Origin of the sequence: Priestia sp. BR_2 (genome assembly GCF_041954005.1) — a bacterium.
GTDB lineage: Bacteria > Bacillota > Bacilli > Paenibacillales > Paenibacillaceae > Paenibacillus_AQ > Paenibacillus_AQ lautus_A.
The window spans coordinates 57672-173014 of record NZ_JAVFHM010000139.1 but is presented as its reverse complement, the minus strand read 5'-3'; the positions used below and the strand labels follow the sequence as shown (position 1 = coordinate 173014).

Sequence of the window (115343 nt, the reverse complement as noted above, 5' to 3'; positions counted from 1 at the left end):
CGCTTAGGGATGTTTTTTTGTCCGGTCATGATTATAAATGCAATTGTTGGTTAAAAATAGTTACCAGAATCTATTGTATAAACCATATAAGAAATGACATGAAAAAAAGGGCGTAAGGAGGGTTAAACGATGAGAACATTTAATACCATCGCATTGCTGTTATTGATTATCGGAGGCATCAACTGGCTGCTCGTGGGTCTGTTTCAATACGACCTGGTCGCTGCATTGTTTGGTGGGCAGAGCTCTGTAGGCTCCCGCATCATCTATACGATTGTCGGACTGTGTGCACTGTACTCGATCCGCTTCTTCGGTGACGTTACGAATGACGACCGTTCAACAGCTAAGTAGGTTATATTTAGTGACATAAACATAACGCGAACGACAAGAAATGCCCGGGTTTGCATAAGCTGAAAAGCCGGTCCCTATTGGGGACCGGCTTTTTTTAATGTCCAAAACTTTGAAACTGTCCGTGTGGCGGCATGCTTATGTGAGGTGAAAATTCAACATATGCAGTATGAATTTCCCAGTATAAATAAGGGTTTTCGTGCTCTATAGTTATAGATAAAAACGACATATTTACGGGATCCGGAAGGAACCCATAGAATGAAGCCAAGTCATTGCAGCGCAAGAAGATGAAGTCAACTGCATGTTATATAAAATAACGTTCAGCTCGTCTATCATCAACTTTTCTAAGACATGATGAAGGGAGTGAATCTGCTGCAGCTCGTGCTAGCTCAGCCCCGCTAAGAGCGCAATGCTTTGTACAAGGCATCCACCAGGCTGTGCGTAGCATCGCAGCTGTATTCCCAGAACATGATGCCGGCCAGCCCCTGCTCCTGTATGTATTTGCATTTATGGGTCAGGGATTCGGCGTCATCGTATGTGATGAAGCTGCTGCCGTCGAATAAATAAGGCGCTTTGGCTTCGTCGTCCCAGTACCTCTTATAGGAAGGATTGCTAAAATACTCGGCAGCGAGCTGGGTATAGGTCGGGCCGTAACCTCCGGGGGAAGGAGCGACCTGGAGGTATCCGTTGTTCACGTCCGGCACATCGTTCCACTTCCTGGAGTAGAATGCGGCCCCGATCACGATTTTTTCGCGCGGCACACCAGCTAGGGTAAACAGACGGACCGATGCGTCGACGCTGATTCGGAACAGATCGCCGGTGGAGGTGTACAGGTTGGTGTGGTGGCCCGTCAGCGTCTGGAATCCACCGCGCATGTCGTACGTCATCAGCTGAATGAAGTCGAGATAAGGGTGGATGTCATTGATTTCGGTGCCGTCGATATAATATTGATCGGCTCCGGCCGCGATGGTCAACAGGTAGTGTGTCTCGCCCCGCCCGTACTGATCCAGCGTTTCCCGGAGCTCCTTCAGCAGCAGCGTAAAGTTTTCCTTGTCGTTTGGCGATGCCGCCGTTCCGGCGATCGAGTAGCATGGATACTCCCAGTCCAGGTCAATGCCGTCAAAGGGAAACTCTTGCAGCAGCTTGATCGCCGATTCGCACATGCTTTGTCTACCTTCCGACGTGGCTGCCGCTCTCGAGAATCCGTCGGAGCCCCAGCCGCCAACGGACAACAGTATGGTTAATTCGGGATTGACGGCTTTCAAGCGTTGGATCTCGTGAATGGTGTTCGTGTCGGTATACGTAATCTTGTCTTCTTGGATATGGGCAAAAGCGATGTTCAAGTGAGTGAGCCGCCGGGCATCTTCGGCCGTGATCTCGGATAAGACTTTGTGCCCTGCGTAGCCGGCTAAAATCCAGGATGATGGCTGCATGCATAATACCTCGTTTCTTTTAGAATATGTCAGTTTTGCTTTTACGGTTTATTTTTCCAACTTACGGTCAGATATGACATCTGTCAAGGATCATCCCGTTAGCGAGGATGACAATTTACCGTAGGGTAAGGGGTCAAAAACCACATGTTTTCCTGCCCGAAAAATGACAATACAAGACTGGGAAGGACGTGAAAAGCCCGTCATACCAATGGATGGCGCTGTTATAACCGGACAATTGAAAATGACATATTTACGGATGATGCCGCGATCCATACACTTGGGATGTAAGCGTTAACAATTCTGAAGCGGGCAAAGCCGCACGCTAAGGATGTGTGGTCAGGAAGGCTCTTTCTTTTACATTGAACAGGGGTGCTTTTCCGAAAAAAAATGGCCGGATTTTCATTAGAAAAGGAGGGGGCAACCTATGCAGCAAGATGGTCAATCCGCCCTGACGCAAAGCTTATCGGTGAACACGATGCCGAATCGTAAGAAAAATACATTATGGAGGAGGATGATTCGAAACTGGGAGCTGTATTTGTTTATCGCTCCGGCATTTCTGTATTTTGTCATTTTCCATTATGGCCCGATGTACGGGATCCAAATTGCCTTCAAAAACTTCATCCCGACGTTGGGAATAACGGGAAGCCCGTGGGTCGGATTCGACCATTTCGAACGCTTCTTTAACTCTTATTACTTCTGGGACTTGCTCTGGAATACCTTGAGCATCAGCTTGTATGAGCTGGCGATCGGCTTTCCGCTTCCCATCATTCTGGCGCTAGCCTTCAATGAAGTGAAGGATTCATTCTTCAAGCGTACGGTACAGACCGTCACGTATGCGCCGCATTTTATATCGGTTGTCGTTATGTCCGGCATGATCATTACCTTCTTGTCCCCTTCGTCGGGCATGATCGTTAATTTTGTGGAAATGCTCGGTTTCCAGCCGCCGCAATTCTTGACGGACCCTGCCTGGTTTAAGACCGTGTACGTGCTGTCCGGCGTGTGGCAGAGTGCGGGCTGGGGCACCATCATCTATCTGGCCGCATTGTCGGGCGTCGATCCGCAGCTGCACGAGGCAGCCGTCGTGGATGGTGCGAGCCGGTTCAAGCGCATTCTGCACATCAATATTCCGGCGATCGTACCTACGATCACGATCCTGTTGATTCTGAATATGGGCAGCATTTTAGGGGTTGGATTCGAAAAAATCCTGCTGCTGCAAAACCCGCTGAACATGAGTTCTTCCGATGTCATCTCGACCTTCGTCTACCGGTCCGGTCTGGTCGATGCCCAGTACAGCTTCTCCACGGCCGTCGGATTGTTCAACTCGGTAATTAATGCGATACTGCTGATCGCGGTGAACCAAATTGCACGCCGCACCAGCGAAAACAGCCTGTGGTAGAAGGGGGAATAACATATGCCATCCACGGTAAGGGAAAGCAAGGGGGATAAATTATTCCTGCTATGCAACTACATCTATTTGACGATTGCACTGATCATCGTACTGTACCCGCTGCTGTACATTGTCAGCGCTTCTATCAGTGATCCGAAGTACGTAAGCTCAGGTGAAATGTGGCTGATTCCGAAAGGGATAACTTTTGATGGATATGCCAGGGTGTTTGAGAATGCCAACATTTGGATTGGCTATAAGAACACGATTATTTATACAGTGATAGGTACGATCGTGAATTTGATTGTCACGCTGCCTGCAGCCTATGCGCTCAGTCGCTCAGATTTTGTGGGCAGAGGATTCTTTATGGCGGTGTTCCTGGTTACGATGTTTTTCGGCGGGGGACTGATTCCGAGTTACCTGCTCGTGAAAGATCTTGGCATGGTCAACAGCATGTGGGCTCTTATACTGCCGGGAGCTGCGTCCATATGGAATATCATTGTGTCCCGGACGTTCTTCCAATCGACCATTCCGAAGGAGCTTCAGGAAGCGGCCCATATCGACGGCTGTACGAACTTCCGGTTATTCGTCAAAATCGTATTGCCGCTCTCGATGCCGATTATTGCCGTCATGGCGCTTTTCTACGGCGTCGGACATTGGAATAGTTACTTCAGCGCCATGATTTATCTGAACGATGCGGCGAAGTATCCGCTGCAGCTCTTCCTGCGTCAAATCCTGGTGCTTCAGGAGATGGCGGCTCAGGGCGGCGGAGCGATTGACGCCTCATCCGCTGCAGCGATGAATTCCAAAGCGGAAATTGCCGCACTGGTCAAATATGCGGTCATTATCGTTGCGACACTTCCGGTTATTGCTGTTTACCCGTTTCTTCAACGTTATTTTGTGCAGGGTGTTATGATTGGTTCCGTTAAGGGCTGATCTTAAACCATACAATCCACACCAAAAAAGGGGAGTTGTTGTCATGAAAAAGCTTCGCAAGGCATCATCTATTTTACTCTGCCTCACCCTCTCAGCAACAATGCTTGCAGCCTGTGGTTCACCTAAAGGAGATGGCGCTGCTACAGCACCGTCCGGGACAGCCAGCACGGAAGGGGTAAAGAAGGAAGGTTTCCCGATTGTGGATGAGCCGATCACGCTGACGGTCATGTCACAGGATGCCGGTGTAGCCGATTGGAATACGATGCCCGTACTACAAGAGATGGAGAAATTGTCAGGCATCAAGCTGGAATATCAGCTTTCTCCGATTGACAGCTTTGAAACAAAGAAAAATCTGGTGTTTGCGAGCGGCGATTTGCCCGATATGTTCTATGCGGCGGATCTGAAGCCGGCTGAGCAGGTAACTTACGGCAGCCAGGGCATCCTCATTCCGCTGGAGAAGTACATTGACGAGGGTTATGCACCGAACATCAAAAAGATTTTTGACGAGAACCCTGATGTCCGCAAATCTTTCACAACCCCGGACGGACATATTTACGCCCTGCCGTTCGTCGACAAGGCTGCCGTATGGTACAGAGGCCCGATGTGGTACAACGGCAAGTTCCTAAAAGCGCTAAACGTGTCCGAACCTAAGACTACTGAGGAATTATATACATTCTTGAAACGCGTCAAGGAAGAAGATCCTAACGGAAACGGAAAGAAAGACGAGATTCCGCTGACTTCCGTCAAGCTGGATGACCTGCGTATGTACTTCTTCGGCTTCTGGGGCATGTACAACGAAGGCATCTATTCCGACAAGGATGGGAAAGTACACTACCCTTATCAGGAAGAAGGCTACAAAGGCTATCTGACGTTCATGAACCGTCTGTGGAAGGAAGAACTGCTGGATCATGAGACCTTCTCGCAAACAGGCGATCAGAAAAAGGCCAAGGGAGAAAACAATCAGCTGGCTCTGTTTAACGACTACCATGCGTACTTCACGCTCGGCGGCGAGCCTAGCAGCGAGCATCCGCTCATGACGCCGGTGAAGAGTGAAATCGCCGACTCTCCGGTATACGGCATGCATCCTGGCATGTCGGCAAGAGGCACATTCGCCATTTCGAGCAGCAACCCGGCTCCGGAAGCGACCATGCGCTGGATCGATTACCTGTACAGCTATGAAGGCGCTACGCTGTTTAACCAAGGACCGGAAGGCACCCTGTGGAAATTCAAGGATGAAGCTAACCGCGTGAAAGAATGGCTCCCAGTGCCGGGCGGCGGCGATCGTGAGGAGTATCGCGGCAAAATCACGCCGAACTACGGCATTCTGACGCCTGGCGTCAATGATCCGGATGTTGCGAAAGGTCTTCGCACCGAATTCGATGAGTGGATCGACCAGCAGAACCAAGAAAAGCTTGTGCCGATCGGTAAATCGCCGTTCCCTAACGTCTACTTGACGAATGAAGAGCAGAGCGAGGCAACTGCGCTGTTGTCCGATTTGGAAACGTACGTGAAACAGATGGAAGCCAAATTCGTAACAGGCCAAGAGCCGCTTGAGAATTGGGATAAATATGTCGCACAAGTCAAGAAAATGGGCAGCGACCGTCTCGTCGAGCTTTACCAAGGCGCTTATGATCGCTGGAACGCTGAGCAATAATCAGATGCATAGTTGAAAAACAAAGAGCCAACGTATCCCGGTCGCTTCTTGACCGGGGGTTGGCTATTGTTTTTAAAGGGCAGGCGAAGCCCGTTCTAATGATCTTCAAAGATACCGTTATCACAAATGAAATATGGAGGTACACCATGTCGGAGAACAAGCTGGTAGAGGAAGAGCAAGCGGTAGTGGAGCAGGGCGTACATAATTTCAGCAGCGAGGACAAGTGGGTCAAGCCGGAGGATCCGCTGCTCCTGGAGCGCCTGGAATGGTTCAAGGACCAGAAGCTGGGCCTGATGATGCATTGGGGGCCGTATTCCCAGCTCGGCCTGGTCGAATCGTGGGCGCTGAGCGATAAGGACGCGGACTGGTCGCGCGACGGCATTGATTGGGATATCGATGCGGAGGAGCTTAAGCGGCAGTATTTCGATCTGAACAAGACGTTCAACCCGCTTCGGTTTCAGCCTGATCTGTGGGCTGATCTGGCAGCGGAGAACGGCTTCAAATATTTGAATTTTACGACCAAGCATCATGACGGGTTCTGCATGTGGGATACGCATACGACCGACTACCGCGTCACGGGGCCGGACTGTCCGTTCCATACGCATAAATACGCCGATATTACGAAGGAGCTGTTTGATGCCTTCCGTGCCAAGGGGCTCGGCATTTCCGCCTATTTCTCCAAGGCCGATTGGCATACGCCGTACTACTGGGCGCCGGGAATGGAAGCGGGGAGCTTTACGTCACGCGGACCCAGCTACGATCCGAAGAAATATCCGTGGCTGTGGGAACAGTTCGTTCAGTTTACCCATGAGCAGATCATGGAACTGATGACCCGTTACGGCCGCATTGATGTGCTGTGGCTCGATGCAGGCTGGGTGAACGATTACCGGGACCAGAATATCCGATTGGGCGAAGCGGTGGAGAAAGCGCGCAAAATCCAGCCTTGGCTCCTCTCGGCGGACCGGACGGTCGGCGGGCCTTACGAGAATCTGATCACGCCGGAGCAGACCCTCCCTGAACGTGCTCTTCACGTGCCTTGGGAAAGCTGCATCACGATGGGAACCTCCTTCTCTTTCCGTTACGAAGATCGTTACAAATCGGTTCGTCAGCTCATCCATCTGCTGGTCGAGATCGTGGCCAAAGGCGGCAATCTCGCGCTGAACATAGGCCCGCAGCCGGACGGAAGACTGTCCGAGACGGCCATTTCAAGAATGAAGGGCATGGGCGCGTGGCTGAAGGTCTACGGAGAGGCCATCTATGGAACGCGTGTCTGCGAGCCGTATTCCTCCGGCGCGGTCCAATTTACCCAAAAAGACGATACGACCTATGCCATTTATCTGTATCGTAATGAGCAAGAAGCCGTCCCTGAGGAGCTGTTCATTCCGATTCAGACGGCGTTCGGCCGAGTTGATCTGGTCGGGGGTCAGGAGGCACTGGATTATCGCCGCACGGACGATGGTGTCGCGGTCCGTCTTCCGGATCAGGAGCGTCAGGGAACGGCGCCGATCGCGCATGTACTGCGGTTTCGGTAAGAGGCGGACTGCATAAACGATTTCTCTCACGTATAACGACTTCAAGAAGAGGTGTGGACAGATATGCAGAAATGGTTCGAAGAAGCCAAGCTGGGGATCTTCATTCACTACGGCATCTATGCCGTGGACGGGGTCTCGGAATCCTGGTCCTTCTATAACGGGAGGATCACGTACGACGAGTACATGAAGCAGCTGGACGGTTTTACGGCATCGAAATTCAATGCGGAGAAATGGGCGGACTTGATCGAGAAATCCGGCGCCCGTTATGCCGTGCTGACAACGAAGCACCATGACGGCGTCGCCCTGTGGGATACGCAGTACAGCGATCTCAACGTGGTCAAGCGGACGCCGGCCAATCGGGACATCGTGCGGGAGTATGCGGAAGCGATCAGGGAGAAGGGGATTCACCTGGGCATGTATTTCTCCCTGATCGACTGGTCGCATCCGGATTATCCGAGCGTGTTCGAAGGAGGCAGGGTGCCGGAGGATCTCAGCGGCGTCAACCCGCACACCAGTCCCGTGGACGGCGTTCAGGATCAGGAGAAGTGGCAGAAATTCCTGGAGTTCAACAACAATCAGCTGCGGGAAATCCTGACGAATTACGGGAAGGTGGATCTGCTGTGGTTCGACGGCGATTGGGAACGCAGCGCCGAGCAGTGGAATCTGCCGGAGTTCAAGCATTATCTGCAATCCTTCAATCCGGATATCATCATCAACTCGCGGCTTCAGGGCCACGGCGATTATAAAACGCCGGAACAGGGCATTCCGATCACGAGACCGGAGGGACCGTGGGAATTCTGCACCACGATCAACACCTCATGGGGCTACGTGCCGACAGACCATAAATACAAATCATTAAACCAGATCATTCGGATGTTCTGCGACTGCATCTCCATGGGCGGCAATATGCTCTTGGATATCGGTCCCCGCGAGGACGGCACCATCGATCCAAGGCAGGAGGACATTCTGCTTGGGCTGGGAGCTTGGATCCGAACTCATGAGGAGGCCGTATTCGGAACGGGCGAAGGCATTATGACCCGCTATTATCTGGGAGGAAGCACGATCTCCGAGGATCGAAAGACATTGTATTTATTTGTCTATGATGACCCGAAGGAGAATGTGTGCATCAAGGGACTGTGCAATCCGATCAAGAAAATTACCGTGCTGCATTCGGGCAAAGAGCTTGAACATGAAATCCATGGAGGCGTGCCTTGGTTCAACATCCCGGGGACGACGTGGATCAAAATGACGCCGGAAGATACGCATGAGCAGGTGACGGTCCTTAAGCTGGAGTTTGACGAAGAGCTGGAGATGTACGGCGGCTCGGGAGCCGTCGTCACCCATAACTAACCATATCACGGGGAGATAAACGCTTGATAGGCGCTTAGCCTCCCTCACGAAGCGGAGAGAATGACATGAACAGAAGTGGAGTGCCGGAGCCGAGGATTGAGTATGCTCCCAAGCATTACATATGCAGGCGTGCGGGACAGCCGCTCGTGCTGGACGGCCGCGTGGATAAGGCATTCTGGGATGCGGCGGAATGGACCGACGATTTCGTTGATATCGAAGGGGATCTTCGCCCGAAGCCGGCCAAACAAACCCGGGTTAAAATGCTGTGGGATGACGACTATTTTTATTTTGCCGCCGAGCTGATCGAGGATCAGATTTGGGCGACCTTGACGGAACGCGATTCGGTTATTTTCTATGATAATGACTTTGAAATATTCATTGATCCGGACGGGGACAGCCATCAATATTACGAATTCGAGATCAATGCACTGAATACGGTATGGGACCTGCTGCTGGTGAAACCGTACCGGGATGGCGGGCCGCCGGTTAACGGCTGGGATATCAGCGGTCTCAAGACAGCGGTGTTTATCGATGGGGAGTTGAATCGGCCTGGCGCCGATAACAGGAAATGGAGCGTGGAGGTCGCGATTCCTTGGTCCAGTCTGAAGGAATGCGCCGAAGACGGCCGCCCGCCGTTGCCGGGCGAGTTCTGGCGCGTCAACTTCTCGCGCGTCGAATGGCAGACCGAAGTGCAAGACGGGGAGTATCGCAAGGTGATGAATCCGGAGACGGGCAAGCCTTTCCCGGAGGACAACTGGGTATGGTCGCCCATGGGCATCATCAATATGCATTACCCGGAGCTGTGGGGTTATGTCGTATTCGCCGACGGCGAGGAGGGGCATCAAGCGTTCACGCTTCCGGAAGACGAGCGGATCAAATGGGAGCTGCGCAGGCTCTATTACCGGCAGCGTAATCACTATGAAGCCCACGGTGAATTTGCGCGGGAAATGAAGGAGCTCATGGGCGAGGATTCGTGGAGCATCCAACCCGTGATTGAAACGACCCGCAGCCTGTTCCAGATGAGCGCGCCTTCTTCCGACGGCACGGCTCTGATCTGCATTCGGGAAGACGGAAAGCTATGGAGGGAGTGAGCGGAGGATGACCAGCCAAACCATGGTGTTCTCGCTGGATTCGCAAACGCTGGAGCGGATCGAGCAGAAGTTTCAGGAGAAAATCGTTTTTGCGGAGGCCCGCAAGGATCAGCTGTTTCACGTATTTGAGCAGGAACTGACGGAAGAAGAGACTTGGGCTTTGAAATATTTGTTTGCTTACATGCCGGTGAACGACTTGGCCGACTACGATGGTGCGTTGTTCTTAAGCCATGTGCGCCAAGCCTTGGACATCCGTAAGCGCGTGCCTTGGGGCGAGCGTGTGCCGGATCATCTGTTCCTGCATTTTGTGCTTCCATATCGGGTCAATACGGAAAATATTGAGGATTTCCGCGGTATCCTTTACAACGAGCTGGCCGAACGGACCGCGCGGTTATCGATGGCAGACGCCATTCTGGAGACCAATTACTGGTGTCATGAGAAGGCCACCTACATCGGCAGCGATCTGCGGACGATTTCGCCGCTGACGATGATCCGGAATGCGCGCGGACGCTGCGGCGAGGAGTCTACGCTGGCGGTGGCCGCGCTGCGAAGCATCGGCATTCCCGCGCGTCAGGTGTATACGCCGCGCTGGGCCCATTGCGACAGCAATCATGCCTGGGTGGAAGCATGGGCGGACGGCCAGTGGTATTACATCGGGGCATGCGAACCGGAAGCCCGGTTGAACCAAGGGTGGTTCAGTCCGCCGGCGCGCAGGGCCATGCTGATCAATACGCGAATTTTTGCCGATTACCCGGGGCCGGAGGATATTACCCTGAATGAGAAGGGATTTACGGAAATCAATTTGCTGGAGAACTATGCGCCGGCTCGCACCCTTGACGTGATCGTGAGGAACGAGCGGGGAGAGCCCGTATCCGGTGCAAGCGTCCGGTTTGAGCTGTACAATATGGCCGAATTTTATCCCATTGCCGAGATCAGAACGGATGAACGGGGAGTGGCCTCCTTTAAGACGGGTTATGGCGATCTCTTGATTCGAGCGGTCAGCGAAGGCAAGTGGAGCGAAATCTTATATAAGGCCCACGATAACGAACGTATTGAGCTTGTGCTTGCTTCATCCGAACAGCCGGCAGGAATCGTGGATTTCGATATGGTTCCTCCGCCCGAAGGAGAAGGAGATGCCACGTCGGCGCTGCCGGAAGAGATGATCCGGGCTCATAATCGCCGTCTGGAGGAAGGGTCAAAGATCCGGACCGACTACGAGGGGACATTCCTGAGCGAGGAAAAGGCATTCGCGGTGGCCAAGACGCTGGGGCTGCCACCCGAACGGGTGTGGGACGTTCTGCAAAAGGCCAGGGGCAACAGCCGCGAAATCGCCGCTTTCCTGGAGGAGCGATCGGGCGAATATGGCGAGTGGCCGCTGCGGCTGCTGGAGTCGCTGAACGAAAAGGATTTGATTGATACCTTCCGGCAAACGCTGGATGATCATCTGATGGGCGCGGTCTCCCGGCGCGGATCGTGGGATGAGGATACTTTCGTGAAGTACATCCTGTGCCCGCGGGTCTCTTATGAAATGCTGGTTCCGTATCGACGCGTATTCGACCATGCCTTTACGGCCGCGGAGGCAGAAGCGTTCAGGGAAAATCCATCGAAGCTTGCCGGTCATTTGGAGCAAGGCTATGCGTATCATGAAGATCTTCCCAACTTGAAGGGCAAGGGGAATCCGGCCGGCACGTACAGCCTGATGAAGGGAGACCAGCAGTCGCTGGATATCCTGTTCGTGGCGGTATGCCGCAGTCTGGGAATTCCTGCCCGGCTGCATCCGAGCGAGCAGAAGCCGCAGTACCTAGGTGATGGCGGTTGGGAAGATGCCGTATTCCGTCTGGCTTCCCATCGGAACCAGGAGGGATCGAGCTGGGGGATGCTGCAGCTCCTCAGGGATACGGAGGTTTCGAAGGACGTGCCAGCCGCATCCTATGCCGAGAATTTTACCTTCGCCCGCTTGGAAGATGGCGTGTACAAGACGCTGGTATACCCTTATGGCATGACCGATGTTTACGATGGGCCGTATGAGGTGGAGCCGGGTTCTTACCGCTTGACTTCGGGCGTCCGGCTGAAGGACGGAACGGTAAGCGTGCGCTTCACGTACTTTACCGTGCGAGCGGATGATACCGTAGCGGTAGCGCTGACGTATCGGGAAACGGCGGTCGACATTCCCGTGCTGGGCAAGCTCGAGACGGGCGGCGTTTTGACCCGGCTGGATGGAGCCGGGGCCGTTCTGAAGGGGCTGTTGGGATCAGAGGGAGCCATCGCTGCCTGGATCGAACCGGAGCGGGAGCCGACCAAGCATCTGCTTCGCGAGCTGAGCGAGCTGGCTGAGCCGCTCGACAAGCTGGGATTGCCGATTGTGCTGGCAATCGGAGATGCGGAATGGACGGCTTCCTTTGATCCGGCCGGCTATCCCAAGCTGCCGGCTCGCACGGTATTCGTGCGGGATTCCGGTTATGCTTCCTTATCGGGCTTCATCCCGGATCCTGCCGCGCATGAAGCCGGTTACCCTCATTTGTTCGTCCTGGACGGCCAGGACCAGATCCGTTATGCGGCTTCGGGATACAAGATCGGCACCGGGAAAGAAGCGCTGCAAATTGCAGCCGCGATATCACAACCCTAGAATGGATCGGAGTGAAGTGTAATGACGAAGTACATTGCGGCGGGATACGCCGTCGATTCGGCTCTTCCCGACATGACGCATGAGGATTTGACGAAATTGACGCATCTGAACGTGGCCTTCGGCCATGTCAAGAACGATGAGATCACGACCGAGCATCTGAAGAATGGCGAGGTTGTCCGGAACATCAAACGGGATCACCCCGGTCTTACGGTGCTGCTGTCCGTTGGCGGCTGGAGTGCGGGCGGTTTCTCGGAAGCCGCCTCCACTGAAGGGGGAAGGGGCCGCATGGCCGCATCCGCCATACGGGTGCTGGAGGAATACCCTTTTGACGGGATCGATCTGGACTGGGAATATCCTTGCTACGGGGAGGCCGGCATAGCGTCAAGTCCGGACGATAAACGGAATTTTACCCTTCTGCTCAAGACGATCCGGGAGGCTCTTGATGCCAAGGGCTCGCAAGACGGGCGTCACTACCTGCTTACGATAGCTGCGGGGGCCGACCAGTACTATGTAGACGGCACGGAGATGGCGGAGGTGCAGAAGTATCTGGATTTTGTCCAGTTGATGACCTATGACATGCGCGGCGGGTTTCAGATCCTGACCGGACATCATACGAATCTGTACACGCCCACCGGCGATCTGTTCCGAATCAGCACGGATGCTTCCGTGAGCCTGTTCGTCCAAGCCGGCGTCCCGAAGGAGAAGATCGTCATCGGTGCCGCATTTTATTCGCGCGTATGGAATGAAGTGCCGGACCGGAACAACGGCCTTCACCAAATGGCCGGCAGCACGGGCGGTTATGGTCCGGCTTTCGCGGCGCTGGCTGCCGAGTACATCAACAAGAACGGCTACATCCGTTATTGGGATGAGGAGGCTTGTGCGCCGTATCTGTTTAACGGCTCCAGCCTGATTTCTTATGACGATGAGGAATCGATTCGGTGCAAATGCCAATACGTGAAGGAGCAAGGCTTGGCCGGGATCATGTTCTGGGAATACGGATGCGACCCGACCCGTCGCCTGCTGACGGCCATGCATCAAGGACTTCAGAGCATCCCGGCCGGGAAATAGAAGATGCCGGCGCGGCGGGACGGCTGGCTGATAGCGCCTTAAAACATACGAAAACCTCCCTTGGACCCTAGGGCCCGAAGGGAGGTTTTCATTTATCCGGCGAAACCGTTACCCGATGCACTCCTCGTCGTCATCGTCCGTGGAATCGGCGGCGTTGGGACTGTGCATTTTGCGGTATTGGCCCGGCGTGTAACCCGTCTCTTTCTTGAATTTCCGGATGAAGTTCGGTGTATCCAGGTAACCGACCCGCGTAATGATATCCTTTAACGGGTCGGAAGTGTGGAGCAGCTGCCGGATGACCTCGTCCATCCGCTTCTGCCAGATGTACTGCGTAAAGTTCATGCCGATCTTCTCTTTGAAGGAGCGGCTGAAATACGACGAGGAGATGGAGAACTTGGACGAAATCGTGCCGAGACTCAGGTCATAATCCGTGAAATTGGCATCGATGTAGGCGACGATTTCGTCCATCAGGGAGCTTTCTTCCGTCTCGCTCTTCGCCTCGACATGGGCGCAGATTTCGGCGGCAAGGCCTGCAAGCTTCTTCTCCAAATCCTCCAGCGAGTCATAGGAAGTAACGCGCGGCAGCTGATTAACCACATGATGGATGCCCAGCTCCGAAGCCGTCTTCAGCATCGTGTTCAGGATATCAAAGCATATGCAGCGCAGGAGCGGTACGGACGGCATTTCCGCCTTCAGGTTATTCAAGGCGGTGGATACCATTTGAACCGCCACGTCGTAGCTGCCCTGCTTCAAGCTTTGTACCAGTTTCAGCAGCACATCCTTAGGGACCCAGAAGGAGGAATCCTGCGCACCGGAGCCCGAAAGAGCGTTAAAGAAGGTGCTGCTCCCCTGTCCATGCAGCATGGATGCTTCCAGCGCGGTCGTTGCCTCGATGAAGGATTGATTCAGCTGTTCCGGATAGCTGTAGCGGTTGCCTACCCCGATTGCTGGAGAGACGCCCGTGTGCTCGGCCGCGATCGATTGCAGCGCCAGGGCGATGGGCTCCATGCGAGCGTTAAGGCTCGCTTCATGGCCGGTTTCCGCATCGAATCCGACGATGAGGGCCAGCTGATCGGGCTGCGGCAGCTCCACGCCATAAGCATAGGCGGAAAAAGAGGTCAGCTCCACATCGTTCATCAGCTGCATGACAGGCCGCCGTTCCGGATTGTCGCCGATGGGAAGGGCATGCGACTCCCAGCCCATGGTCACGACAAAATAGTGGGATCGGCTGAAGCGGATGCCCAGCTTCTCCGTATACTCGGCGGGGAATTCCCCGGTATGGCCGTGCTTCAGCAGCATGAGCAGTATATGATTTCGGGCATAGGGCTCTTGAAGGTCGACGCGCTGGCTGTAATCATGCAGCGTCTTTTTGATCCATTCCAGCTCGTTGCTGGGGGTGGACGGTTCGGGATCATTCTTCAAGCGAATGAACTCCATCAAATCCGAAATCGGATGGTATTGCCGGCGGGCCAGCATGATCGCCAGAATGGTGCCCATCATCACCACGAAGGAGAATACCAGAACGATAAAAGTGCGGATATGCACGATGCGGCCGAAAAATTGGTTGCTTGGCATCGCGGTGACATAAGTCCAGCCCGTGTCCGATTTGACGGATACAACCGAATGGGGCTCTTGGTTCAACGAAAGGCTGTGCGTTCCCGGCTCAAGCGAGAACAGCGCGTTGACCTCCTGCTCGGTAATGGTCTCGCCTTTGTAATTGGCGGCCAGCACTTGTCCGTAATTATCGAAAATATAAGTCATCCCATGATAATCGCTGAGGATGGAGTCGATCAATCCCGTCAGATTCGATTCGTGGATGAAATACATGACGGTGCCGTGAGCCGGCGTATTGTTGGGTGCGATCGGCACAAGGTATGCCAGCATGGAATTCTGGGTTTTGGTCCCTTGCACGACTTGTTCCGCCGGACGCATGGTCGGGATCTGGACGGAGTTTAAATCCCGGACCATCTCCGTTTCGTTCCAGCTGTTGAATTTGTAGCGGTCGGTAAAAACGTTCAGGTTCTCAAAGCCTTGGGACGAGTAAATGCTGTTATCTCCGCGGAAGAAGAGGAACAGTTCATCGATGATGGAACTGGTCGCTTTGTATTTGACCAAGGCCCCGATGGATTCCCGGCTGTAGTACGGATGGTGGGTCCAATAGCGGGTCAGCTGCTCGTCGTAGGCAATTCGAAACGCGATGTCCTGCAGTTCCTTCATGCGCTCGTCGATGACGGTTTTGGCCTGGGTCAGCTGATTGACGTTGGTCTGCTCGATCTCGGAACGGAGCGTATCCACGGCATTGTGGTAAATGATGATGGTTAATATAACAAGAGGTATCAGGAAAATGGATATGTAGGACAGTGTGTATTTAAGCAGAAGCTTGGACTTGAAGTGATTCCATTTCATATCTGCAACCTCCCGGTATTTTAAGATTATGGAATGATAAGTTTACAGCAGAGCTGAACCATTCGATAATCGCAAGAAAATCTCCTCTGGGCATAAGTCTATCATCTGCGAAGGTGCGTCGATAGACGTTTGATCTTTTCTATTGTCTGATAGCGCTATCATAAATAAAGGCAAGGCTGTAGCTTTTCATGATTAGCCGCCGGATGTTCCTAATGAAAATACTAGGAGAACTTGACTAATAAATCAATGGATCATGACTAAAATTAATTGGAAACATGCAAAATTTCAAAATCGCGATGTAAATAACGAAGGTAATGGGTGCTTATAGGCCGTTCGCCGGGCTTCTATGGAAGCGGATGTCTTATCATTGCATACGTTGCTTGAAAAACCGGAGCCGCTGCGGCTCCGGTTGATTTGGGCTAGGCTGATCAGGCAGGTATTAAGGCTTGGCGACAAGCGTTGGAGCGACGCGATGCTTCGTTGCCTGCTCGTAGTCGTAGGCCATGCCGAGCAAGTCGGCTTCGCTCCACATTTTGCCGACAAAGGCGATGGAGAACGGAGAACCGCTCTTATAATATCCGGCCGGCACCGTGACGAGAGGAACTCCCGCGATGTTGATCTCGGGAACGGTAGTGTCGGCGATTTTGTCCTCGCTGTGAAGCAGCGGCGTTTCCTTATACATCTGAGGGAAGACGAGTGCATCCAGCTTGTGTTGATCCAGCACGTCGTTAAAAATTTGGAGATACTTCGTTCGGATTTCCGTGAATGTTGAGAGATCAGGGACGGAGCCGGGATTTTTCAAGGCTTCCGGGTACCTGGCGAGCGCCGATGGGGTCTCGCCCGTCTTCTCGATCAGTTCATCCACCGACTGAATGGCGGCATTCGGACCCAGGCGCTTCAGATACTGCTCCATATCGTACACGATCGATTCAATGCCGATGGAGCCTGCCGATTTGGCGAATTCGGCGAATTCCGTATCGGCGAACGGATCGGTAACCACGATGGCTCCCTGGCTCTCCAGTTCCTTCACGGCCCGGTCATATAGTTTCTGGGTCTCCGCCGTCAGCTCTTCGCCAAGCCACCCCGGGCCATAGAGACCGATGCGTTTGTTCTTGAGGGCCAACGGATTCAGCTTGGAGGTGTAGCCTTTCTTGGGAATGTTGCCGATCGATGCAACGGTCTTGGCATCCTCGGCCGTGTAGCCTGCGATGACGTCCAGCATGACGGCGGCGTCGTGAACCGTGCGGGCATGCGGGCCGACAACGTCTCTGGTGCTTCCGGCGAGAGGCACGACCCCGGCATTCGGCACCAATCCGAAGGTTGGTTTGATGCCGACCAGCGCTTGGGCCGCCGCCGGATTCTGGATCGATCCGCCGGTTTCTTCGGCAATGCCGAGCACGGCAAAGTTGCCCGATATGGACATCGCCGTGCCGGAGCTGCTGGCGCCCGGGACCAGCTTCCGGTCGATGGCGTTATAGGTGTCGCCGGCCCAGCTGGAGCTGGCGCGCGTACCGTCGGAGCTGAATGCCGGGATATTGGTCTTGCCCAGGATAATGGCGCCGGCCGCCTTCAAGCGGGCAACGACGGGGGCGTCCTTCTCCGGAATCAGCTCGATTCCGCCGAGCTCTTTGCTGAGCGGGGCCCAGCCGAAGGTGGACGGGAAGCCAGCGACGTCGACGGCTTCCTTGATGACAATCGGCACACCTGCAAGGGGGCCGAGCTTCTCGCCGGCCGCCCGGCGCCGATCAACCTCGCGGGCTTCCTGAAGCGCGCCCGCATTCATCATGGTGAACGCATTGTAATTGGATTCATAGATGCCGATCCGGTCGAGGTAGGCTTTCACAACCTCTTCGGTTTTGAACGTTCCTTCCGCGTAACCCTTCTCAAGCTCCTTCAATGTAATTTCCTCATAGGGAAACCGTTCAGCTGCCGCAGCGGTTATGCTGTTCATGGCCAACCCAAGCAGGAGTGCCATGGACAACACGCGTTTGAATATCTTGGTTTGTTTTTTCATCATTCATCATTTCCCCCATTCGTCGTTTTTCGCATCTCCCATGCGATCTTAGAGACTATCAAGGAACTGAACTGCAATAATGTAAGTATTAATAACATAAATATGACAATCCCTAAGTGATTTAGAACATTTCACCTCCTGATTCATAACATTTTAATGACAAAGTGGTGTTGGATTCTTTGTTAATTAGTAAAGTTAATGGTTTTTTTTGAAAGTGTCAATCATTTTATGAGATTTCGATAAAAAATAATGTAAGATAATCTTACACAAAATAGAACCCGTGTTCACGACAACCTGCTTGCTTAGGCTGTCTGGTCACGGGTTCTTGAAGGTTCCGTCCAACTTCGGGGGAAACGGACGTGGAATTAGGTTGCGCTGCCCTCCGCTTGAGCGAGCTGCAACTGCTTGCGATAGATGAATCTGGAGATCGAAACGCTGATTTCGTACAGCAGGAACAGCGGGACGATCACGATCAGATCGGACATGATATCCGGCGGCGTAATGGTCACGGCCACGATGCAGAGCAGGAAGTAGGCTGATTTGCGCATCTTGGCCAGCCGGTGCGGATTCACGATGCCGAGCTTCGTCAGAAAAACGACGATGGCGGGCATTTCGAACAGAAATCCGAACGGTACGGTCATATGAATCATGAACGTGAAGTATTTTTGCGCGGTATACATCGTTTGGAAGGCCCCTTCGGCCATGCGCTGCATGAACTGCAGCACCATCGGGAACAGCACGAAGTATCCGAAGCAGATGCCGGTAATGAATAACACGCTGATGACGGGAATGAGCAGCATGGCGGAGCGGTGGGTTCCGTCCGGCAGCGCCGGCTGCACGAACCGCCATATTTGGTAAGCGGCAATGGGAAGCGTGACGGTAACGGCCACCACGCCTGCAATGATCATATACACCCACATCACTTCGGAGGGACCGAGCAGAACGAGCTGCTCGTCCATCCCGCGTACCAGCCAGTGATAGATCTTCTCGACGTAGATGAAGGCGGCCACCATCGCGACCAGAAACGCAATCAGCGTGCGGATCAGGCGCTTCCGCATTTCCTCCAGGTGCTCGATCGCGCTTTGGTCGTTCGGATTAGCTGTGCTGCTTATTGACCGCTGCAGCAGTCTGCGGAGCATCGTCTTTTTTCCCATTCTCGTCGTCTCCGTTCATCAAGCCGCGGGTTGCGCCCTTAAATTCGCTTAAGGTTCGCCCGAAAGCGCGACCGAGCTCGGGAAGCTTGGAGGGACCGAATATGATGAGTGCGATAATCAAAATAAGAATTAAACCACCGATTCCAATGTTGCCAAACGGCATGATCCTCGCTCCTTTCGATTGGTATTATTCCAGTTTGAAGCCGCTAATCGCCACGACCGCGCAGCGCGCCATCTTTTCGCCGGAGCGGTGAGGCCATGTACTGGTTGGTTTGCTGAGGTCTTCCGTATTTTCGCCCGGGTGTTGAACGGACAGGAAGAGCGTCTGCTCGTCGGGAGTGAAGAAAGGGCCTGTCAGCTCGGACTCTACCGGCCCGGAAGCGAATTGCAGCGCAACTCCTTGTTCCGGCCCGCTTGTTGGGATCACGAACAGTCCGTTGTTCATAAAGGATTTATGAACGCCTTTGTTCTGGCTGCTGCTGGAGATGTCCGTCACGACCCACAGGTCGCCGTTCGAGTCGAACGCCAGGTTGTCCGGCGAGCTGAATCCGGATTGGCGTCCGCCGGCAGCAAAGATCTCAAAGTCGAACTCCATGGCGGCCAGATCGTTGCCTGCTTCAAAGATACGCGTGATATGACCATGGATGTTGCCGTGATTGTCGTTGTTCGTATGGCAGACAAACACGGTATTATCGAACGGCGAGATTTCGATGTCTTCCGGACGGTCCGTCGGCGTTCCGCCGACAAGACGCGCAGCTTCCTGGCAGTAAGTCACAACGTCCCCTTGGGACTTGAATTTGGCCTGGAGCTCTTTATCTTCTGCAGTGGCCTTGGCTACGGCTTCAAGGGTGACCGGCTGCCACTTACCCGATTTCAGGTTGGCAACGTACAGGGTTCCGTCTTCCAGAAGCACAGAGTTGGCGCGCCCTTTGCTCTTATCGTATTTGTGCTTGCTGATGAATTTATAGACGCAGGCATCCTTCTTGTCGTCGCCCATATAGACAACGACCCGGCCGTCTGCGGCAAGGCCCATGGCGGTGTTTTCATGATTGAATCTGCCGAGGGCGGTATGCTTTTTCAAGAAGGATTTATCGAACGGGTCCACCTCGACGACCCAGCCGTAGTGCGTATCCGGCAGGTTCGAGACTGCCGCCGTGTCTTCGAAATTCTCTTCGCAGGACAAAACCGTGTTCCACAGCGTTACGCCGCCGGAGCAGTTGGCAAACGTGCCGGTCGCCGTCGTGGCGCCCTTCAGGGCAGGGATCCCCTTGGCCGGGCCGGTGATGTCGAATTTGCTGAACCCGTTGATGCGGCGGGCATGGGTGGAGGTGGTGTCCATTTTCCATACGCCCTTCTCGTCGCGGTATACCTCAATGACCGACATGCCTTGGTAATACAGGTTTTTATGGATTTGATCCGCCGTCATTTTCCCGTCCTTCACAGGTCCGATCGAGAAGATGGTGGAATACTCATGATTGTTGACCAGGAGGCCGCGGACATTGGAGCCCTTGAGCGGGAAAAATGCGTTGTAATCGCAGCCGGAGCCGAATTTTTCGCCAGCCGGATTGATTACGTCGTCGAATGCCGCAATGACATCATATTTAAAATTTTTAGGCAGGACGAGCTGGTCTGCTTTGGTTGGTTCGATTGGCTCGAAGTAGCCGCTGACCCGATTCGTTTTGAATCCGAACAGATGATTTGCGGTTCCGGACATGGCGGAGGCCTTTCCTTCCAGTACGCCTAAGCCTGCGGAAGCGGCTGCCAATGCGGTTGCGCCCGTACCCAGATAAGACAGAAACGTTTTGCGGTCCATCGTTTTATTCAAGCTTATCCACCCCTAATGTATAAATTGCCATCAGGACAAGTTTATAGGGGAAATGTTATGGGAATATCATCGGTGAATGGTGGAAATGTAAAAATAAAGTAATCTAGGGGGCTATCGCCGCCCCCGAACATTTTTGGACTTGCGGGATTTGGGGATGGTGCCGGGAGGAGTCTTGCGGATCCAGCGGATGAAGGACTGCATGGCCGGATCCTGTTGCAGTGCCGCCAAGGTCGTTAAGCCTTGATCGACGAGCTGTTTATTGGTATAGAGATGATGGATTTGCTTGTGGCATGGAATGCACAACAGGGCGGTGGGAAGGCGAGCGCCGCCATACTCCCGGGGAGTCAGATGGTGAACGGTGGTTTCCACTCCGGTCCTGCCGCAGCAAGCGCACCGATTCTCTGTATCGTCCAGAGGAGCACCTCCTTCATGGTTGCGGGATCGAAGCTAAATCCGCTTTATTGGTTTGCCTCAAATGGGGGGGCGTTTATACCGCTGACGCATCTGATCAGCCATAATGCGGATATCCTCGGCCCCAGGCATCGTAAACCTGGAAGCCGCTTCGGCCAAATCCTTGCCTGCCTGCCATCCTCGAATGACCCCTTTAACGGCTGCGGTGAATTGACGCACCGCGTCGAAGCCGATGCCGATGTCGGTCAGTTCCTCGAGGCTCGCGGTGCTGTCAGCTTCTACTAGAGGATAATGCTTGGGGTCGGCTCCCTCAGCTGCGATATCATAGAAGGAACGGACCAGCCGGGCGCGTTCGCTGCCCGAACCTTCGGCAATGATAAAAGCCTGGATAATGAAGGCTTTCCGCTGCCGCCGCTGGGCAATGCCGCAAAATTTGAGGCCGCCGATGCTGAGATCAAACGTACCGGGGCAGAAGGCGCCGGCGATTTCGCCGGTATCGACGTTTCGGCCCGTGCCGCGGAGGGCTTCCCGGATCAGTTCCACCATAATTTCAAAGTCCTGATGGAAATCAGGCGCCGGTCCGGCGGAGGAAAACGGAAGGATGAGGGAGAGGTTCACCACACCCGCGTCCAAGGGTACCGCGGCACCGCCCGAATGGCGAACGGCGGTGTCATAGCCGAGGTAACGAAGGTGGGCCTCCCCTTGCAGCGCCTCGGGCAGGCGGCTGTCGCGCACGCCCATGACAAAGGCGCGCGGATGCCGCCACAGATGGCAGATGGCGGGCCCGCCCTCTCCGGTCAGCCTGCATAAAAGCTCGTCCAGCGCAAAATGATACAGCACGTCCTGGTGCGGCGCTAAATTATCGGTCCGGTCAAGCAGCAGGACGGGTTGGTCTTCTGGTAGTATCAGCGGCGGAATGTTCACGCTTGTTGCGCCTCCTTAATAGGGATAGGGTAAAGTAAAGCCCGATCAAATCTTGTTCCATGAACAGCATACCATAAATTCATGATCTTCCTGATATCGCAAGAAAAACTTCATCTAACCGCGGTCTGTCATCTGTGAATGTACGTCGATCAACGTTTTTGTTATAATCCGAGTAAGCTTATTGTCTTTGTGAGTCATATGGTTTGATTGGAGAATGACTTCACTTCATATATAAAAGGAGAAGATCAACATCATGGAGATCTATAATAGTGTGGTTGATATGATCGGCCAGACGCCAATGGTGAAACTTCGGCGGCTAGTGCCGGAAGGATCAGCCGACGTCTATGTAAAGCTTGAGAGATTCAATCCTTCCGGCAGCGTGAAGGACCGCGCGGCCTACAATCTAATTCATACCGCGGAGGAGCAAGGCCTGCTCCAACCGGGCGGCACCATTATCGAGCCGACGAGCGGGAATACCGGCATCGGCTTGGCGATGATTGCAGCCGCCAAGGGCTATCGGGCCATCTTGATTATGCCGGACAACATGTCCAAGGAACGGATTAATATCTTGAAGGCCTACGGTGCGGAGGTCGTGCTGACACCGAGCAGCGAACGCATGCCGGGCTCGATTGCCAAGGCGCTCGTGCTTAGGGAGCAGATTCCGGGCAGCTTCATTCCGCAGCAGTTCGAGAATGCGGCCAACCCGGACATTCACAGGGTGACGACAGCACCGGAAATAATGGAACAGATGGAAGGGCGGCTGGACGCCTTCGTGGCGACGGCGGGAACGGGCGGCACCGTAACCGGAACCGGGGAAGAGCTGAGGAAGTCTTTGCCGAACCTCCATATCGCGGTGGTCGAGCCGCAGGGCTCGCCCGTGCTCTCCGGCGGACAGCCGGGACCGCACAAGCTCGTGGGCACAAGCCCGGGCTTCGTACCAAAGATCCTGAATACAAGCGTATATGACGAGATTATCCAGATCGCCGACGAGGATGCATTGCAGACCGTTCGGAATTTGGCCCGCAAGGAAGGAATACTGGTAGGCCCATCCTCCGGCGCATCGGTATTCGCGGCCCTTCGCGTAGCGAAGCGGCTGGGGGAAGGGAAGCGGGTTGTCTGCATTGCCCCGGATACGGGAGAGCGGTATCTCAGCATGGATATTTTCTAAGCGGGAAGGACCTCCGGTTAACCGGAGGTCCTTTCTTGGTGTTCTATGGAGGGCATCCGCTGCTTAAGCTCCTGCATGAGTTGTTCATGGCTCCTCACGACGACCACTTTGCCGGGATAATCCGCAAGCGTGTCCTGGATCCGATATCGGCCCTCCCGCTGATAGGAGGCGCTCCAATCGAACATTTTTTTGAGCATGTCCCAAGTAGGGGTATAGTGCGCTTGTTCAAGTCGCAGTCGTTGCTTGATGAACCTTGTGATGATCCGGTAGGTTATTGTGGAGTAGGACGGGTTCAGAAAAACGATGAGATCCGCATGGCGGAAGCTGGGGCTGACCCATTTCAGATGAGCGCCCTCGATGATCCAGCCATTCGTGTTCACGATGCTTAGCAATAGCGCGTCCCGATCCGCCTCACTCCTCCTGATATCGTCCGGCTGGGCCCGCTCCCATACGACATTGTCGAGCTCGTAATAAGGGAGATTAAACTGGGCGGACAGCTTCCGGGCAAGCGTTGTCTTGCCGCTGCCGACGGAGCCGATAATATGGATCCGGTTCGGGATCTTAGTGTCCATAAGAGATCACCGCATTCATGAGAAATGGTAGTTAATCATTTCTGTACCGGAGCGGGGATGTCCTTGTTTCGTTAGTCGTAAAATTATAGTGCCTCCTGCGGCGAATCGCAAATCTGCTTGAAGAAGGCCGTGATTTGCTCGGCAATCCAGGAGGGTTGTTCCGCGGCAATGAAATGCCCGCCCGCATTCAGGTCCTTCCAGTGGATCACATTCGGAAATATCCGCTCCACGAATGTCCGGGGCGGACGCTCATTCCGCTGAGCGGTTAAGGTGACTCCGTGCGGTACAGGCGAAAACTCTTCGGGCCCCGGCCACCTCGTATGCTTGCCTTCATAATAATAACGGTTCGAGGCATTGATGCTCTGGGTCAGCCAGTAAATGGAGACGTTGGCCATGAGCTGCTCCTTGCTGAAATGCTGCAAGACGTTATCATCCTCGGGAGAGGTCCAGTAGTGCCATTTTTCCAGAATGAACGCGGCCAGCGCTACGGGCGAATCATGCAAACCATAGGCCGCGGTCTGCGGACGTGTGCCCAGGATATGGGCGTAAGCGCCCTCCTCGCGTTCCCATTGCTTCTGATATTCGAGGAAAGCGGTCCCCTCGTCGGACAGCGTGGAAGACGAATCCGCATAGGGACTTGGGTTCCCAGGCGAGGTGGTATGATAGCCGATGAACCGGTCGGGATGGTCAAGACACATAAGTCCGAGGATGCTGGCACCGATATCGTAGCCATGTGCGCCGAATCGTTCATAACCAAGCCCTGTCATTAGTTTCATGAGCAGTTCCCCGGCCTGACGGTCCTCAAAGCCCGGACGTAAAGGAATGCCGGAGAACCCATGGCCCGGGATAGACGGTATGACAACGTCAAAGGAAATTTCCGCATGACCGCCGAATTGTCCAGGATTCATAAGATATGGGATAAGTTCCAGCATTTCATAGAAGGAGCTCGGCCAACCATGAGCAATGAGGAGCGGTACGGAGTGTTCGCCGCTGCCCTTGATATGTATAAAGTGAATATCGATTCCATCGATTTGGGCGATATAATTCGGATAAGTCTGAATGGAGCGCCGGAAGGCTCCCCAATCGAATTCATGCCTCCAGTAGGCGATCATGTCCTTCATGAAATCAAGGGGGATGCCATAATTCCAATTTCCGCCGGGGATTTCGTCAGGCCACCGGGTCATGTCCAGTCGCCGATATAAATCGTCGATGGCAGCGGACTCGATTTGAAAAGAAAACGGTTGGATATTCATTCGCTTCACCTCTTAGGAAGAATGGGAGTCTGGTATACTGATACCAGCAGACTTGCAGCAGAATAGATAAAAATGGAGCAAGGGTGCTTTCTTTTAATGTGATGACCATTAAAATATTATAAATGGTTAGATAACCGATAAATACACTTTACTGGTTTGTTATAGGGAAATCAATAGGAGGTTTGTTTGTTGTGGGAAATGAATTTGAGCAGCTCGAAATCATCGCCGATTTTATCAACACCCATGATAAACGGATGCGGTATGAGGGGGACCCGGGTTTGGAGCTGCTTTCTACCGCGGACGATCTGCGTACATGGCTGTTAAAAAACGGCTTTATTCTGAAACAGGACGCCGTATCCGAAGAGGATCTGGCTTTGGCCCGCGATCTGCGGGGCGGCTTAAGGGCAGCCATTCCGAATAATATACATGACCACAAGGAAGCCGGCTTCCAAGCGTTAAACCGTGCAGCCGACCGATTCCGGTTCGCCTATAGCTTCAGTGAAGCCTCTGACGCCATTGAGCCAGTGGATGCACAAGGAAGAGGGGGATTGGCCCGGCTGCTGATTCAGGTATTCCGGCTTCGTGAGAACAACGCGTGGAACAGATTGAGAGTGTGCACAGCCGCGGATTGCCAGTGGGTATTCGTTGACCGCTCCAGGCCGGGAACGGGCAAGTGGTGCTCAATGAAGGCCTGCGGCAATCGGGCAAAAAATAAGACGTATCGGGAGCGGGCGAAGTCCATGGGATGAACTGCCTGCCATAGGAACGGGCTTGGATAAGGATCATCGCCCCTCCATCGACCAATCAAGCGTTTGTCTTGATCGGTCTTTTTTTCGTGGAGCCTAACGTTTTCAACAGGAATACACGGTCCTATAACGAAATGGTTGTTACTTATTATTTTTTTTATTGAAAAATGTGAAGCGTTTGTCGATTAGGGGAAACTCTATTCGTTGGTTAAGCATAGGACGAAAAATTTAAGCGAAAGCAACGATAACCAGGAGGGGAAGAAACATGAGATTTATGATGATCGTGAAAGCAACCGAGGATTCCGAGGCAGGCGTGCTGCCAAGCTCAGAGCAATTGGATGCCATGATGAGGTACAACATGGAGCTGGCGAGGGCGGGCGTGCTGCTTGCTGCGGATGGGCTCCATCCAAGCTCGGGCGCCATCCGGATTTCTTATCCGGAGCCGGGAGGCAAGCCGAAAATCACCGATGGTCCCTTTACGGAAGCGAAGGAACTGATCGCGGGGTACACCTTGATCGAAGTGAAAACGAGGGAAGAGGCGATCGAGTGGGCCAAACGCATGCCCGATCCGCACGGCTTCGGCGCGGGGCAGATCGAGCTCCGTCAGGTATTCGAACCGACAGAGTTAACGCAGGACCCGGAAGCGCAGGCCAAACAATATGAAATGCGCGAACACATCCAAAGGCAGAATCCGTAATGTCGGCGGCCGATACCCATCGTACGATCGAGGCCATCTGGAGAATCGAATCTTCCAAAATCATTGCCTATCTGACCCGGATGGTCCGTGATATCGGTCTCGCCGAGGATCTGGCTCAGGATGCGCTCATTGCAGCGCTGGAACGGTGGCCGAATGACGGAATACCGGATAACCCCGGCGGATGGCTTATGACCGCGGCAAAGCGCAAAGCGCTGGACCTGCTGCGCCGGAATAAGGTGCGCGATCGGAAGTATGAGCTGTTGGGACGCGAAATGGATTCCCGGATGGATTCGGAAATGGAGGTGCCGGAGGCGGGAGAAGTGAACGACGATCTTCTGCGGCTGATCTTTATGACCTGCCATCCGGTTCTGTCCCCCGAGGCCCGCGTAGCCCTGACGCTGCGTCTGCTCGGCGGGTTGACGACTGCGGAGATCGCCCGCGCTTATCTTGTGCCGGAACCGACGATCGCGCAGCGAATCGTTCGTGCCAAACGGACGCTGTCCGCGACCCGGGTTGCATTCGAGATTCCCCAAGGAACCGAACTGAAGCCGCGATTAGCATCAGTTCTCGAGGTCATCTACCTCATGTTTAATGAGGGATACGCCGCCTCATCGGGCAGCCAGTGGATTCGTCCGCTGCTGTGCCAGGAAGCGCTTCGGATCGGACGGGTGCTGGCGGAGATTGCGCCGACCGAGGCCGAGGTGCACGGATTGGTCGCGTTGATGGAATTTCAGTCCTCCCGGTTCAAGTCACGGGTCAATGCGCAGGGCGAGCCTGTGCTGCTCATGGACCAGAATCGGGCATTATGGGATTATTTATTGATCCGGCGGGGTTTTGCAGCTCTTGAGCGAATCGAGCGGTTGGGGGGAATGACCGGGCCTTACGCTATTCAGGCAGCCATCTCGGCATGTCATGCCGGAGCGCCCAGTGCCGCAGAGACCGATTGGATTCGGATCTCCGCGCTGTATGAGGCATTGGCGCAGGTGTCTCCCTCGCCGATCGTGGAATTGAACCGGGCCGTGGCCCTCTCCATGGCTTTCGGTCCGGAGATCGGGCTTGAGATCGTGGACGTTTTGCGAAGCGAGCCGGCCTTGAAAGGATATCATCTTCTACCGAGCGTGAGGGGTGACTTGCTCTTTAAGCTGGGTCGCCTGGACGAGGCCTGCGCGGAGTTCAAGCTGGCCGCATCGCTGACGGATAATCAAAGGGAACGGGCGCTGCTCCTTGATCGTGCGGCAGAATGCCTGCGAGCGGCCCCTTGAGATACGCTTTGGCAGCATTTTATAAAAAAATCCGAAAAAAATATGAAAGTCGTGTCGATTACGTCAAATCCCGTTCGTCATTAAGATATAAAACAAAAAAAATCGAACCGAGAGGAAGATGAACATGCAAGCACAAATGGTACCTTTTATTATTTCGGAGGATGCAAGAGGCCAGGCCGAATTCTATATGCAGGCGATTGGCGGAGAGATCGGTTTATTGACTACATTCAAAGACATGCCGGGAATACCCGAAGCCCATCAGGATAAAGTCATGCATATGTCGTTAACGCTGGCCGGCGGCAATCAGCTGATTCTCTCCGACGCTTTTCAAGAAACCGGCAAGAGCACGAGCATGGGACTGGCCATCACGTTCGATCACGAGGAAGACGCCCGCGCTGCTTATCGCCATCTCAGCGACGGGGGGACCGAGAAGTATCCTTTTGCCCTGCAGCCTTGGGGAGCCTATTACGGCGAAGTGGTGGACCGGTACGGCATGACTTGGCAGATGGTTCATCAGGCCTGAGCCTAGAGCTGCCGGAAGCATCAATCCGAAATTGAAATCCATACACATTTGAAAAATACCATACTACGATACAGAAGGAGCCAATAAGATGAATCAAGAGGTAACGGATTACATGGCAGCCATCAGCGATACCTGGAAGGTCGAAGTCAGCGAGAGGCTTCGGGAACTCGTGCACAATACGATCCCGGACGTCGCGGAACGGCTTCAATATAAAAAGCCGCATTTTCTGAAAAACGGAAAATACGCGGCGGTAATCAGCGTCGCGAAGAGCGCCGTGAGCTTTACGATTTTCAATGCGGAAGGGCTGGAATGGCCCGAGACGCTGTTCGAGGGGCCGCCAGAGCGGAAGACCATCAAAATATCGGCCGGGCAGCAGGTCGACTACGCAGCGCTGGCTTCCTTGCTGAAGCAGGCATCCGAAGGTCTGTAATCCATATGTAGCAAGAGGTGCGACACGGGTAACAATACCGCGGGAGCGCCCCGGCATCTAAAGCCGCGATCCTAGGAGGATCGCGGTAAACGTCATTCTATTTCTTGGTGCCGTGCTGTTTGGTTGGCAGCTTGTCGCTTGGCGTTCCTTTGCCGTGATTCTCTTTGTTGCGACGGGCTTTCTCCGCGTTCTCGTTCATTTTTTCCACGAAATCATGCGTGCTTTCCATAGGATATAGACTCCTTTCATATAGAGTTGCTTGCCTGATCGTGCTTAATATAACCATTTCGTTGTGATCCTATTTGAAGATTTTGAAGACTCTGGAACGGGTAGGGATTGTGAGATTTTCGTATTGGGGGGATGAAGGATGTCCAGTAAACTTGTGTTGATCATGGTGGGAATGCTCGTTGTTCTGGGTATCGCCGGCTGCAGCGGAATTAACGAGGATACCGGATCTGCGGACCAACGACTGTATTCGGTCAAGAAACTGATGAAGCTGGACGCAGCGAAGGTAAAAGCCATTCAAGTCGTGTATGGGGATGGCACGCGGATGGTGCTCGACCAGGAACAGGACATTGAGCCGATCATGAAGCGGGTGGATACCCTTCAAGCCAAACGGATGGCGGGTAACGAGGAACCGGGGTTTCTGTTCTTTATGGATGTCGTGCAGGGCGAGCAGCAGATTCGCGTGGCGAGCGAGTTTGAGGTGGATGGGGAGTCGTATATATTGGCAGGCCCGGAGCTGCCCGAACTGAACGCGTACATAGTGGAGCTGGGACGCTCCCATAACCCCGAATTGCTGCCGGGATTAACGTTTAACGAATAACTTCCCCGTGGGGAGCTTTGCCGCGAATCCGTCAGCTTGCGGAATGGATGCCAAACGGTCAATTATACGCAAAAAAAGATCCAGCCGGGCCAATGCCCGGGCTGCATCTTGTTCGCAGGAGTCTAAAGACAGCCTAAATCCCGCTGCCGGATCCAACGTCTCGCTTACTTCTTGTGACTGATCAGCAGCTCGTATTTGTTCAAGGATGCACCCAAAATATTCTCGTTGCGGCCCTGACCGTGGGATTGCCGGAACGATTCGCTGGAAGTCCAGCGCTTGAACGCCTCCTCGTCTTCCCAAACCGTAGAGATCTTCAGTTCCTCGGCCTCTGCGCCTTCCTTGGCTTCATGCCATACTTCCATCCGCACGAATCCTTCAATCTCCTGAACGCCCTTCGCTTCAGCGAACCGCTGCGCGATTTCTTGTCCGAAGCCCGGTTTGACCTTGATCGAGTTTGTAACAACCAGCATATACGTGATCCTCCTTTGGTTTATGAGCGGAATAATTCCCGACATGTCTTGTTCTTTCTTGTACGTCCATTATACATGAACGAAAGAACCGATTTCATCTCAGGGGACCGGGATAACCCTGGCTTCATGCCCGAAGAGAAGGAAAACTCAGGTCGCGGGGGGACCTTCAGCCTGGAGCTCTGCCGCAGGTACGGCGGAAGCCGGGGCTGCCGCTTTAGGTTTTGCCCTTCCGCTCCACGACCAGTAGGTGCCTATACGGAGCAGCCGTTCAACCGGTCCGCTGCGGAACCGTTTCAACCAGAGCAGGCTGGCCGTTGCCAGTACGGCATAGATGAGGATCGCCAGCAGCGCTCCCTGCAGCACGCCGAGTTTGCCGAACATGCCCAATCCGAAACCGTAAAATATCAATACGCATACAACGCTTTGCGTCAGATAGTTCGTTAACGACATTCGCCCCACCGCTTCGAACGCCCGGATCACCACCGATTGTTTGGACGAGAAGGCGTATAAGGACGCGAACAGGTGGAGATACCCCAGCGCGAGCAGGGGGCCGCCGAGCATCATCAGGACGCCGCTCCAGTTGTTCGTGGATTCGAGCATAACGCCTGCGGTTTTCAGTCCAAGCCCGACCGGAATGAGCAGCGACCACCTTAAATACAGCTTGATCTCCATGGACGGATGGAGGAAGCGCCCGCGTTTCGCGGCGACCATGCCAAACAGGAACATCGGCGCGCTCATGAGAGGGGCAATCAGGATCACCAGCAGCATCAGCCAGTCCGGGAGGTCGATGGGCATTTCCTCGGTTGACCGGAAGTTTAGGATCTCGCTATACGTGCCGCTGCCGTAGACTTCGATGGACTGCTTCACATAGTTCTCCATGCGCTCCGCTTCGCCTGCCGCAGGCTCCATGGAGCCGTACCCCAAGACGGCCATCAGCGCGAGCAAGAGAATGCCCCAGATCAAAATCGTTTTGGCCTTCCGTTTCACGAACAGCACCAGGAAGAGGCCGATCCCCCCATAGAACAGCAGAATATCGCCTTCCCAGATGAATATGGAATGCAGCAGGCCGAGTACGATCAGAAGAACCGACCTGCGGAAGAAGCTGCGTCCGTATTTAAACCCCTTGCCGATCAGGCTTTCCCGCATCTTGATCATGCTGTAGCCGAACAGGAACGTAAAGATAGGCATGAAGCTGCCCTCTACGAACACCTTGAGCATGTCATGGCTGATCAGGTCCAGCGTGGAAGGCTGGAAGAAATGCAGCTCGTCTTTACCGAACATGCCGTACTGGAAAATAAGCATATTGGCCATCAGGATGCCGAGCAAGCTCAAGCCGCGAATCGCATCCACGGCGGTCGAACGTTTATTTGAATTCATGTCAATCACCTCTGACACCCAGTATAAAGCTCCAAACGAAATAACTCGGAAACGGCATCCTAACTTTTTCTTAACACTTCCAGCATTTGTTTAACTCCTGTTAAGGTTGCTGTGCTAGCATAAATGTCGGGTGAGGATAAAATGGATCAAACGCGAATTCTAATCGTAGACGACGAACCTTCCATTGTGAAAATGCTGCAGATGGTGCTGCGCAAGGAAGGCTTTAACCGAATATACACGGCTTCCAGCTGCAAGGAAGCGCTCAGCGAAATCGCTGCACACGGAGCGGATATCGTGCTGCTGGATGTCATGCTGCCGGACGGCACGGGATTTGACCTCTGTCCGCAGATCCGTTCCTATGGCAGTCCGCACATCCTGTTCCTGACGGCCAAGGCGTCGGATCTGGATGTGCTGACCGGTTTTGCGATGGGCGGGGACGATTATGTCACCAAGCCCTTTAATCCGCTGGAGATCGCTGCAAGGATCAAGGCGCGTCTGCGCCGGGGCGGCTTTGGACCGGCGGCTGCGGCAGAGCAGCAGGCGATTCAGCGCGCATGGGATTTCGGCCGGTTCAAGGTCGACGAAGCCGCAGGCGAACTGACGGTGCTGGGAGAGCCGGTGCCTTGTCCGGCGCAGGTCTTTCAGCTGCTGCTGTATTTTTGCAAGCATCCCGGGGTCGTATTCTCCAAGGCGCAGCTGTACGAAGCGGTGTGGGGCATCGACGGCATGGGCGAGGACAACACCGTCATGGTGCATATCCGCCGCATCCGCGAGCGCATCGAGGAGGATCCGAGCAACCCGCAGTATCTGCTGACGGTCCGGGGGCTTGGCTACAAGCTGATCAAGGAGAAAGCGCGATGAGGCTGCGCAGAAGGCTTGCCTTCCATTTTACATACCAATTAATTGCATTCTCGGCGTTTATGTTTTGCTTTCTGATCGTGCTCTTATTCTTCCTAATCAAACATATCGGTGACGAAGAGATCAAACGCAACTTTCCTGCAGGCGTGCTGGAAGGCATCGTGACGGAGACGGTGACGGAGAATGGGGAGGTTCTGCTGGCCGATCATTGGGAGCTCTTGCTTCAGGAGGAGGGCATGTGGCTGCAGGTAGTGGATATGGCGGGCAATGCGATATACTCCACTAACACGGATTCGGATGTTCCGTCAGCGTACTCGGTAAGCACCTTGCTTCAGATCAAAGAAGAGCGGCGCTTTGGCGAGTACACCATGGATTGGCAGATGGATCTGACTTATGAAGAGCCGCTGCTGTATCTGATCGGACGCATCGATAAGAGCTCGGACCATCTTCGGGAATGGGTTGCCCGTTTTCAGGACGGCGGGAAGGTGAGACCGGAGGATGAAGCCGAGCTGGGACGCGAATTGGCCGATCTAGGCGGTTATTTGCATGTGATTGATCGGGACGGGCGCGTTGTCCAAGCGATTGGGACGGGTTCCGATAATAAGGCGAGCTACCACCCGCTAGAGATCATCACCATGCAGGAGCAGCCGGGCACGTATTCCACGCATATCGCAGTTTACCGCGATGCGGACAGCGGCAACACCTGGGTATATCACACGCCTCAGGACGGGTCGCAGCAGAAGCGGCCAATGATGAACGAGCTGATCCGCGTGGCGCTGTGGACGATGATCTGCGTGCTTGTGCTGTCGCTTGGGGTGGCGATATGGCATGGATACCGGTACAGCCGTCCGCTGCTGCTGTTTACCGGATGGTTCGAGCGGATGGGCAGGGGAGCGTACGAGGAAGTGCTGACGCCGAAGGACCGTAAGCGGGTCTTCCGCAAGAACGGGAAGCTCCGCACGCGTTACAGGCTGTACAAGGAAGTGATCCATTCCTTTTATAGGATGGCGGAGCAGCTGGCCGAAACCGAACGGGAACGGGAGCGGCTGGATCGAAATCGGGAAGAATGGATGTCCGGGATATCGCATGATTTGCGTACGCCTTTGTCTTCCATTCAAGGGTACGGCTATATGCTTGAGAATGCACCGCAGGATTGGAGCCAGGAGGAATTGCGGGAGATGGGAACCGTAATTCGGGAAAAAGGCGACTACATGCTGGAGCTGATCAACGATTTCTCGCTCGTCTTCCGTCTGAGAAGCGAAATCCGCCCTCAGGAGCGGACCCGGCTTGACCTGAATGAGCTGGTGCGCCGCTGCGTGCTGAAATACGTCAATGATGCCTCGCTGGATGCGAATTTCAACTATATCGGCGGCGAAGAGGCGCTGCCCGTCGACGGCAATGCCAAGTGGCTGCAGCGGTTGATGGATAACCTGATCACGAATGCCGTGAAGCATAATCCGGATGGGGTTAACGTCGAGGTCCGGGTGGAGAGTCGTCCCGGCGGCGCGGCGATCGTGGTTGCGGATCAAGGCGTGGGGATGGACGAAGAAACCCGCTGCAACCTGTTCGAGCGTTACTACCGGGGAACGAATACCGAAGAGAGCATGGACGGCTCGGGACTCGGGATGAGCATCGCGAAGGCGATCGTCGAAGCGCATAGGGGGCGGGTAAGCGTCTGGTCGGAATTGGGCAGGGGAACCACCATTACCGTATTTTTGCCTGAGGCCACCGCACAAGAAGGCGAGGGGGCAAGTACGCGCGGGAAGGAGTAGCCCTGCTGCTTGGATCCGCATATTCGGAATCGCTTCAAAAATCCTGCAACTTTCCTATCCTGCTCCTGCCCCGGGTGCGCTATAATGGCTAGGCAACGATTATATTTCATGTCCGGAGGATATTATGGGTTCAACTTCGTTTCGGCAATTGACCGGCAATGCGCGGGGCTGTCTCGTTTACGAGCCTCTGTTTCTAATCCCTTACAGCATGTTCACGACGTACACCTCCATCTACATGTACCAACTGGGGGTAACCGAGACGGGGATCGGCTGGATTACCTCGATCGGTCTGCTTGTGCAGGTGCTGTCCTCGTTTCTCAGCGGGTATTTAACGGACCGTTTGGGCCGAAAAAAAGCGCTCCTTTACTTCGACGTGCTGAGCTGGAGCGTGGCCACGCTGCTCTGGGCAGTCTCCCAGAACTTCTGGTTTTTTGTGATCGCCGCCGTCATCAACGGCTTTCAGAAGGTTCCGCATACCGCCTTTTACTGTTTGCTGGTGGAGGATACGGCGCCGAAGGAGCGTACCTATGTCTTTACGCTGCTGCAGCTGATTAGCGTCGTCGGCGGATTGTTTGCGCCGCTCGGCGGGCTTCTGGTGTATCATTTCTCGCTTGTGCCCGGGGTGCGCATCATGTTCGTCCTTGCCTGCCTCCTGATGACGATCCAGTTCATCGGGCGCCATTATGCGACGAGGGAGACGGAGATCGGGTACCGCAAAATGAAGGAAACGAAGGCGATGGGCCTGCGGGAAGGGATGTCCGACTATGTCCAAGTGATGAAGAGCATGCTGGGAAATCCGCTGCTGCTGATGATCTTCGGCGTTTATATCCTGTTTAATTTTCAGATGACGGTGAAGACAACCTACGTCTCCATCTTCATGGTGGAATATTTGCATTTGGGCAGCGGCCTGATCTCCGTTTTTCCGGCGTTCTCCTCCGTCATTATGCTGATATTCATGCGGTGGATCATGCCCCGGATCGGGGAGCGGCACGTGCACCGGACGATGGTATGGGGCTTTGTCATCTCGGTATTGTCCAATGTCATGCTGGTGTTTGCACCGCAAGGAGATCTGCTGGTGCTGAGCCTGAGCACCGTCATTGCCGCATTCGGCACGATGATGACGTATCCGTATCTGGAGACGGCGGTGGCCAATGCCATCGACGACGAGAACCGCGCCAAAATATTCGCGCTGCTCCAGGTGCTCATCCTCATCGTCATTTCGCCTTCCGGCATCATTGGCGGCTGGGCGTACGGCATCGATCCGAGAATACCGTTCCTGCTTGTGGCCGGCGCATTTGTCATCAGCATTCCGCTCATGCTGCTGTACAGCAACAAGGTAAAGGCCGCTCCCATCGAAGCGGGGGTTTAGCTTGGACAGGAGGGCCGAGCCCAAGACTGGCATGCGTCTTTAGCGATATATACGAAAAGTAAAGAGTACGTACGAAGAGAGGCGCCCTAAGTCTTGGGGGGCCTTTTTTGTGCCTCTTATTGCAATTTGGTTAGTGTTCACTTATGATATGAGCATGAAAAAGAAACCTCATTTCGACAGCAAGAAGAAGGAAATTTTGCAGGCAGCCATGAAGCTCTTTGCCGAGAAGGGCGTGGACGGCGTATCGGTGAAGGAGATCGGCGCGGCGGCAGGCGTGACGGATGCGGCGATTTATAAGCATTTTACGAATAAGGATGCCGTTGCCGCGGAGGCGTTCGACGAATATTGCGGCAGTTATACGCGCTTGGTGGATGAATATGCTACCCGGCCCGGCCCGTTCGCGGAGAGGCTATCGGCTCTCGTAACCCGCGTACTGGAATCGTATGACGAGGATAAATACGGCTTGCTGCTATTGTCTCAGCATCACGAGCTGTTTACCGAGGTAGTCAAGAGCAGGGGACGCCAACCGCTTGATGCTTTGGAGGAGCTGCTCGAGCAAGCGGTGCTGCAGCGGGATATTCCGCCGCAGAATACACGGTTAACGGCTGTTCTGATCATCGGTGCATTCAGTCAGCTTGCGATATCCACGATGCAGGGGGAGCTGGAAGAACCGCTGTCTCCGCTGGCACCTGAAGTAACGGCGCATTTATTGGCATTAACCGGTTTGGGAAAAGGTCAGGCGTGACCTTTTCTTTTTGCCATCAGGTTAGTGATTGTTAACCAAATTATTAGGGGGAGGACGCATATGAAAAAGGTTTTAATCATCCAAGGCAATCCCATTGAAAACAGCTATGGCCGTCACCTGGCGGAGGCCTATGCAAGGGGGGCGGGCGAATCCGGAGCGGAGGTGCGGAAGCTGGCGCTTGCGGAGATGGAGTTTGACCTGAACCTGTCCGGCGGCTATAAGGGCAAGCAACCGCTCGAACCCGATCTGCAAGAAGCACAGGAGCTGATTGCCTGGGCGGACCATCTGGTGTTTGTGTATCCGAATTGGTGGGGCGGCATGCCTGCGCTGCTCAAAGGGTTCATCGACAGGGTTTTTCTGCCGGGATTCGCCTTTAAGTACCGCCGGAACTCGCCTTTGCCGGAGCAGCTGCTCAAAGGGAAGACGGCCCGTCTGATCGTCACGATGGATTCGCCGTACGTTTACTACCGGTTCTATCTCGGACAGCCGGGACATCAGATGATGAAGCATTCCATTCTGAAGTTCTGCGGCGTGGGCACCGTCCGTGCCACGAACATTACCCAGCTCCGCAAAATGCCCGAGACGGCAAGAAGACAATGGCTCGAGCGCGTGCAGAGAATGGGACGGAAATTGGCGTGATCGGGTAGTAGGGGCGATGTGCAGTTCCTTCCAATGGCTTGACTTCTCGGGCAGGAGGATTATAATTCATACAACAAATGAAACGACCAAAGAATTGAATGGGTCATGGTTCAAAATCAAATCTTGATGTATATGCCGGGGAATAGGGCCCAGGCGTTTCTACCAGGTTACCGTAAATGACTTGACTACATGAAGGTTGAGAATCCGCTCCCCAAGCCCGGCTTTGCATAAACATCGAAGCCGGGCTGCAAGATCGCCTGAAATGGGATCTAAGCACGTTTTAACGGATGGGGTGATGTGCAGACTATTAGCAATGCATGGCTGCCGCGCGGACTTCTCTTCCTCAATGGATATAGTTGCAGGCAACCCGGGCAGATACGCTGTCCGGGTTGTTTGGCGTGTTACGCAAGATCGATTTTGTGCTTTTACCGATTCATTATAAGAAAAACGTCTACCGACGACCGCAGTAAGAAGAAGTTTTTATTGCGAGATTAGGAAGTCACAAGCTTCCGAGTTTATACTTTCTGATATCTAAAAAAAGGGGAGCGTGCAATCATCATGAGTTCAATCCAGAGACAGAAACGATACGAGGTCAGCCGGCAGCTGGGGAAGGTTGCTTTAGGACAAGAGCCAGCCGATCTGGTCATCAAAAACGGCACGCTGGTCAATGTGTTTACGGGCGAGCTTCAGGAACGGATAGACGTGGCGATGGCGTGCGGGCGCATCGCTTATATCGGTAGCGCCGATCATACGATCGGAGAGGGGACGCAGGTGATCGAAGCGAATGGGCGCTTCATCTCGCCGGGTCTGCTGGACGGCCATATGCATGTGGAGAGCACGATGCTGACCGTAACGGAGTTTGCCAAAGCGGCCATCGTTACGGGAACGACCGGGGTTTATATGGATCCCCATGAGATCGCCAACGTGTTCGGCATGGAGGGCGTGCGCTGGATGCACGAGGAAGGGCAGCAGCTGCCGATGAAGGTGTTCACCACCATTCCTTCCTGCGTACCGGCGACGTTCGATCTGGAGGATGCCGGGGCGCAGCTGGGCGTAGCCGATATCGAGGAAGGGCTGACCTGGCCCGGCGTCGCTGGGCTTGGCGAAGTGATGAACTTCCCGGGCGTCGTATACGGCGATCCGACCATGAGCGGAGAGATCGAAGCCACGCTGCGTGCGGGCAAGACGGTGACGGGGCATTTTCCGGCCGAGGACGACCGGATGCTACAAGCCTATCTGGCAACCGGCGTCAGCTCCGATCATGAGACGGTAACGAGAGAGCAGGCTTTGGAAAAGGTTCGCCTCGGTATGCATCTGATGATCCGCGAAGGTTCGGCTTGGCAGGATGTGAAGGAAGTGATTAAGGTGGTAACGGAGGACAAGGTACGTACCGACAATATCTCCTTGGTCACGGATGATGTGTATCCGCAGACGCTGCTGCGGCTCGGCCATATGAACCATGTGGTCCGCCGCGCCATGGAGGAGGGCGTGGACCCGGTTACTGCGATCCAGATGGGCACGATCAACGTGGCTCGATATTTCGGCATGGATATGGAGCTCGGCAGCATTTCACCGGGCAAAACGGCGGATATTTTGCTCATTGACGATCTGAAGAGCATGGTGCCTTCGGTGGTGATCACGGACGGCGAAGTGGTCGCGGAGAACGGCCGTCTCGTGAAGGCGTTCCCGGCGTATTCGTATCCGGAAAAGGCCTTTCAATCGGTTCGGCTGCAGCGTTCGCTTACCGCCGACGACTTTCTGCTGCGCAGCAAGTTCGATGCGGCGCATACGGAAGTGAACGTGGTGCGCGTCATCGAGAACAGTGCCCGTACCGCCAAAATGACCGCGGTGCTCGCCGTGGAGCAGGGCGTCATCCAGCCGGACCTGGGCCAAGACGTGGTTCAGCTGGCATGCATCGAGCGCCACGGCGCAACCGGGCAGATCTCGCTCGGCTTTGCGAGCGGCTTCGGACTACAGTCCGGCGCGGTTGCTTCCACGGTGGCGCACGATAGCCACAACCTGCTCGTGATGGGCACGAACGCCGAGGATATGGCGCTTGCGTCGAACGAGCTGGCAGCATGCGGAGGCGGCATGATCGTGGTGCAGAACGGCCAGGTGCTGGCGAAGGTGGCGATGCCGATTGCGGGCTTGCTGGCGGACCGTCCGGTCGAGGTTGTAGCCGAGGAAGTCGCTGCCCTGGAGGAAGCGTGGAAACAGCTCGGCTGCTCCATCCATGCGCCGTTCATGACGTTCTCGCTCATTGCGCTTCCGGTCATTCCGGAGATCCGCATTACCAATCGCGGGATTGCGGACGTGACGGAATTCAAGCTCATCGAGACGGAGATCGGTCCGGTACAATAAGGTGGCACATACATTAAAGCAGGTTGGCCTACATGGCTAACCTGCTTTTTTGGTGCGTAAATACTGGGCTTAGCCTGTGAGTGGATGCCGCAAGCCACGCTCCCATGGATAATCCTCACATAATCCATTGCCTACTTAGTGATTTTCGTCACAAATTGATAACTTTTTCACCTATTTCGGCCATTATATTGTGATGTTTATCACAATCCTTTAGGACGCGGTCTGCGACAATACAAAAAGAATCAAATTTGAAGTGATCACGTGAGCTAAAGGAAGGGGTATCTTTTATGGATCCGGTTATGCTGGCGCGAATCCAATTCGCATCGACAACCATTTTTCACTTTATTTTCGTACCGTTATCCATCGGATTGGCGTTTCTGATCGCCATCATGGAGACGATGTATGTTGTCAAGGGCCAGGAAGTCTACAAGAAAATGGCCAAGTTCTGGGGAAAGCTGTTCCTGATCAACTTTGCGGTCGGGGTTGTGACAGGGATTCTGCAGGAATTCCAGTTCGGGATGAACTGGTCGGATTACTCGCGCTTTGTCGGGGACGTGTTCGGCGCACCGCTTGCGATCGAAGCCCTGCTGGCGTTTTTCCTTGAATCGACGTTTATCGGGCTGTGGATATTCGGGTGGGACCGGTTATCCAAGAAGGTCCATCTGCTCAGCATCTGGCTGGTGTCCTTCGGCACCCTGATGTCCGCCTTCTGGATCCTGGCAGCGAACTCGTTCATGCAGCGTCCGGTCGGTTTTGAGATCAACAATGGACGGGCGGAGATGAATGATTTCTTCGCGCTGATTACGAACGGTCAGCTGCTGGTAGAATTCCCGCACACGATCTTCGGTGCGCTGGCAACCGGGGCTTTCCTGGTAGCGGGGGTAAGCGCGTATAAGCTGCTGAAGAAGCAGGATTTGGATTTCTTCAAAAAATCATTCCACATCGCCATCGTGGTGGGTCTCATCACCTCCATTCTGGTTGCGGTATTCGGCCACCAGCAAGCGCAGTATCTGGTGGATACGCAGCCGATGAAGATGGCCGCCGCCGAGAGCTTGTGGGAAACGAGCGACGATCCCGCGCCTTGGACGGTCATAGCCGCCATCGATCCGGATAAGCAGGAGAATACGATGGAGTTCAAAATCCCGTATTTGCTCAGCTTTTTGTCCTACAGCAAATTTTCCGGCGAAGTCATCGGAATGAAGGAGCTGCAAGCCCAATACGAGCAGGAATACGGTCCTGGAGACTATATTCCGCCGGTCCGCACCACCTTCTGGAGCTTCCGGATTATGGTGGCTGCCGGCAGCGTCATGATTCTGCTGGGATTGTACGGCGCGTGGCTGATGCTGCGCAAAAAAGTCGAGAAGGCCGGCAAATGGTTCCTCAGACTGATGCTGTTCGGCATTTCCCTGCCGTTCATCGCCAACACATCGGGATGGATCATGACGGAGATCGGACGCCAGCCTTGGACGGTATTCGGGCTGATCACCACGGAGAACAGCGTTTCGCCGAACGTAAGCGCAGGCTCGATCCTGTTCTCGCTCATCATGTTTACCGCCATTTATGCAGTGCTGGCAGCCGTGATGGCCTATCTGTTCATCAAAGTCATTAAGAAAGGACCGTATGCGGCGGAGGAAGACGATCACCACGCAAGCGATCCGTTTAATAAGGAGGACTACAATGCTGTCTCTTAACGAACTGTGGTTTGTGCTCGTCGCCGTATTGTTTATCGGGTTCTTCTTCCTGGAGGGCTTCGATTTCGGAGTCGGGATGTCCACGCAGCTGCTGGCCAAAAACGATACCCAGCGCCGGGTGCTGATCAACTCGATCGGCCCGTTCTGGGACGCCAACGAGGTTTGGCTGCTGACGGCGGGCGGCGCGATGTTCGCGGCCTTCCCGAACTGGTATGCCACGCTGTTCAGCGGGTTCTACATTCCGCTTGTCTTTCTTCTGCTGGCCTTGATCGGGCGCGGCGTGGCATTTGAATTCCGCGGCAAGGTGGGCGATGTCCGCTGGAAACGGGTATGGGACGGAGCGATCTTCACCGGAAGCGTGCTTCCGCCATTCCTGCTCGGCGTTGTTTTTGCCTGCCTGATCCAGGGGCTTCCGATTAACGAAGAGATGCAGCTGCATGCCGGATTCTTCGATGTCGTGAATCTTTATACCGTAGTCGGCGGGTTGACGATGGTGATGCTCTGCCTGCTCCATGGCTTGATGTTCACGACGCTGCGCACGCTGGGGGATCTCCAGGAACGGGCGCGCCGCATGGCCCGGAGACTTCTGATTCCTGTCGCGGCCCTGTTCGTGGCGTTCGGGGTGATGACGTATTTCATGACCGATATCTTCGAGAAGCGCGGCGTGGCGTTAACCGTCCTGCTGGTGCTGGCCCTGCTTGCATTCCTGCTGGGCGGATATTTCATGAACGTCAAGCGGGACGGCTGGGCTTTCGGGATGACCGGCGCGGTCATCGCACTCTTGGTAACGTCCGTGTTCGTGGGCTTGTTCCCGCGCGTGATGGTCAGCTCCATCAACGCTGCATTTGACCTGACCATTTATAATGCGGCCTCCGGACCGTATTCCCTCAAGATTATGACGATTGTGGCCGTATCGCTGCTGCCTTTTGTTTTGGGCTATCAAATTTGGAGTTACTTCGTTTTCCACAAACGGGTACATGAGAAGGAGCATCTGGAGTACTGATGGGAAAAGATCTGCTGGGATACAAAGGCGCCAAGACGGTATTCTTCCTTGTCGCCGTATGTACCCTGGCACAGAGCATGGCCATCCTTCTGCAAGCCAAATGGCTGGCGGAAGCCGTATCCGCCCTGTTTGCTGGATCAACGCTGCAGGAGCAGGGGGAGACCATTGCCTTGTTCCTGCTTGCCTTTCTGGCACGCCACGGGATCTCGGTCGTGCAGCAAGGAATCGCGCAGCGCTTTGCCGAGGAGACGGGCACGAGCCTGAGAAAGCAGCTGCTGGAGGAGCTGTTTCGGAACGGGCCGTCCTTTGTCCGGTCGGAAGGAACAGGCAATGTGGTTACGCTTGTGCTGGAGGGCATCGGCAAGTTCCGCAAATATGCGGAGCTGACCATACCTCGCATGATGGGGGCGGGCATTACCCCGGCGCTGGTATGGCTGTACGTTTTCATGACGGACCGGATCTCGGGCATCATTCTGCTGGTGACCATGCCGATCCTGATCGTGTTTCTCATCCTCGTGGGACTTGCCGCGAGAAAGCAGACCGAGCGGCAGCTGGATTCCTACCGGATGCTGTCCAATCATTTCGTGGATTCGCTGAGAGGGCTGACCACCCTGAAGTTTCTGGGACAGAGCCGCAAGCACGGCGCGAGCATACAGCAGGTCAGCGAGGGGTATCGTGCAGCTACCATGCGGACGCTGCGCGTGGCGTTTCTGTCCTCTTTTGCGCTGGATTTCTTTACGATGCTGTCCGTGGCGTCGGTTGCGGTAAACCTGGGCCTGCGCCTCATTAACGGCAGCCTGGAGCTGCTGCCCGCGCTGCTCATCCTGATCCTGGCACCGGAGTATTTCCTGCCGGTGCGCATGGTCGGAGCGGACTTCCACGCCACGCTGGACGGCAAGCAGGCAGGGGAAGCGATGCAATCCATCATCCGAGAAGCCCGGAAGGGGCATTCGGGCGGTAGCTCAAGTCCTGTTGCCGCGGAGGGTTCGGCTAACGGCGCGGGTCCATTCGAGCCAACGAGAGCGCTTGAAACCCCGGCGGCAGAAACGATGGAACGAACCTCAACGGGCCTAACATTTAAAATTCAAAATAATTTCTCGGGTCCCAGCCGCAGGCCGCAGTCATCATTCCGTTGGGAAAAGGACAGCGTACTGGAGCTCTCCGGTATCGGCCTCAGACACGAAGAACAAGGGCCCGCTTCATTGGAGGAGGTCACCTTCCGAATACCGGGACGACGCAAGATCGGCATCGTCGGGGAGAGCGGAGCCGGCAAATCCACGCTGATCGAGCTGTTAGGCGGCTTCATGGCGCCAACATCCGGAGCGATGGCGCTGAACGGCATGATGCTGGAAGAATCGAACCGACGCGAGTGGCGGTCGGAGGTCACCTATATGCCGCAGCAGCCGTATTTGTTCGGGGCAACCTTGGAGGAGAACGTGCGCTTTTATGCGCCGGAGGCGTCCAGAGCTCAAGTGGAAGCGGCGGTAAAGGCGGCCGGTCTGTCGGAGCTGGTAAAAAGCTTGCCGGGCGGCCTTGCGGAGATGATCGGCGGCGGCGGACGCGCTTTAAGCGGCGGCCAGGCACAACGCGTGGCTTTGGCCAGGGCGCTGCTTGGCGGCCGGCAGGTTCTGCTGCTGGATGAGCCGACGGCGCATCTGGATATTGAGACGGAGTATGAGCTGAAGGAGACGATGCTGTCCCTTTTTCAAGACAAGTGGGCATTTCTGGCGACGCACAGGCTTCACTGGATGCAGGATATGGATTATATCATCGTTCTGCACCAGGGGCGCGTTGCGGAAAAGGGAACCCACGAGGAGCTTATGGCACGACAGGGCGTCTATTACGGACTGATGACATCGCAGATGGAGGGAGTACAATGAAGCAGGAATCGTGGTTTCGACCCTATGTAACGGCAAATTTCTGGCGTTTTCTGCTCATTGTCACGCTGGGCGTGCTCACCATTATGTTTGCCGGGATGCTCATGTTCACATCCGGTTATTTGATCTCCAAATCCGCCCTGCGTCCGGAAAACATCCTGATGGTGTACGTGCCGACCGTAGGGGTTCGTACCTTCGGCATCGGACGGGCGGTGATCCATTACGTGGAGCGCCTGGTGGGGCATGATACGATTCTTCGCATCCTGTCCCGCATGAGGCTTCGGCTGTACCGCATTCTGGAACCGCAAGCCCTCCGTTTATCTTCCCGGTATCGCACCGGGGATCTGCTGGGGGTGCTCTCCGATGACATCGAGTATTTGCAGGACGTTTACATCCGAACGGTCTTCCCATCGATTGTTGCGCTTGTGTTATATGCCGGGGTCATTCTGGCCGTCGGTCTGTTTGATCCGGCATTCGCCCTTCTGCTCGCACTGTATATAGCGGTGCTGGTGCTGGTGCTGCCGCTGATCTCGCTGCTGCTCACCAAACGGAAGAATCGGGAAGTGAAACAGGCCCGCAGCCACCTCTACCGGAAGCTGACCGACGCGGTGCTGGGCATTCATGAATGGTACGTCAGCGGCCGGCAGGCGGAATTCCTGACCGGTTACGAGGCGGATGAAGCCGAGGTGGACCGGACCGACCGTTCGCTTAAGCGCTGGTCGCGCTTGCGCGCCTTTATCGGTCAAGGCGTGGTTGCCGTGACGGTGGTCTCGGTGGTGTATTGGTCGGGACGACAGTATGCGGACGGTGCCATCGACGTTACGCTGATCGCGGCTTTTGTGCTGGTTGTGTTCCCGTTAATGGATGCATTTCTGCCGGTATCCGAAGCCGTTGAGCGGATTCCGCAGTACGGCCAATCGGTCGCAAGGCTCCGGGCGATTGAAAGCGCGGATGCCTCCGAAGGGCGGCAGGACCTGCCGCAGATGCTGGATAAGGCAGAGGTGGAATCCGTCATAAGCCGCGGCGTTCATGTGAAGGCGGACGGCGTCAGCTTCCGCTATGATCAGGGGGCAGACGGCCCATCGGGGCTGGAACCATCCGGCGTGGACAGGGAGGCGTCTGCATTAACCGATGTGTCGCTGGATATTGCTCCCGGCGCCAAGGTAGCCGTCATCGGGCGCTCCGGTGCCGGCAAATCGACCCTGCTGCAGCTGATCCAGGGCGTGCTGGCGCCATCCGGAGGAAGCCTTACCCTAGGCGGCGTGGAGTCAGCGCGTTTCGGCGATGAGATTTCTTCCGTCATTTCGGTATTGAACCAGAGTCCGCACTTGTTCGACACAACGCTTGCGAACAATATTCGGCTTGGCTCCCCGGACGCCACGGAGGCTGAAATCCGGGACGCCGCCGCCATGGCACGGCTTGAACCGTTGGTAGCCTCCCTACCGGAAGGACTTGGCACCCGCATGCAGGAAGCCGGGCAGCGTTTCTCCGGAGGAGAGCGCCAGCGCGTGGCCTTGGCCCGAATCCTGCTGCAGAAGACGCCCGTTGTCATTCTGGATGAGCCCACGGTCGGGCTGGATCCCAGAACCGAGCGGGAACTGCTGTCCACCATGTTCGCCAGCCTGCAGGACCGCACCTTGATTTGGGTGACGCATCATCTGGTCGGCGTGGAGCGCATGGATGAGATTCTCTTCATGGAAAACGGTCGAATCGTTATGCGGGGCACCCACGATGAGCTGATGGAGCGATATCCGCGGTATCGGAACTTGTACCGTTTGGATCGTCCGGCGGTATAGACAGCCGAGGCGATTTACTAGCAGAAGAATCGGCCTTTCAGGAGGCTGGTTCTTCTTTTTTTGCCTTCTTTTTTCTTATAAGTCCGATAAAAGATCGGAATCCACGCGGCTTCTGGAAAGATGTAACATTAGTCTTAAGCAGGATCAAGGGTTCATTACAACGTTAGGGGTGTGGTATAGGGTGGATTCGAAACGGTTGGTGAACGTATTTCGTCATTTTGCCGAGCGGGAATGTCCGGGTTCCAGCGTGTTTTATGAGTATTTGGCCCGGCATATTGCCGATGATGAAGAGGTGCTGCAGGTCGCTGCGTTGGTTCCGTCCGGCCAGCCCGTGCCCAATATGCTGTTCGGAGCGGTTCAATACTTGCTGCTTCAGGGCGAGGGTCCGGAGCTGAGGGCGTATTACCCCGGCCTTGCGGAGCACCCGAAGGAGATGGCCTCCTGTTATCCCCATTTCCGGGCATTCGTGCTGGAGCATGAAGCAGCCATTATCGGAATCCTGAAGCGCAAACGGGTACAGACGAACGAGGTCCGTCGCTGCGCGTACCTGTATCCGGTGTTCTGCTCCATTTATGACAAGGTCCGGAAGCCGCTTGCCCTGGTGGAGCTTGGAACGAGTGCCGGATTGCAGCTGCTGTGGGATCAATACAGTTATTCCTATGGAGACACGGCGAGTTACGGCCTTACGGAATCGAAGGTGCGCATTACATCGGAGATCAGGGGAGACCGCAAACCGTTCCTGCTGGCCTCCAGTCCGCCGGTTGTTTACCGGATGGGGATCGATCTGCATGTGAATGACGTACGGAACCCGGAGCATTTCTTATGGCTGCGAGCTTTGATTTGGCCGGGCAATCACGATCGGGTGTCCATGCTGGAGCATGCGGCGGAAGCGTTGAAGCAGCAGTCAGACGTACGTTTCCGGGAGGGGGATGGGACGGAGCTGCTGCCTGACATCGTGAAGGAGATTCCGGAAGAGGCCGTGATCTGCGTGTTTCATACGCATGTGGCCAACCAGATTCCAGAGGCGTCCAAGCAAAAATTGCTGCGGCATCTGAGCGAGATTGGAAGCAAGCGCGATATTGTGCACGTCTACAACAATATGCAGGATGAGGATCTGCATGCCGATTATATCCTCGGGGGCGTGCCGAGCAAGTTTACGGCGGCACGCACGGATGGGCATGCGCGCTGGTTCGAGTGGCTGTTATAAGGCAGGGAGATGATTGACTCAGCCTGAATAAGGACGGCGAACGGAACGGTGACCGCCGTTCGTTACAAGTCATATGCCCGTAAACGACCGCGAGCCCGGAAGGCAGCCGGGCTGAGACTTAGAGAACAACAGCCGCAGCCTTCATCGCGTATATTTTTTTATTGGGCAAGTCTGTGTCATAATAGGAGAGATGGAATATAAAGCGCTTTATGCTATGCGATTGAACCCGAGGATCGGGCTCTTCCATGGTGGAAGGGCTCTCGTTCAGGGCATGGCAGCATTCAAGGAGACCAAAGGAGGAAGTTGGGATGGATTATCGTATTGAGAAGGATACCCTGGGTGAGATTAAAGTGCCTGCGGATAAGTTATGGGCAGCGCAGACACAGCGCAGTTCCGAGAATTTCCGGATAGGAACCGAAACGATGCCGAAGGAGATCATTCGGGCGTTCGCGATATTGAAGAAGAGCGCGGCCATCGTCAACGGCAAGCTCGGCAAGCTGGATGCAGATAAGGTGGATGCGATCACAACCGCGGCCGACGAGATCGTGGACGGCAAGTGGGATGAGCATTTTCCGCTGGTGGTTTGGCAGACCGGCAGCGGCACGCAGTCCAACATGAACGTGAACGAAGTCATTGCGAATCGGGCCAATCAGCTGCTCGAGCGAAAAGACAGCACGCTGCGCGTTCATCCCAACGATGACGTCAACAAATCCCAAAGCTCCAACGATACGTTTCCGACGGCGATGCACATGGCTGCGGTCGTGGCCATGGAAGATCAAGTGATGCCTGCGCTCCGCCGTTTGAAGAAAACGTTCGAGAAGAAAAGCGATGAATATAAGGACCTGATCAAAATCGGCCGTACGCACCTTCAGGATGCAACGCCGCTGACGCTCGGACAGGAAATCAGCGGCTGGCACCGGATGCTGGAGAAGTGCGAATTGATGCTGGCTTCGGCCGTAGAACCGCTGCGCGAGCTGGCTATTGGCGGCACCGCCGTGGGTACCGGCATTAACGCGCATCCGAAATTCGGAGAAATGACGGCGGCCGAAATCAGCCTGCAGATCGGAAAAAGCTACACGTCCGCCAGCAACAAGTTCCATTCGCTGACCAGCCATGACGAGATCGTATTCGCCCATGGGGCGTTGAAGGCGCTGGCTGCCGATCTGATGAAGATCGCCAACGATGTTCGCTGGCTGGCAAGCGGTCCCCGTTCCGGCATCGGCGAGCTCACGATCCCTGCCAACGAACCGGGAAGCTCCATCATGCCGGGGAAAGTAAATCCAACCCAGAGCGAAGCGCTGACGATGGTGGTCTGCCAAGTGATGGGCAACGATGCCACGATCGGTTTTGCGGCAAGCCAGGGCAATTTTGAGCTGAACGTCTTCAAGCCGGTCATCATTTATAATTTCTTGCAGTCCGTGCGTCTGCTGTCGGATGCCATGGATTCGTTCGACCAGAATTGCGCCATCGGCATCGAAGCCAATCTTGACGTGATCCGCGCGAACATGGAGCGGTCGCTAATGCTGGTGACGGCGCTGAATCCGCATATCGGATACGAGAATGCCGCCGCCATCGCGAAACGTGCGCATCAAGAAGGGACAACGCTTCGCGAAGCGGCGCTGGCAAGCGGTCTGCTTAGCGGAGAGGATTTTGACCGGATCGTCCGTCCGGAAGAAATGATACACCCGAAGGAATAGGAGAGTTTTTTTTGAGCTTTATTTCAAGGCAGGTTCCCCGTTGAACCAAGAGCCCATTTCACCACGGTGATGTGGGCTTTTATGGTTGATTAGAAGAAGTTACCCGCCGGGCTGAACGCATTCGATCATCGCAAGAAAAACGTCACGGAACGCCGCTCGTCTGATGCAAAAGTGCTTCGATCGTTTATCTCCGGCTTCGCAGCGGTTATAATATGGTGACAGCATCTGACAATACTTCACAAACAAACGTAAGAAGGACGGATGATAACTTGAAGAAACATCAATGGATGGCTACGCTGCTCTCTCTGATATGCACCGGGCTCGGGATGTTTTATATCGGGACGCCGGGCATGATCATAGGCGGAATGCTGCTCATGGCGCTGCAGGGAGCGGCTTTGTTTATTTTTTTCATGACACTGGGATACTTGGGCTTGATTATCGGTCCGCTAGCTATTGGGCTTCATATTATAGGTTTGATCATACCGGTCATCTACTTCAGCTACCGATCGCCCAGGAAACCGATGTTCGACGAGAAGCGGCGGCGTCAGCTCGCCTCCCCTTGGAAAATCGTCGTGCGGACGATCATCGGACTGGCCCTGTTCGCAGGGTCGATTTACGCCGGGTACACCTGGGGATCCGCCCCGTTCATGAAGACGGCTGCAGAGAAACGCGAGGTTCAGGAAGCGGCGGAGTCCTATCTGGAACAGAAGTACAACGAACCCTTTAAGGTCACGGACGTGGATTATACCTGGGCCATAGGCTCGTATAATCTTACGGCCCATCCGGAGCAGGCGCCAGAGCTTGAATTTACGCTGAGCAGCAATGAAGCCAGCCCTCCCGTCATATCCAATGATACCTACCTGAACCGGCTCTGGGGACAGCAGCTGAGGGACCGGCTGAAACCTCTGCTGGATGAGCTTTATCCGGACCAGGCGTTTGGGGAGGCGTTTGTCTTCGCAGGTAGCGACACGGTAGAGCGTGATTATAGCCAACTGGCGAATAACGCCGATGGCGATGTCAGCCAGAACATAAGACTGATCGTATTCGCGGATTTGACGGCGGATAATCTGGCGCAGGAGAAGGAACGGGTGCTGGAGCTGATTCGGCGGCTGCCTTCGGTGACGGTGCCGGGGGAGACGGATCTTACCATCGATTATTACGCTGCGGATTTGAAGACGCCGGAGAGCGTGAAGAAGGTGGAGCAGGATATCGATTATATGAAGGGGAAAACCAGTATCTACAGCTTCAGGGTATTCGACATTTCGGACATTGCGTCCGCGGATGACATCGAGATCAAAGGGCTGGAATGAGGATTTTGCTGGAGTATAAATTGATTCTAGATTCAGAAGCCAGGCGGAGTGGATAACTCCGCCTGGCTTCTTGCTGATGAATCATGATCCAACATATGAAGGGAGCCTTCGTTAATGCAGGGACAGCTGGATGCTGCGTCCTTTCGGCGTCTTCGTCATGGTCAGCTTTAAGTTCAAGGCCTTGGCCATGTCGCGGACAGGGACGTAGAGGGTGTTCTTTATGAACAGGGGACCGTCGTATTTGCTCTTGTCCAGCTTGCAGTGGTCCGATTCTTCGGCACACAGCCTCGCCGGTTTATAAATGTCGATATCGTTCACGCTCATCTCTTGCGTAGCCCGCCGTACGATCGTATATCCCCAGCTGTCATTTCCCCATACCGATACTGGGGGACCGCTTGCCGCTTTCAGGTCATATTGATGAAAGTTGTCCAGCTCCTCCTGCATCGTATACGAGATTTCGTATCCCATTGCATCGGCTAAGGATTTGAGCGGAACGTACGCCTTGCCTTTGCGAACATGGACGTCCTTTATATGGGTGCCGCCGACGTTTACGTAATAGCCTTCCGCTTCGTTAGCGGCTGCTTGCTCGCCCTGCCAGATGAGGGAAGCGGCTAACAGGACGCTGGTCAGCGCGAAGAGCGATATCCTTCTGAATTTCTCGATCGTCATAACCTCCTTGCATACCGAATGGGTGTAGGCAGCCGAATGGGGAGCCTATCTACTATATAGACTCTTTTTCTGATCCATTGGTTAGCCCGTTTTCGTAAGAAAATAAGGACAAGCCTGCGAATGTAAGCTCTTTAGGAACCTTGATTCAGGCTGGCCCGCAGCTGTCAGCAAGGAATCCAGCACCGCTAGGATCCGGTATTGCGCCATTATGGGGAAGCCGATGGGGGAGGCAGAGAGCATGCATGATAAAAGGACGGACCAAGCTGATGCGCTTGATCCGTCCTTTTATTGAAGGGCTTCTTATGTCATGGAGAAGCACCTATGCATAGGGTGGAACCGGCCTCGCATTACATGCTCACGGTATTCCGGGCATCCCGGTAACCGGACAGCTTGTTAACGAAGAAGGTGATCAGGAACGAACAGAGCAGGCTGGCCGCCATCGAGATCAGGAAGCCCATCGTGTTATTCGATGTAATGGGCCCGATGAAGGAGGGCACATAGGCCGTCCCCCGGACCCCGAACAAACCGACGAGCATGCCGCCAAGTCCAGCCGAGGCAATCGCTCCGGCAAATACAAGCTTGTTCGAAAACATGAACGGATAGGCGGCCTCAACGAAGGTGCCAAACCCCATGTTGATGGCGAATCCGGGGGCTGCGACGGCGGCTTCTCCCTTATCCCGCGGAGCGATAATATTGGCTAGCGTGATGCCTGCGGATACCATCACCAAGCCGACCATATCGACCGCGCCGAGGAAGCTGTTGCTGGTTGTTTCCATCTCCAGCAGCACAATCGGCAGGATGGCCGCATGATAGACGCCGCCGATGATGGCGGGCCAGATCAGCAGGCCGGCAATCAATCCAGCCATGGCGGGGCTCCAGGAGACAAGCGTCTCGATCAGGAAGCGGATGCCTTGCCCTGCGCTCAGCGCAATCGGCGCAATGAGGAAGTAGACCAGCAAACCGGCAATCAGTCCCGACACGCCGCCGGCAACAATGTTGACCGTCGTAGCGGGGAAACGCCACTCCACGCATTGGCGGAATATGTAATGGACGATAATGCCTGCGCCGATCCCGCCGATGATGCCGCCGATAATTCCTCCTTCAACAGACAGAACGCCTGCCACGATGCCCGCCACGATGGACACCTCGTCCAACTCGGAGACCTGTTTGGCCGCAATGACCGCAACGATGACCGGCAGCGCCTTAATCAGCAGGTCAAACACTTCGGTCAACGAAGATAACCCCGGGATTTTGCTGACCGCCAGGATCAGGGCCATGCCGATGAAACCGGGGAGGGACGCCATCATGATGCCCCGAATATTGATTCTTCGCCATGGAGATGAGCTGCCGGACGCCGCATGGATATTGGCGGACGCATTCCCGATGACCGGCCGGTACGTAAGCCGCCAATGCTTGCTGAGGGAAGTGACAAAGGTGACCGCACGCGTTCTGTTGGTGGTTCCGGTTGTGCCCGAAGCCGCAATGACATGCGCGCCTTTGGTTTGGATGATGGCCATGGAGGTTCCGCCCGTACCGGTCACCGGCAGGCGGAATTTGGCAGCGGCCTCAATGGCATGCCGGTTGCTGCCCTCCGGGTCGGCGCTCATGACGATGATGCCGTCAATTTCGCCGAGTTCAATCTGCTCGGCAATCTCCCGGTCCAGCCGCTCGGCCGCCTGATTGACCTGCTGAAGGGTGCCTTCAGCGACAATGATGGGCTCTCCTTGGGAAGAGCTCCAGCTGTAAAGAGCCGCGGGCGTCGTATCCTTGGCTGCGTCCATGGAGACCTGGGCGGCGATAAACTGCAGGGCCCCGCAGGACAGGCCGGCGCTATCGAGCTGCATCAATATCTCATCCAGCAGTTTGCGCGGGTCTTTGCCGCCGAGATTGTACAGATTGCCGCCGCTGCTTCCGATGATGGCGATTTGACGATTCATGACTTGCTGCCCCCAATACGTTAGAAATAAGATAATTTCTATATTACAGCAGAGTTATAACTTGTTAAAGTGTTAAAATGCGATCCTGCCAAATCAAAAGCCGCCAGGCATACCCGGTAAGGGCTGCATGGCGGCTTAGTCATCTAGTTGTCTATTCGTTGCTTTCGCTGGCCGCTGCAACGGCAGAGGCTTCCTCCGCCGCTTCTTCAGGCGTTTCTTTGACGATTTGCAGCTTCGTATAGCGGTGGGTCTTCTTCTCGATGACGGTGAACGTCAGGTCATTGTACCTCCACGTATCGCCTTTGGCGAGTTCGGAGTTATGACCGTACAGCCAGCCGCCGATCGTATCCAGGTCATCGGTGCTCAGGTCCGTATGAAGCAGGTCGTTGATCCGGTTAATGGATACCTTGCCGTCTGCGATGATGCGGTTCGGCTCAGGCTGGGTCAGCTCGCGCTCTTCATCCTCGTCGAATTCGTCGCGGATTTCGCCGACGATCTCCTCCAAAATATCCTCAATGGTGATCATGCCGGACGTACCGCCGTATTCGTCGATCAGGATGGCCATATGCGTGCCTTCCTGCTGCATTTTTCGAAGCAGCTTCTTGATCGGGATCGCTTCGGATACCGTCATGGCCGGATGAATCAGCTTGGTCAAGTCGATATTGGAATTGTCATCGAACTCCAGGAAGAACTGTTTGGTGTTCACCATGCCGACGATCTGATCCTTGTCTCCGCGGACAACCGGGAACCGGGTGTACTGCTCGCGCTTGATAATCTGCAGGTTGGCGGCAAGCGGCTTGTCAACATACAGACAGATCATGTCGGTACGAGGTACCATAATCTCTTTGGCAAGCATATCGTCAAAAGCAAAAATTCGGCTTACATAACCGTATTCGGCTTGGTTAATCTTTCCGCTCTCATAGCTGTCGCTGAGAATCATGCGGAGTTCTTCTTCCGAGTGAGCCTCTTCATGTTCACTTGCCGGATGCATGCCGAACAGGCGAACGATTTTATTGGCCGATCCGTTCAAGAGCCAGATGAACGGGTACATAATCCGGTTGAACCATATGATCGGCGTCGCGCAGAGGAACGACACGGCTTCAGCTTTATTGATAGCGATCGTTTTCGGTGCAAGTTCACCGATAACGACGTGAATGTAAGTCATGATAATAAATGCAAGCAGGAATGAAATCAGCGATGCGATTGCCGCAGGAATGGCAAGGCTGTCAAACACCGGGTGCAGAATCTTCTCGATGGTCGGTTCCCCGAGCCAACCGAGACCGAGCGCCGTGATGGTAATCCCGAGCTGACACGCGGACAGATATCCGTCGAGATTCGAAGTTACCTTTTTAACGGCAAGAGCGCCTTTGCGCCCTTCCATCACCAATTGGTCTACCCGGCTGGGACGAAGTCTTATGATAGCAAATTCCGTCATAACGAAAAAAGCGGTAGCTGCGATAAGTACAGCGACTAGGAATAAATTCAAGCCTATATTGTCGTCCAAACAAAACACATCCTTTTTGTTATCTGATCTGAATTAGTTTTTTAATAACCAACGTTTACTATGCATGGCTGTCAACATAATTCGATCGAAACTTCAAAGGTTCTAGCAGCATGTGCTTGAGGAGCAAAAACATATCGGTATCCGTGTTGCATGTAACGTTATGCAAGGAAAGCAGAGACACATGGCGTTTCGACTCCAGCATCAACCGAACGGGCTCCGGACTTTTGGGTACCGGCGTCGGCGCTGGAAGAGTGCCTTCAGACGCTTCCATCCCCTGCGTCGCCGCAGCGGAATCGGTGATGTCCACTAGGGGGACATTACAAACGGAAGCAATCAGCAGTAAGCCAAGTGTGGAACATATAATTCTGTTTATCCTTCGTATGGGGTCCAAGTCGGATCGTCACTCCTACAATTCGTAATCGATTTGCTCTAAAAAATATATGGCTTAATTGTCAGCGTATGAATATGAAGTGAATTGAGTAGTTGTACGTAATTTCACCACGAACGCGGTCTTCAAAACAAGGTATATTGCTATTAATCATAAGAAAAAGTAAGCCACTATGTCAAATAACAGTCGCACTCGGCTATATAAATCCTTATATATCAAGGGTTTTTGATGATCGCCAGGCATACAAAAAAAGACAACTCTCCAAGAATTCCGGAGAGTTGTCCCATGCAGCAAGGGCCTATTTATGGTATGGCAGCTGTCTGATATAACTGTCGGACAGATGAAGCAGCTGGAGCGAGCGTTCGAATTCTTCCTTGGTAGCCTGGGTCTTCTTCACGTCCGAATTCGGAAGCGGATGCTTGGTTCCGTCCTCAAAGCCGATGCCCGGAATGTACAGGGTCGTATTGTTGATGAACGTACCCGAAGGCAGATAATACCGCTCCGGCAGCAAATTATTATCGGTGTGGTTCAGCAGATCCTGGCCGAAATGAAGCTGATTGTCGATCGATACGCCAAGCAGGTTGGACACCGTCGGCAAGAGGTCGATTTGTCCGCCGACCTGCTCCTTCACTTCAGGCTGAATTCCCTCGCCATGGATGATAAGCGGAATGTTGATCATATCTCCGGAGGTATATTCGCGGCCGTAAATTTCGTGCATCAGTTCTTTATCCTTGTGGTCCAGGGAGTAAATCGGCAGTCCAAGATGATCGCCGTAGAGAACAATCAAGCTGTTATCCCATACGCCGTCTTTCTTCAGCTGCTCGATGAATTTGCCGAGCGCGTCATCGGCATAATTCTGGGAACGAATGTAGTCGCCGACAAAGGTGCCTTCATATCGCTCCGGCAGGGTCATCCGATATTTATCCTCAGGAATCGTGAACGGATGGTGAGCCGACATGGAAATGACCTGGGTATAGAAAGGTTTACCGGCATCGTTCATTTTCTTCAGCTCGGTAGCCGTTTTGGAATACAGAGCGTCATCCGAGGCGCCGAAGAACAGCTTATCGTCTTCCCCGAAGAACGCTTTATCGTAATAACGGTTGAAACCGAGCGCCTTGTACAGCTCCCCGCGGTTCCAGAACTCCACGACGTTGGTGTGGAAGGTTGCCGTATCATATCCTTCCCCTTGCAGCAGTCTCGGCAGGCTTGGCAGAACCCTGTCCGCATAATGCTGCGTAGCCGCACCCCGCGGCGGGATGTAGAAGGAAGTATTCACAACAAACTCGGCATCTGAGGTATTGCCTTGACCGACGTTCTGGTAGAAGTTCGGAAAGTAATTGCTCTCGCGGGCCAGCTTGTTGATGTTAGGCGTAATTTCCTTGCCGTCAATCTTGAGGTCGACCAAGAACTTCTGGAAGGACTCCATCTGGATGATGATCAGATTCTTCCCTTTGGCGACACCTGTGAGCAGGGCCTCCTTATCGGACGCGTTCAGGCCTTTCAATGCGTTGACTTTATCCTGGGTTATGGTTTTGGCATCCACGAGCTCTTTATTCTCCTGTTGGAAAATCGTGTAGGCCTCGTAGTTCAGAATCCCCATTTCCTGCGCCTTCACGATTTCGTTCATGCTTGCGCGGTTCGGCATGATCTGGAACAGGCACAGCATTAAAGAGACGACAAAAACAATCGGGATAATCTTGCGTTTTTCTTTTTTGGCATGCCGAATCTTCCAGTTCTTAACGCGGTCGCTGCGCCACAACAGAACGAACATCACGATGATATCCGTGAAGATCAGCAGATAGTAAGGATCCATCAAGGAGAATACGCTGTTGCTTACCGCCGTTACCTGGTTCACCTGCTCTAACGCGTGATAGGTAACGATGACACCGTAATATTTATAATACATAATGGCTGCAAAGAAGATGGCGGTCAGCAGCAGGTTAACGCTCATATAGGCCGTCAGCTTTCGCTTGGAAGCAAACCATTCGATCAAGCTGAACACAAGCCAGATAAAAGGAATTTCCGTAATCAGCGGTTTCCATGGCATGACATCATCAAAAATGACCGTCCAGGCCAGGTAGCTTTTGAGCAGCATAATAACAGAGAAAAATATAAATGGCTTCGTAATCGTTAACCGAAACCGCGAGGTGGAGAACACCTGTATCGCCTTCCTTTCAGGGCCGCCACAGACCTGTTCGCAAAACTTCGGCGGCTATTCGTTTTTTAAGAATACATAGACGTTATTCTTACTGTAGATTTACGTTCCGTATACCATTTATTTAACAAAACTAATGAACAGAATTTATTATGACCTCTTCGGAGGAGGTTGTCAAAGAGTTAAAGTAAGTCCCGAAATTTCCTATAACAACACAAAAAGACGACGAAAAAACCGGCCATCGCCGGTTTTGTCAGAGTTTTAGCAAATATTAATAAAGAAAGGACATGATCAGCGGTGCGGTTCCGAGGGTGAAGAGCGCGGCGACGATCATCGAAATGCTGGATATGGTTCCCGAGAGGGAACTGAATTCGAATGCTTTGGAGGTGCCGGTTCCGTGGGCGCTGGTCCCAAACAGAACCCCTCTCGCGATATCGCCCCGGATCCGGAAGATCCGCATGACGGCGGGTCCGATCATGGACCCGAGAATCCCGGTCATAATGACGAAGACGGCGGTCATGTTCGGCACGCCCCCGATCACCTCGGATACGTTCATGGCGATAGGCGTCGTAATGGAGCGCGGCACCAGGCTGGTAGCCAGAGAACTGTTCAGGTGCATCCATTTTGCGAGAAACGCGGAGGATAACATGGCCAGCACCGATCCCGTCAGCACGCTGAGCATAATCTCGGCCGCGTGTTTCTTCAGGGTTTGGAAGTTCTTGTACAGCGGCACGGCAAAAGCGATCGTGGCCGGTCCGAGCAGCTTGCTGATCCACTGCGCACCTTCATTGTATGATTCATAGGATACGCCCGTTTGTGTCAATATCACAACAATCAGCACCGGCGTGATCAGGAGCGGCGATAAATAAACCTTCGGCAGGCGGCGATACAGCCTTTTGGCTCCCCCGTAAATCCCGATCGTTAACAGCAGGCCGAGGATGACGGTCAGCAGGATGTTCATGGCGTTTTACGCCCCTTTCTGGATGAGATGAAGCCGGCCGTCAGCCCAGAGCTTACCATCACGATGACGGTGCTGAACAAAACGACGGCCAGAATCTGGAGCCCTTCGGTTTCCAGCATCGGGAAATATTTCATGATTCCGACCGCGGCGGGGATAAAGAACAGCAGCAGTTCGGCGAGAAGCCAATTGGCGCCAAGCTCGATCCACTCCAGACGGAGGATCTTGGTTTCGAGAAGGATAAACACAACCACGATTCCGAGAATGCTGCCTGGAATTCCTATATTCAGCCAGGCGGCCAGTTGATCCATCCCTAAGGAAAGAAGCATGAATCCGGCCACTTGAAGCGTTCCTTTCAACATGTTGACCATGACCGGCCTCCTTATTTTCATTGGTATTGAAATTTTACAACGATAATTTTCATAGGTAAAATGCATATATCGCATGATAAGTATTCCATTTATCTATACATAGCCAAAATGAAGGGAGCATCGGGAATGGACATACGGCACCTGGAGTATTTTCTTGAGGTAGCGAGGAACCAGAGCTTCACCAAGGCCGCAGAGAAGCTGTACATTACGCAGCCGACGATCAGCAAAACGATTCGCAACATGGAGGACGAGTGGGGCGTTACCTTGTTCTATCGTCAGGGTAAACGGATTGAGCTGACCGATGCCGGCCACATCATGTACCAGCAGGCCCAGCAGATGGTGGAATCCTTCCAGCGGGTATCGGCCGAGCTGGAAGATCTCATGAACCTGAAGCGCGGCCATCTGCGCATCGGGCTTCCGCCCATGGTGGGCTCAAGCTTTTTTCCCGAAGTAATCGGGCAGTTCCACCGGGAATATCCGAAGATTACCATTCAGCTGATCGAGGACGGCGCCAAGAAGGTGGAGGCGGACGTGGAGAGCGGCCAGACGGACATCGGCGTTGCCGTGCTGCCTGTCAATGAAGACGTATTCCATTACTATTCCTTCGTGAAAGAGAAGCTGAATCTGCTTCTGCATCCGTCCCATCGGTTGGCCGGAAGGGAGCATGTACACCTGAGTGAGCTTGCTGACGAGGCGTTTGTGTTGTTCCGCGAGGACTTTACGCTCCATGACCGGATTATCCGCGAGTGCGTCAGCGCCGGCTTCGAGCCGCGGGTGGTCTACGAAAGCTCGCAGTGGGATCTCATCAGCGGCATGGTTGCCGCCAATCTGGGGATTGCCCTGCTTCCCGAAACGATATGCAAAGAGATCGATTCTTCGCGCGTGACGATACTGCCGCTGGACAATCCGTCGATCCCGTGGCAGCTCGGGATGATCTGGAGAAAAGACCGCTACCTGTCCTTTGCCGTCAGGGAATGGATCAGCTTTACGCGTTCCCTGCTGGGCGAGCATGAGTAAGTTTGTTATAAATTGAAGGGCATTTCATACATTTTCACGCCTTGGACATAATATCCATAGTAAAGAGAACCCATTTACAAGATTTATAACCAAGGAGGAGTGACATTCGTGAGTGGCCAAGATCATGATGTTAATCATGGAATAAACCAAGAACGGGCAGGATACGCCGAGAATCGGGGCGAGACGGAACGCGAGGATACGCTGACCAATCGGCAGGGACATCCTATTTCGGATAATCAGAATGTGCGAACGGTCGGGAATCGGGGGCCGATGACCCTGGAGAACTATCATTTTTTGGAGAAAATCACGCATTTTGACCGCGAACGCATTCCGGAGCGCGTCGTGCATGCCAGAGGTGCGGGAGCGCACGGATATTTTGAAGCGTACGGGAAAGTAGGCGACGAGCCGGTTTCGAAGTATACCCGGGCCAAGCTGTTCCAGGTCGAAGGCAAGCGCACGCCGGTATTTGTCAGGTTCTCAACCGTAATCCACGGTTCCGGCTCGCCTGAAACGCTTCGGGATCCGCGTGGGTTCGCCGTGAAATTCTACACCGAGGAAGGCAACTGGGACCTGGTCGGCAACAACCTGAAAATATTCTTTATCCGCGATCCGCTCAAATTCCCGGATATGGTCCATGCGTTCAAGCCGGATCCGGTATCCAACGTTCCGGGTCCCGTAGGCATGTTCGATTTCGTTTCCCGTTCCCCGGAAGCGACGCATATGATCACGTTTGTGTATTCCCCTTGGGGCATCCCGGCCAACTATCGCCAAATGCAGGGCTCCGGCGTGAATACATATAAATGGGTCAATGCAGAAGGCACCGGCGTGCTCGTCAAATATCATTGGGAGCCGCTGAAGCAGGGGATTAAGAATCTTACGCAGGAAGAGGCGAACAAGATTCAGGGCATGAATGACAGCCATGCGACGCAGGACCTGTACGAAGCCATTGAACGCGGGGATTTCCCGGAGTGGGAGCTGTGCGTGCAGATTATGAGCGACGACGAGCATCCCGAGCTGGAATTCGATCCGCTGGATCCGACGAAGCTGTGGCCCGAGGATCAGTTCCCGTTCCTGAAGGTAGGCAAAATGGTGCTGAACAAAAATCCGGAGAACTACTACAACGAAGTGGAGCAGGCGGCCTTCGGCACGGGCGTGCTGGTTGACGGGCTTGATTTCTCGGACGACAAGCTGCTGCAGGGGCGTACCTTCTCCTACTCGGATACCCAGCGGCACCGCGTGGGCACGAACTACCTGCAGCTGCCGATCAATGCGCCGAAGAAACGGGTCGCTACCAATCAGCGGGGCGGGCAAATGTCCTTTTTCGTGGATAAGGCGCCTGGTCAAAGCCCGCATGTGGATTACGAGCCGTCCATGACGGATGGGCTGGTGGAAGCATCGCAGACGGCGAAGCCGCATCAGCCGCATTACGATGCCAACCTCGTGCGGCAGAAGCTGGATCGCACGCTGGATTTCAAGCAGGCCGGGGATACGTACAGAGCGTTTGAGGATTGGGAGCGAAACGACCTGATCAACAACCTCGTGGGTGCGCTGATCCAATGCGATATCCGGATTCAAGACAAGATGGTGGAATATTTCACGAATGCGGACGAGGACTATGGGCGCCGCGTGCGGGAAGGACTCGAGCAGGCAAGGAAGGGCTCGAACGAGACCGTCCGGGAGCAGGCCGTAGAGGATGCAAACCGTATGGGCCACGAGGCAGACCCTTATTGATGCTTTGCCGGCCTTAGAGACGCCGTCCCGCAAACGCGGACAGCACGGAATGGCGAAGCCGCCTGCACAAGAATGACGTGCAGGCGGCTTTCCCTTATATGGTTGTAAAATATTTGCGGAATGTTAAGATGTTGCAAGGAAACCAAGCGATACATATCGAATCAACATAGAACCATGGGAAGAGGAGGCTTGCGTTATGGCAATACAAGCGGGAATCATCGGCTACGGCTTGTCCGGGTCGGTGTTTCATGCACCTATCCTTAGAAGCGTGCCGGATTACAGGGTGCACACGGTTGTATCATCGGATCCGGACAAGGTCCACCAGGATATGCCCGATACGGCCGTTGTCGACAGCGTGGATGAGCTCTTGTCCAATCCGGATATCGATGTTGTCATCATTACGAGTCCGAATGCAACGCATTATGAATATACCCGGTTAGCCATCGAGGCCGGAAAGCATGTGGTCGTCGAGAAGCCGTTTACCGTAACATCCGCCGAAGCGGACGAGCTGATTGATCTGGCCAAGCAGAAGGGCGTGCTGCTGACGGTGTACCACAACCGCCGCTGGGACAATGATTTTCTGACCGTCCGCAATCTGCTGGAGACGGGAGCCTTAGGCAAGCTTTCCATCTATCAGTCGCAGTTCAGCCGCTACCGTCCGGAAGTTCAGTCGGAGCGGTGGAGGGAGCAAGCGATGGCCGGATCCGGGATCTTGTATGACTTAGGTTCGCATTTGATCGATCAGGCGCTGTTCCTGTTCGGCCTGCCGGAGACGCTCTGGGCGGACTTGAGAACGGAGCGCAAAGGGTCCAAAGCCCACGATTATTTTCATTTGGTGCTGGGTTATAAGACGTTTCGCGTCATTCTGCATTCCGGTTCGCTGGTACGGCAGGCAGGGCCGAAATTCGAGCTGCATGGCGATAAGGGAAGCTTCCTGAAATATGGAACGGATCCGCAGGAAGGCCAGCTGAAGCAGGGCATGCATCCCGGGGACGCGGGCTGGGGCGAAGACCAGCCGGACCAATACGGGGAGCTGGCTACCGAGCTGAGCGGGCTGGCGGTGCAAGGGGAGATTGAGACGCTGCCGGGACGCTATCAAGCTTTTTACCAGGGATTGGCCGAAGCGATCCTTAAAGGCGGTTCGCTGCCTGTCCAGCCTGAAGAAGCCCGCAATGTCATTCGGATGATCGAATATGCGCTGCAGAGCCATCAGAAGGGCCGGTTGATCAAGATCACGTAAACATGCCGCCGCATCCGAAACCAGGACTGTCCTGGATTGACACATAGTTTGCTCCGATTTGTGGGATATTAGGTGATGCCACCCTTGGTACGTCTTTCATCAGGGGAGTCGATCCATATCACAACAATGAAGGAGAGAGAACGGATATGAAGAAACGTGGTATCCTTCGGCCGGCCCTTATGCTTCTTGTGAGCCTGGCGGTGACGCTGTCCATCTCCGGAGCTGCTTTGGCAGGCGGAAGCGGTCCGTTTCACTTTGGATTTAAGAAAAGCGTCAACGGCCAGCTGCCCTCGATCAATGAGGAGGGCTTCAAGGAGCTTCTGCAAAAATACGATGCGGTCTTCATGGGCGATGCCGAGCAAAAGGAGCTTTATCTTACGTTTGATAACGGGTATGAGAACGGGTATACCTCCCGTATTCTGGATACGCTTAAAGAGAAGAAGGTGCCTGCCACCTTTTTCGTGACCGGACATTACGTGAAGACACAGGAAGATCTGCTGAAACGGATGACGGCGGAAGGCCATATTATCGGCAACCATTCCTGGAATCACCCGGACGTGACCACGATCTCGGCAGAGAAGCTGACCGAGGAGCTGGAACGGGTGAAGAAGGAGGTAATGCGCATCACCGGCCAGCCGGACATGAAATATTTGCGCACGCCCCGCGGCATCTTCGATGAGCGGTCCCTGGCGACCAGCAAGCAGCTGGGGTACACCAATGTCTTCTGGTCGCTCGCGTATATGGATTGGGACGTGAAGTCCCAGCGCGGCGCGCAGTATGCTTACGATAAAGTGACCGCGCAGCTCCACCCCGGCGCCGTAATCCTGCTGCACTCCATCTCCAAGGACAACACGGAGGCGCTGGGACGGATCATTGACGAAGCAAGGAACCGGGGCTACGAGTTCAAGAGCCTCGATCAGATGCAAAAGAAATCCCCGTAAGCATATGCCGCATATGCTTACAGCGTGCAGACGCCATCCTGCCAGGAGGCCGTCTGCACGCTTTTTTTGTTATCGAATGCCCGCGGATGCTTCGCATTCCGGAACGAATGTTTGGTATAATACCCTTCATATAGAACATGAACGAAGGAGACCATCATGCCTCATACTATCCAAATATCCGTCAGGCCGCTGGTGGAATATGTCTTTCGCAGCGGCAGCATTACCTCCGGTTTTCGCACGGCGACGTCCCTGACCGAGGGAACCCGTGCGCATCAACAGGTACAGCGCGATTATGGCGAGAACGACCAGAAGGAAGTTCAGCTTGAAGCGGAGATTCCTTACGAGGATCTGCTGTTTGTGGTGGAAGGTCGCTGCGACGGCCTGATTCAAGAGGACGAGCGGATCATGATCGACGAGATCAAGTCGACCTCCGGCGATTTGGGCGAGATTACGGAGCACACGTACCCGGTTCATTGGGCTCAGGCCAAAATGTATGCCTATATGTACGCGAGGTTGCATGAGATTCCGACGATGGCCGTGAGACTGACCTACTTCCAGGTCCCGAGCGGAGAGCGGAAGCAGTTCGTGCAGGAATGGAGCTTCGCTCAGCTGGAATCCTTTGTGCTCGAGGTTGTGGCGGCCTACGCGCCTTACGCCAACCTGCTGCGGGAGCATGGCGAGCGGAGGGACCGGAGCATCCGCGAACTGAAGTTTCCGTTTCCCGCCTACCGCGAGGGACAGAGGAAGCTGGCCGGAGCCGTGTATAAAAGCATCGGGGAAGGACGAAGATTGTTTGCCAAAGCCCCTACGGGCATCGGCAAAACCATATCCACGCTGTTTCCTTCGGTCAAAGCGATCGGCGAGGGCCTGTTATCCCGGATTTTTTACCTGACGGCCAAGACGATTACCCGAACCACCGCGGAGGAAGCCATGGCGCGCATGGAGCGTCAAGGGCTCTGCATGCATACGGTCACGCTGACGGCGAAGGACAAGATCTGTTTCAGCGAAGCGGAAGGCTGCAGCCAGATGGGCTGCGTGTTCTCGGAGGGCTACTATGACCGGATTAATGACGCCATACTGGATTTGCTCTCGAATGAAACGTTGATCACGAGGCCCGTCGTTGAAGAGTATGCCCGCAAGCATACGGTGTGCCCGTTTGAATTCTCTCTGGATGCCGCGTACGCCGCCGATGCCGTCATCTGCGATTACAACTACGTGTTCGACCCGCGCGTCTCCTTCAAGCGGATGCCGGAGGACGTGAAGAGGCGCAGCGTGCTGCTCATTGACGAGGCGCACAACCTGGTCGACCGGGCGCGGGGGATGTTCTCGGCCGAGCTGAATAAGTCCGCGTTCCTGGAGCTGCAAAGGGCGTACAAAGAGAGCAATCCCGGGCTTTACAACACGGCGAAGCGGGTGAATAACCGCTTTAAGGTGCTGCGCAAGGTCAGCGAGGAGGAAGAGCGGATCGTCGGGTCCCAGCAGCCGGAGATGATGGTCGAGCTGCTGGAGGATTTCTCGCTCCAGGCAGAGGCCGAACTGATGACCGGCAAGAGCGGGGATGAGGCCGATGCGCTTTTGGAATGTTATTTTGCCGTGCAGGGGTATCTGCGCATCTCGAAGCTGTATGACGACCGCTTTGTCACGTATGCGGAGATGAGCGGGAGCGAGGTGTTTCTCAAGCTGTTTTGCCTGGACCCCTCTTATTTGCTCCAGCAGGCGGGTAAAAACTACCGCTCCAGCGTATTTTTCTCGGCAACACTCATGCCACTCGGATACTACCGCGACATGCTCGGAGCCGAGGAAGAGGATTACAGCCTCTCGATTCCCTCGCCCTTCTCTTCCGAGCAATTGGATGTTCGGATTTTGCCGTTATCGACGCGCTTCAAGGATCGGGAGCGCAATCGCGAGGCCATCGTTCGGATGCTGAGTGCACTGGTTCAGGAAAAACCGGTGAATACCTTGATCTTCCTGCCGTCCTATCCCTACATGCAGGATATTCATGAGGCGTTTGCCAGAATGAATCCGGAAGCCCATACCTTGCTCCAGGGGCATGGAATGAGCGAGGAGGAGCGGGAGGCGTTCCTGAATGCATTCCAGGCGGATGCGGAAGATCCGCTGATCGGCTTTGCCGTGATGGGCGGTATTTTCTCCGAAGGCATCGATTTGAAGGGAGAACGGCTTTCGAGCGTCGTGGTCATCGGCGTAGGATTGCCGCAGCTATCCTTCGAGAATGATATCATCAAGGATTATTTTGATCGTACCGGCAAGAGGGGATACGATTACGCCTACGTGTACCCCGGCATGAACAAAGTGCTGCAGGCCGGAGGGCGCTTGATCCGATCCGAGCAGGACAGCGGGACGCTGACGCTCGTCGATGACCGCTTTCTGAATCGACAGTACGGGATGCTGCTGCCGGAGGAGTGGAGGCATTACAGGCGCATCTAATTTTTACATGGGATGTTGACACCTGGAAATGCGAACCCTATAATACGGATATATTAATTAAGCTGAAGGAGGCTGATGTCAAATGGTTATGATGCATAGTGGATGGGTCGCATTGACGTTGGTCTCTTTGGACGGGAAATTCTAATGGTAACCGGGGTGTAAGGCATTGGGTTTAACATGTCTTCATCTCCGTACCTAAGAACCCGCAGGAGACCGTGCTTGGTATCCTGCGGGTTTTTTGTGTCTATGCAAGGCTCCGGTATGATCTTTGGCGGTTTGGCCGCCGAGGATCGATGCCTTCTTCCTGCATAGTCTCAGATCAGCCGCGGATACAAATCTGCGGTTTTTTTTGTGTTTGATCATTTGTTAACAACCAATCCAACAACGATAAGGGGATATCACGAATTTGACGAAACAAGACATGACAACGTTGCAAGCCTATGGATGGAATGAACATTGGCGTTTGATGGCCGCGCAGATCCCGAAGCAGGACAAGGCGCTGGTGCCGGCCCGCATTACGGCCCAATTCTCGAAGCAGTACCGCATTATCACCCAAGAGGGTGAGCAGACGGCCATTGTCACAGGCAAGTATGAATACGAAGCGGGCAGCAAAAGCGACTTTCCCGCAGTCGGCGATTGGGTCATGGTGGAGCCGCTGCAGGGCGAATCCCGTGCCGTCATTCATCATCTGCTGCCCCGCCAATCCGCCGTCACGCGCAGGGAGGCAGGAAGCGTGCCGGATGAGCAGATCATTGCGGCCAACATGGATACCGTGTTTATCATTAACGCGCTCAACAAGGATTTTAATGTTCGCCGGATTGAACGCTATCTGATTGCGGTCTGGGAGAGCGGTGCCGCACCGGTCGTGCTGCTCACCAAGGCGGACCTATGCGAATCGCCGGAAGCGTACGTCGCGGAGGTAGAGGCGGTTGCTCCGGGCGTGCCGGTCCATGCGGTAAGCTCCCTGATGGATCAAGGGAAGGAGCAGCTTGGAGAGTATCTGGTGCAAGGGAAAACGGTCGCCATAACGGGTACCTCCGGTGCCGGCAAATCGACGCTGCTGAACTGGCTGTCCGGCCAGGAAATGCAGCGGGTTCAAGGGATACGCGAGGAGGACGCAAGAGGACGGCACACCACGACGCACCGGGAGCTTTTCGTGCTGCCGGGAGGCGCGATCATGGTGGATACGCCGGGCATGCGGGAGCTGCAGCTGTGGGATTCGGAAGAAGGCTTCGAGGCGACCTTCGCGGATATTTCCGCGCTGGCGCAGCAGTGCCGGTTCCATGATTGCCGTCATGAAACGGAGGCCGGCTGTGCGGTCCGGGAAGCGCTGCAGGACGGAACGCTGGATGCAAAGCGATATGCGAATTACAAGAAGACGGAGCGGGAGCTGGCCCATATCGCCCGCAAAGAGAGGGTAAGCACCCGCCGCCAGAACAAGAGCTCGGGCAAGTCGTCGCGCAAGGGCGACCGAGGCCGCAAAGGGGCATATCAGCAGCTGCTGTACGATGATGAATAATGGATGTTAAAGGAAGGCCGGAGTCGATTTGACTTCGGTCATCTTCCGGGTATATAGTTAGGTAACCAAATAAATTGGCAATCTATCTATTTATTCGAGCCGTTGCCGAGAAGAGGTGGACCATGGCGGAGGATCAACATCCAGATTTACATAAAGAAGTGAACGGGAGCGAGGACCAACATTCGCGGGAAGGACCATGCATGAAGGGCGGCAGGCGGGAGGACAGCGTTGCCGGCAGGCTCTTGTACAGCATTCGCATGTTCCACAAGCAGGAATGGGATCAGCACTTGATTTCAGGGTATACACCCGGCGAGATCCGCGTTCTGATGGGACTCAAACATCATATCGAGCCCGATGGCCCCGGCATGAAAGTGTCCGAGATCAGCAGCATGATGAATGTTACGTCGCCGACGATCACGCAATTCATCAATGCGCTGGAGAGCAAAGGGCTGGTGGAGCGGGTGATGGATGCGCAGGATCGGCGTGCGGTCCGCGTGCAGCTGACGGAGGAAGGGAACCGCGTTGTCCAGCAAACCTATCAGAACGTCAAGAACAGCTTTAACGAGCTGGTGGATTTCCTCGGGGAAGAGGACAGCGTCAAACTGACGGAGCTGCTGACGAAGGTGTACCATTTTCATGAACAAAAACGCAAATCGAACGAAACGACATCAGACAACGAGTAGGGGTGGGGGATTTGTTAAAGCTGTTTCACTATATGAAACCGTACCGGACAGCGGTCATTTTGGTCCTGCTATTCACATTTTTCCAGTGTCTGTCTGATCTGTACTTGCCTACCTTGATGGCGGACATCGTGGATATCGGCATCGTGAAGGGAGACGTCCCTTATATTTGGCGCGTGGGCGGCTTCATGCTGCTGGTTGCGGCGGGGGGCATGGTTTGCTCTATAGCCGCGAGTTATCTCGCATCCAAATCGGCTACCGGATTCGGGAAGATTCTTCGCGGGCGCGTGTTCTCCCATGTCGAGAATTTTACGCTGCAGGAGTTCGACAAGATCGGCACGGCCTCGCTGATTACCCGTACGACAAACGACATTACGCAGGTGCAGCAGGTTACGATCATGATCCTTCGCATGATGGCGATTGCGCCGATGATGTGTATCGGGGGCATCGTGATGGCCGTGTCGAGAGATCCCGGACTGACAACGGTGCTGTTGATTGTCCTGCCGGTTCTGGCACTTGCTATTTTCCTGATCGCCAAAAAAGGCATTCCGCTCTTCAAAGCGATTCAGGTGAAGATCGATACGCTGAGCCGGGTGCTGCGGGAGAATCTGACCGGAATCCGGGTCATCCGTTCCTTTAACCGGATGGACCATGAGACGGTCCGCTTTAACGACGCGAACGAGGACCTGACGGCCACTTCGATCAAAGTCAATAAAATCATGGGGGCGATGATGCCCGTCATGATGCTGGTCATGAACTTTGCCACGCTGGCGATCGTCTGGTTCGGAGCCCACCGCATAGATGCCGAACATATGAAGGTCGGCGACCTCATGGCGTTTCTCCAATACGCGATGATGATCATGTTCTCGCTGATCATGCTATCCGTCATGTTTGTCATGATTCCGCGCGCCCAGGCATCGGCGGTCCGGATCAATGAAGTATTGAACATGATGCCTGAGATCCACGATCCGAAACAGCCGCGCAATGCCGGCGTGTTGCAGGGATCGATCGAATTTCAGGATGTGACCTTCTATTATCCCGGCGCGGAGGAGCCCGCCATATCCGATATCTCCTTCCATGCCGGGCCGGGCGAAGTCACGGCGATCATCGGCGGAACCGGCTCGGGCAAATCCACGCTGATCAGCCTGATCCCGCGTTTCTATGACGTGACGTCGGGACGGATTCTCGTCAACGGGACCGATATCCGCGACATGACGCAGGAGGATCTGCGGAACCGGCTCGGATTCGTGCCGCAGAAGGCGCTGCTCTTCACCGGGACCATCGCGGAGAATATCCGGTACGGCAAAGAGGATGCCACGGACGAGGAGATCCGGCATGCAGCGAAGGTTGCCCAGGCCGCCGATTTCATCTCCTCCATGGAAGGCGGTTACGATGCCGAGATTTCGCAGGGCGGCAGCAACGTATCCGGCGGCCAGAAGCAGCGGCTCTCGATTGCAAGGGCGCTGGTTCGCAGACCCGAGATTTATGTGTTTGACGACAGCTTCTCGGCACTGGATTTCAAGACGGACGCCAATCTTCGCGCAGCGCTTCGCGAGGAAACGACGGAGGCCACCGTTTTGATCGTTGCTCAGCGGGTCAGCACCGTCATGGACGCCGACCGGATTATCGTGCTGGACGAGGGACGCATTGCCGGCATCGGCACGCATGAGGAGCTCATGGCTTCCAGCGATGTGTACCGCGAAATCGTCACCTCGCAGCTGTCAGAGGAGGAGATCGCATGAGTGAGAAGAAACGGGGAGGACATCCTCGGGGACCGGGCGGTCCCTTTGGCGGCGGCCCGCACGGGCCCGGGATGCCAGGGGAGAAAGCCAAGGACTTCAAAGGCACGTTTCGCCGGTTAACGCGATATCTCAAGCCGCATACCGGCAAGCTGCTGATCGTCTTGATCGCAGCGATCCTCAGTACGATATTCAGCATCGTGAGCCCGAAAATATTGGGGGATGCCACCACGATCCTGTTCAAAGGCTTCATCGCTAAGATGCAAGGCGTGCCAGGTGCCGGGATCGATTTTGACGCCATTCGGACGATCATGCTCTGGCTAGCAGGACTATATCTCTTAAGCTCGCTGTTTGCGTACATCCAGCAGTATGTCATGGCCGGCGTGGCTCAGCGAACCGTATATGATTTGCGCAAGGATGTGTACAACAAACTCGGCCGCCTGCCGCTTAAATATTTCGACGCCCGCACGCATGGGGAAACGCTGAGCCGGGTGACCAATGATATGGACAATATCAGCAGCACGCTTCAGCAGAGTTTGACGCAGATGATTACGTCCGTGGTCACGCTGGTCGGCGTCATCGTCATGATGCTCACGATCAGCCCGCTGCTGACGTTGGTGGTTATTCTGACCCTCCCGCTCAGCGTGGTGGTGACCATCATGGTTGCCAAGCGCTCGCAGAAGCATTTCGTGGCCCAGCAGAAGCATCTGGGTCAGCTGAACGGACATGTGGAGGAAATGTACACCGGTCATAAAGTAGTGAAGGCTTTCGGCCGTGAACGGCAGTCCATGGCGCAATTCGATGAGGTTAACGACAAACTCTATGATGCCGGTTGGAAAGCCCAGTTTATATCGGGCACCATCATGCCGCTCATGAGTTTTGTCGGCAATATCGGATATGTGATCGTCAGCGTCGTCGGCGGTGTTTTGGTTACCCGCCGGGCGATCGAGATCGGGGATATTCAGGCCTTCATTCAATATTCTCGCCAATTTACGCAGCCGATTACTCAGCTTGCGAACATCGCAAACGTCATTCAATCCACCGTAGCCTCGGCAGAGCGCGTGTTCGAAGTGCTGGACGAGGAAGAAGAGGTGTCCGAGCATACCGCTCCCGCCGAGCTTAAGCAGCCGCTTGGCGACGTGACCTTCGAGAACGTGAGCTTCGGCTATAAAGCGGACCAGCTTCTCATCGAAAATATGAATGTGGACGTGAAGCACGGCCAAACGGTCGCGATTGTCGGTCCGACCGGTGCAGGGAAGACCACGCTCATTAATCTGCTGATGCGGTTCTATGAGCTGAACCAAGGCAAAATTACGATAGACGGCACGGATATTACGGCTCTTCGGCGCAGTGAACTGCGCAGCCTGTTCGGAATGGTGCTGCAGGATACCTGGCTCTTTAACGGGACGATCCGGGATAATATCGGATACGGACGGGAGGGCGCCACGGAACAAGAGATCATCCGGGCGGCGGAAGCGGCTCACGCGGATCATTTCATCCGGACGCTTCCGGAGGGCTACGATACCGTTCTGAACGAGGAAGCCTCCAATATATCGCAAGGGCAGAAACAGCTTCTGACGATTGCGCGGGCCATTCTCGCCAACCCGTCGATTCTCATCCTTGATGAGGCCACCAGCAGCGTGGATACGCGGACGGAGCTTTATATCCAGAAAGCGATGAATGAGCTGATGAAGGACCGGACCAGCTTTGTCATCGCGCATCGGTTGTCCACGATCCGGGATGCCGACCTGATTCTGGTCATGAACAAGGGCAGCATCATCGAGCAGGGAACCCATGAAGAGCTGCTGTCCCAAGGCGGCTTTTACGCGGACCTGTACAACAGCCAATTCAGCGAACAGCATGAAGCCGGATAACGAGGCAAGGAAAGCTATGACAAGAAGACCCCTTCGATTGCGAAGCGGGTCTTCTTTTGTTGATTAATCGCTCGATAACAAAGGGTAATAATAGAAGCAAGCCAATCAGGCACGGATCAGAGGGAGGCGGGAATGATGTATCATCGGGCTTTGTTGGTGTATAACCGCAGTGCGGGTCAGCAGGAGACCCTGCAGCAGCTTGCGGCTGTCATCCCGATACTGGCGGAAGGCATCAAGGAGCTGGTATTGTTTCAGACCTCGGCGCCGGGAGAAGGGGAAGCCGTGTGCAGGGAGCAGGGGGAGGCGTATGAGCTCATCCTGGTTATGGGGGGAGACGGGTCGGTCCATGAGTGCGTGAACGCCATTGCCGCGCTGGAACAACCGCCCCTTATCGGGATTCTGCCCGTGGGGACCTGCAACGATTTTGCCCGCTCCATGAATCTGCCGGTCGAGCTGACATTGGCAGCTCAAGCATTAATGATGGGACAAGTCCGCGCATTGGATATCGGCATGGCGCATGACAGGGTGTTTACGAATTTCTTTGGCGTCGGGCTCATAACGGCCACTTCCGAGAACATCAACCCCGATCTGAAAGGAGCGCTTGGCAGGCTCAGTTATTTCATCAGCATGCTGCAAACCGTGCGATCGGCCGAGCCGTTCTCCTACAGGATGGAATATGACGGCCATTCCAGTGAAGGTGAAGCGATTATGATCTACATATCGAATGGCCGATACTTGGGAACCCGCCCGCTGCCTTTTACATTCGATTCGTTGACGGACGGTTTGCTGGATGTGCTCATCATTCGCGAAGCCGGACTCCCCCTGTTAAAAGAGCTGCTAAGCCGTAAAATCGAAGGGGAGTGGAAGCCTGCCAACGAGAGCATCTCGTATGTGAGGGCCGCTTCGATCAAGTTGATAACGGATGGGCCCATGAAGGCCGACACGGACGGGGAGATATATATGGAGACGCCTGCGGCCGTATCCGTCAAGCCGCGCCGCTTAAGGTTTTTGACAGGCTCGGAGTAAGCCGGCAGGCATATTTGATATTGCAATTTCATATGGTTCTTTTATAATGATGTTTATGTTTATATCTTTAAAGGGAGCCATGATCATTATTGAATAAGTCCGAACTGAACCGAATTACGCAAGAGCTTCTACGTCGGTCGGGCAGCAGTGTCACCGTGGAGATGGAGGCGTATTTTCCAGGGGGCCGGTTAATCGGCGGAAAATATGTGATGCATTCGCACAGCGTGACGATGTATACCGAAGTCATACGCCAGCAGTGCTTGCAGCTGTTTGGCACGCTTGAGCCGTTCCATGCCTATTTTGCGGTGGTATTCGCACATGAGCTGGGCCATTCAATGGACATGACCCTGACAGAGCTGTGCGACCGGATGGATCAAACGGTGGATGAATGGGATCAGAGGCAGCTCGCGCTTCAAATCGAGGAAAATGCTTGGAATAACGCCATGCCTTGGATCCAGGATATCGATCCCGATTTCATACAGGTCATCGTGGATCAGTCGCTTGCGGCATACCGCGAGGAGCTGGCGCCGGAAATCGCTTAGGCTGTCGTGCAAAGAGCATCTTCGCCATATCAAGACACAGGCACCCGTCAGGGTGCCTTTTTGAATGTAAGAATAAATCTGCAGAGATTTGCCGTCCGATTCCCGCAGGAAATACGAATATCGCAGGTGATGTATAAAAAGAAGTGAAGCCCGGTGGCTTCACTTCTTTTTGGTTTAGGGTCCTCTTAAGGCGCGGTGGGCTGGGATTATTAGCTCTCCGGGTCCAATTGCTTCAACGGCTCAATAGCCGGTCCTTCCAGCACCTCGCCGTTATGGCGGAAGCGTGATCCGTGGCAAGGGCAATCCCATGAACGTTCGCCCTCGTTCCATTCCACCTCGCAGCCGAGATGGGTACAGGTGGTATCCACAAGATAGAGGTTTCCTTGATCATCCTTATAGGCCCCGGCACGCTGCCCGTTATGGCGGACGACGGCGCCTTCGCCTGGCTTCAGTTCAGTAATATCGGCGTGGGACATTTCGAACTTGCCGGCAACGAAATCCTTCGCAACCATGGCATTTTGCGCGACGAATGTTTTGATGCTCGGGTCTGCCTTGAAGCGGGACGGGTTAAAGACGTCGGCATAACGGTTATCTTTCTCCAGTATTTGATCGCAAATGATCTTCGCGGCCAATGTTCCCGTTGTCATCCCCCATTTCCGGAAGCCTGTCGCGACAAAGATCCGGTCCTGATTGGACGTGATCGGCCCGATATAAGGCATGTTGTCCAGCGTGATCAGGTCCTGGGTCGACCAGCGATAAGGAATGGCGGAAGCGCCCAACAGATTTCCTGCAAAAAGCTCCAGGTTTTCGTAATGCTGATGGGTACAGATGCTGCGTCCCGTCGGATGGTTCTCGCCGCCGACGATAACCAGCTCCTCGCCGTTATAGGTAGCCGACCGCAGGGAACGGGTCGGCTGATCCACGCTCAGGAACATCCCGCCGGGATAAGCGGTTTCGGGTTTGACGGCAACCGCATAGGAACGTTCCACATGCAGCCGCGTGAAGTACAGCCCTTTCCCGTCATAGAACGGAAAATGAGACGCGGATACGGCGTGGTTGCAAGTAATCCGGTGGCCGCCCCGTTTGGTGAGCAGCGTGATCGGTCCGTCGGTTTCGACTTTTTCATCCATGGTCGTATTCTCATAGATTCGTCCACCGAGCTTCAGGAATTGTTCCGTCAGATGCTTAAGATATTGCAGGGGATGGAACTGATATTGCCCCGGCATCTTGATCGCTCCACGGACGGGCATAGGCAGAGGCAGGCTTTCCTGCCATTCTCCCGGGATGCCGAGCTTCTCGTAGGCTTTGATTTCGTCCTCCAGCTTGGAGAGGTATTTGTCTTCCGTTTGAGCGTAAATATAGGCATCCTCCAGCTTTAGCCCAAACTTCTCCTCGTCTCCGCCAACAATGTCCCTAATGAATTCAATCGCTTCCCGATTCCCTTCGTAATAGAGCCTTGTCTTCTCATCCCCGAAATGATTCAGGAATTCATGATAAATCAGCCCGTGCTGGGCCGTGACTTTGGCTGTTGTATGACCGGTGGTCCCGTTCAGGATTTGCCCTGCCTCGATCAGCGCGACATCTTTACCTGCCTTGGCCAGCAGATAAGCGGTCGTGATGCCGGTTATGCCGGCCCCGACTACAGCCACATCCGTCTCGATATCTTCGGCCAAGCGGGGAAAGGCAGGCAGTTCAGTTGTAGCTACCCACAGCGACTCCGGAAATTGCGGCAGTTCCTGATGCGATGAATTGGATGGGTTCATTCACGATTCCTCCTTGGTTACTATGGGGATCACCCATAAACTCAGTCTCTTGTCTTCATTATTACCACCTGGGAATGATTAGAAACTATGCCGATGGGATGGAAAGATGCTTCTTGAAGTTTTCTGGAGGATTGTAAATATTTTGGGACATTTGTGCAGAACCTAGGGAAACCAGCGGAAGTTCACGGAAATATAAGAAGATGGGGGATGGTATCATGACGAGCGAACAGTATTTGAACGCGGACCAAGCCAAGAACTGCCTGAAGGAGCAGCTTAACCGCATCGGTGATATCGAGCAGCGCGAACTGAAGAACGAGGGTGAACACGCGCTGCTGGTCTATTTAAAAAGTATGTGCGATCCTGCCATGATCAACGATAATTTGATTAATCGCTTTTATGAGCTGAATTCCTTGCACTTATACGAGCAATTCATCCGCTCCTTTCCATCGAGCATGGAGCCGAAAGATGAACAGGAATTGCTGCGCAATATACTGAGGGGCTGCGTTGCCATATTCATACGGAACACCGTGCTTCTTTTTGACGCCGTCTTGGTTAATGCTAGTTTCATCCAGCCCGCCAGTACGGAGAACGTCATTCAGGGACCCGATGATTCGTTTACGGAGAATATCGAGGTGAACCTGAACCTGGTTCGCCATCGATACCAAACCACCGATTTGAAGACGGAATTCATGACCGTCGGCAAAATATCGCAGACCCGGATCATCATTATGTACGATGCGCTCAAAGTCGAAGAGACGGTACTGCAGGAGCTTAAAAAGCGATTGTCCGAACTCAAAGCGGATATTGTGCAGTCGGCATCCGAAATCGAGAGACATACGATGCACCCCAGATTCCGGCTATACCCGACGCTGATGCTGACTGAACGCCCTGACCGGACCGTATTGAATATATCGCAAGGAAAGATTGCGGTATTAATGGATTCAACGGGGTATGCGCTCCTGCTGCCGGCCATATTCAATGATTTCTTTACCGCGATGGATGATAAAATCCAGCTTCCCCCGATCGGCTGGTTTCTCAAGGCCATCCGGTATATCGCCTTGTTTGTAACCGTGCTGATGCCAAGCTTTTACGTGGCATTCACCTCTTATAACCCGGAGATATTGAGGATGCAAGTTACGCTTCTCATTGCGGGAAGCCGGGCCACGGTGCCGTACCCGTCCTTCTTCGAAGTGATCTTTATGCTGCTCGCGATGGAATTTCTGACGGAGGCCAGCGTTCGGCTGCCCAAAGCGATTGGACAGACCGCGACCACGGTCGGGGGTCTCATTCTGGGAACCGCCGCTACGGAGGCCGGACTGGTCAGCAACATCATGATCATTCTGGTGTCCGCGGTTGCCATAACGAATTTCGTCATCCCGATCACGATGATGAGCTCCGGCATCCGCGTTACGAAGTATCTGTTCATCGTGCTTGCCACCTTCTTCGGCTTGGTTGGCATCGTGTTGGGTGTGGTGGCCATGATCATGTACCTCACGAGCCTACGGTCCTTCGGCAAACCTTACTTGAAGATGTTTGCCGTGGATCGGAACAAGAAAGGAGACCAGCGAAGTGGTTAGAAACAAATATTTTTATTACCTCTTCCTGCTCAACGCAACCATCAACCTGATTAACTATGTCCCCCGCATCTTGATTACGGATCGCTTTGACGGTGCGCTGATGTCGATCCTCGTATCCATCCCGATCGGGACCCTGATAATGTTCGGCTTCATCAAACTGATTCAGAAATTTCCGGGGCAAGGGCTGCCGGAGATTTTCCAATCGGTGATGCCGAAATGGATATCCGGCGCCCTGCTTGTGTTATACGGACTTGCGTGGTATTTCTCCAGCGTTATTACCTTGGCCAGCTTCATGGATATTACCAACCGTTACATCAGTCCGGACGTGTCTCCCTATATCGTTCTGATGGGATTTCTGGTGGTTGTGGCACTTAGCGCCAGGCTCGATTCCGAGTCGATTCTTTACGGGTTGGAGATGATTTTGTACATTACCGTCCCCCTGATTGCTTATATGTCATGGCGCGTCTTCAGCAATCCGTATTTCAGCTGGGATGCCGTAAGGCAGATCATTACCCATGCCTGGAATTTACCTAATTACGGGACGGTTGCGGCAGCAACCTATATTTTTACGGGGTACATCAACATGGTGGTTTTTAACCGGATCTTTCACCAATTCAGAGTTCGTCATATTTGGGCGATCATGGTAGTCAGCATCATGACCCTTCTCGTTTCAATGTTCGCGCCCATCGGGATACTGGGAGCTGCAGGTGCCGGGGGACACGTGTATCCTGCCTTTTCGACGATAGACGCACTCCGGATCCGTTATTTCATCATTGAACGGATGATTTATGTCTTCTACGTGGTGTATATGTGCCTTTCCCTCGTGAATTCCATCATACACTGGCATGTTGGCAAGGAATTGATCCTGGGAGGCTTCGGTTTAACCGGGGATAAGGGCAAATCGATGGATAAAAAGCGGAAAATCGAATGGTGGGTCCTGTTGCTCTTTTCGCTGATTACATTCGGGACGTCGTTAATTGTGAATCAATACATATTGAACGATATGGCGATCGTATTCCTGGACGTCCGGTTCTTAGGAGAATTCCTGCTTATTGCCCTGTTAATCTATGCGGTATGGAAGAAAAGGAGGAAGAGAGCATGAATGGCCTGAAACGAGGGCTGCTCTGTGTCATGTGCTGCTCTTTTTTGTTTCTGTCGGGCTGCGAATTCCGGGATATCGATCTCAGGCTCTTCGTGGTGTCCATTGGCATTGATGTTTCGGAGAATAACCCTGAAATGCATCGGTTCAGCTTCAAAATCGCCATTCCTTCGGGCGATCCGAAGACCGGGGACAAAAAATCCCTGCTCATTACGCAAGAATCGACAAGCATTGCGGAGGCGATCCGGGGGGTCAAATCCAAAGTCGATAAGGAGCTCGACTTCGGTCATTGCAAGGGAGTCATGTACGGCGAGGCTTTCGCGCGGACAGACATCAGCAAAATTCAAGACTGGACCGTTCGGAGGCGGGACATGCAGCTGCTCATGTATCCGGCTGTTGCCGTTCCTACCGCAGAAGCCGTATTGAAAGCGGAGCCCCCTACGGAGCGGATCGCCGGAAACGCCATATTTCTGGCGCTCAGCGAGGATGGCACCGAATCTCCTTTCATCTCGAAGACCTATTCCTTCGATCTGACCCGGCGAATGATGGAGGAGGGGGAGGACCCGGTTATGCCCGTCGTGGAAACGACCGAAGACGAGGTGCTGAATATCGATAAAGTAGCCCTGATGGACAAGAACAAAGTGAAGTTCATTCTGACCCCGGATGAAACCAGGCTGTACAATCTGCTGGACCTTCGGAATTTAAGCACGAATTTCGGAACGAAGATTGACGGCAAATTGCTTGAAGTGAACACGGACAGAACCCGGGCCAGATATAAGATCGTAACGGATATACGGGGGGAAGAAACGATTGATTATAAGATAAGGATCACGGCGATATTGGAGGAGAAGGAGGATCCCGCACAGCTGGATCCCAAGAATCTGCATAAGATCGAAGCGCAATTCAGCAAGGAACTATCCCAAGCGGTCAAAAGCGTTCTGGAGAAAATTCAAAAAACAGGGCTGGATCCGCTGGGTTTCGGCCTCCGGTATGGCGGCACGCATTGGAACAACCGGACGGAGATGGAGGAATGGGCTGCCATTTATCCGCATGCCAAGTTTAATGTGTCGGTCAAGGTAAAAATAAAGTCTACCGGCTACAAACGCTAGGCGGGGGATATCTGTTTATCGTACAGGAAGATGTTACAATAAGGATAAGCATCTATCTTGTATGAAGGAGGTTTCACATATGGAATTCAGAAGATTGGGCGGAAGCGGACTGAAGGTTAGCGATATCAGCCTCGGGAGCTGGCTGACCTACGGGGGATACGTGGAACGGGAAAATGCGGTCAAGTCGATTCAGACTGCCTATGGACTCGGCGTCAATTTTTTCGATACGGCGAACGTCTATGCTCAAGGAGCGGCCGAAGTCGTCGTGGGCGAGACGTTAAGGGCATTTCCGAGGGAATCCTATGTGCTGGCCACAAAGGTGTTCGGCAAGATGGGAGACGGACCGAATGATCAGGGACTGTCCCGCAAGCATATCAAAGAGCAGTGCGATGCCAGCCTGAAGCGGCTGGGCACCGATTACATCGACATCTACTACTGCCATCGATATCATGAGGAAACGCCGCTTGAGGAGACGCTTCGCGCGCTGGATGATCTTGTCCGGCAAGGCAAGGTGCTCTATGTCGGCGTCAGCATGTGGACGGCGGCCCAGATGGAAGCGGCCTTGGCCGTTGCGGACCGGTATTTACTGGACCGCATCGTGGTGAATCAGCCGCTGTATAACATGTTCGAGCGCAAGATCGAGGAGGAGATTATCCCGCTTGGCGAGAAGAAGGGGATTGGACAAGTCGTATACTCCCCGCTCGCTCAAGGGCTTCTGACCGGCAAGTACGCCTCGAAGCAGGACGTGCCGGAGAACAGCCGCGCGTCGAGGATTGGAGCAGACCGGCTCAAAATAAACGAAGATCGCATACAGAAGGTGCAGGCGCTGGGCCTTGTCGCAAGCGAGCTGGACATGACCGTCGGCCAATTGGCCTTGGCCTGGATTCTGCGCCAGAACAACGTAGCCAGCGCACTGGTGGGCGCCAGCCGTCCGGAACAGGTGGAAGAGAACGTGAAGGCTTCCGGCATGAAATTGTCCTCGGATACGCTGGCTGTCATCGAGGACATCCTGAAGGCGGATCCGAATTAGGAAAGAATCAGGTCATTGATTTCGGGTGCGGAGCATACGCGGTTGCGCCCGCTTTCCTTGGCGCGGTACAGCTCGCGGTCCGCTTGCTGGAGCAGCTCCTTGGCATTTTTGGACCGGATCGTATCGGGATGCACGGCAGCGCCGATGGACACGGTGATTCGTAGCTTGGCTCCGTCTTCGAGGGTGAAGACGTGGTCCTCTACCGCGGCTCGGATTCGTTCCGCGATCGCGGCCGTCTCGTCGATGGTGGCTTCCGGGACCAGTACCGAGAATTCCTCCCCGCCGTTGCGGGATACCTCGTCAAAAGAACGGGAATGATCCCTCAGCACTTTGCTGAGCTGCTGCAAAACTACATCTCCGGCCGCATGGCCGTAGGTGTCGTTTATTTGTTTGAAATGATCGATGTCCACGACCAGGACACCCAGCCGCTCGCTGAAATGCTGGGCTTCGAGGAAGCGTTCCGACAACAGCTGCTCGAACTGGCGCAAATTGTGCAGGCTGGTCAGGTAATCCGTTTCCGCGTTCTTTTTCATCTGCAGGAACAGTTTATTCGAGGTGTTGATATACTCGGTCAGCATGTAGATGACCACCGTGGCCAGCACCGATATGACGAGCTGTTGCGTGAAGACGGTAAACACCTTTTGATGGTTCGGGATGTTCATCCACATAATGAACAAGATGACCAACATGCTGGATAGGCTCATTAGCAGCATTTTGCTCAGACGATTCCAATGGGTGCGGGAGAGGATCCCGCAGACGACGCTGATCAGCAGCATGCCCGCACCTGCAATGGCCGAGGAAGCGGACATGCCGAACAGGATCAGCCGTCCAAGTGCAATCAGCATGCCGGCAATCAAGGACGGAAGCCATCCCAGGTAGGTGGCGATCACCATAATGGCCAGATGCCGCAAATCAGCAAAAAACCGCGGGTCGATGGGGAACGAGTAGTACATTAAAATGATCCCATAGATGCCAAAGAGCAGCCCGGCGTTGATCTTGACGGTGAAGGAGGGCACCACGACACCTGCGACATATTTTTGGGACAGCAGTCCGGATAAGTATAAGAACGTTACAAATATACAAAAATTGGTAAATAGTATATTAGTCATAGGGGATCATTCCTTTCACGTACCCTGCGGTAGGAACGACAGAGCGATGAAGACATTCACCCCTATTTTATCGGAAAATGGAATTGTATGTCGAATGATAAACGTAATTTTTGTTAATTTTCTGGGACCTGCAATGGTAGGCGAACCTCGAACATCGTCAACTCTGTCGTACTGGTCACCTGGATCGTGCCATGATGGGCATCGACGATGGTTTTTACGATGGCCAGGCCTAGCCCCGAGCCACCGGTTTGATCGGTCCGCGATTCATCTGCCCGGTAAAACCGCTCGAACAAGTGGGGGATGGCATGCTGGGGAATCGGAGGACCGTAGTTGATCACCTGTACGATGGCAAACTTGGGATCCTGCGATACTTTTAAATCCACACGCCCGGCCTCCCGTCCGTGCCTTACCGCATTGGACAGCAGATTCTCGAAGGTGCGCATCAGCTTATCCCCGTCCGATGAGATCATGATTTTCTCCACGGCAGGCGTAAACACGACCTGTACTCCTTCATGCTGCCCGGTCAATGAAAAGTCCACGGACAATTGGGCAAGCAGCTCAACCAAATTGATGTCCACACGGTTAATCGGGGAGTACCCCATCCGGGTGTACTCAAACAAATCATTCACGAGGCCGCCCAGACGCAGCGATTTATCGTAGGCGATATCGGTGTAATAGCGGAGTTCGACCTCATCCTTGTAATGGTCTTCGTTGACCAGCCGCAAGTACCCGATGATGGAGGTGAGCGGGGTGCGCAGATCATGCGATACGTTGCTGATAAGCTCGTTTTTGGACTGGACCGCCATCCGCTCCTCTGCCAGCGACAGCTTGAGCTGCTGGGCCATTTGATTGATTTGCACGGCCATCTGGCCCAGCTCGTCGTTCGAGCTTACGATGATCGCCTGGTCCAACTCGCCCTTCGCCAAACGCTGTGTCCCCTGCATCAATTGATTGATTTGGCGAATGGTGCCTTGACTTAAGAGAAGCACCATGCAGATAAACAGCACGATGCCGATGATCGTCGGGACGACCGGAAAGCCGAAGAAACTCGACAGCGTGCGTTCCACTCTGAAAAGGGTGTCTACCCAGGGCTCCTTCCAATACTCCCGGCCGATCAATCGCATGATCTGCTGTGCGATGAACAATATGGACAAGGTCAAGGCACCGCTGGCGAAGAACAGCGTGATAATCTTCCACTGCAGCTTACGCATGGATTTTGTACCCGACGCCCCATACCGTTTGGATGAGTTTATAACCGAGTTCTTTCTCGAGCTTGTCCCTCAGGTTGCTGATATGAACCATGACCGTATTGTTGGAGACGTAATATTTTTCCTTCCAGACCTGCTGGAAGATATCCTCGGCGCTAAAGATTCTCCCCGGCTGACGGGCAAGCAAGTACAAAATCTCGAATTCCCTGGCCGTCAGGGAGATCGCATGGCCATTGGCCGTTACTTCATGCGTTGTCCGGTTAATGTCGAGCCCGTCGATCCGGATCCGGTCGCTGTCCCCCTGGTGAAGGTCCACGTTGTACTGGGTGGAGCGCCGCAGCAGCGTTTTGACTCGTGTCGTCAGTTCCAGCGGATTGAACGGTTTAATCATATAATCATCCGCGCCTGTCATGAGCCCCAGTATTTTATCCATATCCTCGCTCTTCGCGCTCAGCATCAGAATAGGAATGGACGAGGTTTCCCGGATTCTGCGGCAGGTGTCGATCCCGTTCAGCTTGGGCATCATGACGTCCAGAATCACGAGATCTATCATTCCGTTGTTCGAGGTCATGGCCTGCAGGGCTTCTTCCCCGTCGTGGGCTTGGATTACGCGGTATCCCTCATTCTCCAGATAAATGGAAATCAGCCCGGATATTTCTTTATCGTCATCTACGATTAATACGCTTCTCATTCGATATCCTCCCGTACATCTCCCATGAAAACTATGATTCCTTTAGGAACAGTGTACCCTAAATCAACCGCATAAAGTGCAGCTTTGCCTTCAAAAAATAGGGAAGTACTTGCACCATAGCTATTTAAAAAGGCCGGATACGAAATTCGATAGGATGCCTTGGCGATCGAATCCGTAATCCATCAGCTTCCGGGTTTCCGTAAAACGCTGATCGGCGTCCCCGGTTCCCATCACGACGGAAATCAGCCGGTTTCCGCCCCGTGACGCGGTTCCCGTGAAGCAATAACCGGCCGAGGCCGTATACCCGGTCTTAAAGCCGTCATTGCCTTGGTAAGCATGCGGCTCGCCGGGCAGCATGAGATTCGTGGTGTGCAGGGAGAGTTCCTTCTGCGGGACGGGCAAATCCCGCTGGCTGGTTACCTCAAGCAGATCCGGGTGTTTGTTCACCAGCCATCTGGCGAGCATGGCCGAGTCCCGGGCCGTCATGACGGTGTCCCCTTCGGAGGCCGCCTCGGCAAAAGGAACCAGGTCGGCCGCTGGCAAACCGGAAGCGTTGGCGAATACGGTGCGGTCAGAGAGGCCGATTTCCTTCGCCCGGGCATTCATGGTCTCCACGAATCGGGCCTCCGACCCGCCGAGGTGTTCCGCAATAGCAACGGCCGCATCATTGGCCGAATGGATAATGAGTGCTTCGAACAGCTGCTTCAGCGTGTAACGTTCGCCTTCATGCATGCCGATGGCCGAACCGGGTACCTCTGCGGCATATCGGCTGACCGGTACGTTCTCGTCCCAGGCATGCTGCCCGGAACGAACAGCATCCAGCACCAGCAGCTCGGTCATCATCTTGGACATGCTTGCGGGAGGAAGGGGGAGATCGGCATGCATCGCGTAGAGCACGCGGCCCGTATCCGCATGAATCAGGATGGCCGAGCTCGCTTTGATGGGAGGGGGTATAAATACCCTTGCTATGAACACGGCTATCAGAATGACGCCGAACAGCAGCAGCAACAGGCTTAATTTCGCGCGTCCCTTGCCGCGTTTCGCACGCTGATGCCGAAGCGTGCCGGTTTGCTGCCGGGATGATTCAGGGGCTGGAGGTGCTTTGCGGGGATGCTTGGTTATGGATTCCATGGCGCTCTATCGTCTCCTTTGACTGGTTATGCGTCTCATTTATGTATGTTCTAAGTCTAGCCAGACAAACTAAAGTAATTTTTAATTGAATCTAAAGAAATCTTAAAGATTACCAGCAGCATTTTTGATGCAGGATGTTGACCTTGAAGCGAATAAGATTTATACTTGATCTAAAAATAAATTAAAAGGGTGAATACCTTGAAATCTTTAAATCTGACGACGCAACGCCAAGCGGTGTATGATGTCCTTCGGGAATCGCATGATCATCCGACTGCTGCGGATATCATGAACCGGCTGGTGGAGAAAGGATATAATCTCGCGTACGGGACCGTTTATAATTCCCTGCGTTACTTGACGGATAAACAGCTGATCCGGGAATTGAAGCTGGGCGAGAGCGCGAGCCGATACGATGCCCGTACCGACGAGCACCAGCATATTATTTGTGAAGTCTGCGGCAAAGTGGACGAAGTCATGACGGAGGTGCCAGAGGATTGGGCTGCTACGGTAGCCGGTGAAACCAACTACGTTATCCATCATGCTCACGTCGTATTCGGGGGGGTGTGTCCAGAATGTCAAATCAAACGGAAGAAATGACGGAGCTCGGGAAAGTCTATGCGTTTCCGGATTTCCAATCCGGCAATCTGTATGTGCGTCCCACGACGCCGATGGCGATTGGAGATGCTTGTCCCACCACGCTGCGGGCCGCATTGATCAGCCGTTCTCCGGGGCGCGTGAACGAAATGTTCATAACCTTGACAGAGAACTGCTTCGAGGTCATGATGTTCCGTAAATGGGAACCGCGACTGCAGTCCGCCCTGAACACGGGACTGATTATCGCCGACATGACGGGCTGCCGGAATATGGCGGCGTTCAACAAGGAGAAGGAGCTTCTGCTGCCGGAACATACCACGATTCCGATCCTGTATCTTGTAGGCGAGGAGCTCATGAGCAATGCAGGATCAAGCCTGTTGGATGAAGAGCTGATGGTATGGCCGGCCCGTTCCAAAGATACGATGATGTATCAGGTGCAGCGGACGATTCGCTTGTTCTCCCCGGCAGCGGGTTTGTCGGGTGGAGAAGAGGTCATGCGGGGACTGATCTATAAAGATTTATCGATCGACCGGGATAAAATGACCATCCACCGGGGCAGCACCCCGATTCACTTGACCAAGACGGAGTATCATCTGCTGATGCTGCTGCTGGACAGCGAAGGGGCCGTATGCACGCGTGAGGACCTGATGTGCAAAATTTGGGATACCGATTTTATGGGCGGCAGCAACGTGGTGGATGTCCACATCAAAAGCTTGCGCAAGAAGCTGAACGACAACGCGGGTGCCCCGCGCTATATCGCAACGGTTAGAGGAGTGGGATACCGCCTGGCGGATTAATCCCCTCCTTTTTTTTGTTCATTCGCGATTGTCGCAATGATTCATCCGAACTTCATATAAGGCTCATGGAAGGGTCACATAACGCTCACGCGACAATCATGATCCGAGCGAACCTCCGATGATACAATCATTTCATAAATTTAGATTCAGTCTAAAATCAATTATAGAAATGATGGAGGGTTCATAGATGGATAGATTGACAACCAACCAAGGTGCTCCCGTAGGAGATAACCAAAATTCCAAAACGGCGGGCCGCCGCGGGCCGACACTGCTTGAGGATTATCATCTGATCGAAAAAATCGCCCACTTCGACCGTGAACGGATTCCGGAGCGCGTCGTTCATGCACGCGGAGCAGGTGCCCACGGCGTATTTGTGGTCGAGCATGACATGAAGCCGTACACCAAAGCGGCATTCCTGCAGGAAATCGGTCAGGAAACCCCCGTGTTCGTCCGGTTCTCCACGGTTATCCATGGAACGGGGTCGCCCGAAACGGCACGCGATCCGCGCGGATTCGCCGTGAAGTTCTATACGGAGGAAGGGAACTATGACATTGTAGGCAATCATCTCCCGGTCTTCTTCATTCGGGATGCGATCAAATTTCCCGATATGGTGCATTCCTTGAAGCCTTCGCCGGAAAGCAACATTCAAGAGCCAGGCCGGTATTGGGATTTCATGACGCTGTCTCCGGAATCCACCCATATGATGACCTGGCTGTTCTCGGATCATGGCACGCCGGCAAACTATCGCGAGTTGGACGGATTCAGCGTCCATGCGTTCAAGTGGGTGAACAGCGAAGGCAAAGTGACCTACATTAAATACAAATGGGAATCCGTGCAAGGCATCAACACGCTGAATGCAGACGAAGTGGGAGCGGTGCAGGGCAAGGACTTCAATCATGCCACCCGTGATCTTCGCGAACACATCGCTAACGGGAATTTCCCGAAATGGCGCCTGCAGGTGCAGCTGATGTCTCCGGAAGAAATGGATGATTTGTCCTTTGATCCCCTGGATCCGACCAAGACTTGGCCGGAGGATCGCTTCCCGTTCATAACCGTGGGTACGATGACCCTGAACCGTAACCCGCAGAATTTCTTCGCCGAGGTGGAGCAGGCGGCTTTCTCCCCAAGCGCATTGGTGCCCGGCATTGAGCCGTCCGAGGATAAATTGCTGCAGGGCCGGTTATTCTCTTACCCGGATACGCAGCGTCATCGTCTGGGCGCCAATTATTTGCAGATCCCGATCAACTGCCCGTATGCCCCTGTGCGCAATCATCAACGCGACGGCTTGATGAACGTGAATCAAGATCCGTCGCCGGTGAACTATGAACCGAACAGCTATACAACGGGCCCTGTGGAAGATCCGTCCGTGAATGAGAGCGAAGCTCCGCTGAGCGGTCATGTCGTTCGTCAGCGCATCGAGAAAACGGATGACTTCACCCAAGCCGGCGAATTGTACCGTTCGTTTACGGAGCAGCAGAAGGATCATCTGCTTCGCAATCTGGTTGATGACCTGAGCCAGGTCAAATCCGACATCCAGCTCCGTGCCGTATGCAATTTCTACCGTGCAGACGCCGAATATGGCGCAAGACTTGCCGCAGGGCTTGGCGTAGACCTGAGCGGATTCATCCCGGCCGGTCAGCCGAAGTAACACCAAACATATAAGAGCCCACCATCCTGTTTCCGCTGTGCAGGATGGAAGGCCTTTATATAGACGGCGATCCATGGTCGCCGGCCAAAAGAGGTACCCGCATAAATGGGTGCCTCTTTTTTTCATCCACTGAAATATATAAGTGGAGCAGCAGAGGAACGCCTATTCCTTTGCTGCTTTTTTGCATGCGGCAGGAAAGGGGGGCTTTTTGGAAGAATAAGACCTTAGTGGCTTTATCTATGGGATCATGGCCTTTATACTGGAGTCAGCTGCTAGAAGCTATACGGCATGAAGGTTGCACAAGCTAGAATTTAAGAGAGTGAGGCATATATCATGGCACAGCATATGAAAGATCGGGTTGTAGCCTTGGCAGGCCCGCGCAAAGCGGCGGACATGGCCAAGCTGGTGGAGAAGATGGGAGGCACGGCGGTGCTTCGCCCGGCGCAGGGGACGGTATTTTTGGATGATGAAGTGCTCCGGCGTTCCATCGAAGCTTGGCTCGAGGCGCCTGCGCCGTGGGCGATCTTTACGACGGGAATCGGCCTGGAGGCCATTTACGATACGGCCGAGCAGATGGGCCTGTTGGATACATTGAATGAAACGCTTCAAGACACCTCGATTGCGGCAAGAGGGTACAAGACCGCGAATGCTCTGAAAAAACGCGGTTTGGCACCGGTCGTCAGAGACGATGACGGCAGCACGTCCGGACTGATCCGGTCGCTTGCGCCGCATGACTTGTCGGGTCAACGCGTCATTCTGCAGCTGCATGGCGAGTCTGCGCCTAAGCTGGTCGATTGGCTTCAGCAACGGGGAGCGGAGGTGCAGCAGATTCTGCCTTATAAGCATATTCCGCCGCTGGAGGAGGATATTTCCCTGCTCGTTGACGAAATCGTTGGCGGCAAGGTTCATGCGGTTGCTTTTACAAGTGCGCCACAGTTTCGTTTTCTTGCGGATTATGCTCGTGCCCATGGCAAGCTGGAAGCCGTGCTGGAGGCGTTCCGCGGACCGGTCGTGGCGGCGGCTGTCGGCAAGGTGACGGCTCAGGGACTCCGCGAGGAAGGCATTGAACGCATGGTGGTTCCCGAGGAAGAGCGAATGGGCAGCATGATGGTGACGCTTGGCCGTTATTTTGCTCAAAATCAAGAATAATGTCATGATATAACGTAACGAAGCTAAGGATTTCGATCCATTCCAGCTCGTCGATGCATGTTCCTCAGGTTCATGTGAAATATTGAGTAGTAAATAGGAGGATGACCGATGGATAAGAGAAAAGCATTGCTGCTCGGCAGCTACACGCACCCGAAGTTTCATCCGCTGCAAGGCATAGACAAACAGATCACGCATCTGCTGAACGACATGTTCACCGTGCAGTGCACGGAAAACCATAAAATGCTTCATGAAAGCAATCTCTACCCTTACGAGCTGTGCATCGCCTATAGCGACTTGTGGGACGAGCGGGTTTCGCCGCGGCAGACCGCAGGCCTGCTGTCCTACGTTAGCGGAGGCGGCGGCTTGCTCGTGATTCATAATGGCGTTACCTTGGCAAACCGTTATGAGCTGGCGCAGCTGATTGGCGCCCGTTTTGACGGGCACCCGCCGATGGAGAAGCTGTATTTCGTTCCGGGGGAGACCGATCACGATATTACGGAGGGCGTTGAGCCGTTTGTGCTGGACGAGGAGCCTTACCGGTTCGTATTCAGTCCGTTCACGGAAAAAACCGTGCTGCTGCATTATGAGTACGAAGGCAAGCAGTGGCCTGCCGCCTGGTGCCATACGTATGGCATTGGACGCGTGGTCTTCTTGATGCCGGGCCATCATGAGCCGTCCTTTCTCCAGCCTCAGCTGCGTTTAATGATTACGCAAGCGGCCAAGTGGGCGGCGCGCGTTCCGGGTTAAGGCATTTCGAAATGATCGGGCAGGAGGGACGCGCGTGAGCGGGAAGATACTAATTGTTGAGGATGAAGCGAAAATATCCCGTTTGCTTGAAATCGAGCTGGAGAGTGAAGGATACCAGGTCACCAAGGCGGATAACGGGCTGGATGCGCTTGAGGCATACCGCAGCCAGGAGGTGGATCTCATTCTGCTGGATGTCATGCTTCCGGGTATGAGCGGCATTGAGCTGCTGCGGCGGATTCGTGCCCATGATTCCCATACGGCCGTGCTGCTGCTTACGGCGAAGAGCTCCGTTGAAGATAAGGTATCGGGGCTGGATCTTGGAGCCAATGATTATATTACGAAGCCGTTTCAGATCGAAGAGCTGCTGGCGCGGATTCGTGCTGCATTACGGCTTCAGGGAAAGCCTCATCCGGAAGAAGAATCGGCTGGGGAGTGGCTTACGGCCGCGGATTTGAAATTGAATGAAGGCACGCGGGAAGTGATTCGCGACGGCAGAAGGATCGATCTGACGCCGCGTGAATTTGACTTGCTCGTCTATTTGCTGAAGAACAAGCGGCAGGTGCTGAACCGCGAGCAGATTCTTGCTGCCGTGTGGGGGTACGATTATTACGGCGATACCAACGTCGTTGATGTATACATACGTTACGTCCGCAAGAAAATCGATCATGGCGGCACGCAAGAGCTCATCCACACCGTTCGCGGCGTCGGCTACGTGCTGAAAGAAACCCTATGAAGCTGAGCAGCAAAATCCATCTCTATTCGTCGGTGCTGATGGCCGCCATCCTGATTGTCATGAATTTATCCGTGTATTACGTGTTCAGCAAAATGACGGTGGACAGCCAGCTGGAGCAGGCGGAAGCCGAGGCGGGAAGCATCGTCAGAAGCATTGCGCATTCTGCCGCGACCATTCCCATTGACGATCTGCTGCGAAGTTATGTCCCGGCTGACGGAAAGATTCAATTCGTCCCGGCTGACAGCAAGGCCAAGTCTCCTTACGTGACCTCCTCCGGCGAGGATATGGATGAGCTGAAGCTGCCTTATAACGCCAATAAGCAGGTCGAGCAGATCCGATATGAAGGAATGCGTTATGTGCTGGTGTCCCTGCCTGTCATTTGGAGCGACGGGGCGGTATACAACATCCAAATTTCCCGCAGCCTTGCCGCTACGATGGAGACGCTGCAGGTGCTGCGCATTGTGCTGATGGCCGTAACCGCGATCGCTTTGGTTCCGGTCATCATTTCGACGCGGATATTGGGGCGTTTAATCGTGCAGCCGATTACGGCCTTAATCCGTACGATGCGGGAGATTCGGCAGAGCGGACGGTTCCGTCGGATCGAGCTGAAGGAAACATCCAAGGATGAGCTGGTGGAGATGGGGGCTGCGTTCAATGACATGATCACGCTGCTGGAGAGCAACCATGCGAGGCAGGAACAATTCGTGTCCAACGCTTCCCATGAGTTAAAAACACCGCTCACCATCATCGAGAGTTACGCCAGTTTGTTGAAGCGGCGAGGCCTGGATCGGCCGGAGCTGTTCATGGAGTCCGTCGATGCGATCCATTCGGAAGCGATCCGGATGAAGGAGATGACGGAGCAGTTGCTGCTGCTTGCCCGCAACCAGGACCAATGGCAGGTCGAGATGGAGCAGGTGGATCTCGCAGCATTATCGGAGTCTTCCGCTCGCGCATTTCGCGATGCCTATAACCGCACGGTCGAGGTTGAAGCCGACGGCGAGGTTCTGGGCTGGACGGACAGCCGCAGGCTCAAGCAGCTCTTGTTCATTCTGCTGGATAATGCACGCAAATACAGTGACGAACATATCGTCATCCAGTTGGGCAGAAAGCCGTCGGAGGTATATATCCGGGTCATCGACCGCGGAATCGGCATTGCCAAAGAAGAGCTGGAGCACGTCTTCGACCGTTTCTACCGGGTGGACGAAGCTCGTACCCGCCGGGGCGGGGGAGCCGGCCTTGGATTGTCGTTGGCCAAGGATATCGCGGAGGCCATCTCTGCTGAGCTGGAGCTGGACAGCCTGCCCGGCGTGGGCACAACGGCCACCATTCGGCTCCAAGAATCGAAATAAACGTCAGCAGCCCACCGTTTTCTCATCGAATTCTAACCATGCTGCGCTATACTGACGGTAAAGACCGAATGGGTTGCGAGGTGATTCAATGCGTAAAAAAGTGAGTGTGCTGCTGGGCGTCATTATCGTGGTGGCCGTCATGATCATCGTGAATGCGGTATGGAGTCCGTTTACCCGTTCGACGGAGGCGATGTCGCAGGAGGAAGCCGTAAGCGGAGTATTGAAACAATATCCGGACGGTGAGATTACAAAAGCAACGCTGGATGGGGAGATGTACCGGATGGAGCTGGAGTCCAATTCCGGAAGGTATGAGATGACGGTGGATGCCCGTCAAGGCGATATCGTGTCCATCAAGCAGTTGGACAAAGCGCCAGCGAAGCAAGAGCCCGGCGAAACCAAGCAGCCGACCGACAATCCAAGCACGACTCCTGCGGAGCCCGCTGAGAATGGCGAGAAGGGATCAGCGGATGGTGAAAGCGGAACTGCGGAGCCGCCTGCAACGATGATCACCAAAGAGTACGCGATCAAGCTTTCTTTAGAGAAGGTACCGGGAACGGTGGAAGACGTGGAATATCGCGAGAGCAAGAGCAGCCGTTATTATCTGGTCGAGATCGAGCGGGAAGACGGGCGCGAAGCGACCATTCAGGTCCACGCGATTACCGGCAAGATCATGACCGTGACTTGGGATGACGAGGATGACGATGAATAGATCAGAGGCCTATTCTCATTTTCTCATCGTATTCTAATGTTTCTCTCCGAAAGCTCTCATGTTGAGACGGTATATTGGGTTTGTAGAGATCACACAGAGAGTTTTGAGGAGGCGTAAGATGATGAACAAAAGAACATGGTGGGCAGGCGCACTGTCCGTAGCGATCGCGGCAAGTGGAGTATACGGCTATAGCACCGTGCAGGCTGCAGGGTCAGGACAGACAACGCCGGCAGGAACCCAGGCGGCAGCCAAACAGGAGAAGCAGCTCATTGGAATGGAAAAAGCCGAACAATTGGCACTCGCGGCTGCCAGCGGTACAGTGGAGAGCATTGACATCGACCGCAAAAAGGGCAAGCTGGTGTACGATGTTGAGATTCGGCAGAGCAACCGGGATGTCGATGTATGGATTGATGCCTACACAGGCAAATCCCTTGGCGTCATAGTAGATCGGGATGATGACGATGATGACCGTGACAGCATTCCGGGGAATCTGATCGGTGCCGGCAAGGCATCCGCGATCGCTGTCAAACACGTCAAGAGCGGGACAGCCGTAGAGGTTGATCTGGACCACGATGACGGCCGGTGGGTGTATGACGTCGAAGTGAAGACGGCCAAAGGCTCGTCCGAGGTTGAGATCAACGCGGTCAGCGGCAAAGTGATCAAGGCAGAATACGAAAAATACGACGACCATGATGATGACGACCACGATGACCATGATGATTGGGATGATGATCACGATGATCATTACGATGATGATCGGGATGACGATTAAACCGTTCTTCATCTGCGTAGGATAGCCGTATCAGCGAACAGCACGGGATATAACCCGGCTGTTCGCTTTTTTGTCATGGCATTAGTGCATTCCCGCCGTCCACCCGATTGGCCCTCATATTTCATGGAAAATCAGGGGACATTGATAAGGGAGCTTCTCGATACTTAGAAAGCAAGTCCAAGGATAGATGTTTTTGCCAGCGTTAAAGGTTATAATGGAACCAGACAACGACCGGGAGGGATATATCGTGAGTGATCTTTTTAAGAAAGCCATCTCGTTAGGATTGGGCCTTACCGTGGTCAGCAAGGAAAAAGTAGAGAAAATCGTGGACGATCTGGTCAAACGCGGGGAGCTGGCTCCTGCGGAATCCAAGGCGCTGGTGAACCGCCTCGTCGAGCGCGGCGAAGAGGAGCAATCCCAGATCAAGTCATATATTTATGAGCAGGTGCAGCGCGTGTTGTCCGATCTGGATGTTCCCAAAGAGAGCGATGTCGCCAGCCTGGAACAGCGCATTGCCGCTCTGGAGAAGAAGGTTGTAGAACTGGAAGGATCGCGGCAGGAATAGATGGCGGTCCGAATTCGACATGCCGGACGTTACCGGGAAATCGCCATGGCGCTCATGCGTCATGGCTTTGGCTATATGGTGGAGGAGATGGGACTGTTCCATGTTCTGTCGCTGCCTGTCCGCTGGAGCTCCAAGGAGCAGCCGGAGACGATTACGCTTGGGGAACGCATTCGGCGAGTGCTGGAGGATCTGGGGCCTGCCTTTGTGAAGCTGGGCCAATTGGCGAGTACCCGATCGGACCTGCTGCCAGACCACATTATCCAGGAATTGGTCAAGCTGCAGGAACGGGTGCCTCCGTTCCCTTCCGCGAGCGCACGGGAGCTGATTGAACAAGAATGGGGCATGCCGATCGACGACGTGTTGAGTGAGTTTGAGGACAAGCCGCTGGCTGCCGCCTCAATCGGCCAGGTTCACGCCGGGAGGCTGAAATCCGGAGAGCTTGTAGCGATCAAGGTGCAGCGTCCGGGCGTGGCCCGCATGATCGGCCGCGACTTGGAAATCCTGCGGGATTTAATTTCGATTGCCGAGCGCCATTGGGAATGGGTGAAGCAGTACCGCGTGGATCGAATCGTTGACGAGTTTGCCAGAGCGATGATGGCGGAGCTGGATTACAGCCATGAAGCCCGGAATGCGGAGAAGATCGCATCCCGGATGACGGAGCAGGAATTTGTCCATATTCCGCGGATTTATTGGGATTATACGTCATCGAAGGTGTTGATGATGGAGTATGCCGAGGGTATTACCTTAAGCCGCAGGCAGGAGGTTGTGGCCAAGGGGCATGATCTCAAGGCGATCGCCGAGCATCTGACCGACGGCATGCTGCAGCAGATTTTTATTGAGGGCTTCTTTCATGCCGACCCTCATCCGGGGAACCTGCTCGTCAGGGAGGACGGCAAGCTGGTCTTTCTGGATTTCGGGCTGGTGGGTCACCTCAGCGAAGATATGAAGGATCATCTGTCAGGACTTATTATTGCATTGATGCGGCGGAATTCGGAAGGGATGATCCGGGCGATTTCCCGAATGGGTTTGATTCCGGACGATTGCGATATGGATGCGCTGCGGTCGGATATGGACCGTCTGCGGGAAGAGTATTATGACGTGCCTTTTGCTCAAGTGCGCATCGGCAAGGCGTTGACCGATCTGTTTGCCGTTGCCCAGCGGCACCGGATTATGCTGCCTCCGGATATGACGCTGCTTGGCAAATCATTGCTGACCCTGGAAGGGGTCATCGAGATGCTGGACCCGAGCCTGAGCATTATCGATATGGCGGAGCCTTTCGGAAGGAAGCTGCTGAAGAAGCGGTACAATACCCGCCGGATCAGCAGGAAGGTGCTGGATGGGGTGGCGGGGCTTGCCGAGAGTTTGCTCGATCTGCCCGGTCAAGCCCGGCAGCTGTCGGCCCTGATCAGCAAAGGAAAACTGCGGGTGGAGATCAGCGTTCCGGAACTGAAAATGCTGATGCGCAAGTTGGATCAGATCAGTAACCGGCTGTCCTTCAGCATCGTGCTTCTGGCTTTCAGCATCATCATGGTAGGGCTGATTATCGGATCGTCGCTCAGCCGGGAGCCGATGATGATATGGAGCTTTCCGGTGATTGAAGTCGGATTCATCGTAGCCCTGCTGATGGTGGCATGGCTGCTGTACGCCATATTCAAATCCGGCAGGTTCTAGCCTGCCGATTCGGCTCTTGTCCGTTTGCGCTGCTGCATCCAGGCCTGGACACCGATCAGGATCCACTCTATGAGATGGAAAAATACGGCGATGACCAACGATTGCAGCCAGCCCTCCACGGGAATGGCGGGCACGATCAGAGAGGCTATGTACAGCAGCAGCGTATCGGTCACGACCGTCACTGCCTGTTTCATATAGATGGAGGTATCCTTGCGAAGCAGAAGCCGCAGCAAGGCGATGACCAATGGATGTATGAGACCTTCGAAGATCAGGAACCCGACCAGGACGAAAAGCGAGAAGCCGAGCAGCACGCCTTGGCCGTCGTAGGCAAGCGTTTCGCCTGCTCTTGAAGGATCGGGCATGGGGAACCACTGGGCATACAGCATGGAAAAGAGCTCCAATGGCATAATGATAAAGGCCGACAACAGCGGAATGAGCCACAGCTTCTTCCGGAAGGGAACGATGGGCTCCCCGTCGCGTCTTGAAATATAATTCATCATTAGATTGATAAGGCCGAATAGGATCATCAAGATCAAGGCTGTCAGGATGAGCTGTAGGATATGCATATCGGGGACACCTCCTCGCTGGTGTATACTGGATTTCTATATCATTGACATTACCAAAGTCAGGGTCGTTTGTCAGTTTTCTGGCGAAAATAGTGAATGGATCCAAACCATATCTTCATTCACTGGACACATAAGGGAAGCGCCCTGTTCTTCTAAGAACGAATGGTATCGGCCTTTTGTTGGGATTTATGTATGAAAATATGTTGGTTTTGTTTACTGAATCGAATGGATTGAGACCATAAGATGCTAAATAAATTAAATGAGGTGGAACGTTTGCCGAACTTTCAACAGCTGGGCATTGACGAACAAAGAGTACGGAAACTGAAGGAGCAGGGAATTACGGAACCGACTCCGGTACAGCAAGAGAGCATTCCGCTGCTGCTGCAGGGAAAGGACGTCATTGCCCGGGCGAAGACCGGCACAGGCAAGACGCTGGCTTTCATGCTGCCGATTCTGCAGCATATCGATCCCAAGCGGGCGTACCCGCAGGCGCTCATCGTTGCGCCGACACGGGAATTGGCATTGCAAATTACGGAAGAAGCCAAGAAGCTGACGGCAGGAGAGCCGGACGGCATCAAAATTCTGGCGGTCTATGGCGGGCAGGACGTGGAGAAACAGCTGCGCAAGCTTGAAGGCGGACGCCAATTGATCATCGGCACGCCGGGCCGGCTGCTGGATCATTTGCGCCGGGGCACGTTAGAGCTTGGCGGCGTGAAGCAGCTGGTGCTGGACGAAGCCGACCAGATGCTGCATATGGGCTTTTTGGATGAAGTGGAGGCGCTGATCCATGCGCTTCCGTATCGGCGCCAAACGATGCTCTTCTCGGCGACGATGCCTGCCGGCGTGAAGCAGCTTGCTGGCAATTATATGAATCAACCTGTCGATATCGTGATTAAGGGGGCTTCCCCGATCCCGCTGGAGCAGATCCAGCAGGTGGTGGTCGAGTGTACCGACCGTTCCAAACAGGATGCCTTACGCGCAATGATCGAAGAGCATAATCCCTTCCTCGCGATCATCTTCTGCCGGACGAAGCGCAGAGCCACCACGTTGAACGAGGCGCTGCTGGCCCATGGCTACCAATCGGACGAGCTGCACGGGGATCTGTCCCAGGCGAAACGGGAAGCGGTAATGAAGCGATTCCGGGAAGCCAAGCTGCAGCTGCTCGTTGCAACGGATGTTGCCGCGAGGGGGCTGGACGTCGAAGGCGTTACCCATGTCTTTAACTACGATATGCCCCATGATGTTGAAAGTTACATCCATCGTATCGGCCGGACCGGACGGGCGGGGGGTAGCGGTATGGCCATCACGTTTGCGGCCGGAAAAGACCTTAATGATCTGCAGCGCATCGAAGAAGGGATCTCCCAGCGGTTGAAGCGAGTACGCTATGACTCTGCCGCCGGAAGCCTTCGGGAAAGCTCTGGCGGCTCGGGCAGGGATACGGGCCGACCGAAGAAAGCAAGAAATGTCTCGTCACTTGAATCCGATAATGAACGCGGTCAAGGCAGAAGCCGTGCCGATCGGGGCACGGGTTCCGGGCGTAGCCGCGGTAACGAGCAGGGTAGAGGAAGGGCAGGATCATCGCGCAGGGATGACCGCGATTCGGGCCGGACAGGAGGCCGTACCGGAGAGGGTCGAGGACCATCGGCAGCCGGAGGCCGAGGCAGCGGCGCGCGTGAAGGCGGTCGTGCAGGCGAGGGCCGCGGATCGCAAGCCGGAGCACGAGGCAGCAGCCGCGGACCGTCCAGAACCGAGGGCCGGGGGAATCTCGCCGGCCGCGGCGGACAAGGCGGAACCCGATCCTCCGAAGGCCGCGCTGCCAGAGGCCAAAGCGGTGGACGACGCGGCGGTCGGAGCCGCTAGGCAGTTCAAGGTAAATTTTAGGAAGTCCTCTGTTTCAATCCGAAGGATCACGTTTAAGTAGAGATCGTTACCCAGTCAATGACAAGGAGGCGTTACCATGTCTGAACATAATCATGTGGTGAACAAGAACGGTGAGCTGGATGTGAGTAAGGTCGATGACGCTATGGACCGGATTGACGACAAGGAGAAGGAACGGATCCTGGCTGACTTCGATGCCTTTCAATCCTTTTTGAACAAACGAATTCAGCTTGCCGAGAGCATTGGCTTGAATGAAGAGCAGCTGGCGCAGGCGGCAGAGAAGGTAGCCGGATACCTCGCCGCTAACGAGGAGCCCCGCAATTCCGAGGAGAAACTTCTTCAGGAGTTATGGAAGGTCGGAACGCAAGCGGAGCAGCATCAGCTGGCTCATCTGCTGGTTAAGCTGGCTCAAAACCGTACGGCTCAATAAGGCGAAGCGTGAGATGAGGGTCCTTCCCCGGCCGACTTGCCGGGGAAGGTTTTTTTGGTTCGAAGGCAGGAATGAACATAACTATAGGATGAAGGGCTTGATATTAGGCTTTATACATAATATGATTTCCAATGTCTTTATTCCATCTGTTGGATTGGGTAACATCGAAAGAATAAAGGAGGAGGCGCTGCCTGAATGTCTCTGGTGATTCATGAGCAGAGAAAACCCAAAATGCAGCCTTTTTATTGGGTGCTTACGTTCGAAATGCATGTGCTGGGCATTTTGCTGGGCCTGGCGTTTACGATGGGGCCTTTGATTCTGCTGTACTTCTGGGCCAATGTCTGGACGTGGATGAGTCTGGCGGGTATACCCGCCGGTATCTTTATGGTGATTCGGCTATCCAAGAGTCTGAAAGGGCATATCTGGAATAATACGCATCTGGACGAATATTTGTTATACGAAGACCACATTGAATATGAGCGATGGAATCCCGAGACGAAAGACTCCTTGAAGGGGAGCCTTCGGATCGGCGACGTAAAGGAAATATATTACGGGCGATATATTTTTCAATTCAGTTATGCCTATAAAAACAGCAAAATGACCGAGTCGGTGCCTATGGCGGAGCTAATGCCCATCATGTACCTTGTTGCTGGAGAAGGGCAGGCTGAACGGGCAGTGGCCGTTCCCTTCACGGATCCGATGGAGGCGAACCGCTGGCTGGAGGTCGTCGGCAGACGAGGGATTCCTTTATATCTGACATCCGTCATCATCCAAGATCTGGGGGATGAATCGGTGGCGTCAGTGCTTCGCGAGGACGAGGATTTAGAGCGTGCCGAATTTGACGGGAATATCGAGCGGCAATTCCGTCCGTATCTGGATCGCCTGGTACAGGAGAACGAGGAGGAAGACAGGGAGCTGACGGAGGAGGAACTGGATCAGCTGGAATACGAGATGAAGCTCCTCGAATACGAAGAAGCGCTGCAAAAGCGAAGATCGGCTTTTCGTGGAACCGGTTTGCTTGCTTGGCTGGTTTTCCCGGTTCAGTTCGCCGTCGGTTTTTGGCTGACGCGCCAGGCGGAGCTGGGTAACGCGGACCCGGAACAGCCGCTGTACCCCATTCTTCTTGTTGCGCTGTCGGCGATCCTGTTCTTCTTCCTGGTGAAATGGATGCGCTGGTTACAGATCATTATGTTCTCGCTGGTTACTTTTATATCGTTTATGTTTCTGGACTTCTCGGAGATCGAGACCGATCCTTCCTACCAAATGTCCAGCATGCTCCTTGCGATAGCCATGCTGTCGCTGCCTGTGGCGGCTCTCTTTTATTTGGGAATCCGGTATGTGCGCAAAGGGCGGGATGCGAAGAATCTTCCGCCGATGCCGGGGCCGTACCAGCCTCTTACGGAAAACGATAAGCCAGGGTTCGAGTCTGGAGACCGGCTGTCAACCTAATACGAAAACGAAAGAAACGCACCCTTCACATTTGGGGGTGCGTTTCGTATCGGTACCTGTAGGTATCCATGGGCTGGCTGGTAAAAGAGGTGTCCAGCTTTTTCTTCTCGCCGGGGGCGAGGGTGATGTCCCTGTACATCTCGGTGAAGACTTCCTCATCGTTCTTGTCGTACACGAACAAGGTAATATGACCGTTGAACGCTTGGCTTTCATGATAATTGCCGGCATAGACGACGATGTCGGCATCATCCTCATTTTTATACGCTCCAACGTGAAGTACGACGTAGTCTTTCAAGCTCTGCAGCTGGGAATCCGCCTTCTTGTCCTCAAAGTTCTGATCCAGGTCGGTTAGCATCGTTTCTTCTTTGTAAAGCGATTCCTGGGTGATCAGGCCAATGGGGATCGTCAGAATAAAATAGAAAACCAGCGTCGACAGCCCTGTGCTGCGAAGCACGGTCCTTCGGTCATACCCCCCTTTGATCAATCCGATGAAGGCAATCAGGGCCAGGACAACGACGATGAGATGCCATGGAGACAAGAACATTTCGGGATACAATTTCATTTCGTTTCCTCGCTTACTGTTGTTGAAATGCGGGATCATGCAATATTTTGCCAAACCCTAAATCATTACCCTGCTGACTTGCTGACTAAACAGCTGTCAGGAGTCTATGTAACTCTTGCTTGAAGCGGATATACGTTTATCATAATGGATTTACGGATGGCGGGGTAGAGGCATTGGAACCGAAAATTTGGTTTAGGGGCGTATATTCGGTATGATGTAAGAAGATGGGCCAGGCTACAGAAGCTTGGAAGCAAGCGGTTCATTCAATACAAGCTGGAGAGGAGATTCGAGGATGTCAGTTTATGAGTATCATGCAACCAATACCAAGGGGCAGGAAGTCTCGCTCGATCAGTATTCGGGCAAGGTCTTGATCATCGCGAATACGGCAAGCCAATGCGGCCTAACGCCGCAATATGGAGAGCTTCAACAGCTGTACGACCAATACGGCCAGCAAGGGCTTCAGGTTCTTGGCTTTCCGTGCAATCAGTTTGGCGGACAGGAGCCGGGTACGAGCGAAGAGGCCGAATCGTTCTGTCAATTGAACTATGGCGTGAACTTTCCGGTTTTCCAGAAGATTGACGTGAATGGGGAGCATGCTCATCCGTTATTTCAGTATCTGAAATCGGAGCAGCCCGGACCGAATGAAGGCGGAGAGATCGCTTGGAATTTTACGAAGTTCCTGGTGGACCGCGAAGGCAAGGTGGTCCAGCGGTTTGAGCCGAAGGAATCGCCTGAATCGATGAAGGGCGCCATTGAATCCCTGCTGGGTTAATGCCAGATAGTAATGAGCACATAACAGGGCTGTTTTCGTCGGGGGATTTGCCCCGGAGGAGAAACAGTCCTGTTTTTTTATGGGAAATCCCTCGCCATTTCGTCCAATCAGCCCGAATCAAGACCCTTCAAGGCATCTTGTATGGGATGATCGCCTTGAATCAGATCGAACGCCTTAAGTTCCGTCTCTGGCGTGGAGAGACACAGCACGGCTGCTTGAGCGACATCTTGACGGGATATGGATCCGGTTTCCCGGAGATCGGGATGTGCCTGAACCCTGCCGGCAGGAGCGTCATCCGTTAACTCGCCGGTCCTTATGATCGTGTGAGTCAGCGTGCTTTCTTCAAGAATGGTCTCAGCTTTATGTTTGGCAAGCAAATAGGGCTTTAGTTCGGAGAAGTGCTCCGGATGTTTGGTCTCCATGCAGCTAATCATAATGAAGCGATTGATTCCTAGAAGCACGCACTGCTCGATCAGCCTCACGGTGCCGACATGATCCGTCTCCTGAGGATCTTCCGTTACCCCGGCGCCAACTGCGCAGATGACGGCGTCTACGTCCCTTAAACCATCGGAATAAGACTGCGTCAAATCACCGACAATTCCCTCGGCACCCTCCTGCTCCATCTTCCGTTTATGAATCTCATCGGGGATCAGGCCGCGGACTTGATACCCCTTCTCGGCGAGAAGCTTCGCGATCCGTCTCCCGGTATTTCCATGCGCTCCGGCAACAAATACGGTTGTCATGATAAAGCACCTCCTGCACAACATTACCCGCAGCCGATTGTTTCAAAAAGGGAATAATCCGTTATTAATAAGAAAAACCTATTCCGGTATCTCGAGAATGTTGGCAAGCGGGGCCCTTTTAGCTTCCCCGGATCCCATACCCGTATTCTCGATTTCGCCTTATTCGGTGAAATCAAGACGTTAATCTTGGAGTCAAGATCATTCATCATTCCCACTATGTGAAATTATGAACAATATGTGAATAACGCAATTCGCCTATTGAACTGTGAAATAAATCACATTATAATAAGGTCATGAAGTGAAAATATTCACAATTAATATTACCAGTCACCCATTCATGCTCAACAAGCGTTACCAAGCATGAATCCAGGCAAAAATGCTCATCTTAAACCAATATAAAGCTTCATACTTGGAGGAGGAAAAACCATGAAAGTTGCAGTTATCGGTTGTACCCATGCAGGAACGTCCGCCATCGTGAATACCGCCAAACTTTATCCCGATGCACAGATTACCGTTTACGAACGCAATGATAACATCTCATTCTTGTCGTGCGGCATTGCGCTTTACGTCGGGGGCGTTGTGAAGGATCCGGACGGGCTGTTCTATTCTTCGCCGCAGAAACTCGACGAGCTTGGTGTCGAAACCAAGATGAAGCATGAGATCATCTCGGTGGATACGGACCGGAAAACCTTGAAGGTCCGCAACCTGGCCACGGAAGATACGTTTGAAGATACCTATGACAAATTGATTGTTACCACCGGATCCTGGCCGATCGTACCGAAGCTTGAAGGCATCGATTTGAATAATATTTTGCTCTGCAAAAACTACGATCATTCCAACGCGATCATTGATAAAGCGCAAGGAGCCAAACATATTACCGTTGTCGGCGCCGGTTACATCGGCGTGGAGCTGGTGGAGGCCTTCCAACAGAACGGCAAGCAGGTAACTTTGATCGACAGTGCCGATCGGATTCTGAACAAATACCTGGATCCTGAGTTCAGCGGCAAGATCGAGGAATCGTTCCGTGAAAAAGGAATCGAGATGGCCATGGGGCAGACCGTGACGTCCTTCCAAGGCCAGGATGGCAAGGTGAATAAGGTCATCACCGACAAAGGGGAGATCGACACGGATCTGGTCATTCTCTGCATCGGCTTCCGACCGAATACGGAGCTGCTGAAGGGGCAGGTCGATATGCTGAAGAACGGCGCCATCGTCGTGGACCAATATATGCAAAGCAGCAAGCAGGATGTCTATGCAGCGGGCGATTGCTGCTCGGTGCTCTATAACCCGACGGGTAAAATGATGTACATTCCGCTGGCGACCAACGCTGTCCGGATGGGTACGCTCGTTGCACGGAATTTGGTGCAGCCCACAACGCCTTATATGGGAACCCAGGGTACGTCCGGATTGAAAATATACGAACACAACATTGCCTCGACAGGATTAACCGAGGGAGCGGCCAAGGATGAAGGTTTGAAGGTGGATACGGTCACCATTACGGACCATTACCGTCCGGAGTTCATGCCTACCTTCGAGGAAGTTACGCTGAAGGTGGTGTATGAACAGGAAAGCCGCCGGATGCTCGGTGCACAGGTGATCTCCAAGGCGGACATGACGCAGTCCATCAACACCCTGTCGGTGTGCATCCAGAACCGCATGACGATCGACCAGCTGGCCTTCATCGATTTCTTCTTCCAGCCGCATTACAACAAGCCGTGGAATTTCCTTAACACGGCCGGCCTGCAGGCTCTGCCGGCGGTGGAGACCAAAGCGCCGGTACACGCTTAATTCATTCTAGGCAATAACGAAGGCCCCCTGATTCGGGGGTCTTTTTCTTGTTTTAGAAGGAATATGGATTTTGACAGCGAATTGGAAAATATCCGGACATATCGATATCGACTTTCAGGAGGTAGGATAAAGTATGAATAAAAAAATAATGCTGGTCTCGGCTGTGTTGTTCTCCATGCTGCTGACGGCTGCTTGTTCCAGCAATCAGGCGGACCCGCCGGCAGAAACCCCGCCGGCTGTCGTGGATAGCGAGGGAACGGATCAGACGGGGGCGGCTGAAGAGGAACCGCCGGCAGAACCATCCCAAGGGGAGGGTCAACCTGCCGATGGAGAGACGAAACCGATCGACGAGCCTGCCGCTGTAGGCGATACGGTCGATTATCACGGCGCGGTCATCACGCTGAACGGCGTGCGCGACTCCGAAGGCGACGAGTACTTGAAGCCCCAGCCCGGCCATACGTTTAAGGTGGTCGACATTACCGTGAAGAACAACGGTCAGGAGCCGTTGGTCATCTCTTCGGCACTGTCTTTTTCCATGACGGATTCAAGCGATCTTAACTATACGGTTCCTATTACGGATGACGTGAAGATGCTGGACGGCACCATTCCTCCGGGCGGCGAGCTGACGGGCGAGATTCCGTACGAGGTGAAGCAGGACGTTCAGGGGCTGCAGCTGAGTTACGGCGATCCGATGAAAGAAGGAAGAGCCATTTGGGCAGTGGAATAATGCAGCAATACATCGCATGTTGTTATTTTGGAATGTGCGAGATGGACAAGGATTTTGCTTCGGCAAAGTCCTTTTTTTTTGCATTCGGAAGAGCGTCCTTTACATGGGAGGAGGTTTTCAGTATGATTAAACCGTACAGTCGGTTTTTTAAAGAAGGATGAAGTTTCATTCATGACAGAATACATTTTTTATTACGGATCACGGATTTCCGCTGGTTGATGCGGACTGTTGAATCCAACGCAAGGAGTGCTAACACCGATGTCATCAGAAAAAGCGCAGCGAAAGCGGGATTTGATTCTGGATAAAGCCAAGGAGCTGTTCATCCAGCGCGGATATGCGGCAACGTCAATGGATGAACTGGTCAAGTATACGGGGGCCAGTAAGGGAAGCATCTATTATCACTTCGAGAGCAAGGAAGATTTATTCGTCAAGCTGCTGACAAAGCAGAATCGGGAATGGATGGAAGCCTGGGACGACAAAAAAGCCGGTTACGCCAGCTTTGAGGAGAAGCTGTACGGGATCGCCGATCACATGGTTGACGACTTCCAGAATCCGCTCACCAAAATCGCGGAGGAATTCTATATCAACCAGCCGGAAAATAAGACGATTGTGGGCGAAATGCTGGCGATTCTGCAAGGTCCGCGTATGCTCTACCGCGAAATTCTGGCAGAGGGAGCGGACGAGGGACGCATAGCGGCAGAGGATATCGACGAAATAGCCGTTATTTTCGGATCGCTGCTGGACGGGTTGTCGGTTTCGTACTTCGAACGGTCCCAGGAGGAATTAAGGCAGCTGTACCGCAAGAGCGTGATGTACTTTTTGAACGGTGTGTTATCGGGTGAAGGTTCATAGCGTACGGTGCGGTAGGAGGATTTATCGAAAACGCTTTTCTTAGCTAACAGGAAAGGGCGTTTTCGCAATTATAAATAAACCGAATAGTCGGTTTTAACAGGGGGATGGAGTATGAAGCATTTGTTTGGCAACCGCGCGTTCGTGCTGTTGATGGTATCTGATTTTATGCAAAATATCGGGATCTGGATCCGCAATATGGCGCTGTTGTTCTTTATTATGGAGCAGAGCAACCATGACCCGGTCGCCGTATCGCTGCTGACCGTGATTGAATACGCGCCGATCTTCGTGATTTCCATGGTTGGCGGCGTACTGGCTGACCGTTGGCGTCCCAAGCGAACGATGATATGGGGGGATATTTTAAGCTTCATATCCATTCTGCTTATTTTGTTTGTTGTGTATGCGGGATATTGGCAGGCCGTGTTTGCGGTGACGCTGGTCTCGGCCGTCGTATCGCAATTCTCGCAGCCATCGTCCATGAAGATCATCAAGCGGTGTTTGCCGGATGAGCATGTGCCCGCGGCCACGGCGTTATCCCAGACCTCGATGTCGCTGTTTATCATTTTGGGACCTATGGTAGGCACGACGATTTATCAAGCATTTGGATTGCAGGCCTCTTTAATCAGCTTGCTGATTCTGTTCGGCGCTTCGGCGATCGTGTTGGCCTTTCTGCCTTCCACCGTGGACGAACCTTCCAAGGACTCGGAATCAGCCGGTTCGTTCGTGAAGGACATGAAGGCAGGCTTCGCCTATATCGGTTCCAGCCGGCTGTTGAAGGTGCTGCTGGTGGTCTACGTTTTATTGGCGCTGGGCAGCGGACTCGTACAGCCGCTCGACATCTTCGTCATCACCGAGCGTCTTCAGCTGGAGATGTCCAGCGTCCAGTGGTTCACCGCGCTTGAGGGCTTGGGCATGTTGATCGGCGGTGTGATAGCAGCGGTGATTGCAGGCAAAGTGAAAGGTTCCTACTTGCTGTTCGCGGGGCTGGCCTTCCTTGGACTCTCGACCTTTGTCGAGGTGCTGTCCCAGTGGCCGATCCTGACCGGCTCGATGCGCTTCGTCACCGGGGTGCTGATGGCCATGGCCCAGACGGTCCTGATGGCGGTGATGATGCAGCAGGTGGAAGAGAAATTCATTGGCCGGCTGAACGGCGTGATGACGCCGATATTTACCGGCATGCTGCTCATCGGCTCCGGGCTGACGGGCTGGTATATGTCGGTAACCTCCATTGTCGTGGTGTATTTTACGGCAGGCGCGCTCTTCCTGCTGTCGTCGTTCATCAGCATGAAGCTGCCGATCGCCAAGGTGCCGGTGCAGGAAACGGAGGTGCCTGTCAGGGTAGAGACTGCGGCCAAAGCCTAGCGGGTGAGTAAAAATCTATACATTTAAGCCGAATCTGGCAGAATGGTATCCAACACGAACGGGCTTCGTACTGGTAAAGACAATCCAAAAGAGCGGTGCCGGGGAGAAACCCGGGCACCGCTTTTTCGGCATATGCGAGTCCTCGAAGGAAGCGAAAGGCAGTCACCCCGCTAAAGCTGATCCGAAGCTCCACCCATGGACAAGGTGCTGTGCCTATATCCATATATCGCTTAAATGGCCACACCGAATCCGATCCATGTTATTCGCTGCAGCGTGGTCAGCAGATCAAGGCATACGGAACATCACATCTGTACCTGTCCGTCCGTTACGGTACACGATCGTGATATAATTCACGTTCTTGCCAAAGAAGCTGCGTTACAATGTTGGTAACGATAACACGAATATCATGAGCTGCATTCGGATAGGTAGACAAGGCGGATGCGGAAGAAATGAGGGAGTGACCATGGCTTACCATAAACCTGAGCGCATTGCGGAGATTACCGTGGAGAACGGGGTGAAAAAAGCGCATAACTCCGCCATAAACGTGATGATATTAGGATTCCTTGCGGGGGCATTTATTGCGCTCGGCTTTTTGCTTGACATACGCGTGATTGCCGGAGCGTCTCCGGAATGGGGAGGGATTGCCGGTTTTATAGGCGCGGCGGTATTCCCCGTGGGATTGATTCTTGTCCTGCTTGCAGGCGGGGAGCTGCTGACGGGCAACATGATGGCCGTGTCCTTGGCCAGATTCAAGAGGAGAATTTCCACGAAGGAGATGATGCGAAATTTAGCGCTTGTCACGGTCAGCAATATGTTGGGAGCGTTATTCGTCGCTTACTTCTTCGGCCATGTGACCGGTCTGACAGGCAGCGGCGTTTACCTGGAGAAACTGGTGGATATGGCCGGGCATAAGCTGGACGACAGCTTCCTGCAAGCCTTCCTGTCGGGCATCGGGTGCAACTGGCTCGTAGCCCTCGCCGTATGGCTGTCCTACGGATCGGATCAGATGAGCGGCAAAATTCTCGGGATCTGGTTTCCGACCATGGCGTTTGTCGCCATCGGGTTTCAGCACGTGGTGGCCAACATGTTTCTCATCCCGGCCGCGATTTTTGAAGGCTATTACAGCTGGGGCGAGTATCTGATGAACTTCATTCCGGTATGGCTGGGCAATTTCGTTGGCGGCGCGTTATTTGTGGGAGCGACATACGGAACCGTTTATTTAAAGCAGGAGAAACAGGCCGCAGCCGCTCCGCGCGGCGAGCAGACGCCTGTGCCATCGGCCGGCGCTCCTCAACAGGTTCATTCGGCGCAGAATGTTTCCTAATGCCGGAAGCCTGGCGAGCGTCTGGCTTAAAGAAAAAGCTGCGTTCAACCGTCCTTGATGAAAGGCAGCGGTTGATCGCAGCTTTTTGTCGTGATGGGCGAGGCTGTCCCCAGTAATGAATCAAGCAGGGAACAAGCCCGCTATTTTTTTAAATGGTAGGGAACCGTCGTGATGATCACGTCTCTCCGATACAGGAGATGTGCCCGGATGAGCAGGCTGGATTGATTGTGCAGGAAATTATGCCAGCCCTTCTTTGGGATGAACTGCGGAATGACGACGGTAACCTGATAGTCGGATTCGCTGGCCTTGCGCTGCACGGTATCGATGAATTTCGTCAGCGGCTGAATGATGCTCCGATAAGGCGAGTGCAGCGTTACCAGCCGGATGTCCGGCTGCCACTTTTTCCATTTTTCCTGGAAGGCGACTTCCTCCTCCCGCTCGAACGGCACGTACACCGCGATGATTTGGCCCGCTCCCAGCGATTTGGCGTAATTCAGCGAGTTCTCCACCACATGCGTGATTCCTGCCACAGGCAGGATGATGACATTCCCCTCAATCGGCTTAACCGGCTCGCAGGTCGTAATCCGGAGCTGGTCCGCTACCGCCTCGTAATGCTTGCGGATCCGGGTGAAAATCCAGATGATCAGCGGCAGGAATATCAGCACGGTCCACACCTGGGCGAATTTCGTAAAGAAGAAGATCATGGTCACGATAAAGCTGATGCATGCGCCGGTGGTGTTAATGATCAGTTTGACGATCCAGCCTTCGGGCTTTTCGCGAATCCATTTCACCATCATCCCCGTCTGGGAGAGGGTAAACGGGATAAACACGCCGACGGCATAGAGCGGAATCAGATGCTCGGTTTTGCCTTCAAAAGCCAGCAGCAGCAGAATGGAGAAAAATCCAAGAATAATGATTCCGTTCGAGTATCCCAGACGGTCGCCGCGGACGGTGAACATTCTAGGAATGAACTTATCCTTCGCCAGATTGACGGCAAGCAGGGGAAAAGCGGAATACCCCGTGTTGGCGGCGAGGATCAGAATTAAGGCCGTTGTCCCTTGTATGAAGTAATAAAGCGCATTTCGCCCGAAGGTATGCTCGGCAATTTGGGAAACGACCGTGACTTGTTCGCTGGGACTGACCCCATAGTAATAAGCCAGGAAAACGATGCCCGAAAATAACAGGGCCAGCAGCGACCCCATCGCCACCAGAGTTTTGGCCGCGTTATTCGGGGCCGGGTCTTTGAAATTCGGAATGGCATTGGAAATCGCCTCCACGCCGGTCAGGGCGGAGCTGCCCGAGGCAAATGCGCGCAGGAGCAGAAACAAGCTCAGCCCGGCTACGGGCGTGCCGATCGGCGTATGAAGCTCCGGAGACGCATGGCCTGTGGCAATGTTGAATATCCCTACCCCGATCAGGATGAATAACGCAAGCACGAACAGGTAAACCGGATAAGCCAGTATGGAGGCCGACTCCGTAACCCCTCTTAAATTCAATACGGTCAAGCATAGAACGAACACGATGGAAATCGGCAGATTATAGGCATGCAATTCCGGAAAAGCCGACGTGATCGCATCCGTCCCGGCCGACACGCTGACCGCAACCGTCAGGATATAGTCCACGAGCAAGGAACCGCCGGCAACCAGCCCCGGGTACATGCCCAAATTCCGTTTGGACACGACATATGCGCCGCCGCCGTGCGGATAGGAGAAAATAATTTGTCTGTACGACAGGATAAGTGCCAGCAACAAGACCAGGACGCCGACGGCAATCGGTATGGAATACCAATAGGCAGCTGCCCCGACGGTCATCAACACAATGAGGATTTGTTCCGGGCCATAGGCCACGGACGATAGCGCATCGGATGACAGGATGGCCAGCGCCTTGGTTTTATTCAGCTTTTGTTCGCCTAATTCCGTCGATTTAAGCGGTCTTCCGATGAGGAAGCGCTTGATTGAGGATAACATGGTTGTTTTTCACCGCCGCTTAAGATTAAGTTCATGGTAGAAGCTCCCTGAACGGACTTCTATCGGTGTTTTTTATATGCTGGACATAGGAGCGGTCACCCTTCCTATGCTGATTTTTGGCAAACAAAAAACACAGGGTAGAACCCTGTGTTTGATCACAAGTTCACAACCCTCCCGATCAACGCTGACGAGGTTAGCTGTCGGATTCGGGCGGTGAGAGTCGCCCTACCTGATTCCATCGCGGCGTACGTACGCGATGGAATCAGGATTCACCCCTTAGTATGGTTGAAGGATCCTATAGGTATCCTTCCATACGGTTGGTTCCCCCGCTTTCCATCAAGGAAATTAAGCGAATGTCATGTGAATATGAAGAATGTTTTCGAAGCTGAATAGTATATTACGCCTGCTCCAATCGTTTGTAAAACATCCTCCAACGAGCATTCGAACAAAATTATTTATAAAAAATGACAGATAAGCGCTTACATAATGACGTGGCTTTGACTGGCTTTTTATTTTGCATGTTTTCTGCGAAAATCACGAGTTTCTATAATATGGAAGGTTAGTCGCGGGGAACATCGGTCACTGGGAGGATGCCATATAAACAAATTCGCCATGCCGGTCTCGGGGGAGGAGACACTGGCATGGCGAATTTTTTTGGGAGTGGTCCATGATTCGGCAAGGAAGAGAAAGGGTCTGGGTTCCTCTTCTTTGCTCTTGATAGGAATATACCCGGGGGGAAGAAAAGTGAATCACCTGATTAAGAAAAAAATGTATGACTTTACTGGAACCCCGATTTTCTTTTAAGATAATGGGATATGATGCAGCCGAGCAAAAGGGGGAAGCACGAAATGACTCAAGCGATGATTCATCAGGAAAACGGCGTATTTCCGGCGGTATGTCCGTTGGATTGTCCCGATACATGCGGCCTGCTGCTGCATAAAGAGAACGGAAAAATCGTCAAGGTGACCGGTAATCCGGAGCATCCGATTACGCAGGGAGCCATCTGCAATAAAGTCCGTAATATGGCACACCGGGTGTACCATCCGGAACGCGTGCTCTATCCGCTGCGAAGAGTAGGTCCCAAGGGAGAGGGCGCCTTCGAGCGGATCAGCTGGGACGAAGCCATTCAGGAGATAGCCGGACGCTATAAGGGCTTGATCGAGGAATACGGCTCCGAGAGCATCCTGCCCTACAGCTTCTACGGCAATATGGGGATATTGAGCGTCGACGGCATGGACCGCAGGTTCTTCAACAGGCTGGGTGCCAGCCGCCTGAAGCAGTCGATCTGCAATTCCGCGGGCAATGAGGGCTGGAAATCCTTGATGGGGTTTAATGGGGGAACCGTTCCGGAGGACACCGTACGAGCCGACGTCATCCTCGTCTGGGGCGGCAACATCGTCAGCACCAATATGCACCAGATGGTGATTGCAGAGAAAGCGCGCAAAGCCGGTGCCAAGGTCGTTGTGATCGATGTCCACAAGAACCAGACGGGGCAATGGGCGGACTGGTTCATTCCGCTGTATCCAGGCACGGATGCGGCGCTGGCCGTCGGCCTCATGCACATCATGTTCCGTGACGGCATGGTAAATGAGGAATTCCTCCGCAAGTATACGATTGGTCATGAAGCCTTGCGCGAGCACGTCAAAGAATACACGCCGGAGCACGTTTCTTCCATTACCGGCATCTCGATCGAGGATATCGAGAAATTGGCCGAGCTCTACGGCCGGGCCGATACCTCCTACATCCATATCGGCAACGGTCTTCAGCATCACGACAACGGCGGCTTGACGGTGCGCAGCATTGCCGCGCTTCCCGCTTTGACCGGACAATGGCTGAAGCGGGGCGGAGGGGCCGCCAAGTCGAACGGCGGTTACAACAGCATGGATAGCGACGCGCTTGAGCGTCCCGATCTCCGGCCGAATCCCGAAGCGCGCACCATTAACATGAACCGGATCGGCGAAGCGCTTGCCATGACCGAACAGCCGATTAAGTCGCTCTTCGTTTATTGCAGCAATCCGCTGGTTGTGGCTCCCGATACCGAGCGGATCAGGGAAGGGTTTGCACGGGAAGATCTGTTTACGGTTGTGCATGACCTGTTTATGACGGATACGGCCAAGTATGCCGATATCGTGCTCCCGGCAACCTCCTCGTTCGAGAATACGGACCTGTACGCTTCCTACTGGCATCAGTACGTTCAGCTGCAGGAGCCGGTCATTCCGGCACTTGGGGAGAGCAAGGGCAACGTAGAGCTGTTCTCCATGCTGGGACGGGCTATGGGGTTCCAGGAACCGGCTTTTCATGAGACCGAGGAAGAGATGATCGCAAGAGCGCTCGACTTCCCGGATAACCCTTATCTAAACGGCGTCACGCTGGACAAGCTGAGGGAACAGCGCCATGTGAAGCTCGATATGACGCCGCTTGACACGTATCTGGATCGTTTGCCGACGTCTTCGGGACGCATCGAGTTATACTCTGCGCAGCTGGAGGAAACAGGTCTGCCGCCCCTTCCGACCTACGTGCCGCTGAAGGAAGGATATGACGGGGTAAGGCGCGGCCGCGGTCATCAATACCCGCTCATGTTCATTTCGCCGCCGAACCATAACTTCCTGAACTCGACCTTTGCGAACGTGGAGAAGCATCAGAAGCTGGAGAAGGAGCCGGCCCTGCAGATTCACCCTGCGGATGCGGAGGAACGCGGGCTTCAGGACGGCGAGATGGTCATCGTATATAATGACCGCGGAACCTATGAAGTCCGGGCGAAGGTGACGGATAAAATGCTGCCGGGCACCGTAGTCAGCCAAGGCCTGTGGTGGGAAGGCGAGGGCCGCAAGCAGCGCGCCAATGCCCTTACGCCGGACAGGCTGTCCGACATGGGCGAAGGGGCTACCTTCTTCTCGACGGTGGTCGAGGTCAGGCGGAAGCAGTAAAGCGATAGACCCACCCTTGCAGATGGATGGCCAAAGGACAGATAAAGCAGAAGAGGCCCCTTTTGGGCTTCTTTTTGCATACTGCAAACGTGAAACGTGAAACAAAAAGACCTGTAAGATCCTACTGATCTTACAGGTCTTTTTCATTGACGGCATTTCTTATACTTTTTGCGGAACTGTCAAGAGCCAGAATCCGTCCGAAGTATCAAAAATCGCGGGTTTGTTATATAGTTTCACACAATTGTCAAAGGTAGAATGTCCTTAAGCCCGCTGCATAGCGGTAATCGGCCCACCAATTCACATGAACGGGGCAAATGCTAAAAGCACGAATGAATTTAGATAGACGGGAGGAAGAATATGTCCCCAACCGCATCGAAACCGCAGCCTGAAGGGTTGTCTCCGAAGGGTCGGGTTTACAGCCGGAGCTTGCTGTGGCGCTTGATGAAGCAATGGGATGTCCAGCTGATGGTCATTCCGGGCATCATCCTCGTCCTGATCTTTTCTTATCTGCCCATGTATGGGGTGCTGACGGGTTTTATGGATTACAACCTGTTTACGGGCTCGCGAATTTGGGAGAATCCCTGGGTCGGATTGAAGCACTTTGAGGCTTTTTTTGCCGCGCCGGAATTCGAACGCTTGATCCGCAACACGATCGTGATCAGCTTATTGAAATTTTTTATAGGCTTTCCGGCTCCGATCATTCTCGCCCTAATGCTGAACGAAGTCCGTCACATGTTCTTCAAGCGGGTCGTTCAGACGATTACCTACCTCCCGCATTTTATGAGCTGGGTTATCGTAGCGGGTCTTACGACGGCCCTGCTGGCAACGGAGAACGGAAGCGTCAACATGCTCCTTCAAAAAATCGGCACGATCCAGGAGCCTATCAACTTCCTGTCCCTCAAGGAGTATTTCCTGTCGATTCTCATCTCGGCCAACGTTTGGAAGGAGATCGGATTCGGCTCCATCGTGTATTTGGCCGCCATCGCAAGTGTAGATCCGCATCTGTATGAAGCTGCGGATATGGATGGGGCGAGTAAGTTCAAGCAAATTTATCTTATTACCCTGCCTTCCATCATGCCGGTCGTGGTCATCTTTATGATTCTGGCCATCGGCAACCTGCTCAATGCCGGCTTCGAAGATATATTGCTGCTGGCGACCAATCCCGTTCTGCGGCCGGTATCGGACGTTATCGACACTTACGTATACCGGGTAGGGATCGGCAGTCACCGTTATTCCTACGGCGTGGCCATCGGATTGTTCAAAGCCATTATCAGCATCGGGCTGCTCACCATCGCCAATTACATCGCCCGAAGGTCCGGCAATAGTTTATGGTAGGGGGCTCTGTATGTTAAGAAGACTCAGCTTTAGCGACCGATTGATGCTGGTCATCATTTATAGTCTGTTATCCTTGCTTGCTTTCTCGGCATTCTACCCGTTCTGGAATGCCATCGTTGTATCGTTCAATGTGGGCGTCGATACCGCCAAGGGCGGCATTACTTTCTGGCCCCGGGAGTTTACCCTGCAAAATTACGAAATTATTTTGGGCGACAGCCGGCTGCTGAACGGATTCGCCGTATCGATCAGCCGGGCAGTCATCGGTACGGTGGCCTCCATCTTCATGACAGCCCTTCTAGCCTACGGCATGACGCGTACTTACTTGATCGGCAGGGGATTTTACATGGTGTTCTTTGTCTTCACGATGTATTTCGGCGGAGGCCTGATCCCAACCTATCTGCTGATCCGCTCGCTCGGTTTGATGGATTCCTTCCTGGTCTTTATCATTCCTTCGCTGATCAGCGTATGGAACATGATCATCTTCCGGACGTTCTTCAAGGGGCTTCCGAACGGGCTAGAGGAGTCCGCTCATATTGACGGCTGCAGCACCTGGGGCATCTTCTTTCGGATCATTCTCCCGCTTTCGGGTCCGGTCATCGCTACGCTGGCTTTGCTGACGGCGGTGGCGCATTGGAACGACTGGTTCCTGCCGAGCATCTATATCACGAACGGCAACCTGATGCCCATCCAGACGATCCTGCGGGAGACGCTGAATGCCAATATCGTGAGCGAGCAGACCGCGCTGCTGGATACCAGCTCCATCGCCCTGATGGAGAAGACGAAACAGATCACGTCCAAATCGTTGCAGATGGCGATCATGATCGTGGTTACGATGCCCATTATCATGGTGTATCCCTTCCTGCAGAAGTATTTTGTCAAAGGGGTGCTGGTCGGTTCCCTTAAGGAATAATCGGTTTTGGTTTAGGGCGGAAGTTCCGCTTTGGACATATAAGGAACAGGTTGACGGCTTAAAGTGCAGTAGAAGTTAAATGGAGAGGGGTTAGGTTTATGAAAAAAAAGTCAAGACCCATGCTGCTGACGTTATCGGCCATGCTGCTGCTGACCGCTGCGCTCACGGGCTGCAGCGGCAAGTCCGGCACAAGCGGCACATCACCTGAGACGACGCCGAAGACGGCCCAAACCGATAACGGGGGAACACCGAAGGCAGAGCAGCCGGGAAATCCTGACGGAACATGGGTGCTGGGGGAGAAGCCGCTTGAATTCACGGCCTATGCCCACTATGAAAACACGAATTTCCCTGCATGGGAGAGTACGCCGGCGGGCAAATGGCTCAGCGAGAACAAGGGCGTTAAGATCAGCATGATCGCGGCGGCCGGTGCCCATACGCAGAAGCTGAGCGCCCTGATGGCCTCCGATCAGCTCCCCGACATGATCTGGACGGATCGCAATCACCCGGATCTGGAGAGGCTCCGCGAGGCGGGAAAGCTGGTCGCTTTTGACGACTATCTTGATAAGTACCCGAACTTGAAGACGTGGATGGGCGACAATTTAAACATGCTCCGCCATGACGACGGCAAGCTGTATATGTTCCCGAACTGGTACACGTCAAGGCCGGCGGGCAATGCGGGATATGTTGTCAACAAGAAAATATACGACGAATTGGGCGCTCCCCCGCTGGAAACGACGGACGATCTCTATAACTACCTGGTCAAAGTGAAGGAAAAGTACGGCAACAGCGTGATTCCGTTTGAACCTCATCGTGCAAAAGATATGCAGGGATTGGGCGTGCTCTACACGGCATTCGGCGAAGGCGCGCTGTATACCTATCTGAACAGCTCCATGCGCGCCGTGCCGAAGGACGGCAAGCTCACCTCGGTGTTCACCGACCCGGTGTTTCGCGAGGCACAGAAGTACATCGCCAAGCTGTACCGCGAGAAGCTAATTTCCCAGGATGCCTTTACCCAGACGGAGGATCAGGTGCTGGAGAAGGTGATGACCGGCCGGGTCGCCGTATTTGCCGGCTCCAGTCCGACCACGATGGCGGGAGATGCGCAGCCTGAGCTCATCAAGGAGGATCCGGACGGCGGATATTTCATGATCTGGCCGATCCACAAGCCGGGTCTGGATAAGAACAAGATTTATCCGGGCACCTATACCAGCTTTGGCTGGAATGCCGCTTACATTACGACGGCTGCCAAGGATCCGGAAGCCATCTTTGCCTTCCTGGATTGGTATACCGGTCCAGAGGGTATGAACCTTCAGTTCTTCGGCCCCGAGGGCGACAACTGGGAGGGCTTCGATGAAGAAGGGAAACCGAACTTTACGGCGGACTACGACCCGGCAGAGGTCGCCGATATTCAGACGAAGAACGAACCGATCATGTTTGTCGGCAATACCAGTTACATCGACCCGGCGAAATACAAATACATGGCCGAGCTGCCGTTTGAAGAGCAGGACTGGAGAACGAAGTATCAGCAGACGATCACTTGGCCGACCCAATATAACGTGACGGAGTTCGTGAACCTGAATCCGCCGCCGGAGTCCGAGGAAGGCATCATCCAGACCTCGGTGGATGAGTTGTTCCTCGAGATTTATGCCAATTCGGTCATGGCGAAGAGCGATGAGGATGTGGATAGAATTCTCGATCAGGGCAATGAGGATCTCATGGCGCTCGGTTACGGCAAGCTGCTGGAATGGCGGACGGCAAGGTGGCAGGA

The 115343-nt window shown here is 54.0% G+C and carries 97 protein-coding genes and 2 riboswitches (1 of these 99 only partly in view); of the genes, 68 read left to right on the top strand and 29 right to left on the bottom strand.

Annotated features, from left to right (window positions below):
• Positions 1-129: 129 nt before the first annotated feature.
• Positions 130-348, top strand: coding sequence for a DUF378 domain-containing protein (locus tag RB298_RS05915; RefSeq protein ID WP_009593023.1), 219 nt, complete (start codon positions 130-132; stop codon positions 346-348).
• Between the two features lie 395 nt (positions 349-743).
• On the opposite strand, the gene RB298_RS05910 is transcribed toward RB298_RS05915, so the two are convergent.
• Complete coding sequence (locus RB298_RS05910; protein ID WP_486046314.1) at positions 744-1778, bottom strand: glycoside hydrolase family 18 protein; 1035 nt, start codon at positions 1776-1778, stop codon at positions 744-746.
• 424 nt (positions 1779-2202) lie between these two features.
• On the opposite strand from RB298_RS05910, the gene RB298_RS05905 reads away from it, so the two are divergent.
• From RB298_RS05905 to RB298_RS05870, 8 genes are all read left to right on the top strand, one after another.
• Positions 2203-3174: an ABC transporter permease gene (locus tag RB298_RS05905; RefSeq protein ID WP_071218755.1), complete on the top strand. Its 972-nt coding sequence runs from the start codon at positions 2203-2205 to the stop codon at positions 3172-3174.
• 15 nt (positions 3175-3189) lie between these two features.
• The gene (locus tag RB298_RS05900) at positions 3190-4098 is read left to right on the top strand and encodes a carbohydrate ABC transporter permease (RefSeq protein WP_096775761.1); all 909 of its coding nucleotides are present in this window, start codon (positions 3190-3192) and stop codon (positions 4096-4098) included.
• Between the two features lie 43 nt (positions 4099-4141).
• The gene (locus tag RB298_RS05895; protein ID WP_015737871.1) at positions 4142-5752 is read left to right on the top strand and encodes an extracellular solute-binding protein; all 1611 of its coding nucleotides are present in this window, start codon (positions 4142-4144) and stop codon (positions 5750-5752) included.
• Positions 5753-5898: 146 nt separating this feature from the next.
• Positions 5899-7284, top strand: coding sequence for an alpha-L-fucosidase (locus tag RB298_RS05890; RefSeq protein WP_096775762.1), 1386 nt, complete (start codon positions 5899-5901; stop codon positions 7282-7284).
• 63 nt (positions 7285-7347) lie between these two features.
• On the top strand, positions 7348-8634 hold the full coding sequence (locus RB298_RS05885) for an alpha-L-fucosidase (protein WP_015737869.1): 1287 nt from the start codon (positions 7348-7350) through the stop codon (positions 8632-8634).
• Between the two features lie 65 nt (positions 8635-8699).
• Positions 8700-9725, top strand: coding sequence for a carbohydrate-binding family 9-like protein (locus tag RB298_RS05880; RefSeq protein WP_452518873.1), 1026 nt, complete (start codon positions 8700-8702; stop codon positions 9723-9725).
• A gap of 7 nt (positions 9726-9732) precedes the next feature.
• On the top strand, positions 9733-12351 hold the full coding sequence (locus RB298_RS05875; RefSeq protein ID WP_486046310.1) for a transglutaminase domain-containing protein: 2619 nt from the start codon (positions 9733-9735) through the stop codon (positions 12349-12351).
• Positions 12352-12372: 21 nt separating this feature from the next.
• A complete protein-coding gene (locus RB298_RS05870) occupies positions 12373-13419 on the top strand; it encodes a glycoside hydrolase family 18 protein (protein WP_486046308.1) in 1047 nt (348 codons plus the stop codon).
• A 108-nt stretch (positions 13420-13527) separates the two neighbouring features.
• Here the strand turns inward: RB298_RS05870 and RB298_RS05865 are convergent, their stop codons facing one another.
• The 7 genes from RB298_RS05865 to RB298_RS05835 all read right to left on the bottom strand — a co-directional run bounded on the left by RB298_RS05865 (position 13528) and on the right by RB298_RS05835 (position 22153).
• Positions 13528-15825 carry a helix-turn-helix domain-containing protein gene (locus RB298_RS05865; protein WP_486046306.1) on the bottom strand — a complete coding sequence of 766 codons (2298 nt, stop codon included), beginning with the start codon at positions 15823-15825 and terminating at the stop codon, positions 13528-13530.
• A 439-nt stretch (positions 15826-16264) separates the two neighbouring features.
• Positions 16265-17842 (bottom strand): amidase, encoded by a 1578-nt coding sequence (locus RB298_RS05860; RefSeq protein ID WP_375121535.1) that lies wholly within the window; start codon positions 17840-17842, stop codon positions 16265-16267.
• Between the two features lie 362 nt (positions 17843-18204).
• Complete coding sequence (gene tatC / locus RB298_RS05855; protein ID WP_192572731.1) at positions 18205-18978, bottom strand: twin-arginine translocase subunit TatC; 774 nt, start codon at positions 18976-18978, stop codon at positions 18205-18207.
• On the bottom strand, positions 18935-19156 hold the full coding sequence (tatA, locus tag RB298_RS05850; RefSeq protein WP_096775768.1) for a twin-arginine translocase TatA/TatE family subunit: 222 nt from the start codon (positions 19154-19156) through the stop codon (positions 18935-18937). Before tatA ends, tatC begins: the two co-directional genes overlap by 44 nt.
• A 24-nt stretch (positions 19157-19180) precedes the next feature.
• Complete coding sequence (locus tag RB298_RS05845; protein WP_486046466.1) at positions 19181-20806, bottom strand: PhoX family protein; 1626 nt, start codon at positions 20804-20806, stop codon at positions 19181-19183.
• A gap of 123 nt (positions 20807-20929) precedes the next feature.
• The gene (locus RB298_RS05840) at positions 20930-21187 is read right to left on the bottom strand and encodes an HNH endonuclease (RefSeq protein ID WP_277747277.1); all 258 of its coding nucleotides are present in this window, start codon (positions 21185-21187) and stop codon (positions 20930-20932) included.
• Between the two features lie 102 nt (positions 21188-21289).
• Positions 21290-22153, bottom strand: coding sequence for a lipoate--protein ligase family protein (locus RB298_RS05835; protein ID WP_096775770.1), 864 nt, complete (start codon positions 22151-22153; stop codon positions 21290-21292).
• A 253-nt stretch (positions 22154-22406) separates the two neighbouring features.
• On the opposite strand from RB298_RS05835, the gene cysK reads away from it, so the two are divergent.
• Positions 22407-23321: a cysteine synthase A gene (gene cysK, locus RB298_RS05830; protein ID WP_096775771.1), complete on the top strand. Its 915-nt coding sequence runs from the start codon at positions 22407-22409 to the stop codon at positions 23319-23321.
• Positions 23322-23338: 17 nt separating this feature from the next.
• Here the strand turns inward: cysK and RB298_RS05825 are convergent, their stop codons facing one another.
• The gene (locus RB298_RS05825) at positions 23339-23893 is read right to left on the bottom strand and encodes a P-loop NTPase family protein (RefSeq protein ID WP_096775772.1); all 555 of its coding nucleotides are present in this window, start codon (positions 23891-23893) and stop codon (positions 23339-23341) included.
• Between the two features lie 83 nt (positions 23894-23976).
• Entirely contained in the window at positions 23977-25146 is a 1170-nt protein-coding gene (locus tag RB298_RS05820; protein WP_486046302.1) for an epoxide hydrolase family protein, read from the bottom strand.
• Positions 25147-25337: 191 nt separating this feature from the next.
• On the opposite strand from RB298_RS05820, the gene RB298_RS05815 reads away from it, so the two are divergent.
• From RB298_RS05815 to RB298_RS05795, 5 genes are all read left to right on the top strand, one after another.
• Positions 25338-25895 (top strand): CGNR zinc finger domain-containing protein, encoded by a 558-nt coding sequence (locus RB298_RS05815; RefSeq protein ID WP_096775774.1) that lies wholly within the window; start codon positions 25338-25340, stop codon positions 25893-25895.
• A gap of 262 nt (positions 25896-26157) precedes the next feature.
• A complete protein-coding gene (locus tag RB298_RS05810) occupies positions 26158-26589 on the top strand; it encodes a YciI family protein (RefSeq protein ID WP_096775775.1) in 432 nt (143 codons plus the stop codon).
• Entirely contained in the window at positions 26589-27851 is a 1263-nt protein-coding gene (locus RB298_RS05805) for an RNA polymerase sigma factor (RefSeq protein ID WP_096775776.1), read from the top strand. Before RB298_RS05810 ends, RB298_RS05805 begins: the two co-directional genes overlap by 1 nt.
• Positions 27852-27975: 124 nt before the next feature.
• The gene (locus tag RB298_RS05800; protein ID WP_096775777.1) at positions 27976-28374 is read left to right on the top strand and encodes a VOC family protein; all 399 of its coding nucleotides are present in this window, start codon (positions 27976-27978) and stop codon (positions 28372-28374) included.
• Between the two features lie 88 nt (positions 28375-28462).
• The gene (locus RB298_RS05795) at positions 28463-28804 is read left to right on the top strand and encodes a DUF1801 domain-containing protein (RefSeq protein WP_119850991.1); all 342 of its coding nucleotides are present in this window, start codon (positions 28463-28465) and stop codon (positions 28802-28804) included.
• Between the two features lie 97 nt (positions 28805-28901).
• On the opposite strand, the gene RB298_RS05790 is transcribed toward RB298_RS05795, so the two are convergent.
• Positions 28902-29033 carry a DUF4023 domain-containing protein gene (locus tag RB298_RS05790; RefSeq protein ID WP_009590359.1) on the bottom strand — a complete coding sequence of 44 codons (132 nt, stop codon included), beginning with the start codon at positions 29031-29033 and terminating at the stop codon, positions 28902-28904.
• 138 nt (positions 29034-29171) lie between these two features.
• Between RB298_RS05790 and RB298_RS05785 the strand changes: the two genes are divergently transcribed.
• Positions 29172-29630 carry a hypothetical protein gene (locus RB298_RS05785; protein WP_096775779.1) on the top strand — a complete coding sequence of 153 codons (459 nt, stop codon included), beginning with the start codon at positions 29172-29174 and terminating at the stop codon, positions 29628-29630.
• Between the two features lie 164 nt (positions 29631-29794).
• Here RB298_RS05785 and RB298_RS05780 read toward each other — a convergent pair whose 3' ends face one another.
• Together RB298_RS05780 and RB298_RS05775 are read right to left on the bottom strand one after the other, a co-directional pair.
• Positions 29795-30100, bottom strand: coding sequence for an antibiotic biosynthesis monooxygenase (locus tag RB298_RS05780; RefSeq protein WP_036659302.1), 306 nt, complete (start codon positions 30098-30100; stop codon positions 29795-29797).
• A gap of 147 nt (positions 30101-30247) precedes the next feature.
• Complete coding sequence (locus RB298_RS05775) at positions 30248-31477, bottom strand: DUF418 domain-containing protein (RefSeq protein WP_096775780.1); 1230 nt, start codon at positions 31475-31477, stop codon at positions 30248-30250.
• A gap of 141 nt (positions 31478-31618) precedes the next feature.
• Between RB298_RS05775 and RB298_RS05770 the strand changes: the two genes are divergently transcribed.
• From RB298_RS05770 to RB298_RS05710, 13 genes are all read left to right on the top strand, one after another.
• Positions 31619-32338, top strand: a complete 720-nt coding sequence (locus RB298_RS05770) for a response regulator transcription factor (RefSeq protein WP_096775781.1) — start codon at positions 31619-31621, stop codon at positions 32336-32338.
• A complete protein-coding gene (locus RB298_RS05765; protein WP_486046297.1) occupies positions 32335-34107 on the top strand; it encodes a sensor histidine kinase in 1773 nt (590 codons plus the stop codon). The genes RB298_RS05770 and RB298_RS05765 overlap by 4 nt, the downstream gene beginning before the upstream one ends.
• Before the next feature lie 124 nt (positions 34108-34231).
• The gene (locus tag RB298_RS05760; protein WP_096775783.1) at positions 34232-35476 is read left to right on the top strand and encodes an MFS transporter; all 1245 of its coding nucleotides are present in this window, start codon (positions 34232-34234) and stop codon (positions 35474-35476) included.
• Between the two features lie 154 nt (positions 35477-35630).
• Positions 35631-36221, top strand: coding sequence for a TetR/AcrR family transcriptional regulator (locus tag RB298_RS05755; protein ID WP_176502505.1), 591 nt, complete (start codon positions 35631-35633; stop codon positions 36219-36221).
• 60 nt (positions 36222-36281) lie between these two features.
• Positions 36282-36860: an NAD(P)H-dependent oxidoreductase gene (locus tag RB298_RS05750; RefSeq protein ID WP_096775784.1), complete on the top strand. Its 579-nt coding sequence runs from the start codon at positions 36282-36284 to the stop codon at positions 36858-36860.
• 106 nt (positions 36861-36966) lie between these two features.
• A riboswitch (purine riboswitch) is annotated at positions 36967-37068 on the top strand.
• A 350-nt stretch (positions 37069-37418) separates the two neighbouring features.
• Positions 37419-39221, top strand: coding sequence for an adenine deaminase (gene ade / locus RB298_RS05745; RefSeq protein ID WP_486046294.1), 1803 nt, complete (start codon positions 37419-37421; stop codon positions 39219-39221).
• A 287-nt stretch (positions 39222-39508) separates the two neighbouring features.
• On the top strand, positions 39509-40912 hold the full coding sequence (locus RB298_RS05740) for a cytochrome ubiquinol oxidase subunit I (protein ID WP_009590394.1): 1404 nt from the start codon (positions 39509-39511) through the stop codon (positions 40910-40912).
• Complete coding sequence (gene cydB, locus RB298_RS05735; RefSeq protein ID WP_009590373.1) at positions 40899-41915, top strand: cytochrome d ubiquinol oxidase subunit II; 1017 nt, start codon at positions 40899-40901, stop codon at positions 41913-41915. The genes RB298_RS05740 and cydB overlap by 14 nt, the downstream gene beginning before the upstream one ends.
• Positions 41915-43795: a thiol reductant ABC exporter subunit CydD gene (cydD, locus tag RB298_RS05730; RefSeq protein ID WP_486046291.1), complete on the top strand. Its 1881-nt coding sequence runs from the start codon at positions 41915-41917 to the stop codon at positions 43793-43795. Before cydB ends, cydD begins: the two co-directional genes overlap by 1 nt.
• Positions 43792-45588: a thiol reductant ABC exporter subunit CydC gene (cydC, locus tag RB298_RS05725; protein ID WP_486046289.1), complete on the top strand. Its 1797-nt coding sequence runs from the start codon at positions 43792-43794 to the stop codon at positions 45586-45588. Before cydD ends, cydC begins: the two co-directional genes overlap by 4 nt.
• 181 nt (positions 45589-45769) lie before the next feature.
• The gene (locus tag RB298_RS05720; protein WP_486046287.1) at positions 45770-46795 is read left to right on the top strand and encodes a DUF2332 domain-containing protein; all 1026 of its coding nucleotides are present in this window, start codon (positions 45770-45772) and stop codon (positions 46793-46795) included.
• Between the two features lie 308 nt (positions 46796-47103).
• Positions 47104-48492 carry a class II fumarate hydratase gene (fumC, locus tag RB298_RS05715; protein WP_009590318.1) on the top strand — a complete coding sequence of 463 codons (1389 nt, stop codon included), beginning with the start codon at positions 47104-47106 and terminating at the stop codon, positions 48490-48492.
• A gap of 269 nt (positions 48493-48761) precedes the next feature.
• Positions 48762-49802, top strand: coding sequence for a hypothetical protein (locus RB298_RS05710; protein WP_486046285.1), 1041 nt, complete (start codon positions 48762-48764; stop codon positions 49800-49802).
• A 111-nt stretch (positions 49803-49913) separates the two neighbouring features.
• On the opposite strand, the gene RB298_RS05705 is transcribed toward RB298_RS05710, so the two are convergent.
• The 6 genes from RB298_RS05705 to RB298_RS05680 all read right to left on the bottom strand — a co-directional run bounded on the left by RB298_RS05705 (position 49914) and on the right by RB298_RS05680 (position 57784).
• The gene (locus RB298_RS05705) at positions 49914-50471 is read right to left on the bottom strand and encodes a hypothetical protein (protein WP_096775790.1); all 558 of its coding nucleotides are present in this window, start codon (positions 50469-50471) and stop codon (positions 49914-49916) included.
• 347 nt (positions 50472-50818) lie between these two features.
• Positions 50819-52408, bottom strand: coding sequence for a PTS sugar transporter (locus RB298_RS05700; RefSeq protein ID WP_096775791.1), 1590 nt, complete (start codon positions 52406-52408; stop codon positions 50819-50821).
• A 151-nt stretch (positions 52409-52559) separates the two neighbouring features.
• On the bottom strand, positions 52560-53912 hold the full coding sequence (locus RB298_RS05695; protein ID WP_096775792.1) for a hemolysin family protein: 1353 nt from the start codon (positions 53910-53912) through the stop codon (positions 52560-52562).
• Positions 53913-54598: 686 nt separating this feature from the next.
• A complete protein-coding gene (locus RB298_RS05690) occupies positions 54599-56458 on the bottom strand; it encodes an LTA synthase family protein (RefSeq protein WP_486046282.1) in 1860 nt (619 codons plus the stop codon).
• Between the two features lie 268 nt (positions 56459-56726).
• On the bottom strand, positions 56727-57416 hold the full coding sequence (locus RB298_RS05685) for a CidB/LrgB family autolysis modulator (RefSeq protein WP_009590333.1): 690 nt from the start codon (positions 57414-57416) through the stop codon (positions 56727-56729).
• On the bottom strand, positions 57413-57784 hold the full coding sequence (locus RB298_RS05680) for a CidA/LrgA family protein (protein WP_096775795.1): 372 nt from the start codon (positions 57782-57784) through the stop codon (positions 57413-57415). The genes RB298_RS05685 and RB298_RS05680 overlap by 4 nt, the downstream gene beginning before the upstream one ends.
• A gap of 126 nt (positions 57785-57910) precedes the next feature.
• On the opposite strand from RB298_RS05680, the gene cidR reads away from it, so the two are divergent.
• From cidR to pdaA, 4 genes are all read left to right on the top strand, one after another.
• Positions 57911-58801, top strand: a complete 891-nt coding sequence (cidR, locus tag RB298_RS05675; protein ID WP_096775796.1) for a cidABC operon transcriptional activator CidR — start codon at positions 57911-57913, stop codon at positions 58799-58801.
• A 108-nt stretch (positions 58802-58909) separates the two neighbouring features.
• Positions 58910-60532, top strand: a complete 1623-nt coding sequence (locus RB298_RS05670) for a catalase (protein WP_375121520.1) — start codon at positions 58910-58912, stop codon at positions 60530-60532.
• A gap of 196 nt (positions 60533-60728) precedes the next feature.
• Complete coding sequence (locus RB298_RS05665; protein WP_192570348.1) at positions 60729-61772, top strand: oxidoreductase; 1044 nt, start codon at positions 60729-60731, stop codon at positions 61770-61772.
• 146 nt (positions 61773-61918) lie between these two features.
• Positions 61919-62713 (top strand): delta-lactam-biosynthetic de-N-acetylase, encoded by a 795-nt coding sequence (pdaA, locus tag RB298_RS05660; protein WP_096775799.1) that lies wholly within the window; start codon positions 61919-61921, stop codon positions 62711-62713.
• Positions 62714-62730: 17 nt separating this feature from the next.
• Here the strand turns inward: pdaA and RB298_RS05655 are convergent, their stop codons facing one another.
• Positions 62731-62871 (bottom strand): hypothetical protein, encoded by a 141-nt coding sequence (locus RB298_RS05655; protein ID WP_155989813.1) that lies wholly within the window; start codon positions 62869-62871, stop codon positions 62731-62733.
• On the opposite strand from RB298_RS05655, the gene RB298_RS05650 reads away from it, so the two are divergent.
• From RB298_RS05650 to RB298_RS05620, 7 genes are all read left to right on the top strand, one after another.
• Positions 62870-65158, top strand: coding sequence for an ATP-dependent DNA helicase (locus RB298_RS05650; RefSeq protein ID WP_375121519.1), 2289 nt, complete (start codon positions 62870-62872; stop codon positions 65156-65158). The genes RB298_RS05655 and RB298_RS05650 overlap by 2 nt on opposite strands.
• 406 nt (positions 65159-65564) lie before the next feature.
• Positions 65565-66677 carry a ribosome small subunit-dependent GTPase A gene (rsgA, locus tag RB298_RS05645; protein WP_375121518.1) on the top strand — a complete coding sequence of 371 codons (1113 nt, stop codon included), beginning with the start codon at positions 65565-65567 and terminating at the stop codon, positions 66675-66677.
• A 122-nt stretch (positions 66678-66799) separates the two neighbouring features.
• Positions 66800-67360 (top strand): MarR family winged helix-turn-helix transcriptional regulator, encoded by a 561-nt coding sequence (locus RB298_RS05640; RefSeq protein ID WP_375121516.1) that lies wholly within the window; start codon positions 66800-66802, stop codon positions 67358-67360.
• A gap of 11 nt (positions 67361-67371) precedes the next feature.
• Positions 67372-69099 carry an ABC transporter ATP-binding protein gene (locus RB298_RS05635; RefSeq protein ID WP_375121515.1) on the top strand — a complete coding sequence of 576 codons (1728 nt, stop codon included), beginning with the start codon at positions 67372-67374 and terminating at the stop codon, positions 69097-69099.
• Positions 69096-70970 (top strand): ABC transporter ATP-binding protein, encoded by a 1875-nt coding sequence (locus RB298_RS05630; protein ID WP_096775804.1) that lies wholly within the window; start codon positions 69096-69098, stop codon positions 70968-70970. The genes RB298_RS05635 and RB298_RS05630 overlap by 4 nt, the downstream gene beginning before the upstream one ends.
• A 132-nt stretch (positions 70971-71102) precedes the next feature.
• Complete coding sequence (locus RB298_RS05625) at positions 71103-71996, top strand: diacylglycerol/lipid kinase family protein (protein WP_176502500.1); 894 nt, start codon at positions 71103-71105, stop codon at positions 71994-71996.
• Between the two features lie 89 nt (positions 71997-72085).
• Complete coding sequence (locus RB298_RS05620) at positions 72086-72538, top strand: hypothetical protein (protein ID WP_090909828.1); 453 nt, start codon at positions 72086-72088, stop codon at positions 72536-72538.
• Between the two features lie 209 nt (positions 72539-72747).
• On the opposite strand, the gene RB298_RS05615 is transcribed toward RB298_RS05620, so the two are convergent.
• Positions 72748-74301, bottom strand: coding sequence for an FAD-dependent oxidoreductase (locus tag RB298_RS05615; protein ID WP_096775806.1), 1554 nt, complete (start codon positions 74299-74301; stop codon positions 72748-72750).
• A 215-nt stretch (positions 74302-74516) separates the two neighbouring features.
• On the opposite strand from RB298_RS05615, the gene RB298_RS05610 reads away from it, so the two are divergent.
• The 4 genes from RB298_RS05610 (at position 74517) to RB298_RS05595 (ending at position 79116) form a co-directional block, all read left to right on the top strand.
• Positions 74517-75878, top strand: a complete 1362-nt coding sequence (locus RB298_RS05610; RefSeq protein ID WP_096775807.1) for a spore germination protein — start codon at positions 74517-74519, stop codon at positions 75876-75878.
• Complete coding sequence (locus RB298_RS05605; protein WP_096775808.1) at positions 75871-76980, top strand: GerAB/ArcD/ProY family transporter; 1110 nt, start codon at positions 75871-75873, stop codon at positions 76978-76980. The genes RB298_RS05610 and RB298_RS05605 overlap by 8 nt, the downstream gene beginning before the upstream one ends.
• Entirely contained in the window at positions 76977-78086 is a 1110-nt protein-coding gene (locus RB298_RS05600; protein ID WP_375121512.1) for a Ger(x)C family spore germination protein, read from the top strand. Before RB298_RS05605 ends, RB298_RS05600 begins: the two co-directional genes overlap by 4 nt.
• A gap of 79 nt (positions 78087-78165) precedes the next feature.
• Positions 78166-79116: an aldo/keto reductase family protein gene (locus RB298_RS05595; protein WP_096775810.1), complete on the top strand. Its 951-nt coding sequence runs from the start codon at positions 78166-78168 to the stop codon at positions 79114-79116.
• Here RB298_RS05595 and RB298_RS05590 read toward each other — a convergent pair.
• The 4 genes from RB298_RS05590 to RB298_RS05575 form a co-directional block, all read right to left on the bottom strand.
• Positions 79113-80225 (bottom strand): diguanylate cyclase, encoded by a 1113-nt coding sequence (locus RB298_RS05590; protein ID WP_036662016.1) that lies wholly within the window; start codon positions 80223-80225, stop codon positions 79113-79115. The two genes, RB298_RS05595 and RB298_RS05590, sit on opposite strands and share 4 nt — an antisense overlap.
• Positions 80226-80338: 113 nt before the next feature.
• Positions 80339-81436, bottom strand: a complete 1098-nt coding sequence (locus RB298_RS05585; RefSeq protein ID WP_096775811.1) for a sensor histidine kinase — start codon at positions 81434-81436, stop codon at positions 80339-80341.
• The gene (locus RB298_RS05580; protein WP_036662019.1) at positions 81429-82124 is read right to left on the bottom strand and encodes a response regulator transcription factor; all 696 of its coding nucleotides are present in this window, start codon (positions 82122-82124) and stop codon (positions 81429-81431) included. Before RB298_RS05580 ends, RB298_RS05585 begins: the two co-directional genes overlap by 8 nt.
• Positions 82125-82244: 120 nt before the next feature.
• Complete coding sequence (locus RB298_RS05575) at positions 82245-83255, bottom strand: D-alanyl-D-alanine carboxypeptidase family protein (RefSeq protein ID WP_486046273.1); 1011 nt, start codon at positions 83253-83255, stop codon at positions 82245-82247.
• A 198-nt stretch (positions 83256-83453) separates the two neighbouring features.
• On the opposite strand from RB298_RS05575, the gene RB298_RS05570 reads away from it, so the two are divergent.
• The 11 genes from RB298_RS05570 (at position 83454) to RB298_RS05520 (ending at position 93986) form a co-directional block, all read left to right on the top strand.
• Entirely contained in the window at positions 83454-83849 is a 396-nt protein-coding gene (locus RB298_RS05570; protein ID WP_009590342.1) for a Fur family transcriptional regulator, read from the top strand.
• Positions 83825-84643 (top strand): winged helix-turn-helix domain-containing protein, encoded by an 819-nt coding sequence (locus tag RB298_RS05565; RefSeq protein WP_009590363.1) that lies wholly within the window; start codon positions 83825-83827, stop codon positions 84641-84643. Before RB298_RS05570 ends, RB298_RS05565 begins: the two co-directional genes overlap by 25 nt.
• A 187-nt stretch (positions 84644-84830) precedes the next feature.
• Positions 84831-86291: a catalase gene (locus tag RB298_RS05560; protein ID WP_096775813.1), complete on the top strand. Its 1461-nt coding sequence runs from the start codon at positions 84831-84833 to the stop codon at positions 86289-86291.
• A gap of 333 nt (positions 86292-86624) precedes the next feature.
• Positions 86625-87440, top strand: coding sequence for a uroporphyrinogen-III synthase (locus RB298_RS05555; protein WP_096775814.1), 816 nt, complete (start codon positions 86625-86627; stop codon positions 87438-87440).
• A gap of 108 nt (positions 87441-87548) precedes the next feature.
• Entirely contained in the window at positions 87549-88187 is a 639-nt protein-coding gene (locus tag RB298_RS05550; protein ID WP_009590348.1) for a ThuA domain-containing protein, read from the top strand.
• Between the two features lie 34 nt (positions 88188-88221).
• Positions 88222-88920: a response regulator transcription factor gene (locus RB298_RS05545; RefSeq protein ID WP_486046269.1), complete on the top strand. Its 699-nt coding sequence runs from the start codon at positions 88222-88224 to the stop codon at positions 88918-88920.
• The gene (locus tag RB298_RS05540) at positions 88917-90269 is read left to right on the top strand and encodes a sensor histidine kinase (RefSeq protein ID WP_486046267.1); all 1353 of its coding nucleotides are present in this window, start codon (positions 88917-88919) and stop codon (positions 90267-90269) included. The genes RB298_RS05545 and RB298_RS05540 overlap by 4 nt, the downstream gene beginning before the upstream one ends.
• 88 nt (positions 90270-90357) lie before the next feature.
• Positions 90358-90978: a PepSY domain-containing protein gene (locus RB298_RS05535; RefSeq protein ID WP_375121508.1), complete on the top strand. Its 621-nt coding sequence runs from the start codon at positions 90358-90360 to the stop codon at positions 90976-90978.
• Between the two features lie 121 nt (positions 90979-91099).
• Positions 91100-91750, top strand: coding sequence for a PepSY domain-containing protein (locus RB298_RS05530; protein ID WP_486046265.1), 651 nt, complete (start codon positions 91100-91102; stop codon positions 91748-91750).
• Between the two features lie 247 nt (positions 91751-91997).
• Entirely contained in the window at positions 91998-92315 is a 318-nt protein-coding gene (locus tag RB298_RS05525) for a phasin family protein (protein WP_009590344.1), read from the top strand.
• Positions 92316-93986 (top strand): ABC1 kinase family protein, encoded by a 1671-nt coding sequence (locus tag RB298_RS05520; protein ID WP_486046263.1) that lies wholly within the window; start codon positions 92316-92318, stop codon positions 93984-93986. It begins immediately after the preceding gene.
• On the opposite strand, the gene RB298_RS05515 is transcribed toward RB298_RS05520, so the two are convergent.
• Positions 93983-94552 carry a hypothetical protein gene (locus tag RB298_RS05515; protein WP_192570366.1) on the bottom strand — a complete coding sequence of 190 codons (570 nt, stop codon included), beginning with the start codon at positions 94550-94552 and terminating at the stop codon, positions 93983-93985. The two genes, RB298_RS05520 and RB298_RS05515, sit on opposite strands and share 4 nt — an antisense overlap.
• 243 nt (positions 94553-94795) lie before the next feature.
• Between RB298_RS05515 and RB298_RS05510 the strand changes: the two genes are divergently transcribed.
• From RB298_RS05510 to RB298_RS05500, 3 genes are all read left to right on the top strand, one after another.
• Positions 94796-96412 carry a DEAD/DEAH box helicase gene (locus tag RB298_RS05510; RefSeq protein WP_486046260.1) on the top strand — a complete coding sequence of 539 codons (1617 nt, stop codon included), beginning with the start codon at positions 94796-94798 and terminating at the stop codon, positions 96410-96412.
• Between the two features lie 97 nt (positions 96413-96509).
• Positions 96510-96860: a DUF3243 domain-containing protein gene (locus tag RB298_RS05505; RefSeq protein WP_375121505.1), complete on the top strand. Its 351-nt coding sequence runs from the start codon at positions 96510-96512 to the stop codon at positions 96858-96860.
• Positions 96861-97055: 195 nt separating this feature from the next.
• The gene (locus RB298_RS05500) at positions 97056-98309 is read left to right on the top strand and encodes a hypothetical protein (RefSeq protein WP_486046258.1); all 1254 of its coding nucleotides are present in this window, start codon (positions 97056-97058) and stop codon (positions 98307-98309) included.
• 25 nt (positions 98310-98334) lie between these two features.
• Here RB298_RS05500 and RB298_RS05495 read toward each other — a convergent pair whose 3' ends face one another.
• Entirely contained in the window at positions 98335-98871 is a 537-nt protein-coding gene (locus RB298_RS05495; RefSeq protein WP_096775821.1) for a hypothetical protein, read from the bottom strand.
• A 292-nt stretch (positions 98872-99163) separates the two neighbouring features.
• Between RB298_RS05495 and RB298_RS05490 the strand changes: the two genes are divergently transcribed.
• Positions 99164-99643, top strand: coding sequence for a glutathione peroxidase (locus tag RB298_RS05490; RefSeq protein ID WP_096775822.1), 480 nt, complete (start codon positions 99164-99166; stop codon positions 99641-99643).
• A gap of 107 nt (positions 99644-99750) precedes the next feature.
• Here RB298_RS05490 and RB298_RS05485 read toward each other — a convergent pair whose 3' ends face one another.
• The gene (locus RB298_RS05485) at positions 99751-100386 is read right to left on the bottom strand and encodes an SDR family oxidoreductase (protein ID WP_277747249.1); all 636 of its coding nucleotides are present in this window, start codon (positions 100384-100386) and stop codon (positions 99751-99753) included.
• A gap of 426 nt (positions 100387-100812) precedes the next feature.
• Here RB298_RS05485 and RB298_RS05480 point away from each other — a divergent pair, with 426 nt between their 5' ends.
• The 5 genes from RB298_RS05480 (at position 100813) to RB298_RS05460 (ending at position 106436) form a co-directional block, all read left to right on the top strand.
• Positions 100813-102174 carry an FAD-dependent oxidoreductase gene (locus tag RB298_RS05480; protein WP_036662044.1) on the top strand — a complete coding sequence of 454 codons (1362 nt, stop codon included), beginning with the start codon at positions 100813-100815 and terminating at the stop codon, positions 102172-102174.
• 133 nt (positions 102175-102307) lie between these two features.
• Complete coding sequence (locus RB298_RS05475; RefSeq protein ID WP_192570372.1) at positions 102308-102901, top strand: DUF4352 domain-containing protein; 594 nt, start codon at positions 102308-102310, stop codon at positions 102899-102901.
• A 258-nt stretch (positions 102902-103159) separates the two neighbouring features.
• Entirely contained in the window at positions 103160-103753 is a 594-nt protein-coding gene (locus RB298_RS05470) for a TetR/AcrR family transcriptional regulator (RefSeq protein ID WP_213580687.1), read from the top strand.
• Between the two features lie 111 nt (positions 103754-103864).
• The gene (locus RB298_RS05465) at positions 103865-105112 is read left to right on the top strand and encodes an MFS transporter (RefSeq protein ID WP_486046254.1); all 1248 of its coding nucleotides are present in this window, start codon (positions 103865-103867) and stop codon (positions 105110-105112) included.
• A gap of 463 nt (positions 105113-105575) precedes the next feature.
• Positions 105576-106436 (top strand): formate/nitrite transporter family protein, encoded by an 861-nt coding sequence (locus RB298_RS05460; protein ID WP_192570374.1) that lies wholly within the window; start codon positions 105576-105578, stop codon positions 106434-106436.
• A 140-nt stretch (positions 106437-106576) separates the two neighbouring features.
• Here RB298_RS05460 and RB298_RS05455 read toward each other — a convergent pair whose 3' ends face one another.
• Positions 106577-108403, bottom strand: a complete 1827-nt coding sequence (locus tag RB298_RS05455) for an APC family permease (RefSeq protein ID WP_009590329.1) — start codon at positions 108401-108403, stop codon at positions 106577-106579.
• Positions 108404-108569: 166 nt separating this feature from the next.
• A riboswitch (cyclic di-AMP (ydaO/yuaA leader) is annotated at positions 108570-108765 on the bottom strand.
• A 486-nt stretch (positions 108766-109251) separates the two neighbouring features.
• Between RB298_RS05455 and RB298_RS05450 the strand changes: the two genes are divergently transcribed.
• From RB298_RS05450 to RB298_RS05435, 4 genes are all read left to right on the top strand, one after another.
• A complete protein-coding gene (locus tag RB298_RS05450; protein WP_486046251.1) occupies positions 109252-111330 on the top strand; it encodes a molybdopterin-containing oxidoreductase family protein in 2079 nt (692 codons plus the stop codon).
• Between the two features lie 357 nt (positions 111331-111687).
• Positions 111688-112665 carry an ABC transporter permease gene (locus tag RB298_RS05445; protein ID WP_375121497.1) on the top strand — a complete coding sequence of 326 codons (978 nt, stop codon included), beginning with the start codon at positions 111688-111690 and terminating at the stop codon, positions 112663-112665.
• 10 nt (positions 112666-112675) lie between these two features.
• On the top strand, positions 112676-113575 hold the full coding sequence (locus RB298_RS05440) for a carbohydrate ABC transporter permease (protein WP_096775830.1): 900 nt from the start codon (positions 112676-112678) through the stop codon (positions 113573-113575).
• A 98-nt stretch (positions 113576-113673) separates the two neighbouring features.
• Positions 113674-115343: the 5' portion of an extracellular solute-binding protein gene (locus tag RB298_RS05435; protein WP_096775831.1), read on the top strand. Its footprint extends 28 nt past the window's final position; the window shows 1670 of its 1698 coding nt (coding positions 1-1670); its start codon is at positions 113674-113676; its stop codon lies off the right edge, out of view.

Bases quoted from the DNA above. Each gene is read 5' to 3' on its own strand.
- RB298_RS05575 (WP_486046273.1), bottom strand. From the start codon at position 83,255: ATGGAATCCATAACCAAGCATCCCCGCAAAGCACCTCCAGCCCCTGAA.
- RB298_RS05870 (WP_486046308.1), top strand. From the start codon at position 12,373: ATGACGAAGTACATTGCGGCGGGATACGCCGTCGATTCGGCTCTTCCC.
- RB298_RS05535 (WP_375121508.1), top strand. From the start codon at position 90,358: ATGCGTAAAAAAGTGAGTGTGCTGCTGGGCGTCATTATCGTGGTGGCC.
- RB298_RS05780 (WP_036659302.1), bottom strand. From the start codon at position 30,100: ATGCTGGTTGTTACAAACTCGATCAAGGTCAAACCGGGCTTCGGACAA.
- RB298_RS05825 (WP_096775772.1), bottom strand. From the start codon at position 23,893: ATGGACACTAAGATCCCGAACCGGATCCATATTATCGGCTCCGTCGGC.
- RB298_RS05585 (WP_096775811.1), bottom strand. From the start codon at position 81,436: ATGCGTAAGCTGCAGTGGAAGATTATCACGCTGTTCTTCGCCAGCGGT.
- RB298_RS05565 (WP_009590363.1), top strand. From the start codon at position 83,825: ATGTCAAATCAAACGGAAGAAATGACGGAGCTCGGGAAAGTCTATGCG.
- RB298_RS05555 (WP_096775814.1), top strand. From the start codon at position 86,625: ATGGCACAGCATATGAAAGATCGGGTTGTAGCCTTGGCAGGCCCGCGC.
- RB298_RS05615 (WP_096775806.1), bottom strand. From the start codon at position 74,301: ATGAACCCATCCAATTCATCGCATCAGGAACTGCCGCAATTTCCGGAG.
- RB298_RS05820 (WP_486046302.1), bottom strand. From the start codon at position 25,146: ATGAATATCCAACCGTTTTCTTTTCAAATCGAGTCCGCTGCCATCGAC.
- cysK (WP_096775771.1), top strand. From the start codon at position 22,407: ATGGAGATCTATAATAGTGTGGTTGATATGATCGGCCAGACGCCAATG.
- RB298_RS05500 (WP_486046258.1), top strand. From the start codon at position 97,056: ATGTCTCTGGTGATTCATGAGCAGAGAAAACCCAAAATGCAGCCTTTT.
- RB298_RS05810 (WP_096775775.1), top strand. From the start codon at position 26,158: ATGAGATTTATGATGATCGTGAAAGCAACCGAGGATTCCGAGGCAGGC.
- RB298_RS05640 (WP_375121516.1), top strand. From the start codon at position 66,800: ATGGCGGAGGATCAACATCCAGATTTACATAAAGAAGTGAACGGGAGC.
- RB298_RS05530 (WP_486046265.1), top strand. From the start codon at position 91,100: ATGAACAAAAGAACATGGTGGGCAGGCGCACTGTCCGTAGCGATCGCG.
- RB298_RS05875 (WP_486046310.1), top strand. From the start codon at position 9,733: ATGACCAGCCAAACCATGGTGTTCTCGCTGGATTCGCAAACGCTGGAG.
- RB298_RS05910 (WP_486046314.1), bottom strand. From the start codon at position 1,778: ATGCAGCCATCATCCTGGATTTTAGCCGGCTACGCAGGGCACAAAGTC.
- RB298_RS05800 (WP_096775777.1), top strand. From the start codon at position 27,976: ATGCAAGCACAAATGGTACCTTTTATTATTTCGGAGGATGCAAGAGGC.
- RB298_RS05510 (WP_486046260.1), top strand. From the start codon at position 94,796: ATGCTAAATAAATTAAATGAGGTGGAACGTTTGCCGAACTTTCAACAG.
- RB298_RS05465 (WP_486046254.1), top strand. From the start codon at position 103,865: ATGAAGCATTTGTTTGGCAACCGCGCGTTCGTGCTGTTGATGGTATCT.
- RB298_RS05440 (WP_096775830.1), top strand. From the start codon at position 112,676: ATGTTAAGAAGACTCAGCTTTAGCGACCGATTGATGCTGGTCATCATT.
- pdaA (WP_096775799.1), top strand. From the start codon at position 61,919: ATGAAGAAACGTGGTATCCTTCGGCCGGCCCTTATGCTTCTTGTGAGC.
- RB298_RS05705 (WP_096775790.1), bottom strand. From the start codon at position 50,471: ATGACGATCGAGAAATTCAGAAGGATATCGCTCTTCGCGCTGACCAGC.
- RB298_RS05495 (WP_096775821.1), bottom strand. From the start codon at position 98,871: ATGAAATTGTATCCCGAAATGTTCTTGTCTCCATGGCATCTCATCGTC.
- RB298_RS05480 (WP_036662044.1), top strand. From the start codon at position 100,813: ATGAAAGTTGCAGTTATCGGTTGTACCCATGCAGGAACGTCCGCCATC.
- RB298_RS05450 (WP_486046251.1), top strand. From the start codon at position 109,252: ATGACTCAAGCGATGATTCATCAGGAAAACGGCGTATTTCCGGCGGTA.
- RB298_RS05785 (WP_096775779.1), top strand. From the start codon at position 29,172: ATGTCCAGTAAACTTGTGTTGATCATGGTGGGAATGCTCGTTGTTCTG.
- RB298_RS05880 (WP_452518873.1), top strand. From the start codon at position 8,700: ATGAACAGAAGTGGAGTGCCGGAGCCGAGGATTGAGTATGCTCCCAAG.
- tatC (WP_192572731.1), bottom strand. From the start codon at position 18,978: ATGCTCCGCAGACTGCTGCAGCGGTCAATAAGCAGCACAGCTAATCCG.
- ade (WP_486046294.1), top strand. From the start codon at position 37,419: ATGAGTTCAATCCAGAGACAGAAACGATACGAGGTCAGCCGGCAGCTG.
- RB298_RS05630 (WP_096775804.1), top strand. From the start codon at position 69,096: ATGAGTGAGAAGAAACGGGGAGGACATCCTCGGGGACCGGGCGGTCCC.
- RB298_RS05505 (WP_375121505.1), top strand. From the start codon at position 96,510: ATGTCTGAACATAATCATGTGGTGAACAAGAACGGTGAGCTGGATGTG.
- RB298_RS05700 (WP_096775791.1), bottom strand. From the start codon at position 52,408: ATGAATCGTCAAATCGCCATCATCGGAAGCAGCGGCGGCAATCTGTAC.
- fumC (WP_009590318.1), top strand. From the start codon at position 47,104: ATGGATTATCGTATTGAGAAGGATACCCTGGGTGAGATTAAAGTGCCT.
- cydD (WP_486046291.1), top strand. From the start codon at position 41,915: ATGGGAAAAGATCTGCTGGGATACAAAGGCGCCAAGACGGTATTCTTC.
- RB298_RS05655 (WP_155989813.1), bottom strand. From the start codon at position 62,871: ATGATGGTCTCCTTCGTTCATGTTCTATATGAAGGGTATTATACCAAA.
- RB298_RS05490 (WP_096775822.1), top strand. From the start codon at position 99,164: ATGTCAGTTTATGAGTATCATGCAACCAATACCAAGGGGCAGGAAGTC.
- RB298_RS05790 (WP_009590359.1), bottom strand. From the start codon at position 29,033: ATGGAAAGCACGCATGATTTCGTGGAAAAAATGAACGAGAACGCGGAG.
- RB298_RS05755 (WP_176502505.1), top strand. From the start codon at position 35,631: ATGAAAAAGAAACCTCATTTCGACAGCAAGAAGAAGGAAATTTTGCAG.
- RB298_RS05895 (WP_015737871.1), top strand. From the start codon at position 4,142: ATGAAAAAGCTTCGCAAGGCATCATCTATTTTACTCTGCCTCACCCTC.
- RB298_RS05685 (WP_009590333.1), bottom strand. From the start codon at position 57,416: ATGAACATCCTGCTGACCGTCATCCTCGGCCTGCTGTTAACGATCGGG.
- RB298_RS05750 (WP_096775784.1), top strand. From the start codon at position 36,282: ATGAAAAAGGTTTTAATCATCCAAGGCAATCCCATTGAAAACAGCTAT.
- RB298_RS05540 (WP_486046267.1), top strand. From the start codon at position 88,917: ATGAAGCTGAGCAGCAAAATCCATCTCTATTCGTCGGTGCTGATGGCC.
- RB298_RS05590 (WP_036662016.1), bottom strand. From the start codon at position 80,225: ATGACTAATATACTATTTACCAATTTTTGTATATTTGTAACGTTCTTA.
- RB298_RS05775 (WP_096775780.1), bottom strand. From the start codon at position 31,477: ATGAATTCAAATAAACGTTCGACCGCCGTGGATGCGATTCGCGGCTTG.
- RB298_RS05470 (WP_213580687.1), top strand. From the start codon at position 103,160: ATGTCATCAGAAAAAGCGCAGCGAAAGCGGGATTTGATTCTGGATAAA.
- RB298_RS05515 (WP_192570366.1), bottom strand. From the start codon at position 94,552: ATGCATATCCTACAGCTCATCCTGACAGCCTTGATCTTGATGATCCTA.
- RB298_RS05905 (WP_071218755.1), top strand. From the start codon at position 2,203: ATGCAGCAAGATGGTCAATCCGCCCTGACGCAAAGCTTATCGGTGAAC.
- cydB (WP_009590373.1), top strand. From the start codon at position 40,899: ATGCTGTCTCTTAACGAACTGTGGTTTGTGCTCGTCGCCGTATTGTTT.
- RB298_RS05865 (WP_486046306.1), bottom strand. From the start codon at position 15,825: ATGAAATGGAATCACTTCAAGTCCAAGCTTCTGCTTAAATACACACTG.
- RB298_RS05625 (WP_176502500.1), top strand. From the start codon at position 71,103: ATGATGTATCATCGGGCTTTGTTGGTGTATAACCGCAGTGCGGGTCAG.
- RB298_RS05485 (WP_277747249.1), bottom strand. From the start codon at position 100,386: ATGACAACCGTATTTGTTGCCGGAGCGCATGGAAATACCGGGAGACGG.
- RB298_RS05665 (WP_192570348.1), top strand. From the start codon at position 60,729: ATGGCAATACAAGCGGGAATCATCGGCTACGGCTTGTCCGGGTCGGTG.
- RB298_RS05890 (WP_096775762.1), top strand. From the start codon at position 5,899: ATGTCGGAGAACAAGCTGGTAGAGGAAGAGCAAGCGGTAGTGGAGCAG.
- RB298_RS05795 (WP_119850991.1), top strand. From the start codon at position 28,463: ATGAATCAAGAGGTAACGGATTACATGGCAGCCATCAGCGATACCTGG.
- RB298_RS05650 (WP_375121519.1), top strand. From the start codon at position 62,870: ATGCCTCATACTATCCAAATATCCGTCAGGCCGCTGGTGGAATATGTC.
- RB298_RS05680 (WP_096775795.1), bottom strand. From the start codon at position 57,784: ATGGTCAACATGTTGAAAGGAACGCTTCAAGTGGCCGGATTCATGCTT.
- RB298_RS05475 (WP_192570372.1), top strand. From the start codon at position 102,308: ATGAATAAAAAAATAATGCTGGTCTCGGCTGTGTTGTTCTCCATGCTG.
- RB298_RS05595 (WP_096775810.1), top strand. From the start codon at position 78,166: ATGGAATTCAGAAGATTGGGCGGAAGCGGACTGAAGGTTAGCGATATC.
- cydC (WP_486046289.1), top strand. From the start codon at position 43,792: ATGAAGCAGGAATCGTGGTTTCGACCCTATGTAACGGCAAATTTCTGG.
- RB298_RS05885 (WP_015737869.1), top strand. From the start codon at position 7,348: ATGCAGAAATGGTTCGAAGAAGCCAAGCTGGGGATCTTCATTCACTAC.
- RB298_RS05900 (WP_096775761.1), top strand. From the start codon at position 3,190: ATGCCATCCACGGTAAGGGAAAGCAAGGGGGATAAATTATTCCTGCTA.
- tatA (WP_096775768.1), bottom strand. From the start codon at position 19,156: ATGCCGTTTGGCAACATTGGAATCGGTGGTTTAATTCTTATTTTGATT.
- RB298_RS05600 (WP_375121512.1), top strand. From the start codon at position 76,977: ATGAATGGCCTGAAACGAGGGCTGCTCTGTGTCATGTGCTGCTCTTTT.
- RB298_RS05610 (WP_096775807.1), top strand. From the start codon at position 74,517: ATGACGAGCGAACAGTATTTGAACGCGGACCAAGCCAAGAACTGCCTG.
- RB298_RS05770 (WP_096775781.1), top strand. From the start codon at position 31,619: ATGGATCAAACGCGAATTCTAATCGTAGACGACGAACCTTCCATTGTG.
- RB298_RS05845 (WP_486046466.1), bottom strand. From the start codon at position 20,806: ATGGACCGCAAAACGTTTCTGTCTTATCTGGGTACGGGCGCAACCGCA.
- RB298_RS05455 (WP_009590329.1), bottom strand. From the start codon at position 108,403: ATGTTATCCTCAATCAAGCGCTTCCTCATCGGAAGACCGCTTAAATCG.
- RB298_RS05915 (WP_009593023.1), top strand. From the start codon at position 130: ATGAGAACATTTAATACCATCGCATTGCTGTTATTGATTATCGGAGGC.
- RB298_RS05550 (WP_009590348.1), top strand. From the start codon at position 87,549: ATGGATAAGAGAAAAGCATTGCTGCTCGGCAGCTACACGCACCCGAAG.
- RB298_RS05445 (WP_375121497.1), top strand. From the start codon at position 111,688: ATGTCCCCAACCGCATCGAAACCGCAGCCTGAAGGGTTGTCTCCGAAG.
- RB298_RS05460 (WP_192570374.1), top strand. From the start codon at position 105,576: ATGGCTTACCATAAACCTGAGCGCATTGCGGAGATTACCGTGGAGAAC.
- RB298_RS05805 (WP_096775776.1), top strand. From the start codon at position 26,589: ATGTCGGCGGCCGATACCCATCGTACGATCGAGGCCATCTGGAGAATC.
- RB298_RS05520 (WP_486046263.1), top strand. From the start codon at position 92,316: ATGGCGGTCCGAATTCGACATGCCGGACGTTACCGGGAAATCGCCATG.
- cidR (WP_096775796.1), top strand. From the start codon at position 57,911: ATGGACATACGGCACCTGGAGTATTTTCTTGAGGTAGCGAGGAACCAG.
- RB298_RS05860 (WP_375121535.1), bottom strand. From the start codon at position 17,842: ATGATGAAAAAACAAACCAAGATATTCAAACGCGTGTTGTCCATGGCA.
- RB298_RS05760 (WP_096775783.1), top strand. From the start codon at position 34,232: ATGGGTTCAACTTCGTTTCGGCAATTGACCGGCAATGCGCGGGGCTGT.
- RB298_RS05580 (WP_036662019.1), bottom strand. From the start codon at position 82,124: ATGAGAAGCGTATTAATCGTAGATGACGATAAAGAAATATCCGGGCTG.
- RB298_RS05740 (WP_009590394.1), top strand. From the start codon at position 39,509: ATGGATCCGGTTATGCTGGCGCGAATCCAATTCGCATCGACAACCATT.
- RB298_RS05765 (WP_486046297.1), top strand. From the start codon at position 32,335: ATGAGGCTGCGCAGAAGGCTTGCCTTCCATTTTACATACCAATTAATT.
- RB298_RS05560 (WP_096775813.1), top strand. From the start codon at position 84,831: ATGGATAGATTGACAACCAACCAAGGTGCTCCCGTAGGAGATAACCAA.